Genomic DNA, 113,679 nt, shown 5'->3' on the forward strand with positions numbered 1-113,679 from the left:
CCGGTCGGAAGTCGACGGCTCGGTCCGCAACACGCTCGTCGAACGCTACCGGCACCTCGACGGCAACCATCTGCGGCTGCTGCACACCGCCCGGCTGTCCGAGGACTCGGTGTGTATGACGGTCCTGACCAACCAGTCCCGGATTCCCGTCGCCGTGGCTGCCCGCAGCACGCTGTGGCGCGACGGCGAACGCGTCCCCGCCGAGTACACCCTGCTCGATTCGGGAGGACGGGTCGGACACATCATCGCGCTCGACGTGGCGGCCCACCAGCCCGTGACCCTGGAGAAGATGGCGACCCTGTTCACCGGGCGTGACCTGGCGGTGTCCGAGCCGTCGGAGGAAGCGGCCCGCTGGCTGGCCCGCACGGGACGCTTCGAGGAAACGCTCGAAGGACATGTTCTCGCCTGGGTGCACCTGTGGGACCGGGTGGACATCTACCTCGGGGGCGACGGCGAAGGTCTGCGCATCGTGCGGTTGCACCTGCTGCAGATGCTGCAGACGCTGTCGCCGAACACCGCGGAGCTCGACGTCGGCGTTCCGGCGCGGGGGCTGCACGGGGAGGCGTACCGCGGGCACATCTTCTGGGACGAGCTGTTCGTGCTGCCGGTGCTGAACCTGCGGTTGCCGGGACTGACCCGCTCCCTTCTGCGCTATCGGTACCGCCGGCTGGACGAGGCGCGCCGCGCGGCGCGGGAGGCCGGTCACACCGGCGCGATGTTCCCGTGGCAGTCCGGCAGCGACGGCCGTGAGGAGAGCCAGCAGGTTCACCTCAATCCGAAGTCGGGACGGTGGAATCCCGACGCGAGCTGGCGCCAGCATCACATCGGGGTGGCGATCGCGCACAACGTGTGGCAGTACTACCAGGTGACCGGGGACCTCGGGTTCCTCGCGGATTACGGTGCCGAGATGCTGGTGGAGATCGCCCGGTTCTTCGCCGACATCGCCACCTACGACCACGCCCGCGACCGGTACGTCATCCGGGGCGTCATCGGCCCCGACGAGTTCCATTCCGGTTATCCGGACGCGCCGTTCGACGGTATCGACAACAACGCCTACACCAACGTCATGGCGGTCTGGGTGATCCTGCGCGCCCTCGACGCGCTGGAGATCATCCCGCTGCGGATGCGCACCGAACTGGTCGACACCCTCGGTCTGACCGCGCGCGAGACCGCGCGCTGGGAGGATGTCAGCCGGCGTATGTTCGTGCCCTTCCACGATCAGGTCATCAGCCAGTTCGAAGGCTACGGGGACCTCGCCGAACTCGACTGGGAGGGATACCGGCGCCGGCACGGCGACGTCCAGCGCCTGGACCGGCTTCTCGAGGCCGAGGGCGACGACGTCAACCGCTACCGCGCGTCGAAGCAGGCCGACGTGCTCATGCTGTTCTACCTGCTGTCGGCGGACGAACTGCGGGAGTTGTTCGAGAGGCTCGGCTACGAGCTGACTGGTGAGACCATCCCGCGGACGATCGACTACTACATGGCACGGACGTCGCACGGGTCGACGCTGAGCGCGGTCGTCCACTCGTGGGTACTGGCCCGGGCACACCGCGGTCAGGCGATGGAATTCTTCGACCGCGTGCTGGCGTCCGACATCGCCGACATCCAGGGCGGCACCACGTCGGAGGGGATCCATCTCGCGGCCATGGCCGGCAGCGTCGACCTGCTGCAGCGTTGCTTCTCCGGTCTCGAAGCCCGCGGTGACCGCCTGGTCTTCGGCCCGCAGTGGCCGGAGGAACTCGGTGTGCTCGCCTTCCCGATCTTCTACCGGGGACACCACCTGCAGGTGCGGATCTCCGGCCGTCAGGTCGAGGTCAGTGCGGGCGCGGGCATCCAGCGGCCGATCGAGATCGAGTGCCGGGGCCGGGTCGAACGCCTGCATCCGGGCGACACGGTGCGGATGCTGTGACGATCCGGGAGAAGCTCAGAGCGGGCTTTCGAGCCACGAGTAGTCGACCCCGACCCAGCCGCCGGCCAGACTGAGGGTGCCGAGCAGCCACAGGGTCATGACCACGATCGCGCCGGTCGTGAGCGCTCCCGCACCCCGTACCACCAGCGACTGTTGTCCGAACCAGTGCATGAAGCGGTCGTAGCGGCCCCGCGCGAAGTGCAGCAGACGGTGCGCCCAGGCGAACTCCGAGGCCAGGATCCCCAGGCCGGCGAAGACGATGAGCCAGCCCGGGCCGGGATAGGGGATGGCCACGATGCCGGCCAGGAACACCAGTGTTCCGAAGGTCCCGACGGTGATGCGGTACGTCAGGTTCAGGGAGGGACGCCGCTCGATGCGCCGCCGCCAGCGGAGCCATCGCTGCTTCAGCCGGCGCAACGGGGATTCCGGGGTCCGGGCCTCGGCCCGGCCGGGCGAAACCGCGTGCCCACTCCGTCCTTCACTCACGATCTACCGAGCCTGCTTCTCGTCATACCAGGTTGCCGTGCACGGCAGGGTCGACCTTCAGTCTACCGGTGACCGGCGGTCACGGCGGGGCCCGGGAACGCGGACCTGCACGTCGCGGGCCGGTCCGCCGGCCGGTCAGGCTGCCGCGACGTCCGTCGGAACGGGACCGGCGGCGGTGAGCCGGTCCAGGTAGGCGGTGAAGACGGCGCCGAGTGCCACCGCGGTGTCGATCGTGTCGAGCCCGTGTATCGCCCCGACGAAGCACTCGTAGACGAGGACGGCCGCCTGCGACGGGAACAACCCGCCCTCGTCGGCGGTCAGCGCCCGCGCCGCGTCGTCCACGCTGCTCGCCACCGTGCGGGCCACCGATCCGTGCAGCGGCACGTCGGCCGCCGCAGCGACCAGGGCGTCCGCGAGCGCGGAGGAGGGGAACGCCACCGCGGTCGGCGCGATCACCCGACGGAACATCGTTACGTTCACCATGTCGAACCTCCCGTGGAATCTCCCGAGCCGTTCGGTCGAGTGGTACCCGTACGGGCACGCTGTACACAGTGCCGCAGGGGTCCGACAACTTCGGCTGCCGACGAGTCATGCCGTCAGGACACGGCGGGCGGCGGCGCGTCCGGCGCGCATGAACTCCGGCCAGTCCCGGGTGCCGAGGAACTGCCGGTAGAAACCGACGCCCCGCACCTTCGCGTACGGCACCGGCTCGATCATCGAGACGCGCGAGGCCGCGCGCAGCCGCGCCAGGTTCTCCCGTGCCAGCTCGACCTGCTGGGACGTGCGGACCTGAGCGGCGATGTAGAGGATGCTCGCGCGGCGTTCAGCCCAGCCGGTGGCGTCCTCGCCTTCGAAGCCGGGCGGGTAGAAGCCGTTCACGGCGAGGGTGACCTCGCACGGCTGCTCGAGGTCGAGCAGCGGGTGGACGGGGAAGATGTCGACGATCCCGCCGTCGCACCAGTGGAACCCACCGAGTGCGACGGGGGCGACGAACAGCGGCAGCGCGACCGCCATGTGCACGGCCCGGGCCACCGACAGGTCGGGATACGTTCGCGGCCCGAGGTACTCGAGGCGGTTCTGCTCGATGTTCCAGATCGGCGCGTAGGCGGGTACGGGCAGCGCGGCGAGCGTCATGTCGCCGAGCAGGCGCCGGTACGTGGCCTCGAGCGCGTCGCCACGCAGGATGCCGGCGAAGCCGCGGCCCACGGTCGGTGCGACGGTGAGCAGGCGTCGCCAGTCGACGTCGATGTAGTCCGCGGGGTCGAGTGCGAGGGTGAATGCTGCGACCTCGTCGGCGGGGACGCCCGCTGCGATCGGGAAGCCGAACAGCGCGGAACCGGAGCACAGCGAGACGACCGACGGCCGGATCCCGCCCTCCTCCAGTGCGCGGGCCACCCCGACCAGCGATGCGAGCGCTCCGCTGCCCCCGGTCGCGGCCAGCGCGATCCGATCGCCCTCCCGGACACGGACCCGGAAGGGCTCGAACGCGGGAAACGGATGCAGTTCCCGGTCCCATAGGCCCGACGGCCGCTGCAGGGCCGCCCGCGCGACGTCGACGAGGAATCCGGTGTCGGTGCGCACGCCGTCGACCACGTCCCGACCGCGGGCGAGAACGTCGAAGTACTGGCGCACCCGGAAGATGTCGAGGACGGTGTCGAGCATGTCTCGACTGTGCGCGCGGGCCGCGGCGCGGACCAGGGTCCTCGGACCCGAATCCGAGGCGACCTACGGTGCGGCGGCGGGACGGGGATGCGGCGCAGTCAGCGTCCGGGCACGGGGCCCGGTGAGGTCGCGGCACGGAGCTGATAGCGACGCTCGGCGTAGTCCAGGTCGTCGCGCCACAGCCGGGTGGCCGTGCGCTGCATGAGGGGGCGGAGGGCGGCGGCCGCGCGCCGGGTGGCCATGCCGAACCCCGGGCGGGGGGAGTCGGCGACGACGGCCTCGACGATCGCCGTCCGGGGACGGCCGTCCGGGCCGGTGCCACGCGGGGTCGCGTGGGTCTCGACCACGCTCCCGACGCCTTCGCCCGAGACGATGCGCATGACGACGGTGCGCGGTTCGGGGCTGGTGAATTCCGCGCGGACCGGAACCCCCATCCGGCCGGCGACCCGGAAGGTGACGTCGACGACGAACCGGTCCTCGTCGCCCGGGCTGCCGTGGGTGGAGGGTGCCTCGACCACCTCGAGGCGGGCGAACGAGTACGGATGGAACCAGGCGCCGTGCCACGGGTCGAGGCGGTTGGCGACGATGTCGGTGGGTTCGCACACCCCGACGAGGGTGGCGACGGCTGCGATGCGGGAGTCGGCGGTCGGACGCTCGGGGACGACGGGCAGTTCCGTCGGTGTCTCCCCGCCGACGTGGTCGAGCCGGACCCATACGAGCACCCCGTCGTCGTGACTCGGGAAGGGTTTCCAGCCGTACGCGCCTGCGGCGTCGATGCGTAGACCGTGCCAACGGCAGACCAGCGCACCGCAGTCCACCGCTGCCAGCGACATCGGCGCGCCGAGGTGGGGGCACGCGCCGGGGCCGACGATCACCTGCTCGCCGTCGCGCCAGGCGACGAGTTCGACATCGGCGACGGTGACGCCGAAGGGACGCTCCGCACCGATGTCCCGGCTGGCGGCCACGACGTACCAGTTGCCGGAGGGGCGGCGCTGCGAGCGGTCGAGGACGGCGTTGATCAGCTCGGGGCGGGCACCCCGGTAGGTGGGCGCCTGTGCGGCCCAGTGGTCCGGATCCATGGGCTGGACGGGCCAGGTGGCGGGCCAGCGACGGTACAGCGGATCGAGCACGCTCATGCGGGGCGCCTTTCCAGGGCGGCGAGCCGGCGCAGGACCGTCGAGCGGCCCCGGGTGGGAACCGTGTACAGGTCGTGGCCGGCAATGCCCCATTGGGCGAGAAGGGCATTGGCGGCCTCCCACCCCGTGGTGGCCGCGCGTTCCATGAGGGCCACCGGCAGGTCGATGCGGATGCCGTCGCCGGCGAGCATCAGCCGCTCGTGCGGGGTGCGGACGGTGGGCCGGTGCGCGAAATCGCCCACCCCGAACAGGGGGCAGTCCTGGCGCCACAGCGTGCGTTCCTCGACGACGCGGGCGGCGGCGGTCTCGGGGTAGATCGCGTGCAGGCGCGCGAGCACCTGCGCCTGCACATCCTCGGGCGAACGCGATTCGCCGACTCCGTCGCCGGTGGCGGCGTACGCGTGCAGTTCCACGACCGAACCGCCCGTGCGAGCGGCCCAGCCGCGGGCCTCCTCCTCGTAGCGGTCGAGCACGCTGATGTTGTCGAGCGGGCGCAGGCCGCCGGTGCCGAGGAATGCCGGGCGGTCCGTGGCGACTGGGCGATCCAGCCAGAGCCGCTGCACCAGGAACGGGGGAGCGGACCGCAGGTGCTGCACCCGCGAGCGCCACCCGGAATCACCGAGATCGGGCGAGGCGTCGACGAGGGCGCGCAATCCGGCCACGTCGAGTGCGAGGACGAGGCCGTCGGCGTCGGTGCTGCCGCCGGTGTCGTCGTGGATGCGGAAGGTCCGGGTGCCGCCGGGTTCGATGCCGGTCACCGCGGTGGCGGTCCGGATGCGCGCGCCGTGGCCCTCGAGATACCGGCCGAGCGGTCCCCACAGGGCGGTGTCGAAGTTGCCGGTGGCGACGTCGAACAGCAGGCCCTCCGCGGAGCCGAGGAAGTAGATGTGGAACATCGTGGCCAGCTCGGCGGCCGACATCCCGGCCGGGGGCGCGAAGAAGCTGCGCGAGAACACCTCGAACGCGAGGTGATTGGCCGCCTCCGGAAAACGGATGCGCTGCAGGAAGGTCTGGGCGTCGACGTCGTCGAGCCGGTCGTAGATCTCCGGCACGGACACGGTCGCGAGCGGGGCCGCGGCCCGCACGTCGATGCGCACCAGATCCTGCAGCCGGAACGTGGGACTGCGCAGCGCGAACACCAGTGCGTTCCACGGTGGGGTGTTGGGAATTCCGCGAAAGGTGTCGCGCCGGCCCGCGCCGTCGACGAGCGGATAGTCGTCGACCGCCGTCAGCCGCTGCAGATCGGGGTCGGTCCGTCGCAACAACCGGCGCAGGTTGTAGTACTGCCGGAAGAAGGCGTGGAACCCGCGGTTCATGGCGAGTCCGGTGCCGTCGTCGAGACGTTCACGCCAGCCGCCGACCCGTCCGCCCAGGTACGCCTCGCGTTCGAGCACCTCGACTTCCACGCCGCGCTCGGCGAGCGCGGTGGCGGCGGTCAGTCCTGCGATGCCGGCGCCGACGACCACCACGCGGGGCCGCTGCGGCAGATGCCCGGTGTCGGGCGCACCCCTGGAGGCGGGGTGGTGGGCGATCCGCGGGTCGCTGCCGACGGCACCGTTCATGTAACTGCCTCCTGCGGCGCCGGTGGGACCGGCCGTCGTGGTCGAACAGTGGCGAGCCCGAGCCTACCGCGGTGATGTCCGCCGCGACGGCCGACGAGCTCAGCCGCGCAGGCGTGCCGCGTGGGACGCGACAGCTTCGAGATGCTTGTCCGCTGTGCTCAGATCCAGATGGGCGTCGCTGAGGCTGTCGATGACCTCCCGCAGGTTGGCCTCGCCGGTGTCGTCGTCCGCCGCCGGCTCCACCATGTCGAACGCATCGGCGAGGGAGCGCACCCGCCGGTCCAGGGCCCGCAGATCCGTGCGCAGTTCGGCGACCTGCCGGAGGAGATCGTTCAACGTGCTCCCTCTCCGTGTGTGTGCGGCCGGTGATCGCCCGGGCGCGAACATGCCGCCGCACGCTCACGGTAAGCCGGACCGGGTGGCGTTCGAGGCGGAACGGGCGCTCGGCTCACGGCACGGGGACCGCTCAGGACCGATCGGGCCGGTGTCCGGCACGGAAGGCTCAGGCCGGCCGGGTCGCGACGGCATAGACTCGGCTGAGCGCATCCGGAGCCGAACCCGTACGGCCCCGGGGCCGGTGGAACGGCTGAAGCCTCGTCGGACGCGCACTCCGTCGAGCGCGCAGCCGGGTGGGAGAACCGTGAACAGACACTCCGCCCTGTCCCTTCTGGTCCTGCTCTGCGTCGCCGGTTGCACGGACCGCGGCGGGCCGCGGGTTCCTTCGTCGCCGCCGGCGACCGTCCCGGCGGCCGCCGCGTGCGACGTCGCCGAGAGCGCCGGCCATCGCTACGTCTCCTCCGTCGGTCGCAACGGCCGCTACTTCGAGGATCAGCACGGTGACCCGATTCTGATCCGCGGGGACTCGCCGTGGTCCGGCATGGCGGACTGGTCGCCCGAGCAGGCCGAGCTGTACTTCGCGAATCGAGCAGCGCACGGGTTCGACGCGGCCCTCGTCTCCGTGATCGCCGACCCCGACAACGGCGGGCCGAACGAGAACGGAGCCACTTTCGACGGCATCGAACCGTTCGTCGGCGGCGACATCACCGCATGGAACGAGCCGTACTGGGAGCGCGTCGACGAGTACGCCCGAATCGCGTGCCGGTACGGAAACACGTTGTTCCTGTATCCGATCGACGGGTGGAACCTCTCGGGCGTGTTCGCATCGGCCACTCCCGAACAGGCTGCGGTCTACGGCCGGATGATCGCCCAGCGATACGCCCGGTTCCCGAACATCGTCTGGCTGACCGGCGGTGACTATTCGCCCGACACGGACGACGCTGCCGCCGGGGCCGAATCGGACCGGGTACTGCGCGCCGTGCTCGACGGGATCAGGGCGGCCGGCTCGGACAGGCCGTTCTCGATACAGCTCGGCCCCCAGAAATCGCTCTCCACGGACAACCCGTTCTGGGAGCCACTGGTGGACTGGAACTTCGTCTACACCTACCTGCCGACCTACAAGGCCGTGCTGGACGGGTACGAGCGACCGGCAGGCGTCCGGGATCCGCGTCCTGCCGTGTTCGCGGAGGGCAACTACGAGGGCGAGAACAACCAGCCCGAGACTGCGCCGACGACCGACGAGACGCTTCGCCGCCAAGCGCTGTGGGCGTTGACATCCGGCTCCCCGGGGGAGTTCCGCGGCTCCGACGACTGGGAGTTCCGGGACGGCTGGGAAGCGCGTCTCGATACCCCCGCCGTCACGCAACTCCGAGCTCTCCGTGACCTGTGGGCGTCGTGGGCGTGGTGGCAGTTGGTGCCGGACGTCGACGACCCGTTCGTCCTCGACGGGCGCGGGACCCGCGCGACGGACGACGAGACGGTGGACGTCCTGGACAACGACTACGTCACCGCCGCACGCACGCCGGACGGCGCCCTCGCCGTCGTCTATGTGCCGACGGAGCGGACGATCCGGCTCGCGCTCTCCCTGATCCCGCAGGGAGCGAGCTACGCCTGGATCGATCCCGCCGATGCCGCAGCGCCCGCGTTGCCGGCGCAGGTGGACCGGGACGGAAACGTGTCCACGCCGGGAACGAACGTCGGTGGCGCGGAGGATTGGCTGCTGGTGGTCACCGGCTGATGCGGGCTACGGGGTGGCGGGTTCCGGCCGACCGCCGGAACTGCCGGAACTGCCGGAACCGTCGGTAATGCCGGATATGCGGCACGTTTGCCTCTCCCGGACCCGGGTAAGCGGGGGGCGTACGGCTGGTGGAGATCGACGACCATCGGCGACCGCCGGTGACACGGCGGGACGGCCCGGCACAGGCAGGACCGTGCAGAAGTGCCGGCCGTATTCCCGATCCCCTCGGAAGGACAACACTGATGACGTACAGCGGATACCCGGACCCGGGCGGACGGAGCACCGACCCGCTCACCGAGCAACCCTTCACCTCCCCGGACGGTCCGATACCGGAGCCCCGGCACCGTCTCGACGAGTATCGGACGGCACGCGGCGAACCGGACGATGCGTCGTCGGCGCAGGTCGCGCAGGAACAGGCCGGCCGGGTCGCCGGGCGAGCCGCGGACGCAGGCCGGGAGGTGGCCGGAACGGCCGGCGATCAGGCTGCCCGCGTGAAGAACGAAGCGACTGCGCAGGCCCAGGACGTGCTGCGGCGCACCCGGGACGAACTGACCGACCAGGCCGCTCGACAGCAGAAGAAGGTTGCCGAGGGGTTGCGCACGCTCGGAGCGCAGTTCGGTTCGATGGCGCGCGACTCGGAGCAGCCCGGCATGGCCGGTGACCTCGTCCGCCAGGCGGCCGACCGAGCCGACACCGTCGCCTCCTGGCTCGAACAGCGGGAGCCGGGTGGAGTCCTGCACGAGGTCAGCGGTTTCGCCCGGCGTCGACCGGGGGCCTTCATCGCCCTCGCTGCGGGAGCGGGATTCGTCCTCGGCCGGCTCGGTCGCGGACTGAAGGACGCGGACTCCGGATCAGGTTCCGCGACAACACATTCCTCCGACCCGGCTTCTCCCGCGCCTCATTCGCCGACGGCGCAGTCCCCAGGGGTCGCGCACCCCGGGTTCACCGCCGCCGATCCCGGCGCCGGCGGGCCCGCCGGATACGCGTACCCGGCGCAGGGACCCGGCACGTCGGCGCCCGGAACGTATCCTGCGGGACCCGCGACGGGGGCTCCGATGCCCGGCGGCTACTCGGCGCCGGGGACGGGCACCCCGCCGCCCGGCGGATATGCACCGCCGCATCCCGGTGGGGAGGTGCGGCCGTGACTCTTCCTCCCGCAGAACACAATCGAGCCGGCGACCAGCGCTCGCTGGGCGAGTTGCTCGCCGATGTCAGCGGTGACCTGTCCACCCTGATGCGCCAGGAACTGGCACTGGCGAAGGCCGAGGCCACCCAGACCGCGACCCGTGCCCGCAAGGGCGCCGGCATGCTGGCCGGCGCCGCGGTGGCGGCGCACTTCGTGCTGCTGTTCCTGTCCATCGCCGCATGGTGGGCGCTGGGCAATGCGATCGGCCGCGGCTGGTCGGCCCTCGTCGTGACCGTCGTGTGGGCGGTCGTCGCGACGCTGCTGGCCGTGCTGGGACGCTCGGAGCTGGCTCGCGCCAAAGGACTTCCCCGCACCACCGAAACCCTTTCCCAGGTGCCCGGAGCACTTGCCCCTCATCCCCAGGAGAAGCGATGACGAACACCGACGACCCGGATCGGATCCGCGCCGAAATAGACCGTACGCGACGCAGTCTCAGCGCCGACGTCGACACGCTCGCCGATCGGGCGCGGCCCTCGACGATCGCCCGGCGCAAGGTCGGCGGGATCGGCGGCTCGCTGTCCCGGATGCGGGACAGGGTCATGGGCACGGCGCAGGACGCGACGTCGCAGTTGTCGGACACCGGCCGCTCGGCCGTGTCGTCGGCGACCGACGCGGCACGCGGCGTGCCCGCCACCGCGCAGCAGCAGGCGCAGGGCAATCCCTTGGCGGTCGGGCTGATCGCGTTCGGCGCCGGCCTCGTGGCGGCCGCGCTGGTGCCCGCCAGCCGGTCCGAGCAGCAGGCCGCCGTCGCGCTGAAGGAGACCGCGGAGCCGGCATTGCAGGAAGCTACCGACGCTGCCAAGGACACCGCTCAGCGGCTCGCGCAGCCCGCGCAGGAGGCGGCGCACGCGGTCGCCGACACGGCTCGGGATGCCGCGACGACCGTCGCCGAGGAAGGTGCCGGCGCCGCGCGCACGGTGCAGGGTGACGCACGCGACGCCGCACACACCGTCCGCGACCGGCGCTGAGCTGAGCCCGAAACGTCCCGCCCTCGGCCGGAGGGCGGGACGTTCGCCATGCAGGCCGGCGCGTCGTCGTCGCGGAAGAAGTCGTCGCGGAAGAAGTCGTCGCGGAAGAACACGATCCGGATCGCCGTGCCGAGTCCTCGGCGCTCCCCGAGGCCGGCCCCGCGACGTCAGATCATGACGGCGGCGACGGCCACGGCCACCAGAACGGATACCGCGATCGCGAGTCCGAGCAGCACCGAACCGGTGACGGCGACCGTCATGGCTGCCGCTACCGCGCAGGCGACGCCCGCCGTGCCGGACGTGTGCCGCAGACGCGAGCGGGACTCGTCGGCCTCGTCGTTATCGGTCGGTAACCTGTGCCGACCCTCGAAGGTATGGATCACGATGTACCCCCTGCCGTACCACAATGTGATCGCTCTCACATTATGCACTGATTTGTATCGCATCACAAAACGATGTCGCCAGTCGAACGCGTATCGCGTTCGTTGCGGCGCCTCCCGGGTTCGTGCACCCGGGGTGTGGATTCCGTCCGAGCGGGGTATCGGATACGGAGTCGGCAGGAAAGGAGACGGGCGTATGGAGTCGGAACGGCAGGGCAACGACGAACCGCTGGTTGCACATCCCACGATGGCTTTCGTGCTGGACGGCATACTGATTCTGGCCGTGGCGGTGGTGGGGCTGTGGATGTTCGGTTCGCTGCTGTGGGCAGTACTCGGTGGGATCTTCTGCGCGGCCACACACCTGGTGTGCCGGGCGACCGGGCATTGCGGTGCGCCCTCGGCGGCCGTCGCGCAGGCGGAATCGCAGCAGTCGATCCCGGTGACGAGCGCGGAGGTCGCACAGGCGGCCTGACGTTCGATACCCGTCTCGACGCGCACCCCGGCAACTGCTCCGACGGTTCCGCACCGGCAGCCCAGCTCGAGTTCCACGCTCTCCCGTGAAGACGCCACACCCGTTCCCGTCGACCGTCATGGACGACACCGGCACGAACGCCGCGGCGCCTTCGCCTCCCGGCCGGCGGCGCCGCACCGAGACCGCGTCCTGTGACCGGCGGTCTACCGGCCGGCGGCTCGCGCCGCGGCAAGACCGGTCGCGAATCCGGTGACGACGGCCGCGTCCGGCAGCAGCACCGCGGACGACCAGGGGATCTGCGTGAGCGCTGCCTCCGCGGACGGGAATCCGGCACCGAGCAGACCGCCTGCGAGGGCGGCGACCGTGTCGGTGTCCCCGCCGAGCGCGACGGCGGCGCGCATGGCGTCGATCGGCGACCGCGCCGTGACGATGCAGTGCAGCACGGCGGCGACGGTGTCGTACGGTTCGAGCGAAACGCCCGACGGGGCGGCGCTCCAGCGGTCCGTCGCGACCGCGGCGAGGAGGTCCCCCAGACGACGGCCACCACCGAATTCCCCGGTCGCGATGCGCGCCTCGTCGCGGGCCACCTCGAGCAACCGCTGCGCGTCCGCGCCTTCCAGCGACCACGAGGCGCACGCCGAGATCACCGCTGCCGCGCACTGCGCGTCCGGTGACGGATGCGTCACCCGGGACAGACCCAGGCTGAGTGCGCGCCGGCGATCCGGTTCGTCGACCGGAACCGCCCAACCGGCCGGAAGAGCCCGCATCGCAGCGCCGTTCGTGTCGCCACCGGTCTCGGGACGCCGGCCCGATTCGCGGAAGGCCCGGATCGCGGCCAGTGTGGAGGGCCCCAGGCCCGGGACGGTCTCGGCGCGCTCGCTGAGCAGACGCAGGAACCTCGAGCCCGGGTCCTCGTTCGAGGTCGTCGTCAGCACCTCGGCCACGAGGAGGGTGAGCGCCGTGTCGTCGGACGTCGCGCCCCGGGGCCGGCCCGGCCGGACGGGCAGGGTTGCCGCCGTCCCGAGATCGATGTCCGCGGAGTCCGCGCCCTCCCAGGGGACGCCGAACGCGTCTCCGCAGGCGTACGTGGTCAGTGCGGCCGCGATCCGGTCGCGGTAGGAGGCTGCGTCGAGTTCGTCCGTCACCGGTGCCGGTCCCTTCCCTGGGCCAGATGTTCCGCACGTTACCGGAGGTCGCCGGCAGCAGGACGGACGCGGAACCGCTTCCGTGGGCAGTCGTCGCGGTCTATCGTGGGCGTGCGGATCTCGTGTGGGAGGACCCATGACCGAACCGGCTTTCGAGGGGTTGCAGGGCACGGACGGATCGCGCCGGTTCGAGGGGCTGCGCGCCATGTTCGTCAACTGCACACTCAAACGGTCGCCCGAGACCAGCAATACGCAGGGGCTGATCGATCGCAGTGTGGCGCTGATGGAACGGGAAGGCGTCAGGGTGGACCAGATCCGGGCCGTCGACCACGACATCGCGACGGGCGTGTACCCCGACATGACGGAGCACGGGTGGCCGAGCGACGAATGGCCGCAGTTGTTCGAGCGCATCCTCGCCGCGCACATCCTCGTCGTCGCCGGCCCCATCTGGCTGGGTGACAACTCGTCGGTCACCAAGAAGGTCGTCGAACGTCTCTACGGCTGTTCGTCGCTGCTCAACGAGCACGGCCAGTACGCGTACTACGGTCGCGCCGGCGGTTGCCTGATCACCGGCAACGAGGACGGCGTCAAGCACTGCGCGATGAACATCCTCTACAGCCTGCAGCACCTCGGATACGTGATCCCGCCGCAGGCCGACGCCGGCTGGATCGGGGAGGCCGGTCCGGGCCCGTCATACCTCGATCCGGGGTCGGGCGGTCCGGAGAACGACTTCACCAACCGCAACACCGCCTTCATGACCTACAACCTCATGCACACCGCCGCGCTGCTCGTGCGGGCCGGCGGTTTTCCAGTCGGGGGCAATCAACGCTCCCTGTGGGATGCCGGTTGTCATCCTTCGTTCGAGAATCCCGAGCACCGGTGACGGCGCGACTCGGCGGGCGTGCCCCTGCCGCGCGGTGCGCGATCCTCCCGCTCGCGATGCTCGTCGCCACCGCCTGTGCGGCGACGGACGACAGCACCGACGATGCCGCCCCGGAGTCGGGCCCCGCGGTGACCGCGGCCGGAGAGTCGACGGTGGTCACCACGGCGAACGGTCCCCTCGGTGAGATGCTCTTCGACCGGACGGACCAGGCGATCTACATCTTCGACCGGGAGGTGGGCACGGTTCCCGACTGCTACGGGGACTGCGCCGTGGCGTGGCCGCCGGTCCTCACCGTCGGCGCCCCCGTCGCGGCCGGCGACGCCGACCAGGCACTGCTGGGGACCACGGCGCGCTCCGACGGGACCACCCAGGTCACGTACGCCGGGCATCCGCTGTACTTCTATGCCGACGAGGAACCCGGGCAGGTGCTGTGCCACCGGGTGGAGGAGTTCGGCGGGCTGTGGCTGGCGGTCGACGAGGTCGGCGTCCCACTCCCGTGACCCGAGGTCACCACCGGCCGCCGTGACGGTGGACGACGCGTCCGGGAGATCCCGCGGCGCTACGGCAGCGGCGGAACGAGGATCTCGTCCGGCTCCTTGTCCGGTCGCAACCCCTTCCAGCTGGGGTGCCGGAGACTGTCGCCCGTGAACTCCCGGTACTCGACGTCGCCGACCAGTACGGGTTCGGCCCACCGGGCGGCCCGGACGACGGGGGCCGGCGGCGTGACGTCGAACGGATAGGTGGGCCGCTCGAGTTCGTCGAGCCGCTCCCACAGGGCCCGTCGCCCCGCGGTGGTGAAGCCCGTGCCGAGGTTGCCGATGTGGACGAGACGACCGTCGTCGTCGTGGGCGCCGAGGACCAGGGACCCGAAGGTGGCGCGGTGCGGACCGGTGCCCGGCAACCACCCGGCGACGACGGCCTCGGTGTTCCTGCGCAGCGCCGTCTTGATCCATGCCGGGGACCGGCGTCCCGGCTGATAGGTCGAGTCGGTCCGCTTGCAGACGATGCCTTCGAGACCGTGGTCGCGGGCGAGGTCGAGCAGGATCTTCGTATCGGTGCCGATCCAGTGCGGTGGGGTGCGGACCAGAGGACCGGACATCGACAGGTCGACCAGCCGGCGACGGCGTTCGAGGTACGGCAGCCCGGTCGTCGGTGCGCCGTCGAGCGCGAGCAGGTCGAACGCGTAGAACTCCACGGGTGTGGTCCTGATCAGCGCGGCCGTCGGTTTCGCCACGTGGATGCGGCTCTGCAGCCGGGGGAACGACGGCGCCCCGGTCCGCGGGTCGGGCGCGACGATTTCGCCGTCGACGACCGTCGGACGGCCGCGAGCCAGCGCCGACAGCGCGATCGTCAGCTCCGGGTAGATCCCGGAGACGTCCCTGCCGTTGCGGCTGTGGAGCCGGCACCGCTCGCCGTCGCACATCGCCACCGTGCGTGCGCCGTCCCACTTCATCTCCACCGCCCATCCGGTGCCGATCGGCGGGCGGCCGGCGGTGGCGAGCATCGGCGCCGGGACGGAGGCGCGGGCTGGGGGCATGGTAGGGATTATCCGGTGCGGCAGCGCGATGTGCAGCCCTCGAGTGCAGAATTGCGCTGGGCCACAGAGAATTACACCGATGTACTCTGCTGTGCGCCGCGGCGTGCCCCCAGGTCGGCGGGTGGGCACACGGCGCGGGGGCGGGTGGATAACGAGATGGGATCGATTTGTGGGGGTGGCGCCTGCCGGTCGTGCCGCTCGGGGGTCGCCGGTGCGCGGCTGACGAACCAGACGGCGGCGACCACGACCGCGCATCCGATCGACTGGACGAGAGTGGGGCGCTCGTGCACGAGGGCGATCGCCACCCCCATCGCCAGCACGGGCTGAGCGAGCAACAGCGTCGCGCCGACCTCGGACGGGAGCCGGGGGAGGCCGATTCCGATCAGGACCCAGCCGAGCACCTGGCCGCTCAGCGCCAGCATCGCCAGCCATCCGAGGGCGGGCCAACCGGGGGTGAGGTCGACCGGGCCCCACAGCGAGCCGACGGAAGTGCCGACGACGCCGGCGACGAGAGTCGACACGAACACCTGCGAGGAGGCTCTTCGTTCCGAACCCGCCCGACCGGCGACGAAGAGGTAGGTGCCGTACGCGAGGCCTGCGGCCAGTGCCAGCAGTGTTCCCCACATCGACCGATCGGTCTCGCCGCCGCCGAACAGGGCTCCACCGGCGAGCGCGACACCGGCGAACAGGAAGGGAACCGCCAGGACGAAGCGCACCGGAACCCGTTCGCGGAAGACCAGCCACGCCAGCAGCGGGACGACGACGACCTGGACGTTGACGACGACCGTGGCGATTCCGGCACCGATCATCTCGATCGATCGTGCCCACAGCGCGAAGTCGATGCCCAGCATCGCGCCGCCGAGCGCCTGGGTGGCGAGCACGCGGCGTGAAATGCCTCCGTGTCGCCGAATCTCTTGCAGCGCAAGAAGGCCCAGTACGGGAAGAGCGAATGCGCACCGGAAGAGGGTCGATGTCGCCGGCGACACCCCGGAGAGCTTGATCAGGCCGGCCGTCAGCGACGTCGCCGCGGCACCTGCCAGCACCGTCACCCGCGGATCCACGGGGGTGACGGTGAAGCGGGGGCGGGCGACGAGCACAGGCGGCAGGCGCGGTCCGGAGGTCATGCTCGAATTCTCGAGGGGCCGACCCGTGAGCACAAGTAAATATTCGTGCCGATGAATCGGTAGAGTTACTACCGTGTTGAGCGTCGAGCGCCTCCGGGCCCTGTGTGCGGTCGCCGAGTACGGCTCGATCAGTGCGGCGGCGCAGGCCCTGCATGTGACCCCGTCGGGGGTATCGCAGCAGTTGCACAAGTTCGAGCGCGAGGTCGGTGTGGCGCTGCTGGTGCCGTCCGGTCGCGGAGTGCAGCTCACCGATGCGGGCCGCCTGCTGGCGCGCCGTGGGCGAGAGGTGATATCCCTTCTGGCGCAAGCAGAATCGGAGGTCGTGTCCCTCGAGCGCGACGTGGTCGGAGACCTGCGGATCGGGTCGTTCGCGTCGGCGAGCCGGGTCGTCGCTCCGGCGGCGATCGCCGCCCTGCAGCGCCGCCACGCCGGACTCCGGATCGGTTTCGTCGTCGGTGAGACCGAGGAACTCGTCCCTGCGGTTGTTCGGCGCGAGTTGGATCTGGCCGTCGTCGACAGCTGGGTCACGATGCCGTTCCAGCTCCCCGAAGCGGCGGTATGCACGCTCGTGCACCGTGATTCCGCCGACGTTGCGCTTCCGATCGATCATCCTCTGGCGCACCGGGACTACGTCGATCTCGACGAGATCGCGCAGATGCCGTGGACGACCTGGACGAAGGGTGCCGTCTTCCACACCTGGCTGGTCCAGACGCTGCGCAAGCGGGGCGTCGAGCCCCGGGTCCGTTACGAGGTGCCGGAGTTCGCTGCCCAGCTCGAGTTCGTCGCGCACGGCCTCGCCGCCGCACTGGTGCCGCGCCTGGCTCGGGTGTGGGTGCCGGAGACGATCGCGATCGTGCCCGTACGGCCGACGTTGGAGCGGGAGATCTACGCCCTCCGGCGCCGGGACAACGACCGGCCCGCGGTGCGCGCCGGTATCGCGGCGCTCAGCGAGTCGTTTGCCGGGATCGGTACCTGAGTGTGCCAGTGGACCGCCTCCGCGATCCCGGTGCGTCCACCTCCGGTTCTCGCCTGCCGCAATCGATTACGTGCGCGTGCATCCGCAGGTGCCGACGTCCCGCTCGGGGCGCAGGCCCCGGAGGAACACCGCGATCGGCCGGGCCAGTAGCGCGACGCTCTCCTCCGTGCCGGCGGTGACACCGTCCAGCGACCGGGCGCCGAGCAGCCGGTCCGCGGTCAGTCCCTCGGCCAGGCTCACGAGATCGGCGGCTGCGCCGTCGGCGTCCTCGGCTTCGCAGGCGAGCGCGAGGCCGCGCGCGGCCTCGCGGGAGAACAGAGAGGTCGCCAGGGCGGCGCGCTGTTCGGCGGCGATGGTCGGATCGGTGGCCAGGGCATACCGCACGAGCAGATCCCGGCGGCGGTGGCTCAGGTTGTGGTCGAGCACCGTCGCGACCGCTCGCGCGGCGGCGTCGACGTCGATCGGGGCCGGTGGCCGGGTGAGGCCGGAGTGTGCGAACTCGGCACGGGAGCGTTCGGTGAGACGGCGCACGGCCGCATCGATCAGACCGCTGCGGGTGCGGAAGTAGTACGAGCACGAACCGTCGGGAAGGTCGAGGGCGCGGTCCACCGCCCGGTGGGTCAGGGCGCGCAGTCCGTCACGGGCGATCAGGTCGAGGGTGGTCTCGGCGATCAGGGCGCGGCGATCGGGACTGCGGGCCATGCCCGGAACTCTACACATGTAGAGTCCCCGGCACGTGCAGAGGAGGATGACGGTGGACGATCCGCACCAGCGCGCCGGCGCGGAGGCGCTGCATCGGCTCGGTGGCGATCTCGCTGCCCGGCGGGCCTCCCCGTCGGGCGTCTACCTGTGGGGGCCGGTCGGCCGGGGCAAGACGTGGCTGATGGACCGGTTTCTCGAGACGGTGCCCGTGCCCGCGCGACGGCACCACTTCCACGGCTTCTTCACCGCCCTGCATGCGCATGCGCATCGACTCGGCTCGATCGACGACGCCGTCGATGCCGCGGTCGGCGACGCCCGCGTGCTGTGCTTCGACGAGTTCCACGTCCACGACATCGGCGACGGCATGCTCGTCGCGCGTGCCGTGCGCACCCTCCTCGGACGGGGCGTCGCGCTCGTCGCCACCTCCAACTATCCGCCGTCGGGGTTGCTGCCCAACCCCCTGTTCCACCACCTGTTCGAACCCACCATCGTCCTGCTCGAACGCCGGATGGAGGTGGTCGAGGTCGGGGGGCCGATCGACCGTCGCCGCACGGCCGCGCCCGCACCGGACGGCGGGTTCGGGTCGGGCGAGTTCCTCTCGCCCGGCGTCCTCGACCTGCCGGAACCGGGGGAGCGGCGAACGCTGCGGCCGTCGGGCCGGGCTCTGCCTGCGCTCGCCGTGCGCGGCGGCGTCGTCTGGTTCGACTTCGCCGACCTGTGCTGCGCGCCCACCGCGCCCGCCGACTACCTCGCAGTCCTTCGCGACCACCCCGAGTGGATCGTCACCGGCGTCCCGCCGCTGCGCGAGGTCGACCCGGACGCCCTGCGCCGCTTCGGCAACGTCGTCGATGTGCTGTGCGACGCCGGCGTTCGGCTCACCGTGTGCGCCACCGTCGCGCGCGCCGACTTCGCGACGTCCGTCCCCGCCGAACCCGACGTCGACCGGCTGCTCAGCCGCCTCGCCCTGCTCCGCGAACCCGCCCGAGCCTGGATTCAGGACAGCCAAACCTTATAGACTGCCGCGGTGTCACCACGTTCCACCGAGCTCGTCGACTGTCCGACGGTTCCGTTCGTCCGACGCCTCGCCGAGCACGGCGAACGGACCGCACTCGTCTGCGACGGCGCCGAGATCACCTATCGCGACCTGGCCGAGCGGGTCGCCGGCATCGCCGACCGACTCGGCACCACCCGCCGGCTCGTGCTCGTCGTCGGAGCCAACACCGTCGACGCGATCGTCGCCTACCTGGCGGCGCTGTCCGCCGGCCATCCCGTCCTGCTCGTGCCCGGCGACCGGCCCGACGCCCTCGCCGCGACGATCGAGGCGTACCGGCCCGACGTCGTCGTCGACGGCGGCCGCCTGGAGGAACTCGCCGAGGGCACCGGCCACGACCTGCACCCCGACCTGGCGCTGCTGCTGAGCACCTCCGGCTCGACCGGCTCGCCCAAGCTCGTCCGCCTGTCGCACCGCAACGTGCAGGCCAACGCCGAGGCCATCGCCGACTACCTCGACATCCGCGACACCGACCGCGCGATCACCACGCTGCCGATGCACTACTGCTACGGGCTGTCGGTGCTGCACAGCCACCTGTTGCGGGGCGCCGGCGTCGTGCTCACCGACCGGTCCGTCACCGACCCCGGATTCTGGGACCTCGTGCACCGGCACCGGATCAGTGCACTCGCCGGCGTGCCGTACACCTTCGACCTGCTCGACCGTGTCGGTTTCGCGGACATGGCCCTGCCGCACCTGCGCTACGTCACCCAGGCCGGCGGTCGCCTCGACCCCGACCGCGTCCGCCGCTACGTCGGCCTCGGCCATCGCCGCGGGTGGCGGTTCTTCGTGATGTACGGGCAGACCGAGGCCACCGCCCGCATGGCCTACCTGCCCCCGCATCTCGCCGCGGAGCACCCCGACACGATCGGCGTCCCCGTCCCCGGCGGCGCCTTCCGCATCGACCCCGTGCCCGAGGCCGGCGACGGTGCCGGCGAACTCGTCTACACCGGGCCCAACGTCATGCTCGGCTATGCCACGGACCCGTCCGATCTGGCTCTGGGGCGCACCGTCGACGAACTGCGCACCGGTGATCTCGCCGTCCGCACCGACGCCGGGCTGTACCGGATCGTCGGCCGTCGATCGCGCTTCGCGAAGCTGTTCGGTCTTCGCATCGATCTGCAACGCATCGAATCCGTCCTCACGCGCCACGAACTCGCCGCGTGCTGCGCCGGCGGCGACGACGAACTGATCGTCGCCGTCGAGTCCGCCGACGCCGCGCACGTACGGGCGGTCGCGGCGCGCGCGAGCGGACTGCCCGAGTCCGCGGTGCGGGTGTGCGTCGTGGCCGAGCTGCCCCGCACACCGAACGGCAAACCGGACTACCGCGCTGTCGCCGCTCTGGGCGCTACCCCGGTGCCGCCGCGGCCGGCCCCCGAATCTCGGGCCGCCGACCTCCGGCAACTGCGGGAGCTCTACGCGGACGTACTCAGCCGCGACGACGTCACCGACGACAGCACGTTCGTCGGCCTCGGGGGCGACTCGCTGTCGTACGTGCGCATGTCGGTGCGGCTCGAGCGGCTGCTCGGGCACCTGCCCGCGGACTGGCCGACGACGCCGCTGCGCGAGCTGAGCCCGTCGTCGCGCCGGACACCGCGAGGCTGGCGGACCGTCGAGACCAACGTGCTCATCCGTGCCGTGGCGATCGTGTTCATCGTCGGCTCGCACCTGCACCTGTTCGCCCTCGTGGGGGGAGCGCATGTGCTGCTCGCCGCCGCGGGCTACAACTACGCGCGGTTCCAGCTGCCCAAGCCTCGCGCCGAACGGCTGCGCACCACCCTGCTCAGTGTCGCGCGGGTCGCCGCACCCGCCGCCGTGTGGATCGGCGCGGTACACGTGATCACCGGCGAGTACCGCTGGTCGAGTGTGCTGCTGCTCAACGGGGTGTTCGGACCGCCCGCCTGGACGAGGGAGTGGCGGTACTGGTTCGTCGAGGCACTGGTGTACGCGCTGGTCGCGGTGGCTCTGCTGCTCGCCGTTCCGTGGTTCGACCGGCACGAGCGACGATTCCCGTTCGCGTTCCCGCTCGGACTGGTGGGCCTGGGGCTGCTGACCCGGTACGAGGTGCTCGGGCCGGACATGCCGACCAGTCAGATCCTCGCCTCGTACGTGGTGTTCTGGCTCTTTCCGCTGGGCTGGGCGGCAGCCCGGGCCGACGCGGGGTGGCAACGGCTGGTGGTCTCCGCCGTGGCGATCGCGACCGTACCGGGGTTCTTCCACGCCGAACCCGAGCGCACCGCGCTCGTGATCGGTGGGCTGCTCCTGTTGATCTGGGTGCCGCGGATGTGGTGGCCGGTGCTGCTGGTGCGGCCGGCCGAGGTGCTCGCCGCGTCGTCGCTGTACATCTACCTGACCCACTTCACGGTCTATCCGCAACTGCGGGACATCGACCCGTGGCTCGCGTTCGCGGCGTCACTCGTCGTGGGTGTGGCGTACTGGCAGCTGTGGGTGCGGCTGGGACAGCTGTGGGGCCGCTTGGGCAGGGGTCCCGTCGACGCGATGCTCGCGCGGTCCGGTGCTACTCGCGCGCGTGAGGACGCGCGCAAGTAGCACCGGGGGGCGCGGATACGGGCCGGCCTCTCGTCAGGGCAGCAGCCGGTCGATGAAGCTGTTGCTGAAGATCCGGTGCGGGTCGAGGCGGTTGTACACCGCTCGCGCCGAGTCCCAGTTCTCGTCCGCGGGCACGCCCTCGCGGTAGGTGTCGGGCAGGACCTGCTCGACGATCCGCTGGTCCGTGTAGGGCAGCTCGGGACCGAACGCCCAGCCCTTGGACCATTCGGGACGGAACGTGGCGCTGCCGTTGTCGTAGTGTCCGCGCATCCACTGCTCCATCTCGCGGTAGAACGCGAACATCCCGGGTGTACCGGGCACCCCGAGCACGTTGAGCCAGATCGCGGTGTCCCATTCGGGGTGATCGGGTCGCGGGCGGGTCGCGGAGATGGTCGGCGGCCCGGCGGACGGGACCTGCACGTCGTCGGGCTGGTCGAGTCCGCAGCATCGGATCTCGACGGGGCCGTTGAGCGGGTACTGCCCCAGTGCCCGGTAGTGCTCGATGCGCTGATGGAACCACTGCGTGAAGTCGTGGATCACGTTCGCGATGTTGGCGCGGTTGGTGAGGACCGCGCCGCCGCCCTCCGTGAGCCGCAGGGTGGTGGCCTTGATGTAGAACTGCAGATCCTTCGACCAGCCCCAGATGTCGCTCGAGTTCGTGGCGGCGAGGCCCGCGACGGTGGTGTTGTAGTAGACCTGGCCGAAGGCCGGGGCGACGGCCGGATTCCCGGCGGTCATCTGCCCGAGCAGATCGGTGACCGGCTCGGGGACGTTGTCCGAGAACGGGTAGTTGTAGGGGCCGAACACCTCGCGGGACGTGGCCGGCCGTTCGGGGGCGAGGGACCACACCTTCATCCACGGCTTGTCGGTGAAGGGGTACCAGATCGCCTCCGCACGCCCGGAAGCGCGCACGAAGCTCTCGAAGGTGCGTCCGGCGGCGCCGGCGGGGGCGAAGAGTTCGCGCCAGTCGATGTCGGTGTAGCTCTGGCACCGCATCCGCGTGTTCGGCCCGGCCTGCAGGGTGACCGAGGTGACGAACGTGCGACCCAGGTGCGTGAGCAGTGCGGTGCTGTCGGCGTCCGCGCGCGTGACGGTGCGCAGCGCGTACTCGCTCCCGTTCCACGCCACCACGGTCAGTTCCGTGACGAGGTTGCTCAGCGAGCCGAACGTGTTCCCCGGCACCTGCGCTTCGCCGTCGGCGGGTAACGCGGCGCCGTGGGCGTTGACGGCCAGGGAACCGGCGACGGACAGTACGCCGGGCGCGGGAAGGTTGGCCCAGCCGAGTCCGTTCGCCTGCAGCGCCGTGGTGATCGCGTCGAGCGTCGCGCCCGCACCGGCGGTGACGGTGGCGGGTGCCGATCCGGGGTTCACCGACACTGCGTTCAGGTGCACCATCGTGTCCGCCAGGATCACCTTGTCGATCGGTGCGCCGTTGACGATGGTCAGCGGCGTCCACCCGTGCATCGCGCCGCGTGGCCGGATGGTGTACCCGTGGGCGTGGGCCCAGTTCGCGAGGCGGACGACGTCCTCGGGACTGCGCGGGGCGCAGGTCCAGATGGCGTCCAGCATGATCTCCTTGGACCAGTTCTGGTAGGCCTGCTGGTACAGGGCGATGCCGTCGGGGAAGGCGGCCGGGGTGGGCAGCGTGGCGCCGGACGAGCCGGCCGGCACGGCGTGGACGGGGGTCCAGCCGCCGAGCGCGGTGGCCGCGAGGGCACCCGCGCCGGCCGCGAGGAAACCGCGACGGGACAGGCGCAGGGGTTCGGTGCGAATCGTCATGGATGCGCTGCTTTCTCACCGCCCCGTGCCGGGACGGTGCTGGGGGAGGGCGGTGCTGGGAGAGGGCGGTGCTGGGGGAGGGCGGTGCTGGGGGAGGGCGGTGCTGGGGGAGGACGGGGTCAGGCGAGGGTGAGGACGACGTCGGTGAGGGCGGGGGCGAGGTCACGCTCGACCACCGCGGCTGTCGCGAGCACGCGGTCGCCGGTCCGCCAGGCGCGCACCCTCAGTGTCTCGCCGGGAAAGACGACGCCGGCGAATCGAGCCTTGAATCCCCGTACGGCCACGGCATCCCCGGCGAGGGCCGCATCCGTGATCGTCTTGCAGACGATCCCGTAGGTGCACAGCCCGTGCAGGATCGGGGCGGGAAATCCGGCGGCTGTCGCGAACTCCGGATCCGAGTGCAGCGGGTTGCGGTCGCCGCACAGCCGGTACAGCAGGGCCTGCTGCGGCAGCGTCGCGACGTCCACCTCGAAATCGGGTGCCCGGCCGGGAAGTTCGACGGACTCGGACGGTCCGCGTTCGCCGCCGAAGCCGCCCTCGCCGCGGGCGAAGATGGACGAACGGGCCGTCCACAGCGGACTACCGGCCGGATCTGTGGTCGTCGACTCCTGGACGATGACCGCGGCCTTGCCCTTGTCCCACACCTCGGCGATCCGGGTCACGGTGCGGCCCTTGCCTTCCGGCGGCAGGGGAGCGTGCACCGTCACCTCCTGGCTGCCGTGCACCACCTTCGCCAGGTCGATCTCGACACCCGGGAACGACACCTTCGGCGGCTCGGTCGCGTGGAACGTCGCCGCGACGGTGGCGAAGGTGGGCAGGACCTGCGGGTCGCCGTCGCGCAGGTAGCGGAGCTCACCGAGGTCGGTGGGACGGGCTCCGGCGCCGAGGCCGAGGTGATAGAGCTGGACGTCGCTGCTGCTCCAGGTGAATTCCTGGACGGGCAGTTCGGCGCCGAGCGCGACGGCGGGATCGATGGGCACGAATGAGCCTTTCTGTTCGGCGGACGGAGATCGGCGCGGCCGGGTGCGGGTCAGTGCTGTTCGACGGTCTCGGAGACCGGCGGCACCGCCGGCTGCTCCGGCCGGGCGAGTGCATCGAGGACCGCGAGATAGGCGAAGGTCATGGCCGGGCCGATCGTGGCGCCCGGTCCGGCGTACGTGTGGCCCATGACGGGACCGCTGGCATTGCCGGCCGCGTAGAGGCCCTCGATCACGGTCCCGTCCTCGCGCAGGACCCGGGCGTCGGCGTCGGTGCGCAGGCCACCCTTGGTGCCTAGATCGCCGGGCACCACCTTGATCGCGTAGAAGGGGGCTTTGTCGATGACGCCGAGACTCGGGTTGGGCTTGTTGCGCGGGTCGCCGTAGTAGTGGTCGTAGCCCGATTCCCCGCGCCCGAAGTCCTCGTCCCGGCCCGCCCGGGCGAAACCGTTGAAGCGTTCCACCGTCGCGGTGAGGGCGGCGGCCGGAACCCCGATCTTCCCGGCGAGCTCGGCGATCGAGCCGGCGCGGACGACGACACCCGCCTTCAGCCAGCGCTTGGGGAAGGGGCTGCGGGGCGTGATGCCGGCGAAGGTGTAGCGGTTGCGGTAGCGCTGGTCGAGGATCATCCAGCACGGGATGTTCTCGCCGGGCCCGTCGCCCCGGCCGTGCCGACCGCCGTACATGGCGTGCACCGCTTCGACGTACGGGGCGGATTCGTTGACGAAGCGCCGGCCCGCCGCGTTGACCATCATCGAGCCCGGCAGGCTGCGCTCGGACAGGGCGAACCACGGGCCGCCGGTGAGCGGGAAGGACGGGCCCCACCAGGCGTCGTCCATGAAATCGACGGCGGCGCCGAGGGACTGGCCCGCGCGGATGCCGTCCCCGGTGTTGGCCTTCGCGCCGACGGTCCACTCGGTGCCGATCGGCGCGCGCTGGTACTGCGTGCGCATCTGCTCGTTGTGTTCGAAACCGCCGGAGGCGATCACGACGCCGCGGCGGGCCCGGACGGTGCGCTGCTGTCCGTCCGACTCGACCCGCACACCGCGCACCACCCCGTCCTCGACGACGAGGTCCGTCAAAGCGGTGTTCAGCAGCAGCGGTACTCCGGCGTCACGCAGACCCATGCGGAGTCCGGCCATGAGTGCCTGGCCGCGGACCAGCAGGTGCCTTCTGCGGGCCCGCGCCCACAGGTACCGCACGCCGACCTTCGCGGCGCGGACCGGCCCGCGGGGATTGCGCATGAGCAGGTTGAGCCACTTGTAGTCGGCCTGGGTGATGACGAAGTTGGGTGGGCCCTTGACATAGTCGGGTTCGAGCAGGGCGAGGTCGTCGCCGAGTCGCTTGCCGTCGAACGGCTTCGGTTCGACGGACCGCCCGCCGAGCCGGCCGCCGGGGGCCTCGGGGTAGTAGTCGGAGTAGCCCGGCACCCACTGCAGTTCCAGGGCGCTGTGCTCCAGGACGAAGGACAGCATCTCGGGCCCGCGGTCGATGTAGGTGTCGATCTTGTCGGCGGGCACCACGTCGCCGATGATGCTGTGCAGGTAGGTGCGGGCCGCCTCCGGGGTGTCGGTGACGCCCGCCGCCCCGAGGACCTCGTTGTTCGGAATCCACACCCCGCCGCCCGAGCGCGCACTCGAACCGCCGTAGTGCGGTGCCTTCTCGACCAGGACGACGCTCGCGCCCCGGTGCGCGGCGGTCAGCGCGGCGGTCATTCCGCCGGCGCCGCTGCCGACGACGACGATGTCGTATTCCTGCTTGATCATGTAGAACACGTTATAGAATGATGGCGCGGTGAGTCCATCCCTTCTGCCAGGAAGATCACCCGCACACCACGCGTCGAACGGAAACAGGTTGCAGAACATGCCGGTCGCCGGTGAACAGGAAGGAACCGCAATGCTGCCGACGCAACTGCGCACCCGGCTGGCGGACGAGCTCGAGGCCGCCGAGCGCGACCGTACCCCCGTCGACCCGCTCGTGGCCCGGCACCCCGACATCGACGTCGTCGACGCCTACGAGATCCAGCTGATCAACATCCGGCGTCGCCTCGCGGCCGGTGCTCGCGTGGTCGGCCACAAGGTGGGGCTGTCGTCCCTGGCCATGCAGCAGATGATGGGTGTGGACGAGCCCGACTACGGTCATCTGCTCGACGACATGCAGGTCTTCGAGGACCGGCCCGTCGACACCTCGCGGTACTGCTTTCCGCGGGTGGAGGTCGAGGTGGCCTTCGTGCTCGGCAAGGACCTGCCCGGGGCGGACTGCGCCGAGAACGACGTCCTCGATGCCACCGTCGCGTTCGCGCCGTCCATCGAACTGATCGACAGCCGGATCAAGGACTGGAAGATCGGCCTCGCGGACACCATCGCCGACAATGCCTCGTCTGCCGGCTGGGTGCTCGGCACGCAGCGGGTCGCGCCGTCCGGCATCGACATCAAGGGCATCGACGCGGTGCTCACCCGCAACGGCGAACGGATCGCCGAGGGACGCAGCGACGCGGTGCTCGGCAATCCCGTCACCGCGGTCGCGTGGCTCGCCCGCAAGGTCGACAGTTTCGGGGTGCGGCTGAAGGCGGGCGACATCGTCCTGCCCGGTTCGTGCACGCGGGCGATCGATGCGCGCCCCGGCGACGAGTTCCACGCCGAGTTCGCGGGACTGGGCTCCGTCTCGCTCACGTTCTCGTGACCACCCGGTCCCGACTGCAAGGAGAAACCATGGCCAAGGCACGTGTCGCAATCGTCGGGTCGGGCAACATCAGCACCGACCTGCTCTACAAGCTGCAACGCTCGGATGTGCTCGAGCCTCGCTGGATGATCGGTATCGACCCCGCGAGCGAGGGACTCGCCCGCGCCCGCACGCTCGGCCTGGAGACGTCGGCCGAGGGGATCGACTGGTTGCTCGAGCAGCCGGAGAAGCCGGACCTGGTGTTCGAGGCGACGTCCGCATACGTGCACCGGGAGGCCGCACCGAGGTACGAGGCGGCCGGCATCCGGGCGATCGATCTCACCCCCGCGGCCGTCGGACCGGCCGTCGTGCCGCCCGCGAACCTCGGTGCGCACCTGGACGTGCCCAACGTCAACATGATCACCTGCGGCGGCCAGGCCACCATCCCGATCGTGCACGCCGTCTCCCGCGTGGTGGACGTGCCCTACGCCGAGATCGTGGCGTCCGTGGCGTCGGTATCCGCCGGTCCGGGCACCCGCGCCAACATCGACGAGTTCACCAAGACCACCAGCCGGGGCATCGAGACCATCGGCGGTGCCCGCAGAGGCAAGGCGATCATCGTCCTCAATCCGGCGGACCCGCCGATGATCATGCGCGACACCATCTTCTGTGCCATCCCCGAGGACGCAGACCGGGGCGCGATCGCCGAATCCATCCACCGCGTCGTCGCCGACGTGCAGCAGTACGTGCCCGGCTACCGTCTGCTCAACGAACCGCAGTTCGACGATCCGACCGTCGTGTCCGGCGGGCACGCCACCGTCACCACCTTCGTCGAGGTCGAGGGCGCCGGCGACTTCCTGCCGCCGTACGCCGGCAACCTCGACATCATGACCGCGGCCGCCACCAAGGTGGGCGAGGAGATCGCCCGCGCACTCCTCTCGGCGGACGCCCTCCCCTCGAACACCTCCGTGAAGGCGTGAATCCGATGACCGCTACCGACCGCCGCGACGACATCTTCTTCGAACCGTCGTGGGACATCCGCGTGACCGACACGTCGCTGCGCGACGGCTCCCACCACAAGCGTCACCAGTTCGACCGGGAGGAGGTGCGTGCCGTCGTCGCCGCCCTCGACCTCTCGGGCGTCCCCGTCATCGAGGTCACCCACGGCGACGGTCTCGGGGGCTCGTCGTTCAACTACGGGTTCTCGAAGGTGCCCGAGCAGGAACTGATCAAGATCGCCGTCGACACCGCCCAGCACGCGAAGATCGCGTTCCTCATGCTCCCCGGTGTCGGCATCAAGGAGGACATCGTCGAGGCGCAGGACAACGGCGCCTCGATCTGCCGCATCGCCACGCACTGCACCGAGGCCGACGTGTCCGTCCAGCACTTCGGGCTCGCCCGCGAGCGCGGACTCGAGACCGTGGGCTTCCTGATGATGGCGCACACCGTCACCCCGGAGAAGCTCGCCGAGCAGGCCCGCATCATGGCCGACGCCGGCTGCCAGTGCGTGTACGTCGTGGACTCGGCCGGCGCGCTCGTCCTCGAACAGGTCACCGAGCGCGTCGAGGCGCTCGTCGCCGAACTCGGCTCCGACGCACAGGTCGGATTCCACGGACATGAGAATCTCGGCCTGGGCGTGGCGAATTCGATCGCCGCGGTCCGCGCGGGTGCCAGGCAGATCGACGGGTCGGCCCGCCGGTTCGGCGCGGGTGCCGGCAACACCCCGGTCGAGGCGTTCGTCGGGGTGTGCGACAAGGTGGGGATCAAGACCGGCATCGACTTCTTCGCGATCGCCGACGCCGCGGAGGACGTCGTGCGCCCGGTGATGCCCGCCGAATGCCTCCTCGACCGTCAGGCCCTGATGATGGGCTACGCCGGGGTGTACTCGAGCTTCCTGCGCCACGCCGAGCGCCAGGCCGAGCGGTACGGGGTCTCCGCCGCGGAACTGCTGGTGCGGGCGGGCAAGCGCAAGCTCATCGGTGGCCAGGAGGACCAGTTGATCGACATCGCCCTCGAACTCCAGCGCGAGCAGCAGTCCGCCTGACCGACCGCCTGCCCGACCCCCGACCGACCCCCCGCCCGCCTGCCCGACCGAATGTCACATCGCGTCGATCCGAGGGGTTGTTGCAGAATCGTGGGTCGGCCCCGTCATGTCACGGCGGGGCTGACCTGCGGTTTCGTGTAGAATCCGTTGGTGGCCAAAGGATATCGACCCGTCGATCGTGACCAGCAGTTCCTGATCCCCCCGGACATGCGCGACTGGCTCGGCACCGACCATCCCGTGTGGACGGTCATCGACATCATCGACCGGATCGACACCACCGCATTCCATCGGACCGCCAAGACCGGTGGCGCCGGCCGTGCCGGCTACCACCCGGACATGCTGCTCACCTTGCTGGTGTGGGCCTGGTCCCGCGGGGAACGCTCCTCCCGCCGCATCGAACGGCTGTGCACCGAGGACGTGGCCTACCGGGTGATCTGCGCCCAGGACATCCCCGATCACGTGACGATCGCCCGGTTCCGCAAAACCCACGCCACCGCCTGCGAAGACCTGTTCACCCAGGTCCTGCTGCTGGCTGCAGCCCTGGGACTGGGCCGGCTGGAGACCATCGCGTTGGACTCGGTCAAGATCGCCTCCAACGCCTCGGCCGGCGCCAACCGCACCGAATCGTCGGTGCGGGCCGAAGCCGCCGCCCACGCCCGAGCAGTGGCGGCGGCAGCGGTGGCCGCGCATGCGGCCACCGATGCCGCCGAAGACGAACCCCACGATCACGGCGACCGCGGTTCCGGTTCGGTCCCACCGGCGTTGACCGACCCCCGGTCACGGGCAGCGCGGATCAGCGAGGCGATCGCCGCACTCGACGCTGCCCGCGCCGCCGACGAGCAGGCCCGGGCCGACAAGGACACCTCGGCCCGTCTGTATCTCGAGCAGGCCCGCGGCGGGCAGATGCCGATGGGTGCCCCGCCCGCCTCGGCGGCGGTCGCGGCAGCGGAACTGGCGTTGGAGAAGACCCTGGCTGCCCATGCCGCGAAAGTTCGGCGGTACGAGCAGCGGCGGGCCGAAGCGGCAGCGAAAGGCCACCGATACGGTGGCTGGGTGATCCGGCCGGCCGGGCAGGACCCGAAGGTGATCAAGGCCCGGGCACGTCTGGCTCGTGCCACCGCCGCAGCGGCGGCGGCGACTGCGGTCGCGGCGGCACGAGCCGATGCCGACACCGAGGGCCGGCCCGAGCGGGTGGTCAACACCACCGACCCGGAGTCCGGGTTGCAACCGTTGCGTGGTGGCGGCTGGGTGCAGGGGTTCAACTGTCAGGCCGTGACCAGCGGTGACGGGCTGATCATGGCGGTGTCGGTGGCGGCCAATCCCACCGATGCGCCGACGTTCGTGCCGATGATGCAGGCGGCGGTGGCCGCTGCCGGGTCGATCATCGCTGCCCGCCCCACCGGCACCGCCGATACGGACGGCACCGACGGCACCGACGGCGAGGGGATCGGGATGCTGCTCGCCGATGCCGGGTACTTCTCCGAAGCCAACATCACCGCGCCGGGACCGGACCGGTTGATCGCCCGCGGCAAGGCCCGCCACCTCGAACACGCGGCCCGGCACACACCGGTGTCTGGGCCGGCGCCGGTCGAGGCTTCACCGGTCGAGGTGATGGCCCACCGGTTGCGCACCGAGGAGGGAATCGCCACCTACCGCAAGCGTTCTCACATTGCCGAGACTCCGTTCGGGCATGCCAAACACAATCTGAATTTTCGGCGGTTCACCGGCCGGGGACTGGTCCGTGCCCGTGGTGAGTGGAGTTTTCATGCCGCGGTGCACAACATCGGCAAGATCCTCGCTGCGGTGGGTGGGGGCGGGTTGCCGGCCGCTGTGTGAGGCGGTGGTCCCGGGGCGGGAGACCCCGCCCCGGGACCGGCGCTTTGGTTCGCGGTCGCGGACCCTCGGCGATTTCGCAACAGCCCGCCGATCGACGCGATGTGACATTCGGCCCCCCGGGGGCGCGTCGCTGCGCTCACAGGCGGGGGATCGCTCACGGCTTCACGAGTCCTGTTCGGTAGGCGATGACGACCAGTTGCGCGCGGTCGCGAGCCCCGAGTTTCACCATGGCATGGCTGACGTGGGTACGGGCGGTGGCCGGGCTGAGGCAGAGTTCGGCGCCGATCTCCTTGTTGCTCATGCCCATACCTACGAGCGTCAGGACCTCACGTTCCCGGTCGGTGAGAACCTCGAGCCGACGATCGGCGGCCTTGTCGGCGGTGCGCTGTGCGGTGAACTGGGCGATGAGTCGGCGCGTGATGCGCGGTGCGAGCAGAGCCTCTCCGGCGGCGATCACGCGGATACCGTGCAGGAGCTCGGCGGGGCCGGCGTCCTTGAGCAGGAAGCCGCTGGCGCCGGCCTGCAAGCCTTCGAAGACGTAGGCGTCGGTGTCGTAGGTGGTCAGGATGAGGATGCGTACGTGCTGGAGCCCGGGGGTGGTGGTGATCTGCCGGGTGGCCTCGATGCCGTCCATCTTCGGCATCCGGATATCCATGAGGACGACGTCCGGGCGCACGGCGCGGGCCTGCTCCACGGCCTCGGCGCCGGTTGCGGCTTCCCCGACCACCGTGATGTCGTCCTCGACCTCGAGCAGGATCCTGAAACCGGACCGCACGAGATGCTCGTCGTCTACGAGCAGGACCTTGATGGGGGCGTCGGGGCCGGAGGCGCCCGGGTTCATGCGTTCACCGTTCCGGTCGGGGCCAAGGGCAGCCGGGCGGTGACGGCGAAGCCACCGCCCGGGAGCGGACCGGCGTCGAAGTCTCCGCCCAGGAGCTGGCAACGCTCGCGCATTCCCACGATCCCGTGTCCGCGTGTGCCCGTGCCGGCGAACCCACCGTCGGCACGGTCGGCTGCTTCCTCGGTGTCCCCACCGATGCGCGGGCCGTCGTTCGTCACGCGGACTTCCACGGCGTCGGGGCCGTAGTCGAGTACGACCGCGACCCGGGTCGGGCCGACGTGGCGAATCACATTGGTGATCGACTCCTGCAGGATCCGGTACACGGCGCTGCCGACCGCGCCGGGTACGGGCGGCGGGGGTGAGATCGTCTCCAACTCGACGTCGAGCCCGGCGTCGCGCGCCCTGGCGGTGAGTTCGCCGACCTGCGCGAGGCCCGGCGGCGGGAGGCGGTCGTCGCGGTCGTCGCGAAGGACTCCGAGGATGGCCCGCATCTCCTGCAGTGCCCGGGAACTGGTCTGCTCGATGGCCTCGAGCGTCCGGCGTGCTTGTTCGGGTCGCTTGTCCAGCACGTGCGCGGTGACCCCGGATTGCACGTTGATGACGGCGATGGCGTGCGCGACGGTGTCGTGGACCTCGCGTGCGATCCTGAGCCGTTCCTCGTCGACCCGGGCGCGTGCTTCGTCCTCACGAGAGCGTTCTGCCAGTTCGGCGCGCTCGAGCGCTTCCTCCGCGATGACTCTCCTCGAGCGGACGCTCTCCCCGAGGGCGGCACTCATGCCCGCGGCGCCGATCCGGAAGTACACCCAGCCGACCGCGGCGGGGGGCTCGATGTCGGCCGCGGCGAGCAGCCACACCGCGGACAGTGCTGCAATGCCGACCCCGGCCACCACCAGCGAGCGACGTCCGTCGCCGCGGGCGGTGAGGGTGTAGAGGGCCACGAACAGGCCCAGCCATGTGGGACCGTCCGGGAAATCGAGCGCGTAGTACACCATGCTCGCGAGCGCGGTCACGACGAACACTGCGACGGGACGGCGGCGGCGCCAGACCAGGACCGCGCCGCCGGTGACCAAGAGGAGGTAGCCGAGATTCCCGAGGTCGGACAGCGGGCGCAGCACGGCCTCCGGTTCCCCGCCGTTGCGGACGACCGTTCCCTGGACCTGCATCACCGTGATGAACACCGCCAGGAGCACATCCTGCGCCCAGGCGGGCGGGCGGAACAACGTGACGCGCTCCTGCATGGCGCGATCATATGGCTCCGGGCCGGGATGACAACTCCCCCGAACTGCGCAACCGCCTACGTCGAGGAGCGTGGTTGCGGGTGAGCGACCTACGTCGAACTCCGTATCCGCTGCCGCCCGCCGCCCGAGGACACCGCGTTTGCCGAGACACGACGATCGAGTGCGTCCGCTCAGCGACGGAGGCCTCCGGTAGCCGTCGTTCGACCGAAAGGATCCGCAATGCCTGTCCTCGACTTGCTTGCCGCACCGGCGACGACACAGGTCGTCGTTCTCGCTGCCGGCTACGAACTCGGCGTCGGACGAGCCGTGCCCACAGCGGCAGCCGTACTGGGGTTGATCAGCGCCGTCGCCGGGGGGCTGGCCCTGGCCCGATCCCGCCGGCCCGGCACCGGACCAGCCCGGACGATCGTGGCCGTGGTGCTGGGGCCGCTCAGCGTGATCGCCGGTGGAGTACACGGGGTCAACGCCGCCGGGGGCCTCGGCACCGGCAACGGGCTCGCCGGCGCCGTCGTCGCCGTGGCGCTGGGACTGACCGGCACGGTCCTCGGCGGGCTCGCTCTGGCTCGCGCTCGTCGCCGCTCCGGACATGGCTCCGGTCCCGCGCCCGCGTCGTGAGCGCCCGACCGGTCCGCCGGCGCGGGGTGCTGCGCAGTGACCCGGCGCCGCCCCCGACCGGCAGCCCCCCGTCTGCGCTCGCGGCGCACCCCTCGGCTCGCAGGCCCGCTGCTTACGCGGTGGGCCATGCCGACCGGCGCCGCCCCCGCGGGGTGACGAGCCCTTGCAGGCGAGTGCGGTGGGGCCTCGTGGTCCGGCGACGTCGGGCACCGGGCGGCCGGGTGTGTTCCCGGTCGTGAGCGGCGGGACAGGGTTGGGTGTGGTTACCCTCGACTGATGGCTGCATTCCCGGAGTCCACGGTGAGCACGAACTCGGCGGTGGCCGGCTTCGAAAGCACTTTTGCCGACGAGCTGGGTGCTCTGGCCGTGCCGTGGCAGGGTGTTCATGTTCCCGACCCGAAGTTGCTGGCGCTCAACGAGCGGCTCGCGGTGTCGCTGGGATGGGACGTGGAGGTGCTGCGGAGCGAGGCCGGGGTCGGGGTGTTGTCCGGATCGACGGCGCCGGCCGGGGCCACGCCGGTGGCGATGGCGTATGCGGGCCATCAGTTCGGTGGGTACGCGCCGCTGCTCGGGGACGGCCGGGCGTTGCTGCTCGGCGAAGTGGTGGGCAGTGACGGTCGGCGGGTGGATCTGCACCTGAAGGGCTCGGGGCCCACGCCGTTCTCTCGGGGCGGTGACGGCTACGCGGTCCTCGGCCCGATGCTGCGCGAGTACCTGGTCAGCGAGGCCATACACGCTCTCGGTATTCCCACGACGCGCGCGCTGTCGGTGGTCGCGACGGGCCGCCGCGTACGCCGGGACGGCGCACAGCCCGGTGCGGTGCTCGCCCGGGTCGCGGCCAGTCACCTGCGGGTCGGGACCTTCGAATTCGCGGCCCGACAGGAGGGAGTCCTGCAGCGGCTGGCCGACTACGCGATCGCCCGCCACTACCCGGAGGTGGCCGAGCTGCCGGCCACGGGGGAGGGCAGTCGCTACCTGGCATTCTTCGAGGCGGTGGTCGAGGCACAGGCAGCACTGGTGGCGCAGTGGACGCTCACCGGCTTCGTGCACGGGGTGATGAACACCGACAACACGACCATTTCGGGACAGACCATCGACTACGGTCCGTGCGCCTTCCTCGATGCGTTCGACCCCGCGGCGGTGTTCAGTTCGATCGATCACAGCGGCCGCTACGCGTTCGGCAACCAGCCGGCTGTCCTGAAATGGAATCTGGCGCGCTTCGCGGAAACACTGCTGCCGCTGATCGACACGACGCCGGAGAACGCGATCGGCGCGGTATCGGCAGTCCTCGACACCTTCGAGGAGCGGTACGAGGGCCACTACGCGGCCGGGATGGCGGCCAAACTCGGGGCGGCGGGCACACTCCTCGACCGTGCGCTCGTCGACGACCTGCTGAGGCTGATGGCCGGGCACGGCGCCGACTGGACGGGCAGCTTCCGTGCGCTCGCGGAAGAACTGCGGGGACATTCGACGCCGTTGCATGCCCTGATTCCCCGCGAGCGTATGGGGCCCTGGGTGCAGCGCTGGCGCGGCGCACTGACCGCACAGGGGCGCGAGGCGGTGGCGACCGCGGACGCGATGGACCGGGTGAACCCGCTGTACATCCCGCGCAATCATCAGCTCGATGCCGCGTTGCGGGCCGCGACCGACGGAGAGTTCGCCCCGTTCGAGAAGCTGCTCGACGTCGTCACGCATCCGTTCGATCGTCGCGACGAATGGTCCGACTACACCACCCCTGCCCCGCCGTCGTTCAGCGCAACCTTCCGAACCTTCTGCGGCACCTGACGCCCGAGTGCACGCCGCCGGGTACGACTGTGTTCGTCCCCGGGGGGGGGGCTACGTCGTCGGTGATGCGCCGAGGGGAACGACGGCGGCAGACCCGGCGGAGGCACCGCCGAGCACACGGACCCAGGTGGGGCGGGTTCAGCCGTCCCTCCCGGCGCCGCGGTCGGGGGCGCTCATGTCCCCGGTGCCGGGTATGCCGTCGGCGAGCGCGTAGCGCAGGTACACGGTGCCCGTCGGGCCGGCTACCGGCGGTGCGAGGAGAGTGAGGTTGGTGGGCACCGCGCCGGCGTCGAACACCTTCTTCCCGACGCCGAGCACGATCGGGTGCACCCACAGGTCGAGCCGGTCGAAGAGTTTCTCGCGCAGCAGGGTCTGGACCAGGTCCAGGCTCCCGACGACCTTGATGTGCTCGTGCCGGTCCCGGATCTCGCGCACCGCACCGGCCAGATCGGGGCCGAGCTGTGTGGATCCGGACCAGGAGAGGTCGGGCCGGCCGCGGGAGGCCACGTACTTCGGGACGCTGTTGAACAGTGTGGCGATGTCGTGGTCCTCGCCGCTGTGCTGGTGCGGCCAGTAGGCGGCGAAGATGTCGTAGGTCCGGCGGCCGAGCAGCAGGGCGTCGGTGCCGTCGTAGGCGGCCCCGATCTGCGCGCCGGTGACCTCGTCGAGCAGGGGCGCCTGCCACCCGCCGAACGGGAATCCTTCCGGGTCTTCGTCGGGGCCGCCGGGTGCCTGTCCGACGAGGTCGAGGGTGGTGAACAGTTCGATGTCGATCAGGCCCATGGCTCGGCTCCCGGTGAAGTGGTGTGTCTCCGTCGCAAAGGTAGACCCGTGGGAGGCGGCGGACTCATCGCTGTGACGGCATCTGACTTCATGCTCTTCGACCGACCTCGCGGTGCATCGGTCCCGGCCGGTCCTGCGGTGGCGTCCGTGCGGTGCCCGGCAGTCCGGGCTCGAGGGGCGGTGCACATCTCTCCCTCGCCTCGATCGATCGCGCAGGTCGTACCGGAGAACGGCCGCTCGTGCGGTACCGAGTTTCGTGCGATGCGAGCGGTATTGCGGCACTCGCGGAAGACGATGACGGTGTCGCGTTCTGAAATTGTGGACGATCTGGCTGATTCGTGGAAAGAGGTGCCGCAACAAGCAAGAGCGATGCCGAGGACGCTACGAGGAAATTCGACGATCACGCTCTCGGCGCGACCGAGGCCGGATTCTCGCCGACGCGCTGGTGGCCGGTCCGGCGGTCGAGGGGGCGGAGTTGTGGAACAGTTGCACGCCCGGTAGGCGGCGTCCGTGACGGAATGTCTCACCTGCACACGAAAAGCTATGTTGCTCAACTGTTTTTGTCTGGCAGCACACAGCGTTGCAGTTGTCGGAACAGCTCCGGTGCTCGATTCGGCTCGTCGATCCGGGTATCGGCTGAGTGCGCCGACGCTCCGGCGGTGACGGTCGCCCGGAATGAAGGCGCTCAGACTTCGACGGCGGTGCCGCAGATGCCACATTGCTCCAGCTGCCGGCGCTTCCATCGCGCGACCGGGACGAAGAACAACGTGAACTGGTTGAATTCGCGGATCCGTGCCCACTGTGTGGTGTTGTGGCAGTTCGGGCACGTTCGGGTCTGCCCGGAGCCGAGGTGTTGCCGCTTGGTGCTGAAGCCGAAGAGGAGGAACACGACGCCAGCATAGTGCGGCGTGGCGCTGTCAGTCCGGAATCGTGATCCGGCCGTCGAGTACGGCCTGCTCGATGCTGGCGCGCAGCTGCGGGCAGCCGTCGCGCAGGGCGCCCGGGACCTCGGAGCCCCGGAAATTCGGGCACACCGCCGCGGGGTCCTCGCGCCATTGCACGGTCGTGTGGTCGAAGCTGTTCTTGCGCACCAGGACACAGGTGCCGCACTCGCGGCACTGCACCTCGTGCAGGCCCGAATCGAGATAGTTGATCTTGTCGATGGCGGTCTGGGCGCGGACCGCCTCGACCCGGGCGGGCTGGCCGGCGAAGTCCGGGGCCTTCGCCCAGCTGCGCGCCCGGGTCGAGGGATCCATCGTCAGACCTCCGCTTCCTGCTTGCCCTGGTCGGCCTTCTGCCGCGCGAGGTTCTCGGCGACCTCCGCCTGCCATGCCTCGTTGGCCTTGGTGGTGTCGACCTCGTACTCGAAGCGCTGCGTCATCTTCTCGGTGACGTCGGCGACGTCGACGTAGAACTGCTCGTACCAGCGTCGCAGCTGGTAGACCGGGCCGTCCTCCTCGCACAGCAACGGATTCTCGATCTTGGTCTTGTTCTTCCAGATCTCGACGTCCTGCAGGAAGCCCTCGCCGATGCCTTCGGTCAGCTTCGCGGCCAGCTTGTTCGACGCCTCCTCGGGCATGCCCGTCGGCTTCTTGACGATGATGCCGTACTGCAGCACGAACGAGTCGTGTGTGACGGGGTAGTGGCAGTTGATCAGCACCGACTCGACCTCGTAGCCGCCGTAGCTGTTGGTCAGCGGATTGATCATGTAGGACGGGCCGTAGTACGCGGCGAACGACTTCAGCAGCGACTCCATGCCGTACTGGGTGGACATGCCCTTGTCGGGACGGCCCCGGGTGTTGAGGTACTGCGCGGCGACGTGCCCCTCGAAGACGTTCTTGAAGTACGTCGGGAAGGCGTAGTGGATGTAGTAGAAGTGCGCCATGTCCACGACGTTGTCGATGATCTCCCGGCAGTTGGCGCCCTCGATGAGGATCGAGTTCCAGGTCCAGTCGGTCCATTCGTCCGACCCGTACTGCTCGATGTCCGGGATCGTGACCTCCGGCGGCGGGGTGTTGCCTTCGGGGTCGTTCCAGACGAAGAGCTGACCGTTCTTCTCCATCGCGAGCCAGGCGCGGGTGCGGGCGAGCGGTGGCACACGGCGGGCGTAGGGGATGTCGGTGCACTTGCCGTTTCCTCCCCATCGCCAGTCGTGGAAGGGGCAGGCGACGGAGTCGCCCTTGATCTCGCCCTGGGACAGGTCGCCGCCCATGTGGCGGCAGTAGGCGTCGAGGATCTTCAGGTCGCCCGCGCTGTCGGCCCAGACCACGAGTTTGGTTCCGAAGGCCTCGACGGCGTGCGGCTTGCCGTCCTTGAACGTCCGGGCCAGCCCGAGGCAGTGCCACCCCCGCGCGAACCGCGTGCGGACCTCTCCGACGTCGATCTCGCGAACCTGTGCCATCGTCCCCTCACTTTCCTTCGGATGTTTGGTAGAACACGTTATAGAATTTTGGCGCGTACCGGAAGCGTTCGAGGACTTTCGTCCCACGGAAAGCCCGTCGACCTGGGACGCGGCTCCGGTCTCGACACAAATGGGAACGTGTTCTAGTCTCGAATCAAGCGATCAATTCCGGAACAGACGGGAGCGTCCAGTGGGCGACCACGAGAGCCACGAGGTGCTGCAGCGGATCGACGCGCTGCTGCCCGCCCTGCGGGAACGTGCACAGGAGACCGAAGACCTTCGCCGCATCCCCGACGACTCGATCAAGGCGCTGCAGGAGACCGGCTTCTTCCGACTGCTCCAACCGAGCCAGTGGGGCGGGTACGAAGCCGATCCGGTCACCTTCTACACGGCGGTCCGCAACATCGCCGCCGCGTGCGGCTCCACCGGCTGGGTCTCCGGCATCATCGGTGTCCACAACTGGCATCTGGCGCTGTTCGCGCAGCAGGCCCAGGAAGACGTGTGGGGCGAGGACACCGATGTCCGCATCTCCTCGTCCTACGCCCCCATGGGCGCCGGCGAGGTCGTCGACGGCGGATACAAGGTCAACGGTGCGTGGGCCTGGTCCTCCGGGTGCGACCACGCCACCTGGGTCGTCGTGGGCGGCCCGGTGATCAAGGACGGCCGCCCCGTCGACTTCGGCAGCTTCCTGATCCCGCGCGCGGACTACGCGATCGACGACGTCTGGAACGTCGTCGGGCTCCGGGGTACCGGATCGAACACCGTGGTGGTGCAGGACGTGTTCGTGCCGCGGCACCGCTTCCTCAGCTTCCGCGCCATGAGCGAGCTCACCGCGCCGGGGCTCGAGCGCAACACCGCACCCGTCTACAAGATGCCTTGGGGCACCATCCATCCCACGACGATCTCGACGCCGATCGTCGGCATGGCCTTCGGCGCGTACCGGGCCCACGTCGACCATCAGGGTAAGCGGGTTCGTGCCGCGTACGCGGGGGAGAAGGCCAAGGACGATCCGTTCTCCAAGGTCCGGATCGCGGAGGCGTCCAGCGACATCGACGCCGCGTGGCGTCAGCTGTCGGGCAACGTCGCCGAGGAGTACGCGCACCTCGTCGCCGGCGAGGAGGTCCCGATGGACCTGCGGTTGCGTGCCCGTCGCGACCAGGTCCGGGCGACGGGCCGCGCCATCGCCTCCATCGACCTGCTGTTCGAGAACTCCGGCGCCACCGCCCTCGCCAACGGCACGCCGATCCAGCGGTTCTGGCGCGACGCCCACGCCGGGCGGGTCCACGCCGCCAACGACGCCGAACGCGCCTACGTGATGTTCGGCGCCGGCGAGTTCGGCCTGCCGATCACCGACACGATGGTGTAGGGGATATCGAATTGACTGCGACGGAAGAGATCACCTACGAGTCCACGTCCCGGTTCGCGCAGGTGCGGGACGACCTGCGGTTGCACTACCACGAGGCGGGGGTCGGCAACGACACCACGATCGTCCTGCTGCACGGCGGCGGGCCGGGCGCCTCCGGCTGGTCCAACTTCGCCCGCAACATCCCCGTGCTGGCCGAGCATTTCCACGTCCTGTGTGTCGACCAGCCCGGCTACGGCAGGTCCGACAAGCCCACCGAACACCCGCAGTACTTCGTGCACAGCGCCACCGCGCTGAAGGACCTGCTCGACCACCTCGGGCTCGAGGGGCGCGTGCACCTGCTCGGCAACTCGCTCGGCGGCGGCGCCGCAGTGCGATTCGCGCTGGACTTCCCGGACCGCGCCGGACGGCTCGTGCTCATGGGGCCGGGCGGATTGAGCGTCAACCTCTTCGCCCCCGACCCCACCGAGGGCGTGAAGAACCTCGGCCGGTTCGCGGCGCCGCCGGAGGGCCCCACCCGGGAGAAGCTCGAGGCGTTCCTCCGGGTGATGGTCTACGACCAGTCGCTGATCACCGACGAGCTGGTCGACGAACGGTTCGCCGCCGCGAGCACCTCGGAATCCCTCGCTGCCGCACGCGCGATGGGGAAGTCGTTCTCCGGTCCGGACTTCGAGCTCGGCATGCTCTGGCGCGACGCCTACAAGCTCCGGCAGCGGGTGCTGCTGATCTGGGGGCGCGAGGACCGGGTCAACCCGCTCGACGGCGCGCTCGTCGCGCTCAAGATGATCCCGCGGGCGCAACTGCACGTCTTCGGTGGCTGCGGACACTGGGCTCAGCTCGAGAAGTTCGACGAGTTCAACCGCCTGACAACGGACTTCCTGACGGACAGGAGCAACTGACATGGGTATCCGATCCCTCGCCTACCTGCGCATCGGCGCCACCGACATGGACGCCTGGCGGGAATACGGTCTGAAGGTGCTCGGCATGGTCGAGGGCAAGGGCGTCGATCCCGCGGCGCTCTACCTCCGGATGGACGATTTCCCGGCCCGGCTGGTCATCGAGCCGCACGAGAGCGACCGGCTGCTCGTCTCCGGCTGGGAGACCGCGAACGCCGCCGAGCTGCAGGAGGTGCGTGACAACCTCGCGGCCGCCGAAGTGCCGTTCAAGGAGGGCACGGCCGAGCAACTCGCCGACCGCCGGGTCGACGAACTCATCGTGTTCCAGGACCCGTCCGGCAATACTCTCGAGGCGTTCCACGGGGTCGCGCTCGAGCACCGCCGCGTCGTGAGTCCGTACGGGCACCGGTTCGTCACCGGAGAGCAGGGACTCGGGCACGTCGTCCTGTCCACCCGCGACGACGAGGAGGCGCTGCACTTCTACCGCGACGTCCTCGGCTTCCGGTTGCGGGACTCGATGCGCATGCCGCCGCAGATGGTGGGCCGCCCGGCCGACGGGAAACCGGCCTGGCTCCGCTTCTTCGGATGCAATCCCCGGCACCACAGCCTGGCGTTCCTTCCGATGCCCACGCCGAGTGGCATCGTGCACCTGATGATCGAGGTGGAGAATTCCGACGACGTCGGGCTGTGCCTGGACCGGGCCCTGCGCCGCAAGGTCAAGATGTCGGCGACGCTGGGCCGGCACGTCAACGATCTGATGCTCTCGTTCTACATGAAGACCCCCGGCGGTTTCGACGTCGAGTTCGGCTGCGAGGGAAGGCAGGTCGAGGACCGGGAGTGGATCGCCCGCGAGTCCACAGCCGTCAGCCTGTGGGGCCACGACTTCAGCGTAGGCTTGCAGCCATGACCGGACCCGGCGACGTCACGATCGACCCTCGCACCTTCCGCACCGTGCTCGGCCAGTTCTGTACGGGTGTCACGATCATCACCACAGTCGACGCCGGCGAGCCGGTGGGATTCGCCTGCCAGTCGTTCGCGGCGCTGTCGCTGGACCCGCCCCTGGTGCTGTTCTGCCCGACGAAAATGTCGCGGTCGTGGACCGCCATCGAACGCTCCGGGCGCTTCTGCGTCAACGTGCTCGCGGAGGAACAGCGGGACACATGCGCGCGGTTCGGATCCCGCGAGCCGGACAAGTTCGCCGGTGTCGAGTGGCGTCCGTCGCCGCTCGGCTCGCCCATCCTCGCCGGCTCCCTCGCCCACATCGACTGCACGGTGGAGACCGTGCACGACGGGGGCGACCACTGGGTGGTGTTCGGTCGGGTGTCGTCGCTGAGCGAGGTGCGGGACGAGAAGGAACGGCCGCTGCTGTTCTATCGAGGCCAGTACACCGGGATCGAGCCGGACAAGACGGTGCCGGCCCCCTGGCGGGACGACCTCGAGGCGTTTCTCACGAGCACCTCCGAGGACACCTGGCTCTAGGGGCCGGCTCCGGCAGGCATCGGTCCGTCACTGGCCGGGTTGCGGCACCTCGATGCTGTCGGGCAGCTGGTCGCGGGCCCGATCGAGCTGCTGCTCGAGCTGCTCGACCATGCGGTCGTTGTTGAGCACCGTGACGACGCCCGCGACGTACGCGATGGACAGCACGAGCGAGACGACGCTCAGGACGATGCCCGCGATGGCAACGCCCCGTCCGGTCACGCCGAGGCGCCGGGCGGCGCGTAGGCCGACGATACCGAGCACGATGCCGATGATGGACAGCACGAGGCCCACCGGCGACAGGACGAGCGAGAGCACGCACACGAGTGCGGCCGTGCCGACCGCGAGTGCGAGTGCGGCAGCGACGCTCGTCTTGGCGGGCTTCGTCGTCACCCGCTCCTCGAAGGGGGCGGCGGTGGTGGTGGTGGTGACGCGGTCGTCCGCCACTACACGGTCGCGGTCGGAAACGCGGTCGCGGTTGGGAATCGGGTCTCTGCCGGCGGCGCTGGCCCCGGCGGGTTCGCGTTCGATCATCGTCGGTCCTCCTGGTCGGGATGCTGGCCGGGATGCTGGCCGGGGGCGCCCTCGTCGACGTAGTACTCGGTGGTCACGACCCGCTTGTGGAGCCGCGGACCGGGCGAGGGCGTGCCGTGCTGCTGTGGCGTGCCGTGCTGTGGCGTGCCCTGCTGCGGTGTCCCGCCGGTGCCGCCGCCGTGCGACGGTGCCGACGGCGGCGCCGAGGTCGCGACACCCGGCGCACCGGTGGACGGTGTCCGATCGGCGTCGCGCAGTCGGTCGGTGTCGGGTGTCCGGCCGGTGTCGCGACCGGTGTCGGGTGTCCGGTCGCTATCCGGCGCGCGTCCGGTGTCGGTATCGGTATCCGCCCTGTCGTAGTACCGATAGAGCTGCGTCTCCTCCTCGGGGGTGAGACGGCCGTCCTCGTCGATGTTCGGGGCGCCGGTCACCGTGTCCTTGTCGAACGGCAGACGGACGTCCTTACCGTCCAACTCGGCGACGTCGATCGGCACGAAGTGCCGACGGGTGCCGAACAGGCCGGTGACGACGGTGATCCACGCAGGGTTGCCGGTCCGGTTGTCGAGATAGACCTCGCCGACCTTGCCGAGCTTGTCGCCGCCGGGACCGTGGACGGTGGCGCCGACGAGCGCATCGATGTCGCTGTTGTTGATCATGGTGACCTCACCGATCGATTGTGTCTTCGACTCGGTGGGTGCCCACTGCGGCGCGCGCCGAAACCCGGCGGTCGGGTCAGATCGGTTCGGCGTCTCCGAACGTCATCTGCAGACGGGAGATCGACGACGTGAGCAGCGCGCGCCGGGGCAGACCCAGGGTGCGCAGTTCACCGGCGATGGGGTGGGTGCCCAGCCGCAGGTCGGCGCCGCCGATGCGGCTGCGCACGCCGGCGGGATGCATCGCCCATCCGGTGCGCCGGGTGACGCCGCCCAGATGCGAGTAGGCCGTGACGGAGGCGGCCGCGCCCCGGCCGGGAACCGCGAAACCCGGCCGGACCGACAGTTCCGCGATCAGCTGCCCGTCGCTGCGCACCGACGCGCGCTTGACGTCGCCGGTGTGGTCGGCGTCGAAGTCGGCGAGAGTCTTGGGGAATCCCCAGATCCCGCGTCCCGCCGCCAGGGTGAACTCGCCGTCCACCGGGAGCCGGTGGATGAGGGCACCCGCGCCGCCGCGGACGAGTTCCCGCAGATCCCGCAGCGCGGTGCCGCCGCGCCGGCGGTGGTCGCGAACGAGGAAGCACACGCCGAACTCGTTGTAGGGTCCGAGATCACCGTCGACGTAGTCCACGAACACCAGGATGCAGACTCCGCGACCCGGGCGGGGGTGCAGCAGTTCGAGTCCAGAGTGGTCGATCAGCGCCTGAGCCGGCGCGGCGGGCACCGAGTACATCGCCGTGAATGCCGTCGCGGTCCGGACTCGCACCGGCATCTCGATCGCGGTGCCCGAGATCATGTGTGTCGTCACGCCCTGCCCCTTCTGCGCGGACCGATCGCGCACCCGGCGGTGGCCGGCCGGGTTGCGGATGAGAACGTGTTCTACTATTCGTGGTCCGTGCTGGGAGCGCAAGAGTGGTCGGCGAATGCGTCCGAAGAGCGGGCAGCAGAGCGGGCAGCCGCGCCGGATGGGCGCGGCCGCCCGTGCAGGGTGGGTCCGTCAGCTCGGTGCGCCGAGGTTCATCTCGTCCGGGTGCATGCCGACACGCGTGCCGTCGTCGAGGGTCGCGATCTCGCTCAGATCGAGGTCGTCGAGCTCGAAGTCGAACACGTCGATGTTCTGCGTGATCCGCTCGTCGTGGACGGACTTCGGAATGACGATCAACCCGTTCTGCAGGTGCCAGCGAATCAGCACCTGGGCAGCCGACTTGCTGTGCCGGTCCGCGATGCGAGTGATGATCGGATCCACCAGGAGCGTGTTCGGCTTGGACTCGCGGCCCCAGCCCGAGTTGCTGGTACCGCCCAGCGGGCTCCACGATTCGACGGCGATCCCGTGGTCGGCCGCGAAGGCGCGGATCTCCTGCTGGGGAAGGTGCGGGTGCAGCTCCACCTGGTCGACGGCGGGCAGCATGCCGCCGCGATGGACGAGCAGCTGCAGGTGGTGCGGCTCGAAGTTGCACACGCCGATCGCCTTGGCCCGTCCGGACTCGGCGATCTTCTCGAGCGCGTCCCACGTGCGCAGCAGCCGGTCGTCGTCCTGCAGCGGCCAGTGGATCAGGTACAGGTCGACGTAGTCGGTGCCGAGGCGGCGCAGACTCTCGTCGAACGCCTTCGACGCCCGATCGTAGCCCTGGTCGGAGTTCCACAACTTCGTGGTGAGAAAGACGTCCTCCCGCGGGACGGACGCCGACGCGATCCCGCGTCCGACACCCTCCTCGTTGCCGTACGCGGCGGCGGTGTCGATGTGCCGGTAGCCCGCCTCGTCGAGGGCGTAGCGCACGGCGTGTTCGGTCTGCTCGTCGGTGGCCTGCCAGACTCCCAGGCCGAGCTGCGGGATGGTGGTACCGGAATTCAGCGTGATGACGGGAGTGCTCATCGTCCCAGGCTAACGAGTCCGAAGGTGTCCTGCCGCGCTCGAGTCCGTCGCTCACTCGCCCAGCGGGATACTGCGGAATCGTGGTTCGGTGCCCCGTCGGGAAACGCCACCGGACGAGCACGCTCGAAGTCCGATCGCCGCTCCGGCGGGGCCAGGAGGTGCGATCACGCGAGCAGTCTTCCTGCGCCGAGACCGCCCCCCGCGTCTCGGTCAGGCGAGGGGTTCGATCTCACTGGGTCGCCAGGTCCGATCGAACCATGCCTGGAGTGGTCCGTAGAGGCGCAGGAGCAGGAACCAGGACTTGTCCGGGACCGTCTGGATCCAGTTCGACTCCCGGCCCGCCGGTGATGCGGGTCCGAAGTAGACGTCCACGGAGCAGTCTTCGTCGGCTGCGACCGTCCCGGTGTTGCTGTTGAGTGACGGGTACGGGTTGTCGGTCTGCAGCAGGGAGCGGGACTGGCAGTCGTAGACGCACAGCGACCAGAAGTCCTTGGCGGGAATGCCTGCGGGCAGGTGCACCCGGTAGGTGCGGCCCCCGTCCAGCCACTGTCCCTCGGAGTCCTCGGCGGTGTAGGCGTACTGCGAGCCCACTCCCACCGTCGGCGTCGCCATCGCCGGCGTGACGACGGTGGCGACGTAGTGGAACAGCGTACGGGCATCCAGGAGACGAACACCGTCGTGCAGGAACTCGGAGCTTCCGCCCACGAAGGCCGTCTTCCACGACGACACGTCCCGGCCGTAGATGTAGGACTGCGGGTCACGTGGCCGGTACGCGAGAGTGCGCGCAATCGCCGCACCGATCGGCGCCGCCTGAGACAGGATTGCGCGCATCCGCTGATCGGGAGCGAACGGCCGGCCCTTGACGATGCCGATCGCCGCCAGCTGACCGGCAAGCTCGGGATCGAGTGCGTCGACCGGTTCTTCCTGGACGATCTGGTCGACCTCTTCGTAGAACGAGAAGTCGTTCGAGTGGACGGTGTTGTACGGCACGCCGTCTGCTTTCACGAACCGCATCTCCGGCGGGTCACCGGCCTGGTCGAGCGGATAGATACGGGTCTGCTCGATGACATCGAGCCCGCCGAGGTTGCGGGCGAACAGGAAGTTGGTGAACGTGCGCGAGCGGAAGGTGAAGTAGCCCTCGGGGACCTCGCCCTCGTAGCCCGGCGGCAGGAACAGGTACTTCCCGCCCTGCCCCCTGTCGGGCCCGGCATTGCCCAGGTCGGCCACGTACCGGAACCAGAAGTCGTCGACCACGTCGAGTGACATCGGCGGGCACTCGACCACCGTCGGCCCGTCGGCCCGCAGGTCGAGCAAGGTGAACCCATAGGTCGTCTCGGTGTTGGCTGTCAGGAGGTAGGGCACCGAATCCATGCGCGCGCACACGGCCATGTCCCGCGACGTGTGGATTCCCAGCGACGGGAACGCGGCACGTGCGGCCGCGAGCGACGCGCCGGGAACCGCGTTCAGGAACACGTCGACGCCGCGCAGCAGGTCGAGACGATCCCAGCACAACGCCATCGTGTCCAGGTCCGGGACACCGTCGTCGAATCGGAATGTCCCCAGGTCCGTCTCGACGACATCGGGGATCCCCACCGCGCGGCGGGCCTCGTCAGAGCTCCCGCCGGAAGACCGAGCCGGCATGACCCCTCCTTCCCCGGCCGGCGCTCGGGAGCGGGACGCCATGGTGCGCGACGTCTGTCGAGGGTCACCCGAGGAACAGGCCGGGCAGTTGGCAGCTGCTGCGTCCTCTCTGAAGATAAGGGCACCGCACTCGATCCGGCAAGGTTGCTTGCCCGGGCCCGGGGCGGGGAGGCGTGGGTACCGAACCGAGCGGACGATGTGCATGTCCCGCTGCTACGGACCGGGCAGACGGTGTACGGACGGTGCCGCCGCCGGCAACGGTGGCGGCACCCGGATGCGGGTGCCGCCCGCGCTCAACGCGCGATCGCGGTCACGAACTCCCGCGGTTGCCCGAACAGCTGGGCCGCCCCGTGCGCGCGTTTGAAGTACAGCTGCGCGTCGTGTTCCCAGGTGATCGCGATGCCCCCGTGCAACTGGATCGCTTCCGCGGCCACCTGTTCGAAGGCCTCCGAGCAGTAAACCTTCGCCGCGTACGCGTCCTGCGTGTCCTGCGACAGCGCGGCCGCGTACGACATCGAGCGTGCGGTCTCCACCAGTGCGTACATGTCGGCCATGCGGTGCTTGAGCGCCTGGAACGACCCGATGACCCGGCCGAACTGCCTGCGGTTCTTCGAGTACTCCACCGTCAGATCCAGCGCGGCCCGGGCCGCGCCGACCTGCTCGGCCGACAGCGCGATCAGCGCGACGGTCCGCAGGCGCTCCTCGAGAGCGGCGGACGCCGCGAGCCGCCGGGCCGTCACCCCCTCGAAGCGCACCTCGGCGAGGGTGCGGGTCGGATCCATCGTCGGCACCCGGCGTCGCACGACACCGTCGGCGTCCGGATCCACCTCGACGAGCGCGACGTCGTCCCCGTCGGCCGCGAGCACCAGCAAGGTCGTCGCGACGTCCCCGCCGAGCACGTAGTGGGCGGTGCCGTCGAGCCGGCCGCCCTCGAGGACGACACCGGGTGTGGACCAGCCGGCTTCGGAAGCCCAGCACACCGCGGCGATCTCCCCGGCGGCGATGCCCGGCAACAGGCGGGTGCATGCGTCGGTGTCGCCGGAGAGCAGCAGAGCCTGGGCCGCGAGCACCGCCGAGCCGAGCATCGGCGACGGGGTGAGCGTGCGGCCGAGTTCCTCGAGCACGACGTGGGTCTCGGCGAGGGAGGCGCCGACACCGTCGTATTCCTCGGGCACGGCGAGGGCTGCGACCCCGATCTGTTCGACCAGCTTCTGCCACAGGTCGGCGTCGTAGCCGTCCGGGAGGGTGATGGCCTTGCGCACCGCCGCGGAATCGGAGTGCCGGGCGAGCAGGCTGCGCACCGACTCGCGCAGCGCGGCGCGATCCTCGGTCTCGAAGGTCACGATGCGTCCTCCAGTGCGTCGACTACCCGCGCCCGGTGCACGTCCGCGGTGCCCCACGCGGTGACGAGGGCCCGCACCCGGGTCAACGCCAGCGACAGATCGTGTTCGAGGGTGTAGCCGATGGCGCCGTGCACCTGCAGTGCCGTCCGTGCCGCCCGGTAGGCCGCGTCGCCGCAGGCGACTTTCGCGGCCGAGACGTCGCGGGAGGCGGTCGCTGCGCCGTCGCGCACCGCGAGGGCCGCACCGAGCAGCAGCGGGCGCGCCATCTCGAGGCCGACGGCGACCTCGGCGAGGTGGTGCTTGACGGCCTGGAACGAGCCGATGGCGCGACCGAACTGCTTGCGCTGCTGCGCGTACTCGACCGTGGTGTCGAGGAGGGTGCGTCCGAGCCCCTGCAGCTGCGCCGCGGTGGCCAGGGCTCCGTAGTCGAACGCCGCGCCGAAGTCCGTGTCGCCCAATGCGTCCGCCGCGGCGACGGCATGCAGACGACGGGCCGGGTCGACGGACTGCCGAACGTCGCCGGCGGTGCCCGTCGAGACCGTGCCGCCGTCGACGTGCAGCACGAGGTCGGCGACGTCGGCGTCGACCGCGTACGGCACGTGCGGTGCCGCGGCGACCGTCGCGAGCTCACCGGAGGCGAGTGCGGGCAGCCGGTCCGGAGCGACGGCGGCCAGCAGGATCGGCGCGACGGCCACGGTCTCCACGATCGGGCCGGGCACCGCGTGGCGACCGAGCTGTTCCATGGCGACGACGAGGTCGACGGCGTCGGCCCCGAGACCGTCGTGGTCCTCGTCGACGAGCAGCGCGCCGACGCCGACCTCGGCGAGCCGTTGCCACACCTTCAGGCCGGGGCCGGTGTCACCGGCGGCCCACGACCGGACGACCGCAGGCAGATCGGACTTGGCGAGCAGCGCGTCGATGCTGGACGCGAAGTCCTCGTGGGAGGAGTCGAGCGCGAATCTCATCGGTCGCCCTTCGGAAGGCCGAGCAGCCGCTCGGCGATGACGTTCTTCTGGATTTCGTTGGTGCCCGCGTAGATCGGCCCCGACAGCGAGAACAGGTAGCCGTCGGTCCAGCCGTCGGCGATCTCCGCGGCCGGGCCCTGCAGGTCCAGCGCGGTCTCGTGGGCGGCGATGTCCCAGTCCGACCAGAACACCTTGTTGATGGACGACTCGGCGCCGAGCTGGCCGCCGTCCTGCAGCCGGGTGACGGTGGCCCAGGTGGACAACTCGTATGCGCGCGCCCCGATCCACGCGTCGGCGACGCGGTTGCGCAGGGCCGCGTCCCCGTGCCGGTCCGACGCCGCGTACAGCGCCAGCAGGCGGTCGGCGGTGGCGAGGAACCGTCCGGGGGAGCGCAGCGACAGTCCGCGTTCGTTCGAGGCGGTGCTCATCGCGACGCGCCATCCCTCGTTCACGCCGCCGATCACGCCGGACTCGCCGGGGTCGGCGGGATCGTCCGGGACGAACACGTCTTCGAGGAAGATCTCCGCGAAGCCGGGTTCGCCGTCGAGCTGGTCGATGGGCCGGACGGTGACGCCCTCGGCACGCAGATCGAACATGAAGTAGGTGATGCCCTTGTGCCGCTGCGCATCCGGGTCGGAACGGAACAGGCCGAAGCCCATGTCCGCGAAGGACGCCCGCGAGCTCCACGTCTTCTGACCGTTGAGCAGCCACCCGCCGTCGACCCGCCGGGCGGTCGAGCGCAGCGACGCGAGGTCGCTGCCGGACTCCGGCTCGGACCAGGCCTGGGCCCAGATGTCGTCGGCGCGGGCCATGCGCGGCATGATGCGCGCGAGCTGGTCGGGGTGGGCGTGCTCGAACAGCGTGGGAGCGAGCAGGAAGATTCCGTTCTGGCTGACCCGGCCCGGCGCGCCGGCGCGGTAGTACTCCTCCTCGAACACCACCCACTGCTGCAGCGTGGCGTTGCGCCCGCCGAGTTCTTCGGGCCACGAGACGACCGACAGACGGGCCTCGGCGAGGGTGCGTTCCCACTCGCGGTGTTCCTCGAAGCCCTCGGCCGTGTCCATGGACTTCAGCGGGCTCGACGGGACGTTCTCGGTGAGGAAGGCGCGGACCTCGTCGCGGAAGGCGAGGGTCGCGTCGTCGAGTTGCAGATCCACTACTTCGTTCCTTCCTGCGCGGCAGAGCCGCTCACCGGGCGTGCGCTCGCGGCCATCGATTTCGCGTTCATGCCGCCGAGGGAGTCGGTGCCGACCTCGGCGTTGTGGGCGTGCGCGAAGTGGTGCAGGCCGAACACCGAGTCCATGCCGTTGCGCATGCCCATCTGGTCCTCGCACTGGTTGACGGCGCGCTTGGTCAGGGCCAGCCCGAACCGCGGCATCTCCGCGATCCGTCCGGCCAGGGCGAGGGTCTCCTCCTCGAGCTTCTCGCGTGGCACGACACGATTGACCATGCCGACCTCGTAGGCGCGCTGGGCACCGAAGCGGTCACCGGTGTAGAGGATCTCCTTGGCGAAGCGCGTGCCCAGGACCCAGGGGTGGGCGAAGTACTCCACGCCGGGAATGCCCATCCGCACCACCGGATCCGAGAAGAACGCGTCCTCCGAGGCGACGATCAGGTCGCACACCCACGCGAGCATGAGGCCGCCGGCGATGCATGCGCCCTGCACCATCGCCACCGTCGGCTTGGGGATCTCCCGCCAGCGGCGGCACATGCCCAGGTACACCTCCATCTCGCGGGCGTACCGCTGGTCGCCGCCGGGCTTGTCGACGTGGTCCCACCACATGACGGCCTTGTTGTCGTAGTGGACGTGGTGGTCACGACCGGGGGTGCCCAGGTCGTGCCCGGCGGAGAAGTGCTTGCCGTTGCCGGCGAGCACGATCACCTTGACCTCGTCGTCCTCGACGGCGCGTTCGAAGGCGGCGTCGAGCGCGTAGGTCATCACGGAGTTCTGCGCGTTGCGGTAGTCCGGCCGGTTGAGGGTGACGATCGCGATGCCGTCGCGCACCTCGTAGGTGACGACATCGGGCTCGTAGGGGACGGTCATGACTTCTCCTCACGCAGAATGTTTTTCAGAACCTTGCCGGACGGGTTACGGGGCAGGTGCCCGGTGAAGCGAACCGAGCGCGGCACCTTGAAGTTGGCCAGCTTCTCCTTGCAGAACGCGATCACCGACTCCTCGGTGAGGCCGCTGCCCTCGAGGGCGACGACGTGCGCGCGGCCGACCTCGCCCATGCGCTCGTCGGGCACGCCGACGACCGCGACCTCGTGGACGCCGGGCAGGCGCATCAACGCCGCCTCGATCTCGGCGGGATAGACGTTGAACCCCCCGCTGATGTACATGTCCTTGAGCCGGTCGGTGATGTCGAGGTAGCCGCGTTCGTCGAGGGTGCCGACGTCGCCGGTGTGCAGCCAGCCGTCGGCGTCGATGGTCTCGGCGGTGGCCTCCGGGTCGTCGAGGTAACCGAGCATCACGTTCGGGCCGCGCAGCAGGATCTCGCCCTTGTCGCCGATGCGGACCTCGAAGCCGGCGGCGGCGCGGCCGGAGGAGGTGGAGACGGTGACGGGATCGTCGTCGGTGCGGCACATCGTCGCGACCACGGCCTCGGTCTGGCCGTACGCGGTGAGCACGGCGTCGAAGCTCAGTTCGTTCTGCATGCGCTCGACGAGCGCGACGGGCACGGGTGCGGCCCCGGTGACCGCGATCCGCAGGGACGACATGTCGAACTCGTCGCGGCGGGGGTGGTCGAGGATGCTCTGGTAGATCGTCGGTGCGCCCGGCAGCACGCTGATCCGCCGGTCGGCGACGGTGGCCATGACCTTCTCGACGTCGAACACCGCCATCGGCACGGCGGTCGCGCCCGCGAGCAGCGCGGCGACGAACCCGGCCTTGTAGCCGAAGCTGTGGAAGAACGGATTGATGATCAGGTAGTTGTCGTCCGGCGTGAGCTCGGCGCACTCGGCCCACGCCTGCGCCACCCCGATCAGCTGCCGGTGGGCGCTGAGCACGCCCTTGCTGCGCCCGGTCGTGCCCGAGGTGAACAGGATGTCGCTGACGTCGTCGGGAGAGACGGCCCGCGCCCGGGCGTCGGCCTCGGTGCGCGCGTCCGCCGTCGCCGCGGCGAGGAAGTCGTCCCAGTCCACGACGCCGTCGGCCGGTGCGTCGGTCCCACCCAGCGGGACCCGCACCACGGTGGGCACGTGCAGGCCGGGCGCGGCGGCGCGCAGGGCGGCGTACCTGTCCGTGCCGAGGAAGTCGCCGGCGACGACGAGGGCCTCGGCACGGATGCGGTCGAGGATGTCGTGCGCCTCCGCCCCGGTGTAGCGGGTGTTGACGGGGACGACGACGCCGCCGGCCCACTGGATCCCGAGCGCAGCGACTATCCAGTGGTGGGTGTTGGGCGACCAGATCGCGACGCGTGCGCCGGGCCCGACGCCGTGGGCGACGAGTGCGGCGGCGAATTCGCGGACGTGATCGCGAAGTTGTGCGAACGTCGGTCGCACGTCGCCGTCGACGATCGCGGTCCGGTCGGCGTACACCGATGCGGCGCGTTCGACGGCGGCCGGTGTGGTTCTCGGTTGTGCAGTCACGGAGCTCCCTACCTAGCAAGTGCTTGGTAGGTTATCGTACAGACGTGCATGAGAGCGAGAGACTGGACGACACGGGTTTGGCCGACACCGAATTCGCCGCGACCGTCCGCCGGTGGCTGGAGGAGAACCTGACCGGCGAGTTCGCCGCGCTCAGAGGCAAGGGCGGACCGGGTAGCGAGCACGAGTTCTTCGAGGAACGTCTGGCCTGGGACCGGCACCTCGCCGCCGCCGGATGGACCTGCATCGGCTGGCCCACCGAGCACGGTGGCCGCGGTGCGACCCTCGAGCAGCAGGTGATCTTCCACGAGGAGTACGCCAGGGCGAACGCACCGGCGCGGGTGAACCACCTCGGCGAGGAACTGCTCGGCCCCACCCTCGTCGCCTTCGGCACCGAGGAACAGAAGCGCCGCTTCCTGCCCGGGATCCGCAACGTCACCGAACTGTGGGCGCAGGGCTACTCCGAGCCCGGCGCGGGCTCCGACCTGGCCAACGTCTCCACCACCGCCCGGCTCGAGGACGGCAAGTGGGTGATCAACGGCCAGAAGGTGTGGACGTCGCTCGCGCACGTCGCGCAGTGGGCGTTCGTGGTGTGCCGCACCGAACCCGGCTCGACCCGGCACCACGGCCTGAGCTTCCTGCTCGTGCCGCTCGATCAGCCGGGCGTGACGGTCCGGCCCATCCAGCAGCTCACCGGCACCTCCGAGTTCAACGAGGTCTTCTTCGACGACGCCGTCACCGACGCCGACCTCGTCGTCGGTGCTCCCGGCGACGGCTGGAAGGTCGCGATGGGCCTGCTCACCTTCGAGCGGGGAGTGTCGACCCTCGGCCAGCAGATCGGCTTCGCCCGGGAGCTGCAGAGCATCGCCGATCTCGCGGTCGCGACCGGTGCGGCCGACGACCCGCACATCCGCGAACGGATCGCCCGCGCCCGGATCGGTCTGCGCGTCATGCGGGCCCACGCCGTGCGCACCCTCGGCGACGCCGACCCCGGCCAGGCGTCGGTGGCGAAGCTGCTGTGGGCCAACTGGCATCGCGACCTCGGCGCCCTGGCAATGGACGTGCAGGGGCCTGCCTCGCTCACCGGACCGGACCACGACCACGCCGGCATCCCGTCGGTGCTCTCGGACCCCGAGCACCTCGAGCTCGCCGAATGGCAGCGGCTGTTCCTGTTCACCCGCGCCGACACCATCTACGGCGGATCCAACGAGATCCAGCGCAACATCATCGCCGAGCGCGTGCTCGGCCTTCCCCGAGAGGCCCGTCCGTGACCACTTCCCCCCTCGCCACCCCGCCCGTCGAGACCCCGGGCCACGGCCTGCTGAGCGGCAAGAAGGTCGTCGTCACCGCCGCCGCCGGCACGGGCATCGGGTTCGCGACCGCCCGTCGCGCCCTGCTCGAGGGCGGCGACGTGCTCGTCTCCGACTTCCACGAGCGCCGGCTCGGGGAGACGGTCGACAAGCTCGCCGCCGAGTTCCCGTCGCAGCAGGTGGAGTCCGTCGTGTGCGACGTCTCCTCGACCGAGCAGGTCGATGCGCTGATCACCGGGGCCGCCGAGCGACTCGGGCGCATCGACGTGCTGGTCAACAACGCCGGCCTCGGCGGCGAGACCCCCGTCGTCGACATGACCGACGAGCAGTGGGACCGCGTCCTCGACATCACCCTCACCAGCACCTTCCGTGCGACGCGCGCGGCGCTGCGCTACTTCCGGTCGGCCGACCACGGCGGCGTCCTCGTCAACAACGCCTCCGTGCTCGGGTGGCGCGCGCAGCACTCGCAGGCGCACTACGCGGCCGCCAAGGCCGGCGTGATGGCGCTGACCCGCTGCTCGGCGATCGAGGCCGCCGAGTACGGGGTCCGGATCAACGCCGTCGCGCCGTCGATCGCGCGGCACGCCTTCCTCGCGAAGGTCACCAGCGAGGAACTGCTCGACCGGCTCGCCGCCGACGAGGCGTACGGGCGGGCCGCGGAGGTCTGGGAGATCGCCGCGACCATCGCCATGCTCGCCAGCGACTACACCACGTACCTGACCGGTGAGGTCGTCTCGATCTCGTCGCAGCGGGCCTGACCCGTGCGCGGTTCCGGTAGCGGCCGCTACCGAAACCGCGCACGGCAGCCCTGAAAGGATGCCTTCATGACTCCTCCCAGAGACGATGCCACCAAGTCCGGGCGTCGGGCCGAGCTGCTCGACATCGCCGCGGAACTGTTCGCCTCGCGCGGGGTGCGTGCCACCACCGTGCGCGACATCGCCGACGCCGCAGGCATCCTGTCGGGCAGTCTCTACCACCATTTCGACTCCAAGGAGTCGATGGTCGACGAGATCCTGCGGGGATTTCTCGACGACCTGTTCGGTCGCTACCGCGAGATCGTCGCCTCGGGTTCGGACTCGCGTGCCACCCTCGAGGCGCTCATCACCGCGTCGTACGAGTCGATCGACAAGTCGCACGCCGCGGTCGCGATCTACCAGGACGAGGCCAAGCGGCTCGTGGAGAACGAGCGGTTCTCCTACATCTCCGAGCGCAACACCGAATTCCGCGACCTGTGGGTGGGGGTGATCGAGCGCGGCATCGCCGACGGCACGTTCCGGCCGGACGTCGACGTCGAACTCGTCTTCCGGTTCCTGCGCGACACCGTGTGGGTGGCCGTGCGCTGGTATCGGCCCGGTGGCACCCTCACCGCCGACAAGGTGGCCCAGCAGTACCTGTCCATCGTGCTCGACGGACTTGCCAATCCCTGAACCGACTTTTCCCGGAACCGACTAGGAGTCCCTCATGACCGAGGCATACATCGTCGACGCGGTACGCACCCCGATCGGCAAGAAGAACGGCGGCCTGTCCGCCGTCCACCCCGCCGACCTGGGCGCGCACGTGATCAAGGCGATCGTGGACCGCACCGGCATCGACCCGAGCGACGTCGACGACGTCGTCTTCGGCTGCGTCGACGCCATCGGCGGTCAGGCCGGCAACATCGCCCGCACCTCGTGGCTCGCCGCCGGCTACCCGCAGCACGTCCCCGGCGTCACCGTCGACCGGCAGTGCGGGTCGAGCCAGCAGGCCCTGCACTTCGGTGCGCAGGCCATCCTGTCCGGCACCGCCGACCTCATCGTCGCCGGCGGCGTGCAGAACATGTCGCAGATCCCGATCTCGGCGGCGATGATCGTCGGGCAGCAGTACGGCTTCGACACCCCGTTCGGGGGTTCGACCGGCTGGACCGAGCGTTACGGCGATCAGGAGGTCTCGCAGTTCCGCGGTGCCGAGATGATCGCCGACAAGTGGGATCTCAGCCGTGAGGACCTCGAGCGCTGGGCGCTGCAGAGCCACGAGCGGGCCAAGGCGGCCATCGCCGAGGGCCGCTTCGAGGGCGAGATCGTCCCGCTCGGCGACGCCGCCGTCGACGAGGGGCCCCGCGAGACGAGCCTCGAGAAGATGGCGTCCCTCGCGACGCTCGTCGAGGGCGGCAGGCTCACCGCCGCCGTCGCCAGCCAGATCTCCGACGGTGCGTCGGCGGTGCTGCTCGCCTCCGACGAGGCCGTGCGCACGTACGGCCTGAAGCCTCGTGCACGGATCCATCACCTCAGCGCCCGCGGCGACGACCCGATCTTCATGCTCAGCGCGCCCATCCCGGCCACGCAGCACGCGCTGGCGAAGACCGGTCTGAGCATCGACGACATCGATCTGGTCGAGATCAACGAGGCCTTCGCCCCCGTCGTGCTGGCCTGGATCAAGGAGATCGGCGCAGACCCGGCCAAGGTCAACGTCAACGGCGGCGCCATCGCGCTGGGTCACCCGCTCGGCGCCACCGGCACCAAGCTGATGGCGACGCTGCTCAACGAGCTCGAGCGGCGCGAGGGCCGGTACGGGCTGCTGACGATCTGCGAGGGCGGCGGCACTGCGAACGTGACGATCATCGAGCGCGTGTAGCCGGGGCGGCTGCGCCGCCGGTGTGTCCTTTGGGCGGTCAGGGCAACCCAAAGGACGCACCGGCGCGTCAGCGCAGGGTCGGGTCGGTGACGCGGTCGCTGCTGCCGGCGGTGCGGAACGCATGGTCCGCGAGATCGGCGAGCGGATCGGCGGGCAGGACGTGGACGATCTGCTGGTGGACGACGCCGCCGTCCGGGCACCAGACGACCACCCGCCGGGGCCCGGGCGCCACCTGATGGGCGACCATCGACCCGGACGGCTCGAGAGGCAGACTGCGGGTGTTCCCGTCCGCGTCCGGATCGACGCGGCAGCTCTCCGGGTGGACGGGCACGCCGTGCACCGTCACCTTCACCCGCTCGCGGCCCGCGACGACGTCGGCGGTGGCGGTCGCGTGGGCCGTGGCCGGAACAACCACTGCCGCAACGATCGTGGACAACACCGCCGCCGTCGCACCTGCATACCCGAATCGCATGGCTTCTCCCTCCCGTGCGGGCCTCTCCCACCCGTCGGGCACAGCGTACGACACGGGCGGGCGGCCGCTCAGGACTTGAAGGACACCCGGGCGTGCAGGCCCTCCGGCATGAGCGTGAGACGTTCGGCGACCTTCAGCCGGTAGCCGGGATCCATCGTCAGGTCGTACCGGCGCAACAGGGTTCCCAGCACGAGTGTTGCCTCGTGCAGCGCGAACTGCCGTCCGATGCAGGCGCGTTCTCCGGTGCCGAACGGCTTGTACACGTGCGCGGGGCGGGCCCGGACCCGTTCGGGCAGGAATCGGTCGGGGTCGAACTCGTCGGCGTCGTCGCCCCACACCGCGCGGTCCCGGTGCACCGCGGGCAGCAGCACGAGCACCCAGTCGCCGGCGCGCATCCGGTACCGGCCACCCAGGGTGGTGTCCGCCTTCGCTTCCCGCGCGTACGCGGGTGCGGTCGGCCACAGCCGCAGCGCCTCGTCGAGCACCCGGCGGACGTAGCGCAGCTTGGCGATCTGTTCGAAGGCGGGCTCGCCGTCGCCCCAGACCTCCTCGACCTCCGCCCGTGCCCGCGCGTAGGCCCGTGGGTCGCGCATCAGGTAGTACAGGGCGAACGACAAGGCGCCCGAGGTGGTTTCGTGTCCGGCGACGAGGAAGGTGAGCACCTGGTTGCGGATGTTGACGGGGTCGAGCCTGTGGGGATCGTCCTCGCGGGCCGCCCGCAGCATCAGCTCGAGCAGGTCGTCGGGGGCGGGGCCGGGCGCATCGCTCCTGCTGCGGATCACTGCGTCGACGACGTCGTGCATGTGCGCCCGGTCGAGGTCGTACTGCCGCTTGGCGGCGGGGAAGAGGAAGCGCCCGACGACGGGAACGGTGCGCAGCATGCTGCGCTGCGAGAACGACAGGCCGCCGACCATCGCCTCGACGAACGGGTGCCGCTCTTCGCGTTCGAACGGCTCGAACGAGTAGCTGAACCCGGTGCGGCCGATGGTCTCCAGGGTCAGCTTCGTCATGTCCGCGGCGACGTCGACGTCGCCGCCGCTGCGCGCCCGGCGGTCCCAGTGCGCGACGAGCTGAGCGGTGACGTCGAGCATCGTGGCGTGGTACCGGCGCATCGCCTGCTGCGTGAACGCCGGCATGAGCAGTTCGTGAGCGCGACGCCAGTTCGGTTCCTCGTTGTAGGCGGTGAACAGCCCGTCACCGCCGATCGCCCGCAGGGCCTCGACCCCCGGGGCGAGGTGCTTGGCGAAGCGCTTCTCGTCGGACAGCTCGGCGGTGAGTTCGCCGGAGCAGACGAACACGAAGCGACGGCCGAACGCCGTCCGCTCGAACACCGGGCCGAGGGCCTTGTGGGTGGCCATCGAGTTCTGCACCGGGGTCTTCAGCGACATGCCCAGGACGTCGCCGGCGAGGGGCAGGCGTTTCGGCGGGCGTGGAATTTCGGTGTCGAACACCCGCGACGTGGCCATGACCATGCTCCGACCCCCAGCTATTGAATCCGTGTACAGTAGCCACGCTACGCCGGGACGGACGTCTGTCAAGAACTAGATTGGATTCGTGGCCCAACCCCGCCGACGTCTCGATCCCGAGCAGCGCCGCGCGCAGCTGCTCGACATCGGCGCGCGTCTGTTCGCCGAGCGTGCCTACGACGACGTGTGGATCGAGGAGGTCGCCGAGCTCGCGGGGGTTTCACGTGGCCTGATGTACCACTACTTTCCGACCAAGCGAGACTTCATGGCGGCGGTCGTCCAACGCGAATCGGACCGGCTGCTCGCCGTCACCGAACCGGATCCGCGGCTCACCGTCGCCGAGCGTATCACCGCGGGCCTCGACGCCTACCTCGACTACGTCGCCTCGCACCGGCAGGGCGTCGCGGCGGTCAACCGGGCCGCGGACTCCGCCGACGCCGGCATCCGCGCGATCGTCGACGCCGAACTCGGCGTGCAGCAGGAGCGCATCCTCGACGCCCTCGCCCCGCCCGACGACGAACGCGAACTCGTCGCGGTGGCCGTGCAGGGCTGGATCGCCCTCGTCCGCAGCGTCTGCGTCGACTGGCACGATCACCCCGCCGTCACCGGCGAACAGCTACGGGAGCTGTGCCTGAACGCCCTGCGGGGCATGCTCGGCGGTCGCCTCGGCTGACGGTCCGGCGTTACCCTCGGTCCATGTGCCGGAACATCACGGAGCTGCGCGGGCTCGAGCCGGCAGCGACCGACGAGGAGATCGAGGCCGCCGCCCGTCAGTACGTGCGCAAGGTCAGCGGCGTCCACAAGCTGTCCGACGCCACCCGCGAACCGTTCGAGGAGGCCGTCGCCGAGGTCACGGCCGTCACCATGCGGCTGCTCGACCGGCTCCCGCCGCGCCGCCAGCCGCCGCCGACGGTGCCGCCGCTGCGCCGGCCGGAGGTGCAGGCGCGGATCGCAGCGCGCGGCTGAACCACGTCCTCGACGGGCCTCAGCCGGACGCCGGTGCCGTTCCCGCGGCACGGGCGTGGACCCAGGCAACCACCTGCGTGCGGGATCCGACCCCGAGTTTGCCCAGGATGTGCTCGACGTGCCCGTCGACCGTCCGGTGCGAGATCACGAGCTGATCCGCGATTTCCCGGTTGCTGAGGCCGCGGGCGACGAGTTCGGCCACCTCCGCTTCCCTGCGCGTCAACGGCGAGACGCCGGGCGCCGTGGTGACCGACTCCTCCGCAGGCGTTCCGAGGGCCGTGTCGACGGTCTGCTCGATCGTCAGTCGTGCCGGCGGTGTCGACAGGCGCGCGTACCGCTTCGGTCCGAGAGCCTGCCGGACCCGCTGCTTCCAGTGCGCGGAGTCGTTCGTGATGTGGGGACCGAAGGCGGCGACGGACGTGCCGAGTCGCTGCCACACCGCCTCGGCGGCACCGAGGAGCGCAGCAGACCGCTCGGTGCGACCGGCCGCTTCCGCGGACCACGCGAGGAGTTCGATCGACAGGGCCGTGCAGATCTTGTCCTTGAACTCACGCTGGATCCGCAGGGCCCGTTCCGCCGCGCCGACGACGTCGTCGACACGGCCGAGATGGAAGTAGGCCAGGCCCGAGACCCATAGGGCGTACCCGTCGTCGCGGGGTCCGGCGCGGTGTTCGTCATGGCGCCCGACGGCGTGCCGATCGCCGACGAGTTCGTGGAACTAGCGGTGGCAGAAGTAGTTTCACGGCTCGTGTTGCTGTCCAGCAAGGCGATCGACACGATGAACGACACGCGGCTGCTGGCCGCCGAACGCGCGGTCACCTCTGCGGGAGTGGAGTCGACAGTGGTCCGGGCGGACTGGTTCGATCAGAACTTCGACGAGGGCTTCCTGCGCGACGCTGTGCTCGCCGGCGACGTCGTGGTGCCGCTCGGCGACGTCCGGCAGGCGTTCAACGACGCCGAGGACATCGCCGCCGTCGCGGTGGTGGCTCCGACCGAGCCCGGTCATGCGGGTCGCACGTACGAGCTGAGCGGACCCGACGCGTTGTCGTTCGGGGAGGCGACGGCGATCGTCGCCCGCGAGTCGGGGCGGCCGGTGCGTTACCGCGGCGAGCCCGACGCCTACCTCGAGACCATGACCGGTTTCGGTCTGGACCGGGCGCAGGTGCTTGCCGAGATCGAGGCCTTCGAGGCGCTGCGGGCGACCGGCGACGTCACCCCGAACGACGTCGTCGCCGAGGTGACGGGCCGGCCACCGATCTCGTTCGAGACCTACGCGCGCGGCGCGGCGGCGCGCGGCGCCTGGGCCTGACCACGCAGCGCGGCCAGCGCGTCGATCCGCTCGACGGCCTCGGTGACGATGCGGTCGATCAGCTCCTGGCAGCTGGGCAGGTCGTCGAGCATGCCGACGACTTGCCCGGAGGCGAGCACACCGGCCTCGGTGTTGCCCTCGACGAGCCCGGCCTTGAGCAGCATGGGGGTGTTGGCCGCCATGATGATCTGCTGCCACGTGCGGTCGCTCGCCCGCTTCATCGCGATGCCGTCCTTGACGAGCGTCGACCACTTCATCCCGGTCATGGCCTTGAACTTGGCCGCGTTCCTGGCGGCGGCGGCGAGGCCCTTCGCGTAGCTGCCGCGTTCGAGGCTGTCCACGAGCTCGGTGTTGAGCACGCGGTGCGGCATGCCGTCGACCTTGACCGAGACCGTCGTGTCCTGCAGGCCCCGGCCCAGGTACTCCTGCTTCACCGAGTCGGGCACGGCGCTGTCGCTGGTGAGCAGGAACCGGGTGCCCATGGCGACGCCGGCCGCCCCGTAGGCGAGCGCCGCTGCCAGGCCCCGGCCGTCGAAGAACCCGCCGGCCGCGACGACCGGGATGTCGACGGCGTCGAGCACGCTCGGCAGCAGCAGCGTGGTGGCCACCGGTCCGGTGTGCCCGCCGCCTTCGCCGCCCTGCACGATCACCGCGTCGGCGCCCCACGAGGCAACCTTCACCGCGTGCTTCGCGGCGCCGATGGACGGGATCACCACGACGCCGTGATCCTTGAGCTCGGCGATCAGTTCCTTCCTGGGCGCGAGCGCGAAGGACGCGACCTTGACGTTCTCGCGGATGAGCAGGTCGATGCGCTGGGCGGCGTCGGACGCATCGGCCCGGATGTTCACGCCGAAGGGCTTGTCCGTCGCCGCCTTCGTCTTCGCGACGGCGACCTCGAGTTCCTCGTACGTCATCGTCGCCGACGCCAGGATGCCGAGGCCACCCGCGTTGGAGGTGGCGGCGGTCAGCCGGGGGCCGGACACCCAGCCCATGCCGGTCTGGACGATCGGATGCTCGATGCCGACCAGGTCGGTCAGGGCCGTCGTCAGGCGCGGACTCATACCGCGACCTCCCGGTCTCGCAGCCCACGCGGATCGAGGACCTCACGGATCAGGCGCAGTTCCTCGGCGGTGGGCTCCCGGGTGAGGCCGGCCTCGTCGAGGCCCGCCACCTCGAAGGAGGTGTTCTCGGCGACCTGCTCGGCGGTGACCCCGGGGTGCAGGGTCAGCGCCCGGAACGTGTGGCCGGGACCGCCGAAGTCGAACGAGCCGAGGTTGGTGACGACCCGGTGCAGGTGCAGGAACCGGAACGCCGGGTTGGCCGGATCGACCTTGTCGTAGCCGACACCCGAGACGATGTCGACCTTGTCGCAGAACACGCGCGTGTTGTGCTTGCCGACCCAGTAGCTCGTCGCGTGGTTGATGGTGTTGCCGGGGGCGCCGCGCACGCCGAACATCTGCCGGGTGGGGTGCTGCAGCGGGCCGAACGCCGACAGGTTCTGGTTGCCGTGCCGGTCGATCTGGTTGGCGCCCATCACGACGTGGCGTCGGCCGGAGGCGACGACGTCGAACACCTTGCGGAACGGCATCCAGCCCTCGATCGGGCCTTTCGCGCCGACGGCGGGGGTCTCCGCGAGGATCAGGGCCTCGCCGTCGGTGATGAGCAGGTCCGGTTCGGTGGTCAGCCGGGCGAGGCGGGCGCCGATGAGCGGCAGGGTCGCCATCGGGCTGGCCATGATCTCGCCGGCGCCGGCGAAGATCTCGGCGCAGGCGATGGCGCAGTACTCGGCGCGGGTCACCGTGCCGGAGGTCGCCGGGGTGGTCGTCTCGGTCATGCCTGCTCCTCGCTGAAGGCCTGCACTGCGGCCTGGTAGTCGTCCTCGCTGCCGGAGAGGAACCGGTCGACGAACCCCTGCCACGTCTGCGGGTCCTTCGCCGATTCGGCGTAGTGGCGCTGGAACTTCTCGTCGCGGCCGTAACTGTCGCCGGCAAGGGTGAAGTGGGCGCCGTTCGGTGCCTCGACGACCCCGTCGACCATCATGCGGTTGAGGACGAGGGACTGCAGCGGAACGGATTTGACGAGCTCCTCGGTCTCGACGATGCGTTCGACCGAGACGAACCGCTTCTCGGCGGCCAGGCAGTACAGGTCGTCGAAGTAGGGGTCGACGCCGGTGTAGGCGGCGTTGCCGTGCGCATCGCCGATGTTCAGATGCACCAGGGCCGCATCGAGATTCAGCGCCGGCATCGCGATCAGCGTCTCGGCCTCGCCCGACTCGCCGGGGTACGGCGAGGTGACGGTCTGCAGCTCGCCTTCCCAGAAGTCGACGACGGCCGAGCCCAGGCCGGCGCGGATCGGCAGGAACGGCAGCCGCGCGGCGGCCGCCTCGAGGCCGCACTTGACCATGCCCTCGTCCATCTCCCGCGCGACGATCTCCCCGTTCGTGCGGGCCTTGGCGAACCACGGGTCGTAGAACGGGGCCGAGTCGAGGGAGACGAACCCGTAGTACGCCTTCTTCACCTTCCCGGCCGAGCACAGCAGGCCCAGGTCCGGGCCCCCGTAGGTCACGACCGTCAGGTCCGTCAGATCCGAGCGCAGGATCGCGCGGACGAGCGCCATCGGCTTGCGCCGCGACCCCCAGCCGCCGATGCCGATCGTCATGCCGCTGCGCAGCTCGCCGACCACGTCGTCGAGCGACATCCTCTTGTCACGCATGGTGTTTCATGTCTCCTGGTCAGTGGTTGGCGCGCGGTTTGCCGGTGGCGACGAACTCGTCCCGGTGCTCGTCCGCGACGCCCGCGAGGTTGAGTTCGAAGGTGAAGCCCTGCTCGAAGCGGTAGCTGTCCTTCACGTCCACCGGGTCGATGCCGTTGATGGCTTCCTTGGCGCAGCGGATGACGCGGGTGTCCTTCGCCGCGATCTTCCCGGCGATCTCGCGGGCCGTGGCGTCGAGTTCGGCGCGCGGGACCACCTTGTAGACGGAACCGAAGTGCTCGAGCTGCTGGGCCGTGACGTTCTGCGCCGTGTAGTAGAGGGTGCGCATCATGTGCTGCGGCACGAGCCGGGCGAGGTGGGTGGCGGCGCCGAGCGCGCCGCGGTCCACCTCGGGCAGGCCGAAGACGGCGTCGTCGGAGGCGACGATGACGTCGGCGTTGCCGACGAGACCTATTCCGCCGCCGACGCAGAAGCCGTTCACGGCGACCACGACGGGCACGGCGCAGTCGTAGACGGCGGCGAAGGCGGCGGCGCAGCCGCGGTTGGCGGCGATGAGGGCGTCGTGCCCGTCGGTGGCCTGCATCTCCTTGATGTCGACGCCGGCATTGAAGCCGCGGCCCTCCGCGCGCAGGATCACCACGTGCGTGGCCGGATCCTTGCCTGCGGCGAGGACCGCGTCGGCCAGTTCGAACCACCCCTGGGAGGGGATGGCGTTCACAGGCGGGTAGTCGACGGTGACCGTGGTGATGCCCGCGCCGTCGGTGGTCGAGGTGATGCCCATGGCAGGTTCCTAACGTCTGTACCGAACCAAGCGATTGCTTGGTAAGTTAGCACATGCGGGGCGAAGACCCCAGGGAGCGGAATCGTGGAGGCGGGGCGAGCGTGTCGCCCGAATTCCGCGACAACGACATCTATTCGAGGAGAAGACAAGTGAGTGGACTGGTCAACGGGCGCGTCGTGATCGTCACCGGCGCGGGGCGCGGTATCGGACGGGCCCACGCGCTGGCGTTCGCCGCCGAGGGGGCGAAGGTCGTGGTCAACGACATCGGGGCCGGCGCGGACGGTTCCGCGACGGGGGAGAGCCCCGCGGAGCAGGTCGTCGCGGAGATCCGGGCGGCCGGCGGCGAGGCCGTCGTCAACGGTGACGACGTCGCCGACTGGGCCGGCGCGCAGAACCTGGTGCAGACGGCCCTGGACACCTTCGGGCGGCTCGACGTCCTGGTCAACAACGCCGGATTCCTGCGGGATCGCATGCTCGCCAACATGAGCGAGGAGGAATGGGATGCGGTGATCCGGGTGCATCTGAAGGGCCACTTCGCTCCGATGCGGCACGCGATGGCGTACTGGCGCGGGGAGGCGAAGGCCGGCAACCCGGTCGACGCCCGCATCGTCAACACCAGCTCGGGTGCCGGCCTGATGGGCAGCATCGGCCAGGGCAACTACGCCGCCGCGAAGGCGGGGATCGCCACCCTCACGATCCAGGCGGCCGCGGAGTTCGCGCGCTACGGCGTCACCGTCAATGCGATCGCGCCGGCCGCGCGGACCCGCATGACCGTGGGCGCGGGCGGGGCGATGGCCGAGTCGATGGCCGCCCCCGAGGACGGGTTCGACGCGATGGCCCCGGAGAACGTCTCACCGCTGGTGGTGTGGCTCGGCAGCGCCGAGTCCAAGGAGGTCACGGGCCGGGTGTTCGAGGTGGAGGGCGGCAAGGTCTCCGTCGCCGACGGCTGGCGGCACGGAGAGGCGATCGACAAGGGCGAGCGCTGGGATCCGAAGGAACTCGGCCCGGTGGTGGAGAAGCTGATCGCGCGCAGCGAGCCCCCGACCCCGGTCTACGGGGCCTGACCGGCCGTGCGCGCTTTCGGTAGCGCCCGCTACCGAAAGCGCGCACGGGTGGGGGCGACTATGCGGGCGAACGGACGATGATGGTGGTGCCGGGGAAGTACGCGGCCAGCTCGGTGCGGGCGTGCTTGAGGGTCGCGGTGCCGTAGCCCTGCTTGCGCAGCTCCGGGTGGACCCAGATCGCGACGTCGACCTCGTGGCCCTGGAGCTCACCGAACGCGAAACCGACCGGCTTGGGGTCGGTGCCGGACAGGTCCTCGGCGACCAGCCACACCGCGGACTCGTCGTCGATGCGCGACAGGCCGGCGGCGCGTTCCTGCTCGACCCGCTCCTCGCCGGCGTCGCCGAGCTGCTCCTCGCACCGCGCGCGGAACAGCTCGCGGTCCCGATCGCTGTTGCTGAACTGACGCAGCCGGAAGTGGGCACCGGTGGCGTACGGACGTTCGGCGGGCGTCCACTTCAGCACCGCGTCGAGGTCGTCGAGTTCCTCCCGGATCTTCTTCCGCTCCGCCTTGGTCAGCCGCCGGAACGGAAGGTTGAGCACCGCTTCGGCGCACGACTCGTTCGTGTCGAGCAGCCGCGCGACGGTCGTGACCGCCTCGGCCCGGTCGTCGCTCTCGACGATGGCATCGAGGACCTCGTGCCGGCGTTCGAGCGCGCGCAGCAGTGCGGCGGCGATCTCCCGCTTGTCGAGTACGCGGTCGTGGTTGGCGGTTGTCATCGGGTGACATCCCTTCTCGAGAGCAGCTCGACCGGGCACCCCACTGGTTCGTGCCCGGCCGTGCCGGCTCCCGCGAAGATCACTCGCACACCACCACCGGGATGACCCGATCCGTCCAGGACTGATAATTGTCGAAATCCGCGTACATCGCCACCAGCCGCGGCCAGTAGTGCGACCGCTCCTCGGGCGTCGCCACCCGCGCCGTCATCTGCCGCACCCGCGAGCGCACCTGCACGGTCACCCGCGGATCGGCGCGGATGTTGCGGAACCACAGCGGGTGCTGAGGCAGGCCGCCCTGGGATGCGACGAGCACCACCCGCTCGCCGTCCTCGAGGAACAGCAGGGGGACGGTCCGTGGCTGCCCGGTCTTGCGGCCCGTGGTGGTGAGCAGGCAGACGGGGATGCCCCACGGGAAGGCGCTGCCCACCCGCCACTTTCCACCGATCCGGCCCCCGGTGGCCTTGTAGGCCGCCACGTTGGCGCGCGACATCCACTTGATGACCGGCACCGTCCACTTCGAGTCGAGGCCCTTCGGCGCGGCGGCTGCGCTCATGTCAGATCCGCTCGATGATCGTGCCGGTGGCCAGCGCGCCGCCGGCGCACATGGTGATCAGCGCGGTCGAGCCGTCGCGCCGCTCGAGCTCGTGCAGGGCGGTGGTGATCAGCCGCGAGCCGGTGGAGCCGACGGGGTGGCCGAGCGCGATCGCGCCACCGTTCACGTTGACCTTGTCCATGTCGGGCTCGTGCACCCGCGCCCACGACAGCAGCACCGACGCGAACGCCTCGTTGACCTCGAACAGGTCCAGGTCGCCGATCGCCATCCCGGACTTGTCGAGGACGCGGCTCGTCGCCTGCACCGGTCCGTCGAGATGGAACTCGGGCTCGGCGCCGACGAGGGCCTGCGAGACGATCCGAGCCCGCGGCTTCAGGCCGAGCGCCGCGGCGCGGTCGGAATCCATGAGCAGCACCGCGGCCGCGCCGTCGGAGATCTGCGACGAGGTGCCGGCCGTGTGGATGCCGCCGTCGAGGACCGGCTTCAGCTTCGCGAGCGACTCCGCGGTCGTCTCGCGCAGGCCCTGGTCGCGGGCGACGGTCTGCTTCTCGCCGGTGAGCGCGCCCGCCTTGTCGACGACGGGTGCGACGACGGGCAGCACCTCGCGGTCGAATCGGCCCTCGTCCCAGGCCTGCTCGGCCAGCGCCTGCGACCGGACGCCGAGGGCGTCGACGTCCTCGCGGGTGATGCCGCGCCGGCGAGCGATGCGCTCGGCCGCCTCGAACTGGTTGGGCATGTCGATGTTCCACGACTCGGGGCGGCGCGGGCCGGCGAGTTCGCCGACGTTCGCGCCGAGCGGCACCTGGGACATCGCCTCGATACCGCAGGCGATGCCGACGTCGATGGCGCCGGTGGCGATGAGCCCGGCGATCAGGTGGTTGGCCTGCTGGGCCGACCCGCACTGGCAGTCGATCGTGGTGGCGCCGACCTGCCACGGCAGTCCGGCGTGCAGCCAGGCGGTGCGGGTGATGTTGTTGGACTGCGCGCCGGCCTGTGTGACGCACCCGCCGATCACCTGCTCGACGAGGGCGGGATCGAGGCCCGCACGCTCGATCAGTCCGCCCTGCGCGGCCCCGAGGATCTCGGCAGCGTGCAGGCCGGCGAGCCAGCCGCCGCGCTTGCCGATCGGGGTGCGTGCCGCCTCGACGATGACTGGTGTGCCCACGGTGGGCTCCTTTCTGATCCTTGTCCTCGCAAAGTAGAACAGGTTGTCGTGGCGGACAAGGTGTGGTCCGAATGATCGGGACTTGGCGATTCCTTGGCCTGCGGGCCGCCCTGTGCTTGAATGCTTTTAGAACGTGTTCCACATCGCGACCCGGTGCACTCGTCAGGGTAGGAGAGAATTCAGTGGCGCAGCCCAACATCCCCGAAGACATCGACTTCACCGATCCGGATCTCTACGCCGAGCGGATGCCGTTCGAGGAGTTCGCCGAGCTGCGTAGGACGGCCCCCGTCTGGTGGAACAAGAAATCCCCGGACGTCGGCGGGTTCCACGACGAGGGATTCTGGGTCGTGTCCCGGCACGAGGAGGTCCGTGAGGTCTCCCGCCGCAGCGACGTGTTCTCCAACTGGGAGAACACCGCCATCCCGCGGTTCAACGACGACATCCCGCGCGAGGCCATCGAACTGCAGCGGCACGTCCTGCTCAACAAGGACGCTCCCGAGCACACCAAGCTGCGCAAACTCGTCGCCCGCGGGTTCACCCCGCGCGCCATCAACGGCCTCCGGGACGAGCTGAACGCCCGCGCGAAGAAGATCGTCGAGGAAGCCTGCCAGGCCGGCCGGGGCGATTTCGTCACCCAGGTCGCCGCCGAGCTGCCCCTGCAGGCCATCGCCGAACTGATCGGCGTCCCGCAGGAGGACCGGGACAAGATCTTCGAGTGGTCGAATCAGATGACCGGCTACGACGATCCGGACAACACCGCCGACCCCGCGGCCGCGTCGATGGAGGTTCTCGGCTACGCGTACCAGATGGCCGCCGCGCGCAAGGAGTGCCCGGCGGACGACATCGTCACCACGCTGATCGAGGCGGACATCGACGGGGACGAGCTCTCACCCGAGGAGTTCGGCTTCTTCTTCATCGTGCTCGCCGTCGCCGGCAACGAGACCACCCGCAACGCGATCACGCACGGCATGGCGGCGTTCCTCGACAACCCGGAGCAGTGGGAGATCTTCAAGCGGGACCGCCCGAAGACCGCGGCCGACGAGATCATCCGCTGGGCCACGCCGGTCACGTCGTTCCAGCGCACCGCGCTCGAGGACACCGAACTCGGCGGGCAGACGATTCGCAAGGGCGACCGCGTCGTGATGCTGTACGCGTCGGCGAACAACGACGAGGAGGTGTTCGAGAACCCCCGGACATTCGACATCCTGCGAGATCCCAACCCGCACCTCGCGTTCGGCGGAACCGGCGCGCACTACTGCCTCGGCGCCAACCTGGCGCGGATGGAGATCGACCTCGTGTTCAACGCGATCGCCGACTACATGCCCGACATCACCAAGGTCGCCGATCCGCGCCGGTTGCGGTCCGGCTGGCTCAACGGCATCAAGGAGTTCCGGGTGGACTACAGGACGGAGGGCGGCTGCCCCGTCGAGCACTGACCCGATGCCACGGCGCCGGGGCGATCGGGGCTCCTACGGCGCCGGGGCGATCGGGGCTCCTACGGCGCCGCCGTGCCGACCGCTGGCCCCGGCGTCCTGCGGATCCGGTCGCCGTTCCCGGATCGGCGCGCGGAGGGATGTCGGACAGAGGTGGGGAGTACCGCAGAAGCCGGCGACGTGGGTGCACCCCGCCGAAATTGGGGGTGAGGGCGGGGTGCTCGGCCACAGTATTTCGGCCGCCGAGGGCCGGTAGCCTCCGGTCCTGCTGACCGGGATCGGCCTGTGCGACGTCGCCGTGCCGGGTCCGGCCGTGCGGACCGAACGGGGGAGATCTCGCGTGCGGCAGGGCCCGGGCCTGTTGTTCCGCCCAGTGAGACGTCCTCTCCCGTGCGCCGCGGTTGCGGAAATAGTGTCACGTGCTCCCGGAACGGAATCGGCGAAAGGCTTCGAGCATGGTGGATTGGGCAGAGGAATGCGACGTCCTCGTCGTGGGATCGGGGGCGGGAGGCTGCTGCGGCGCGTACACCGCCGCCCGTGAGGGACTGTCGGTCGTCCTGGTCGAGGCCTCCGAGTACTTCGGCGGCACCACCGCCTACTCCGGCGGCGGTGGGGTCTGGTTCCCCACCAACGCCGTGCTGCGACGTGCCGGCGACGACGACACCATCGACGACGCCCTGACCTACTACCATGCCGTCGTCGGCGACCGCACCCCCCGCGACCTGCAGGACGCCTACGTCCGTGGCGGCGCACCCCTGATCGACTACCTCGAGGCCGACGAGGACATCGAGTTCACGGCCTACCCGTGGCCGGACTACTTCGGCAAGGCTCCCAAGGCCAGCGCGAAGGGCCGTCACATCGCACCGACCCCGCGGTCCGTCGCCGACGACCCGGAACTCAACGAATCCGTCCGCGGGCCGCTGGGTCGCGAGCGCAACGGGGATCCGTTGCCGGACAAGCTGATCGGTGGGCGTGCCCTCATCGGCCGGTTCCTGGTCGCCATGCGCAAGTACCCGAACGTGCAGCTGCACCGGAACACGCCGCTCGAGGAACTCGTCGTCGAGGACGGCGCCGTGGTCGGCGCGATCGTCTCCCACGGCGAGCAGCGGCGCGCGGTGCGGGCCCGCAAGGGCGTCGTGCTCGCCGCCGGCGGATTCGACCACAACGACGAGATGCGCGCACGGTACGGCGTCCCCGGCGCGGCCCGCGATTCGATGGGGCCGTGGTCCAACCTCGGCAAGGCCCACCAGGCGGCCATCGCGATCGGTGCCGACGTCGACCTGATGAGCGAGGCGTGGTGGTCGCCGGGGCTGACCCACCCCGACGGGCGCTCGGCCTTCGCGCTGTGCTTCACCGGCGGCATCTTCGTCGACCAGGACGGCAATCGCTTCACCAACGAGTACGCGCCCTACGACCGGCTCGGCCGCGACATCATCGCCCGCATGGACAAGGGCGAGATGACGCTGCCGTTCTGGATGATCTACGACGACCGGAGCGGGGTGGTGCCGCCGATCGCGGCGACGAACGTTCCGCTCGTGGAGACCGAGAAGTACGAGGCGGCGGGACTGTGGAAGACCGCCGACACGCTCGCCGAACTCGCCGGGCAGATCGGGGTGTCGGCCGAGGCGCTCGAGGCGACCGTCGCACGGTTCAACCGCCTCGCCGCCGGCGGCGTCGACGAGGACTTCGGCCGCGGGGACGAGCCCTACGACGTGGCGTTCACCGGCGGCGGTTCGGCGCTGGTCCCGATCGAGAAGGGCCCGTTCCACGCCGCGCAGTTCGGCATCTCGGACCTCGGCACCAAGGGCGGCCTGCGCACCGACACCGTCGGCCGCGTGCTCGACGGCGCCGGGACGCCCATCCCCGGGCTGTACGCGGCGGGCAACACGATGGCCGCCCCGAGCGGCACCGTCTACCCCGGCGGCGGCAACCCGATCGGCACCAGCGCGTTGTTCGCCCACCTGGCGGTCCGGCACATGGCCGGCGCGTAAGGACGACGCCGGCCGCCCGGTCCCGCTCAGTGGGTCCTGCGTCACACTCGGCGTACTCCGTCCGTACGGTTCACACCGACGAACCGTAGGAGTATTCATGAGTACATCGTTGGCACCCGAACGGGCACCCTCGACCCGTGCCGAACGCCGCTACGAGCGGACCCGACCCGTGTGGGCGGTGGTGGCCATTCTCATCGCCGTCGAAGTCATCAGCGCATTCGAGACGTCGATGATGTACGCGGCGCTGCCGACGTTCGCCCGGGTCTTCGAGGCGGACGCCTCCGCGGTCGGATGGACCGTGACGGCGTTTCTGCTGGTGGCGGCGGCCTCGGCGGCAGTGTGCGGCCGGCTCGGCGACATGTACGGTCGCGAACGGGTGCTGATGTTCGTGCTGGCCTGCGCCGCCACCGGCTCGATCGTCAGCATGGCGTTCGGGACCCTCGAGGCCATCATCGCCGGCCGGGCGATCCAGGGGGTGGCGGGCGCGATCCTGCCGCTGTGCATCGGGCTCGCCCGTGAGCACCTGCCCGCGGAACGCGTCCCGATGGCCGTCGCACTGATCTCCGGATCCGCCGTCGCGGCCGGGGCCGCCTCCCTGCTCGTCGCCGGCATCCTCATCGATCTCGGGGACTGGCGGTACATCTTCGTCGTCGCCGCGGCGTACGCCATCGCCTGCATCTTCCTGGTCGAGGCCGTGCTGCCGTGGCGACGCCGCCACCACCACCGGCAGCCGATCGACGTGGTGGGCGCGGCCGGCCTGGCGACGGCCGTGGCCGCCGTCCTGTTCGGGTTGACCCAGAGCCGCGCCTGGGGCTGGAGCGACGGCCGCGTCCTCGCGCCGATCGTCGTCGGTACGGCGATCTTCGCCTGGTGGGTGTGGTGGGAGCTCGGCCGGCCGTCCCCGATCGTGAACCTGCGCCTGCTCGCCGAACGCAACGTCGCGCTGACGATGCTCGCCGGGGTGGCCCTCGGCGTCGGACCGATCGGGGTCGGGACGATGATCATCCCGATCATCATGCAGAGCCCCACCTCCGCGCCGTTCGGCCTCGGACTCACACCCACCTACGCCGGAACGCTGTCGTTCGTCGGCGCGATGATCGGCATGGCGTTCACGCCCGTCGCGGGCCGGATCGCCGCCGCGGTGGGGGCACGGTCGTCGCTGCTGCTCGGCAGCGTGGTGTTCCTCGTGGCGTGCGCCGGATTCTTCTTCTTCCGGGCCTCGGTGCTCGGGATGACGCTGCTGGTGGTGGCCGTCTCGGTGGCGACGGCGTTCGCGTACACCGCGCTGCCGAACCTGCTCGTCGAGTCCGTCCCGGAACACAACACGAGCGAGATGGCCGGCAGCCAGACCGTGCTGCGCACCGCCGCGTCGGCCGTGGGCACCTCGGTGGCGTCGCTCCTGCTCGCGTCCCTGGTGGTGCCGGGGACGGCCACGCCGACGGTGGCCGCACTCGGGGCCGTCTGCACGATGCTGGTGCTGTCCTGCGCCGTGACGATCGTCCTGGGCTCGGCGATCAGGTATCGCCGCGCGTGACGTCCCGCCGGTCCAGCAGCGCCAGATCGCCGGGCACGTCGACGTCTCCCGGATCGGCGAGACCCGTGCAGTCCAGCCGCCGCACCCGGTCGCGGTGGCCGGCGAGGAATCGCCGGGCACCCTCGTCGCCGACGGCCTCCCGGGCCGCCGCCTCGGCATCACGCCGGTCGAACACCACAGGATGGCCGGGGCGGTCGCCGAACATCGGCACGGTGATCGTGCCGGGGCGGTGCGCGGCCAGCACGGTTCGGACGAGTCCGGCGGTGATGCCGGGAAAGTCGACGACGGTCAGGGCGATCACCTCGTGGCCCGTCGTGGCGTCCATCCCGGCCCGCAGCGACGTCGACATCCCCTCGGCCCAGCGCGGATTGACGACGGTTCGGATGCCGGGCGGGCACGCGGCGACGACGTCGTCGGCGTAGGCGCCGGCGACCACCGTGATCTCGTCGCAGCCCCCGGCGGTGAGCGCGGCCACCACGGTGTGCAGCAGCGGGTGGCCGCGGTGGGGGAGCAGTGCTTTCGCGCGCCCGCCCAGTCGCGTGCCGCCCCCCGCCGCGAGGACGATCCCGCCGACGGTCATGGCCGGACTCTAGCCGCGCGCCGCCCCGGCTGCGGGGCGAACCGTCTTCATGGCCCGCTCGACTTCCCAGAAGGCGCGCAGCGACGCGATCCGGCCGTCGTCGTCCACGCGGTAGACGAACACGCCCTCGGCGTCGATCACGTTGCCGCCGAGGGTGGTGCGGATGGTGCCGATGTTGACGCACTCGTCGCCGCACACCAGCACGTCGTCGACGAGGAACTCGAGCCGGTCGGTGTTCGCGATGGTCATGTCGTAGAAGCGCGAGATCGCCTCGCGCCCGTGGTGCCCCGTGCCCTCCGGGTCGAACCCGGACGGACCGACCGGGTCCTCGACGACCCCGTTCTCGGCGAACAGCGCCAGCCACTCGTCCTTGCGCTTCCCGCTGGCCGCGGCCTGGGACGCCCGCGCGGCCACCCGCGCCGGATGTTCGTCGCTCATGCCTGCTCCCTTCGATGGATGTACCTGTCGGCGAATCTGTGCAGGGACTCCTGCTTCGCCTCGAGGGGACTGTCGAAGCCGTGCCCGTCGAAGATCCACGGCACCACGATGATGTCGGTGACCCCGGCGTCCTCGAGTTCGGCGTACCCCGCGCTGCCGAACCGGTCGACGCACACGGCCTGGATCTCGAACGGCTCGTCGGCGCGGCCGTATTCGGCGCGCAGTTCGCGCAGTCGCGCGACCACGTCGACGAGGTCGTCGAAGCGGATCATCGCCGAGGTCCAGCCGTCGCCGATCCGGGCCGCGCGGCGCAGCGCGACGTCGGTGTGGCCGCCGATGTAGAACGGCACCGGTGCGCTGGGGGCAGGGCTCATCTGCAGGCGGTCGAAGTCGAAGAACTCGCCGTGGTGTTCGACCATGCCGCCGCCGAGGATGAGCCTGATGACCTCGATCATCTCGTCGACCCGCTTGCCGCGCCGCGCGTACGGGACGCCGCACCACTCGAATTCCTCCGGGGCCCAGCCGATTCCCACGCCGAAGCCGAAGCGGTTCCCGGTCAGGTTGGCGACCGACCCGACCTGGCGGGCCAGCAGCACGGGGTTGCGGGAGCCGAGCTTGAGGACCTGGGTGTAGAACCGGAGCGTCGACGTGACCGCCCCCATCGCGGCCGCGGCGATCAACGGATCCACCCACGGGGTGTCCTCGGTCCACATCCGCGACCCGTCGGGAGTGTACGGGTAGTCGACGCTCTGCTTCTCCATGTAGAACAGGGAGTCGGGCAGCGCGATCGAGGCGAACCCGCACTCTTCGGCAGTGCGGGCCAGGTCGGCGAGTTGATCGAGCGGCGTCATCGCGACGCCGACGGTGAAGTCCACCACGGTCCGTGCCTATCGTTCCGGTCGGTCCGAGCCGACCACCCACATCGAGAAGTACTGCGAGCCACCACCGTACGCATGCCCGAGCGCCTTGCGCGCACCGTCGACCTGATGTTCCCCGGCGCGGTGCATCACCTGCATCGCCGCCTCGGCGAATCGGATCATTCCGGACGCGCCGATCGGGTTGGACGAGAGCACCCCGCCGGACATGTTGACCGGCAGCTGACCACCGAGTGCCGTTTCCCCGGACTCGGTGAGCTTCCAGCCGGAACGTTCCGGGGTGAAGCCGAGGTTCTCGAGCCACATCGGTTCGAACCACGAGAAGGGGACGTAGATCTCGGCGCAGTCGATCTCGGTGAGCGGGTCGGTGATCCCCGCGGCCTTCCACAGCGCCGCCGCGGCCATCCGGCCCGCCTCGGGGTTGACCTGGTCGCGTCCCGCGTACGTGGTCGGCTCGGTTCGCATCGCGGTGGCGTGGATCCACGCGACGCCCCGGCCCTGCGCCTCGACTGCCGCGGCCGAGTCCTCGTCGCCGATCACCACGGCGCACGCGCCGTCCGAGGAGGGGCAGGTCTCGTCGTAGCGGATGGGGTCCCACAGCATCTGCGACGCCTGCACCGACTCGAGCGTGATGTCCGGCTGCTTGAGGTGCGCGTAGGGGTTCTTCGCGCCGTTGAGGCGGTCCTTGACGGCCACCATCGCGCCGATGTGCTCGGGGGCGCCCGAGCGCCGGATGTAGGAGCGCACGTGGGGGGCGAAGTAGCCACCGGCGCCCGCCCCGACCGGCATGGTGAACGGCACCGGGGTGGACAACGCCCACATGGCGTTCGATTCGGACTGCTTCTCCCACGCCACGGCCAGCACCCGTCGGTGCACGCCGGCCTGGACGAGGCTGGCGGCGACGTTGGCGGTGGACCCGCCGACCGACCCGGCGGTGTGGACCCGCAGCATGGGCTTGCCGGTGGCGCCGATCGCGTCGACCATGCCCAGTTCGGGCATCATCACGCCCTCGAACAGGTCCGGGGCCTTGCCGATGACGACGGCGTCGATGTCGTCCCAGCCCACGTCCGCGTCCGCGAGCGCCCGGTCGATCGCCTCGCGGACGAGACCGGACATCGACACGTCGTGCCGTTTGGCGACGTAGTGGGTCTGTCCCGTGCCGAGGACAGCGGCGAGTTGCTTGCCCATCAGTTGCGTCCCTCCAGAACTGCTACCAGATTCTGTTGCAGCACAGCCCCACTCGTCGCGTGTGCGAGCGCACGTCCGGCGCGGCCGTCCATGATCGCCTGCGCGGCACAGCCGATGCGTTCGAGTCCACCGGAGAACATGGGGTTGCCGGTGAGCGGACCCCCGGTCGGGTTGACCGCCGTCGCGCCCGAGAGGCCGAGCGCCTCGCGCAGGATCAGCTCCTGATGCGTGAACGGGGCGTGCAGCTCGGCGACGTCGAAGGCGGTGTCCCCGCCGGTCACCGCCGCGGCGGCCGCGGCGGCGGACGGTGCCTGCGTCAGGTCCCGCGAGCCGAAGTTCGGGGTGTCGATGCGGTGCTCGATGCCGGTGATCCAGGCGGGGTTCTCGCACAGCTCGCGGGCCCGGTCGCCGGTGGCGAGCACGACGGCGGCGGCGCCGTCGGTGACCGGGGCGCAGTCGTGCCTTCGCAACGGGTCGGCGACGTAGGGCCGGTCGAGCAGTTCCTCGACCGTGACGTCGCCGCTGATCTGGGCATTCGGATTGTCCTTGGCGGCGGCCCGTGCGCGGACGGCGACCTGCGCCATGTCCTCCTCCGTCCACTTGCCGGCGTCGAGTCCGAACCGGGCCTGCAGCCCGGCGAGCGAGACGGAGTCGAGGCCGAGCGGTGCGACGAGGTACGGGTCGAGTTGCACGCCGAGGACCTGGCGCAGCGTGCCCGCCGAGGACTTGCCGAAGCCGTACACGAGCGCGGTGTCGACCTCCCCGGTGAGCAGCTTGACCCACGCCTCGTACAGCGCCCAGGCGGCGTCCATCTCGACGTGGGATTCGTTGATCGGTGGCACCGCGCCGAGCGCGTCCACGGCGGAGATGAACGAGAACGCCCGGCCGGCCAGGTAGTCCGACGAGCCCGAACACCAGAAACCGATGTCGGACTTGGTGATACCCAGCTTGTCGTAGAGCTCCCGGAAGCACGGGACGAGCATCTCGACGCCGTTGGTGGTGCCGGTGGTCTCGCGCACGTGAGGTGCCTGCGCGAAGCCGACGACTGCGATGTCTGTCATGGTGGGCGCGGCTCCCTTACAGGTGGTGTTCGAAGGTCTCGTAGGCGGCGTCCGGCTCGCCGGTCGGCCGGAAGTACTCGATGTTGCGCAGCGTGTAGTCCCACTCCTCGCGCGGGCGCCACTTCGCCTCCACCCGCATGCCCATGCGCACCTCGGAGGCGTCGCACTCGAGGATCAGGTGCAGGAACGGGATGTCGGCACCGTCGAGCAGCACGTACGCCGCGACGTAGGGCGGCGTGATCTGCTGCCCGAGAAACGGCACGTTGACGATGCAGAACGTGGTCACGATGCCCTTGTCGGACACCTCGACCTGCTCGCGGGTGGGGATGCCGTCGGTGGGGTTCGCGCCGCGCGGCGGGATGTAGACCTTGCCGCCGGGACCGGTGCGCCCGCCGATCAGTCGGCCCTCGGCCAGCCCGCGCAGGTAGTAGGACTCCTCGGACGACGCGCTGTGCGTGTAGTGCAGGTCCAGCGGGGTGATCATCATCGTCACCGGTTCGCCGGAGTCCTCCGGCCGCACCGTCACGGTGCCGGCCTCGCCGGGCTCGAACCCGGCGATGTCGCGGATGTGGCCGACGCGGTCGTCGGCCCAGCGCACGCGCACCCGCATCCCGGTGCGCATGTCCGCCGGGTCGGGGACGTCGACCGCGTGCAGCAGCGTCGTGTCGGCCCCGTCCAACTGGATCAGCGCCCACGCGAAGGGACGGTCGAACGGCTGGCCCGGCAACGGATCCGGATTCCAGGTCCAGCTGCGAACCGTGCCGCTCTGCCCGACCTCGACGAAGTCGGTGAGCGGTTCGTGGGTGACCGCGTCGAACTCCGGGGGCGGCACGAGGACTCGTCCGTCCGAACCGCGGGCGCCGAGGATTCGTCCGTCGCGCAGACCGGTGACGAACGCGCCGACGGTCGGCCCCGTGGATCGGGTGTAGTCGAACTTCAGGTTCAGTGGTGCGCTCAGCGGTTTCTCCGCGGTCGCGCTCTTTCCCAGGCTCACAACTTCGAGTAGAACAGGTTCTAGAGACGGTGGCAAGGGTACTGTCCGAGCAGCGGTGCCTTCGGCCCACCCCGAAAGGAATGGTGTGCAATGAAACTGGGTCTGCAGCTCGGCTACTGGGGGGCGCAGCCGCCCGCGAACGCCGGAGAACTCGTCGCTGCCGCCGAAGCGGAGGGCTTCGACGCGGTCTTCGCCGCCGAGTCGTGGGGCTCGGATGCGTTCACACCGCTCGCCTGGTGGGGCTCGGGCACGCAGCGGGTGCGGCTCGGCACGTCCGTCGTGCAGGTCTCCGCCCGCACCCCCACCAGCTGCGCCATGCACGCCCTCACCCTCGACCACCTCAGCTGCGGTCGGCACATCCTGGGCCTCGGTGTGTCGGGCCCGCAGGTCGTCGAGGGATGGTACGGCGAGCCGTTCGCCAAACCGCTCGCTCGCACCCGCGAATACGTCTCGGTCGTGCGCAGGGTGCTCGACCGCCGCGAGCCGGTGACCAACCCGGGGCCGCACTACCCGCTGCCGTACGACGGTCCCGGCGCCACCGGTCTCGGCAAGCCGCTCAAGCCGATCACGCACCCGCTGCGCGCGGACATCCCCATCTGGATCGGCGCCGAGGGACCGAAGAACGTCGCGTTGACCGCCGAGATCGCCGACGGATGGCTGGCCATCTACTACTCGCCGCGCCTGGCCCCGATGTACGACGAGTGGCTCGACGAGGGCTTCTCCCGTCCGGGCGCCCGGCGCACCCGCGCCGACTTCGAGATCGCCGCGACCTGCCAGGTCGTCGTCACCGACGACCGGGCGGGGACCGTCGCGGGCCTCAAGCCCGTCACGGCCCTGTACGTCGGAGGCATGGGCACTCCCGAACTGAACTTCCACGCCCAGGTGTACCGGCGGATGGGCTACGGCGACGTCGTCGACGAGGTGACCAGGTTGTTCCGTGCCGGTCGCAAGGACGAGGCCGCCGCCGCGATCCCCGACGAGATGGTCACCGAGACGATGATCGTCGGCGACCGCGACGAGGTCCGCGCCGGAGTGAAGCGCTGGTCCGACGCGGGCGTGACGATGCTGCTGGTGAGCTGCCACGACGCCGAGCACGTGCGTTCCCTGGCGGACGTCGTCCTGGGCTGATCCCGCCGCCCCGGCGCGCACCCACTGCTGCCGCGTGACCGAATGTCACACCGGTTCGATGTGATCGACGCGATGTGACATTCGGTCGGCGGGGGCGGCCGGCGGGGGCGGGCAGAGGCCCCTCAGGCGCCGGTGAACTTCGGGGCCCGCTTCTCGGCGAAGGCGCGGGGGCCCTCCTTGGCGTCGGCGCTCTTGAAGACCTCGGCGCCGAGCTTCGCGTCGATCTCGAAGGCCTCCTCCTCGTGCATGCCCTCGGTGTCGCGGATGGTCTTCAGGATGGCCCGGACGGCGAGCGGGCCGTTGGCGGCGATGGTGCCGGCGATCTCGAGGGCCTTGTCGAGTGCCTGACCGTCGGGGACGACGTGGCCGATCAGGCCGATCTCCTTCGCCTCGGGGGCCGTGATGTGCCGGCCGGTGAGCAGGATGTCGGCGGCGATCGTGTAGGGGATCTGACGCACGAGCCGCACCGCCGAGCCACCGAGTGGGAACAGGCCCCATTTTGCTTCGGACACACCGAATTTCGCACTCTCGCCGGCCACCCTGATGTCGGTGCCCTGGAGGATCTCGGTGCCGCCGGCGATGGCCGGCCCCTCCACCGCGGCGATGAGCGGTTTGGTGAGGCGGCGGCCCTTGAGCAGCGCGGGCAGCCTGGACAGGTCCCATCCTCCGCCGTCGCCCTGCTCGAACTTGTCGCCCGGGGCGGACCGGTTCATCGCCTTGAGGTCGGCGCCCGCGCAGAAGGCGCCGCCCGCGCCGGTCAGGACGGCCACCCGGATCTCCGGATCGTTGTCGACGCGGTCCCACGCCTCGGCCATGATCGCCATCATCTCGCCGGAGAGGGCGTTGCGCGCCTCGGGCCGGTTCATGGTGACGATCAGGACCGGACCGCGCTGCTCGACGAGGCAGTGCGGAGCGGCTGCCGAAATGCCGGAAACTTCCGATGCGGTGGTGGACACTGAGGACTCCTGCGGTGTTGTGAACTGGATCTCATTCGGGTCTTGTCAGAAACGGTAACACGTTCTACTTTTGTGTCGTGGCCCTTAACATCGCAGACCTCGTAGAGCACGCAATCGACCTTGTTCCCGACCGCGTCGCGCTCGCGTCGGACGGACGTGAGGTCACCTACGCGCAGCTGGAGGAGCGCGCCAATCGGCTCGCCCACTATCTGCAGGAACAGGGTGTGAAGCCCGGTGACAAGGTGGGGATCTACTCCCGCAACACCATCGAAGCCATCGAGGCGATGGTCGCGGTGTTCAAGATCCGTGCCGTGATGGTGAACGTCAACTACCGGTACGTCGAGAACGAGTTGCAGTACATCTTCGACAACTCGGACATGGTCGCGCTCGTCCACGAGCGTCGCTATTCGGACAAGGTCGCCGCCGTCCTGCCGCACTGTCCGCAGATCCGTACCGTCGTCGTGGTCGACGACGGCACCGATCTCGACTACTCGGGCTACGACGGCGTCGACTACGAGTCCGCCCTGGCCCAGGGCTCACCCGAGCGCGACTTCGGCGAACGCAGCGCCGACGACCTCTACATCCTCTACACCGGAGGCACCACCGGCAGCCCCAAGGGCGTGATGTGGCGTCAGGAGGACGTGTGGCGCGTGCTCGGCGGCGGCATCAACTTCATGACGGGCGAATACGTCGCCGACGAATGGGAACTCGCCAAGACCGGTGCCGCGGGTGCGCCGCTGGTGCGCTTCCCGATCCCGCCGCTCATCCACGGCGGTGCCCAGTGGGCGGTGCTGCAGTCGCTGTTCAGCGGCGGCAAGGTCATCATGCATCCCGAGTTCGACGGCCACGAGGTGTGGCGGGTCATCGAGGAACACAAGGTCAACGTCATCTTCATCACCGGCGACGCGATGGGCCGCCCGATGCTCGACGCCCTCGAGAGCGGCCGTCCCGGGACGGGGGAGAAGTACGACCTGTCGTCGCTGTTCGCGATGGCGTCGAGCGCGGCCCTGTTCTCCCCGGCGCTGAAGGAGCGCTTCCTGGACCTGATGCCCAACACGGTCGTCACCGACTCGATCGGCTCGTCCGAGACCGGCTTCGGCGGACTCGGCATCGTCGCCAAGGGACAGACCCACGCGGGCGGCCCGACCGTCAAGATCGACGCCTCCACCGCCGTGATCGACGACGAGGGGAACCCGATCGAGCCCGGATCCGGTCAGGTGGGCGTGCTCGCCCGCAAGGGCCACATCCCGATCGGCTACTACAAGGACGAGGTCAAGACCAAGGCGACCTTCCGCGAGTACCACGGTGTCCGCTACTCCATCCCGGGGGACCACGCGCGGGTCGAGGCCGACGGCACCGTCACCATGCTCGGCCGCGGCTCGGTCTGCATCAACACCGGCGGCGAGAAGGTGTTCCCCGAGGAGGTGGAGGGCGCCCTGAAGGCCCACCCGGACGTGTTCGACGTCCTCGTCGTCGGCGTGCCGGACGAGCGCTGGGGACAGCGCGTGTCCGCCGTGATCGCCCCCCGGGCCGGCACCCGGCCGGCGCTGGCCGACCTCGTCGAGGTGGCCCGGACGCAGATCGCCAGCTACAAGATCCCGCGCAGTGTCTGGTACGTCGACGCCATCAAGCGCTCACCGGCCGGCAAGCCCGACTACCGGTGGGCCAAGGAGCAGACCGAGCAGCGCCCAGCGGACGACCACCACACCAACGGCTCCGCTGCGGCGAGCTAGAAGGGACCGGGATGCACACCGATCTCAGCAGGAAATTCGGAATCCAGTACCCGATCTTCGGGTTCACCCCGTCCGAGCACGTCGCCGCCGCGATCAGCCGGGCCGGTGGTCTCGGCGTCCTCGGCTGCGTCCGGTTCAACGACCCGGCCGAACTCGACGACGTCCTCACCTGGATGGACGAGAACACCGACGGCAAGCCCTACGGCGTCGACATCGTGATGCCCGCGAAGGTCCCCACCGAGGGGTCCGCCGTCGACCTCGACAAGCTCATCCCCGCCGAGCACCGTGCCTTCGTCGAGCGCACCCTCGCCGAACTCGGCGTGCCGCCGCTCGACGAGTCCGCCGAACACGCAGCCGGTGTCCTCGGATGGCTGCATTCGGTCGCCCGCTCCCACGTCGACGTCGCGCTCGGGCACCGTCCGGCCCTCATCGCCAACGCACTCGGCTCCCCGCCGAAGGACGTGATCGACCTCGCCCACGAGAAGGGGGTGCCCGTCGCGGCGCTCGCCGGGGCGGTCGAGCATGCCCGGCGGCACGTCGAGAACGGCGTCGACATCGTCATCGCCCAGGGATACGAGGCGGGCGGGCACACCGGTGAGGTGGCCTCGATGGTGCTCTGGCCCGAAATCGTCGACGCCCTCGGCGATTCGGCGACGGTACTTGCCGCCGGCGGAGTGGGGTCGGGTCGGCAGATCGCCGCCGCGCTCGCGCTCGGCGCGTCCGGAGTGTGGATGGGCTCCTACTGGCTCACCACCTCCGAATACAAGCTCGGCGCCGCCGCGGCCGGCCCGTCGTCGGTCCAGCGAGCGCTGCTCGGCGCGTCGTCGTCCGACACCGTGCGCTCGCGGATCTACTCGGGCAAGCCCGCCCGCCTGCTCAAGACGAAGTGGACCGAGGCGTGGTCGAAGCCCGAGGCGCCGTCACCACTGCCGATGCCGTTGCAGAACCTGCTCGTGAGCGAAGCCCACCAGCGGATCGCCGCCGCGGACGATCCCGAGGTCGTCGCGATGCCCGTAGGGCAGATCGTCGGCCGGATGAACGAGATCCGGCCGGTCGCGGAGATCATGGCCGAGCTCGTCGCGGGGTACGAGCAGGCCGTCGACCGGCTGAACGCGGCCCGGTGACGGACCGGTGGTGACCGTCTACGATCCCTTCGACCCGCAGTTCCTGGCCGACCCCTACCCGGCCTACCGGATGCTGCGGGACGAGGATCCGGTGCATCGCCACGTCAGCGCCCGGAACGGCATCCCGCCGTTCTGGGCGCTGTCCCGCTTCGAGGACGTGTGGAACGCGGTGCGCGACACCGGCACCTACTCCTCTGCACAGGGATTGACGTTCGTACCCGACGAGATCGGAAAACTGGGTCTCGCGCCGACGATCGTCATGCTCGACCCGCCGCGGCACGGACAACTGCGTGGACTCGTCGCGAAGGGCTTCACTCCCCGGCGCGTCGCGGCTCTCGAGGACGCGGTGCGCGGATTCGTCCGAGTGCTGCTGGATTCCTTCGCGGGCTGGCGTGAGGTGGATCTGCACCGCGAGTTCTCCTCGCCGATACCCACATTCGTGCTGGCCGAGCTGCTCGGGGTGCCGGCAGCCGACCGGCCGCGCTTCGATCCGTGGGTCGCTGCCCTCACGGCGCTGCAGGACTCCGGGTTCGACCTGAACGCCATGAGCGCCCCCGCTGCCGTCGCCGAGATGTTCGAGTACTTCGCCGGGTTGATCACCGAGCGCCGTCGCGCACCCGGCGACGACCTGATCAGCGCGTTGACCGAAGCCGAGTCCGACGGCGAACTGCTCACCGACTGGGAGATCCTCGGCTTCTGCTTCGTCATGGTCGCCGGGGGCAACGACACCACCGGGAACCTGATCTCGCACGCGGTGATGCTGCTCGACACCGACCACCGCCAGCGCGCCCTGCTCGTCGACGACCCCGCCCGGATCCCGGGCGCGCTGATGGAGACGCTGCGGCTGGAGGGATCGGTGCAGGGACTGGCGCGGACCACCACGCGCGACGTCGAACTGCACGGGGTGACGATTCCCGCGGGGGAGAAGGTGATGATGCTCTACGGCGCGGCCAATCGGGACGAACGCGAATTCGGGGACACCGCCGAGCAGTTCGACATCACCCGCTCCATTCCGCGGCACCTGGGTTTCTCCAGCGGTCCCCACTTCTGCATCGGCTCGCACCTGGCGAAGTTGCAGTCCCGGGTCGCCCTCGAGGAATTGCTGTCCCGGTATCCGCACGTGTCGGTCGACCCGGGTGCGGGGGTACGCCTGCAGTCGTCGTTCACCCGCGGCTGGGCGAGCCTGCCCGCGTCGCTCGGGTAGCCGCGTTTCAGGGCTGCACCTCGACAACCCCGTGCGCGCCCCGCTCGGCGTCGACCATCACGTGCGAGACGAAGGGATAGCGGCCCTCCTCGGGGAAGGTCAGCTCGACGAACCCGCCCTGGGACGGCGACAATCCGAGCGTCTGCGCACCGGAGACGCCCGGGCGCAGGCGATAGTCGCCCTCGGTCCAGACCGTGTCGAACTGCCCGCCGACGACATGGAACGCGGTGCCCCGGTCGGGTCCGGCCGCGAGTACCCAGATCCGCACCCGCTCGCCGACACGGGCGGGCAGCGGCACGTGGTCGTATTGTCCGGCGTAGCCGTTGAACACCACCAGATCCGGTGCCTCCGCTGCGATCTTGGCCGCGTCCGCCTCACCCGCCGCCGGACCGAGATACAACTCCGACTGCACCAGCACGTACTCGCGGTCCACCGGCGGGAGGTCCGGCGGATCGATGACGACGGCGCCGAACATCCCGTTCGCGATGTGCACGGACATCGGCATCGTGGCGCAGTGGTACATCCAGATGCCGGCACGCGTCGCGGTGAACCGGTAGACCAGGGACTGTCCGGGGTCGATGGTGCGCATCGGCCCGTCGGGGGCGAGCGACCCGGCGTGGAAGTCGATCGAATGCCCGATCGTCCCGTCGTTGACCAGCGTGATCTCGAAGACGTCGCCGACCTTGCCGTGCAGGGTCGGACCGGGTGCGGTGCCGCCGAACGTCCACAGTCGCTGGGTGATTCCGGGGGCGACGGGACGCTCGGATTCGGTCACGGTCAGGGTGATGCGGTGCTCCGGCATCGGCGCGGGCAGCGCCGGGTCGTGCGGGACGAAGTCCGGTCCCGGTTCGGCACCGAGGCTGCGAGCGACGTCGGTGGCGGCGAGCGATGTGCCGGCTGTCGCCGCGGCATGATCGGCGTGCGCGTCCGGGGCCGGCGCGCCGGTCGCGCGGATCCGTAGCGTCATGCCCATCTGCCGGTGGCCGGCGACCGAGCACCACCCGTCGACGTCGCTGCCGATCACGCCGGCGTCGAGAGTGGCGGAGTCGCCGGGAGCGAGGCGCTCGGTTCGGGTTCCGTCGGCAAGGACGAGGTCGTGCCGATCCGTACCGGAATTGGTGAGGGTGACGACGAGGCGGTTTCCGGCGGGAACGTCGATCACGTCGGGCACGAACCGCATCCCTTCGATGCGGACCTGAGCTTCCGTGGTGACGCCCGTGACCTCGACCGCCTCCGCGCGCACGGTGGAGATGCCCGCCGCTGCGGGATCCGCCGCCACGCCCGCGGCGGCGGCCACCACGACGACACCCAGGCCCGCGGCGGCCACACCGAGACGCCGCCGGGCGGGGATCGGTTCGGGCCTGCCGAGCCGCGACGGCGTGCCCTTGGCCCGGCGGCCGGCCACCACCGCGCGTACCGCGAGCGGAAGAAACGCGGCGAGGGCGACGAGAACCAGCATCGACGCCAGGACGCGCACCAGGCTCGGCGCCGGGAGCACGCACAGCACCAGGCCCCCGTTGGCCACCGCGACACGCCACGCCGCGCCGCGTTCGAGTTCCGCCGTCGCGGCCTGCACGGCCGCCCGCCCGCCGATGACCACCGGGAGCAGGTACGTCAGGGCCCCGAGCAGCACCTGGACGAGGAAGCCGGCGAGCAGGATCCCAGTGGCCGTGCCGATACGGCCGGCGGCGGCCGTCCAGCCGGGTGCGGTGGCCAGCGCGACCGCCACGTAGGCGGCGCTCACGAGGAACCAGGTCACCCCCGCGAGGACGGACATCGTCGCGAAATCGGCGGGTGTGCGGCGACGGATCTCCGCGAGGTGCGGTTCGAGCACGTACACCGCTGCGGCGAGGTAGGTGAGCGCGCCCGCCGCTGCGAGCCCGGTGCTCCCCATGATCGCCCCGGCCACTCCGGCGCCGAGCCCGGCGGCGAGAACGGGCAGACCGTGCCGCGCCGCCGTCTCCACCCGCTGCGCCACCCGGGTGCGCAGCATCGTCGGCCACAGGGTGACCAGCGTGCCGAGCACGGTCAGTCCCATCCACCCGAACAGGTTGACTCCGGCGTGCGCGACGACGAACCGCTCGTGCAGCGTCCCCGGCAGCGCGTCGTTCGCCATCGCGGCGCCGAGACCTGCCCCCAGCGGCAGCAGGGCGGCGGCCACGATGTAGAAGCGGACGGTCTCGCCGAAGCGTGACGGCAGCGCGGCCCGCAGGTGCCGGACGAGGATCACGGCGTGTATCGCGGCGATCACCGCCACCGTGACGCTGCCGGCGAGCACCAGGGGCCACCAGCGGCCGAGCATGCCCGCGACGACCGCGACCGCGCCGGCGTTGAACACCACCAGCCGCAGCGCTTCGGGTCGACGACTCGTCGCCGGCGGGCGGCGCAGCAGGGCGTCCGCGAAGTGCCGGCTCCAGACGAGGACGGCGTTGCTCGCCGCCCCGAGTCCGAGCAGATGCACCAGCAGCCACCCGGACATCGGCACGAACCGGTGAGCGAGCGCGACGACGACGAGCGCGACGAACCACGCGAACACGATCGTCCCCGCCCGCAGGTGCCATCCGCCGCGGCTCATGCCGGCGCCTCCGTCCGCGCCGGTCGCAGCGCCGAGTACGCGGCCACCGCGAGAAAGGCGAGCACCGCGACGATGTTCAGGACCCCGCCGACGGTGACGGCCCATCCGACGCCGCGGACGTCCCCGACCGCCAGGCGTAGCAGCAGGGACCCATGCAGCAGCACTGCGGGCCCGTACATGGCGGGGCGGTACGGCAGGGGCCGTCGCACCACGGCCGGGAGAACGATCGGGGCGTGCGCGAGGATCATCGACAGCACGAAGCCGAGCATCACCGCATGCACGACCGCGTCGTACCCGCCGCCCGTCCGGACCGGGCCGACGAGCAACCACGTCAGTCCCGCCGCGGCCAGCCACCCGTACCCGGCGAGCAGGCACACGGCCGTGAACCGGGCCTGTCCGGCCGCGCGGACCGTGCGGCGGGCCACGTCGAACCGGGCCAGCCAGGCGACGAGGGCCAGCAGCGCGGCGCCCAGGAGGGGATACCCGGCGGACGGCCACAACAGGGTGGCGAGCACGCCGGCCACGACGGCCCCCGCGCTCGCCACCAGGAGCTGCTCCGCGCCGGTGCCGACCATCGCCACCCGCGCGAGCTCGAGGCGTTCCCCCGCGATCGTGAGCACGAGGAAGCCGACGAACCACGGCAGCAGGTCGGGGACGGACACGCCGCCGAGCCACAGCAGTGCACCGCCCGTTGCGAGGACCGCGCCGGCCGCCTGCACGACCACCGCGACGTCCTCGGTGCGCCGCCACAACGGCACGTACACCGCGACGAGCAGGGCGCTGCCGGCCACGAGGAGGCCGTCGGCGAGACCTCGGGGGGCGGGGGCGACGAGCAGCAGACCGCCTGCGCCCAGGCAGATCGGCGCGGAATACCCCCAGCGGCGTCCGAGTGCGACAGCGCGCTCGAGGGCGACCACCGTGCCGACGAAGCCGAGCACCAGCACGACGCCGTGGACCTCGGGGAGCCGGTCGCTGTCGACCGGAGCGGGCACACCGAGCAGCAGCAGTGCGGCGTCGAGACCGGCGAGGAGGGCCACCCCGCCCGGGAGGAGCAGCAGCGCGCGTGTCGGAACGGGACGCTCGTTCACGGCTGCCGCCCCGAGGGCCGTGGCGGTGCGGCGGGCGTAGGCAGGAAGAGCCGGCACGCGCCGGGTTCGGCGAAGGGCAGCAGGTCCAGGCCCGGCCCGGTGGGAGCGCCGAGTTCGGCGAGGACGCCCTCGACGATACCGAGGTGGACCTGGCACACCACCGTGGGGAAACGGCGGGCGGCGGCGAGCAGCGGGCACCGGCGGAGCGCGACGCCGCGGAGCGGCCCGTCGTCGACCGGGTCGAAGCCGAGGTGGGCGAGCAGGGTCAGCACCGTCCGGTCGGGGTCGCCGGAGGCGCGGTACTCGCGCACGAGGTCGCGGCCCCAGTCGGTACCGGCCGCGCGGGCGTCGGACTCGGGAGTGGCGCTGGTGCGGGCGAGGTGCCCGGCGAGGGCGGTGGCGAGTCCGGCGTAGTCGCGCGCGGAGACGGAGGGGTCGGCGGCGGGTGCGGGCCGGTACCACCGCGCGGGCCGGCCGCGTCCCCGCGCCGGTTGCGGGCCGACGCTGTCGTGGACGAGCAGGCCGAGTTCCACGAGGGCTTCGAGATGCTCGCGCACCGTGTTGGTGTGCAGGGCGAGACGTCCGGCGACGTCGCCGACGCGCACGGGAGCATGGGTGCGCACGTCGCCGAGGACGGTCGCGCGCTGGGCCGACAGCGGCGGCGGCTCCGCCGTTGCCGGAGGTGCCGGCCCGAGAACCGGATCACTATTTTCCACGGAATTAACTGTAGTAAATGGGGCCGGGAACGGCCAGCCCGGCCGCGGATCGGTGTGTCCTTTGGGCGGTCAGGACCGCCCAAAGGGCGCACCGCTGGCGAGGTCGGGTGTCAGGAGGGTGAATTCGCGGTCACCGCGCGACCGCATCCACACCGGGTCGGTGCAGTTCCACCGTTCGGCGCTGAGCGTGCGGGTGAGCACCTTGAAGGTGGCCGTGCGCGGGAAGTCGGAGCACACCCGGATCAGCGTCGGCAGCTGTTTGGGGCCGAGGTCGGGCTGCGCGTCGAGGAAGTCCGCGAACGCGACCGGATCGAACTCGTCGGTCGCGGTGGGGATGACGGCGGCCATCACCCGATCGCCCACGTCCGCATCCGGGACCGCGTAGACCGCGACCTGGGCGAAGCCCGGATAGCGGAGCAGGATGCGCTCGATCGGTGCGGCCGCGATGTTCTCGCCGTCGACGCGCATCCACCCGGAACTGCGACCGGCGAAGTAGACGAAGCCCTCGGCGTCGACGTAACCGAGATCGCCGCTGTGGTAGCGGCCGTCGCGCATCCGTTCGGCATCGGCCCCCGGATTCTTGTAATAGCCTGCGAACAGACCGGACCCGGTGACGTTGACGAGTTCGCCGGTCGCGACGTCGGCGTTGAGGACACGGCCGTCGGCGTCGAACTCGGCGACAGGGCAGGGAGATCCGGTGTCCGGGTCGAAGATCTGCACGCCGTCGGGCAGTCGGCCCAGTGCTCCGGGCGGGGCGTCGGGCGCCGCGGAGATCGAGATGCCGCCCTCGGTGGAGCCGAACCCGTCGACGACCGTCGCGCCGAACCGTCGCCGGAACGCGGCGATCGCGGGGGCCGTGCCCTCGTTGCCGTACATGATGCGCAGGGGGTTGTCCGCCTCGCCGGGTTCCTCCGGGGTGGCGACGATGTAGGACAACGGCTTTCCCACGTAGTTGGCGTAGGTTACCCCGAAGCGGCGCACGTCCGGCAGGAACCCGGAGGCGGAGAACCTGCGCCGCAGGGCGATCCCGGACCCCGCCGCGAGCGCCACCGCCCAGCCGGCCATCATCGCGTTGGAGTGGAACATCGGCATCGACACGTACACGACGTCGTCGGCACCGAGACCGAACCGCTCCGCGAGCATCACGCCGGGGCCGGTGATCTTCTCGTGGGTGCAGCACACGGCCTTCGGGTCGCCGCTGGTGCCGGAGGTGAAGATCAGCATGAACAGGTCGGTCGGGCTGGCCGGGACCGGTTCGACGGTGGCACCGGCATACGGGGCGAGCAGCGCGGCCCACTCGGCGGAGTCGACGTCGATCACCCGCACCCCGCCGAGATCGAGCCCGTCGAGCAGTCGGGCGTTCGCGGTCTCGGTGAACACCACCTGGCAGCCCGCGAGCGCGATGTCGCGGGCCAGGGCCTGCCCGCGGCGAGTGGTGTTCAGCCCGACCACCACCGACCCGGACAGTGCCGCGGCGCCGAGCAGCAGCGAGAACTCCGGCACGTTGTCCATGAGGATCCCGAAGTGCCGGGGCCTGCGCGGGTCGAGCAGTTCGTGCAGCAGGGCGGCCCGATCCCGGCCGGCCTGCACGTGCTCGCGCCACGTCAGCGACGTATTCTCGAACTGCAGGCCACGATCGTCGACGGTGGCGAGCCGCTCGAGGAGCGCGGTCACCGTGAGTGCGTCGGTCATGGGGGCATCCTGGCGTCTGTGCGTGCCGGCCGAGGTGCCGGTTCCGCTGATCGGGACTGTCACGCGGGCGTTTCCGCGAGGGACACGCCCAGGGCCCGGAGCTGTGCGGTGGCCGAGCCGAGGTGGAATTCGTGGTGCTTGGCGGCCAGGAAGTAGCGGTGCACGGGATGGTCCTCGTCCAGACCCACTCCGCCGTGGACGTGGACGAGCGTGTGCGCGACGCGGTGCCCGGCGTCGGCCGCCCAGAACGCGGCCGTGCGCAGTTCCCCGGTGTCGGGCAGCCCGGCGTCGGCGCGGAAGGCTGCCTGCCACAGGGTGAGCCGGGCACCCTTGACGTCGATGTAGGCGTCGGCGAGTCGCTGGGCCACCGCCTGGAAGCTGCCGATCGGCCGATCGAACTGCACACGTTCGCGCGCGTACTCCGCGGTGAGCTCGAGCGCCCGGTCGAGCACCCCGTACTGGTATGCGGCCGAGCCGAGGAGTCCGCGGTCGCGCAGCCACGCCGTGATCGCGCGGCCGTCGGTGCCCAGCACACGATCGTCGGGGACGGCGGCGGCGGTCAGGGTCAGCGTCCCGAGGCAGCCTCGTCCGGTGTCGTACTGACGGGTCACGCTCACGCCGGGATCGGCGGGGCGCACGAGGAGCACGGTGACGCCGGCCGAGGTCGCCGCCGGCACGAGGAACAGGTCCGCGGCCGGTGCCGCGTCGACGAGGATCTTGGTGCCGTCGACGATCCAGCCGCCGTCGGTGCGACGTGCCGTCGTGGTCGGCGACGTGGGGTCGTCGTTCAGTTCCTCCTCGAGGGCGGCGGTGAGGATCTGCTCGCCGGTGGCGGCGGGTTCGCCCCAGTCGCGACGCTGCGTGTCGTTGCCGAACTCGGCGACGGCGGCGGCGGACACGACGATCGAGGACAGGTAGGGGACGGCGGCGACACCGCGGCCGAGTTCGGCGAGGATGCTCGTCTGTTCGAGCGGCCCGAAGCCGTCGCCGCCGACGGATTCGGGCAGTGCCGCGCCGAGGATGCCCGACGAGGCGAGCGCGTCCCACAGGGTGTGGTCGATGCGGTCCTCGGCGGCGTCGAGCCGGCGCAGGTGGTCGTTGGTGGCGATCTCGGTGACGATGCGGCGGGTGAGCCCGGCGAGGTCCTGCTGTGCCTCGGTGAGGGTGAAATCCACGGCCTTGTCCTTCCGGTGGAGTGTCAGCGCTTGGCGGGCGGCTGGCCGAGGGCGGTCATCGCGATGATGTCTCGCTGGACCTCGTTGGTGCCGCCGCCGAAGGTGAGGATCAGGGAACTGCGATGCATCCGTTCGAGCCGGCCCCGCAGCAGCACGCCCGGCGAGTTCTGCCGCAGGGTGGCCGACGGTCCGAGGATCTCCATCAGCAACCGGTACGCCTCGGTCGCGAACTCGGTGCCGAACACCTTGTTCGCCGACGCCGGGGCGGGCCCGAGCGGCGCGGCGCCGGAGGCGATCTCCCAGTTCATCAGTTTCAGGTACTCGGCCTGGGCGTGGACGCGGGCCAGGTTGATCCGCACCCATTCCTGATCGAGGACGCGGCGGCCGTCGGGCAGGCGGGTGTGCTGCGCCCACTCGCGCACTTCCTGCAGCGCGGTGAGGATCGGGCCCGCGGACGTGAGTGCGACGCGTTCGTGGTTGAGCTGGTTGGTGATCAGCGCCCAGCCGCCGTTCTCCTCGCCGACGAGCGCGGAGGCCGGGACGAGCACGTCCTGGTAGTAGGTGGCGCTGGTGTCGGGGCCGGCCATGGTGTGCACGGGGGTGTAGGAGAACCCCTCGGCCGTGGTGGGCACGATGAGGACGCTGATGCCCTTGTGCTTGCGCGCGGCCGGGTCGGTGCGGCATGCGAGCCACACGTAGTCGGCGTAGGCGATCAGGCTCGTCCACATCTTCTGGCCGTTGATCACCCACTCGTCGCCCTCGCGGACGGCGGTGGTGCGCAGCGACGCGAGATCCGTGCCGGCCTCGGGTTCGGAGTAGCCGATGGAGAAGTGCAGCTCGCCGGCGGAGATCTTCGGGAGGAAGAACTCCTTCTGCTCGGGTGTGCCGAAGTGCATGATCGTCGGCGCGACCGAATTGATGGTGAGGAACGGAACGGGAGCGCCGGCGATGGCCGCCTCGTCGGTGAAGATGAGCTGATCCATGGCCGAACGGTTCTGGCCGCCGTACTCCTCCGGCCAGCCCAGGGTGAGCCAGCCGTCCTTGCCCATCTGCTGGACGACCTCCCGGTACACGTTGCCGGCACCGTACTCGCCCGTCGTCGCGGCGAGCGCCTCCCGTCGTTCGGGCGTCATCAGGTCGGCGAAATAGGCGCGCAACTGCGCGCGGAGTTCCTCTTGCTGCGGGGTGTACGCGATGTCCACGAACCGCTCCGTTCGTCGGGTAGGCAGCTGTTCGACGGCCGAGGACCGGGACCGGCTCGGCGATGTTCCCGAATCATTGCACAGAACTGAAACGCGTTCTAGCCTGGATTTCGAGCCGTCGCGCCAGCCCGCGCGACCGGCGCCGGATCGGTTGTGCGAGCGAGAAGCGAGGTCTGTTCATGGAGGTCAAGGTCGACTTCGATCGTTGTGAGGCGAACGGCGTGTGCGTGGGGATTGCGCCCGAGGTCTTCGATCTGAACGACGACGACGAGCTGATCGTCACGCACCCCATCGCGCCGGAGCAGGAGGAGGACGTGCGCACGGCGATCGCGCAGTGCCCCCGCGCGGCACTGAGCGAGGCCTGACGAGTTCACTTGTCAGAAACGAGAACACGTTCTACATTTCTGATGGCCGCCGGAATCCGCGGCGACCAGGAGCGCGGCGGCCCGGGCGGCCGCCCGGTATCGCTAGGGAGAACGCGTCGATGAGTGCAAGCGGCAACGGTCTCGGCCCCGCGGGAAACGGTGCGGGGGACGACGGGGGCGTGAGCCTCGAGGGCGGTGTGAGTCTCGAGGGCGGTGTGAGTCTCGAGGGGCGGGTCGCCGTCGTCACCGGAGCCGGCGCCGGACTCGGACGCGCCGAGGCCGTCGCGCTGGCCCGGGCCGGTGCCGCGGTGGTCGTCAACGATCTCGCGGCGTCGGACGCCGTCGAGGACACCCTCGCCGAGATCCGCGACCTCGGCGCCGACGCGGCCTTCGTGGCCGGCAGCGTCGCCGAACGCGCCACGGCCGACGCCCTGCTCGCGACGGCCCGGGACCGATTCGGTCGTCTCGACATCGTCGTCAACAATGCCGGCATCGTGCGGGATCGCATGCTGTTCAACATGTCCGACGAGGACTGGGACGCGGTGATCGCCGTCCATCTGCGCGGCCATTTCCTGCTGTGCCGCAACGCGGCGGCGCACTGGCGTGGCGAGTCCAAGAAGGCCGGCGGGCCCGTCTACGGCCGGATCGTCAACACGTCCTCCGAGGCCGGCCTGCTCGGCCCCGAGGGGCAGGCCAACTACGGCGCGGCCAAGGCCGGGATCACCGCCCTCACCCTCTCCGCCGCGCGGGGCCTGTCCCGGTACGGGGTGCGGGCCAATGCCATCTGCCCACGGGCGCGCACCGCGATGACGGAGGGTGTCTTCGGTGCCGCGCCCGAGGGGGAGGTGGATCCGCTGGCACCCGAGCACGTCTCGGCGCTGGTCACCTACCTGGCATCTCCCGCGGCGGACCGGATCAACGGCCAGGTCTTCGTCGTCTACGGCCCGATGGTCGCGCTGATGGCCGCGCCCGTCGTCGAGCAGCGGTTCGACGCGGACGTCCGCTGGACCCCGGAAACCCTCGCCGACCGCGTCGGAAGCTACTTCGACGACCGGGATCCTGCGCGCACCTTCTCGGCCGCGCAGGCCCTCGCTCTCTGAAACACCGCTAGGTGATACCCGAAGTGACATGCAAGGTCGCCCTTCGGTAATATCGCGCCGTCCCGGGCCGATCCGGTTAGTGTCGGGCTCTGCCCGGCGTGCCGCGCCGGGTGCGCGGCCGCGACCGCGGGCGTGTGAACTCTGGTGATACCTGTTCTAATTTCTCTCCCTCGACATCCGGCGGGACGCGCCGGTTCGGTGCCGCGACCCCGTGCGACCGGGCGCTGTGGACGGGTGGGGGATCCCGCGGTCCGGGTGGGCATCTTCCCAGTTCGAAGCCCGATTCCGGGTTCGTCGTGGCTGTCGCGCCGCGGCCGGTGCGGCACGGTTCCCGCCGCGCGGGCGGCGGCGTGTCGCGACGGTCTTTGACACATGAACACGTTCTAGTTAGTATGACGCGGGTCACAAGCTGACCTCTCGTCGGCCGTGGCCGGCGAGCGAACCAACGGAGGAGGAGACGGTGGTAGACCTCCTCGAGGTCCCGCTCCGCGCGGTGGGCGGATTCTTCGCGATGACCGGTGAGACCGCCCGGGCCGTGTTCTCCCGGCCCTTCCAGCGACGCGAGTTCGTCGACCAGGCCTGGTTCGTCGCACGGGTGTCCCTCGTGCCGACGGTCCTCGTCGCGGTGCCGTTCACTGTCCTGGTCAGCTTCACCCTCAACATCCTGCTGCGCGAGATCGGAGCCGCGGACCTCAGCGGCGCCGGCGCCGCGCTCGGTGCCGTCACCCAGGTCGGCCCCATGGTCACCGTGCTCATCGTCGCCGGTGCCGGCGCCACCGCCATCTGCGCGGATCTCGCCGCCCGCACCATCCGAGAGGAGATCGACGCGATGCGCGTGCTCGGCATCAACCCGATCCACCGTCTCGTCGTGCCCCGGGTCCTCGCGTCCACCGTCGTCGCGCTGCTGCTCAACGGGCTGGTGTGCTCCATCGGCATCCTCGGCGGCTTCGCGTTCTCCGTCTTCCTCCAGGACGTGAACCCCGGCGCCTTCGTCAACGGCATCACCCTGCTCACCGGCTTCGGCGAACTGATGATCTCCCAGATCAAGGCCGGACTGTTCGGCATGATCGCCGGCCTCGTCGCCGCCTACCTGGGCCTCAACGTCAAGGGCGGCGCCAAGAGCGTGGGCGATGCCGTCAACCAGACGGTCGTGTTCGCCTTCATGGCATTGTTCGTGGTCAACCTTCTCGTCACCGCCGTCGGCATCAAGCTGACGGGCGGGTGACCGGCACGGCGGTGATGTAGATGGCAGTGATCTCCTGGCGCTTCCCCCGCGCGCGGCGCCGCATCGCCCGGGCCTCCGACTCCGTGGACCGGCTCGGTGACCAGGCGCTCTTCTTCGGCAAGGCGCTCGGCTACGCCCCGCGTGCGCTGATGCACTACCCGAAGGAGACGGTCCGGCTGATCGCCGAGATCAGCATGGGCACCGGGGCGCTCGCCGTGATCGGCGGAACGGTCGTCATCGTCGGCTTCCTGACCCTGTTCACCGGCGGGATCATCGCCGTGCAGGGCTTCAGCTCCCTCGGCAACATCGGCGTCGAGGCCCTCACGGGCTTCTTCGCCGCCTTCATCAACGTCCGCATCGCGGCGCCCACCATCGCGGGCATCGGCCTGGCCGCCACCATCGGCGCCGGCTCGACCGCCCAGCTCGGCGCCATGCGGGTCTCGGAGGAGATCGACGCGCTCGAAGTCATGGCGATCCCGTCGATCCCGTATCTCGTGAGCACCCGCGTGATGGCGGGCATGATCGCGATCGTCCCGCTGTACTCGCTGGCCGTGATCGCCTCGTTCGTCGCCAGCCGCTTCGCCACCGTCGTGCTCTACGGCCAGTCCGCGGGCGTGTACGACCACTACTTCGACACGTTCCTCATCCCCACCGACATCCTGTGGTCGTTCGTGCAGGCCATCGTCATGGCGATAGCCGTCATGCTGATCCACACCTACTACGGGTTCAATGCCGGTGGCGGCCCGGTCGGCGTCGGCGTCGCCGTCGGCAACGCGGTGCGCGCCTCCCTGATCGCGGTGGTGACCGTGACCCTGCTCATCTCGCTCGCGGCGTACGGGGCGACCGGCAACTTCAACCTGTCGGGATAGGCGCATGGACACACCCTCCTGGAAGAAGAAACTCGCGGCCCTCGGGCTCGTCGGCGGCCTCACCGTCGCCGTCGTGCTGGCGCTGCTGATGTTCGCCGGTGCCTTCACCGCCACCACCCCGGTCACGGTCACCTCCGCACGGTCCGGCCTGGTGATGGAACCCGACGCGAAGGTCAAGCTGCGCGGTGTCGAGGTGGGCCGGGTCCGGTCCGTCGAGCACACTCCCGACGGTGCGCTGCTGCAGCTCGCGATGGATCCCGGTCAGCTGCACCTGGTGCCGTCCAACGTGCGGGTGACCATCGAGTCCACCACCGTGTTCGGGGCGAAGTTCGTCAACCTGCTCGTGCCGGACGACCCGTCGCCGGTTCCGCTCCAGGAGGGCGCGATCATCGCGGCCGAGAACGTCACCGTCGAGTTCAACACCGTCTTCCAGCACCTGTCCGACGTGCTCGCGCAGATCCAGCCGGAGAAGCTCAACGCCACGCTCGGGGCGATCTCCGAGGCCCTGGACGGTCGGGGCGACACCCTCGGCGCCACCCTCGTCGAGGCCGAGGACTACCTCGCGACGATGAATCCCTCGCTGCCGCAACTGCAGTACGACCTCGCCGTGGCGGCCGACGTCACCAACCTGTACGCCGACGTCGCCCCCGACGTGATGAACCTGCTCGACAACGCCACCTCGATCGGCAACACCGTGGTCGACGAGCAGGCCAACCTGGACCTGATGCTGATGAACGTCACCGGTCTGGCGAACACCGGGCGCGACGTCCTCGGCGAGAACGAGGCCCAACTGACCTCGGCGCTGGATCTGCTGACGGAGACCACGACGCTGCTCGCCGAGTACTCGCCCGAGCTGCCGTGCTTCCTCGTCGGGCTCAACGACGCGCGCATCGCGTTCGAACCCATGGCCGGCACCGGCAAGTACCCGGCGCTGATGCTGAGCACGAACTTCCTGGGCGGCGCCACCATGTACGACCACGAGCAGGACCTGCCGGTGGTGGGAGCTTCGGGCGGGCCGAACTGCCACGGGCTGCCCGACTTCGATCCCAAGCGCGACGGCCACGCGCCCTTCGTCGTCGCCGACACCCATCCCGTGCCGTTCCACCCGAACACCGAGACGTGGGTGCGGTACCCGACGATCTTCGGTTTCCTGTTCGGCGACATGATCCCGGGAGGCGAGTGAGATGCCGCAGGCGCAGATGCGGACGGACCGGGCGGCGCGGGAAGGCGGGGTGATCCGGTGAGGGCCACCACGGTCAAGTTCCTCGCGTTCACCGTCGTGATGGTGCTGATCTTCGCGGTGCTGGCGATCGTGTTCAGCCAGGTGCGGTTCACCGGCACGCAGACCTATCACGCGACGTTCACCGACGTGTCCGGACTGCAGGCCGGTGACAAGGTCCGTATCGCCGGGGTGCCCGTCGGATCGGTCGACAGCGTCGACGTCGGGCGCGACAACCAGGCCGAGGTGTCGTTCGACGTCGACGCCGAGCACACGCTGCTGGCGAGCACCAAGGCCACGGTGCGGTACGAGAACCTCGTGGGCGACCGCTATCTCGAACTGCTCGAGGGACCGGGGACTGGGGAGACGCTGCCGGCCGGCGGCACGATCCCGGTGTCGCAGACGGAACCCGCGCTCGACCTCGACCTGCTGCTCGGCGGATTCAAGCCGCTGCTGCAGGGCCTCGACCCGCAGCAGGTCAACGACCTGTCCGGCGCGCTGCTCCAGGTCTTCCAGGGCCAGGGCGGCACCCTGGTGTCGCTGCTGGGCAACACGAACTCCTTCACGAACTCCCTCGCCGACCGGGACCGGCTGATCGGCGACGTCATCGACAATCTCAACGCGGTCCTTGCCACCATCGACGAGAACGACCAGCAGTTCACCGAGACCGTCGACCGGTTGCAGACCCTGGTGAGCGGGCTCGCGCAGGACCGCGACCCGATCGGCACCGCCATCCCGCGGATCGCGGCCGGCACCGGCGATCTCGCGTCGCTGCTGCAGAACAACCGGCCGGACCTGCAGTCGGTGATCGCCGAGACCAACCGCACCATGACCCAGCTCGACCTCGGGCGCGACGACATCAACCGGACACTCGAGCGGCTGCCGAACGACTACAAGAAGCTCATCCGGGTGGGGGTGTACGGCAACTTCTTCCAATTCTTCCTGTGTGCCAACACGTTCAAATTCTCGGGACCGGACGGGACCACCATCCGTTTCACGTCGGCCGAGCAGACGACCGGAAGGTGCGCGAAGATCGAATGAGTCCGATCCGTGAACGCAATCCCGTGCAGGTCGGCATCGTCGGCCTGTCCGTCGCCGCCGCGACGGTGCTCGCGGGCCTGCAGTACGACCAGCTGCAGTTCCTCTCCGGGGGCCTGACCTACTCGGCGTACTTCGTCGACGCCGGCGGTCTCGTACCCGGCGACACCGTCACCCTCGCCGGCGTCGACGTCGGCGAGGTCACCGACGTCCGCCTCGACGACCGGCAGGTGCTCGTCGCCTTCACCGTCCGCGACGGCATCGCGCTCGGCGAGGACACCGGAGCCGACATCAAGACGAATACCGTGCTCGGCCGCAAGTCGCTCGCCGTGCAACCGTACGGTTCGGGGACGCTCGACCCGCGCGAGCCGATCCCGTCGACGCGCACCGACTCGCCGTACTCGCTCACCGACGCCCTCGGCGACCTCACGACCACGGTGTCCGAGCTCGACACCGAGCAGATCGACGACTCGCTCGATGCGCTGTCGGATTCGCTGCAGGACACCCCGCCCGAGCTGCGGGGGGCGCTCGAGGGCATGACCAGGCTGTCCCAGTCCGTCAACGCACGCGACGAGTCGCTCGAGGATCTGCTGGCCCGCGCCGAATCGGTGACCGGCATCCTCGCCGAACGCAGCGACCGGATCAACGCGCTCGTGGTGGACGCCAACGCCCTCTTCGGGGAGCTGAGCCTGCGGCGCGACGCGATGACCGAGCTGATCGCGAACATCTCCGCGGTCTCGAGGCAGCTCTCCGCCCTGGTGCAGGAGAACCAGGCGCAGATGGGTCCCACCCTGGACAAGCTCAACGCGGTGACCGCCAACCTGCAGGCGAACAAGGAGAACATCGCCGGCGCCCTCGACGGGCTCGGCCCGTACATCAGCGCGCTCGGCGAGTCCGTCGCGAGCGGCCCGTTCTTCAACGCGTACGTGTCGAACGTCCTGCCCGCGCCGTGGTGGAAGGCACTGGTCGACAGCATGGTCGCCCCCGAACTGCTGGAGCAGGACCTGCAGGACATCATCCCGAAGGACCCGCCGTCGATCACGAAGGATGGCGAATGAGCACCGATACCCTCCAAGCCCCGGAGGACCGGCCCGGGAAGCGCCGCCGCCTGCTGCTGCCGGTGATCGCCGGTGTCGCAGTGGTGGCCCTGGCCCTCGTCGCGTTCGCCGTGGTGCTGCCCGGCTGGGGCAAGCGCACGATCAACGCCGAATTCGTCTCCACGAGCGGCCTGTACGAGGGCGACGACGTGCGGGTGCTGGGCGTGAGCGTCGGCAGGATCACCCGCATCGAGCCGGGCGACGACCTGGTGCGCGTGCAGATGCAGGTCGACGACTCCGTCGACATCCCGGCCGACGCCAAGGCGGTGATCATCGCGCAGAGCCTCGTGTCCGCGCGCTTCGTCCAGCTGACCCCGGTGTACTCGGGGGGCCCGCAGCTCGCCGACGACGCGACGATCCCGCTCGAGCGCACCGCCTCGCCGGTGGAATGGGACCAGATCAAGACGGAACTGATGCGTCTGTCGGAAGCCCTCGGCCCTCAGGGTCTCGATCCGCAGGGCTCGCTCGGGCGTTTCATCGACACGGCCGCCGAGAACCTCGACGGCAACGGCCTGACCATCCGCGCCACCCTGCGCGAACTGTCCGACACGATGCACACCCTGTCGGAGGGGCGCACCGACCTGTTCGGCACCGTCCGGAACCTGCAGGCGTTCGTGGCGGTGCTCTCGACCAGCAACGAGCAGATCGTGCAGCTCGGCGGCCGGCTCGCGTCGGTCTCGGACGTCCTCGCCGAGAGCTCGGATCAGCTCGGCACCTCGCTCGCGGACCTCGACCTCGCGGTCGGTGACGTGCAGCGGTTCGTGCAGGACCACCGGGCCGCGCTGACCGAGTCGGTGCAGCGCCTCGCCGACGCCACCGAAGTCCTCGCCCGCAAGCGACCCGAGATCGAACGGGTCCTGCACTCCGGACCGACGGCGCTGTCGAACTTCTACGACATCTACAAGCCCGCACAGGGCTCGCTCACCGGTGCGCTGGCGATCAGCAACCTCGCCAATCCCGTCGAGTTCATGTGCGGGTCCGTGGCCGCGGCCGCGAACGCCACCTCCGACCGCAGCGCGGAACTGTGCCGCCAGCAGCTCGGACCGGTGCTCCAGTCGCTGGCGATGAACTACCTGCCGGTCATGACCAACCCCATCGCCGCGGTGGAGGCGTTCCCCGACCAGATCCAGTACACCGAGCCGGGTCTCGAGGCGGAAGCCGCGGCCGCGGGGCGGGGCACCGCACCCGCGGACGCCGTGCCGCCGGCCGGGCCGCTGCCCGGCCTGCCCACCGTGACGGTTCCCCCCGACCTCGGTGCGCTGCTGCAGCCGGGAGGAGGACGATGAGCACCCGAATCCGGCACTCCCGCCCGACGCGGCGCGGTGCCGTCGCCGCGATGCTGGTCGCGGCGGCGCTGACCTCGACCGGATGCGAGTGGGAGGGGCTGAACTCCCTTCCCCTCCCCGGCACCGCCGGGCACGGCGAGGACGCCTACCAGGTGCGGATCCAGATGCCGAACGTGACCACCCTGACCCAGAATTCGCCGGTGCGGGTCGACGACGTCCAGGTCGGCAGCGTCACCAGGATCGAGGTCGAGGACTGGCACGCCCTCGTGACCGTCGCCCTCGACGGTGAGGTGGCACTCCCGGCGAACGCGACGGCGAGGATCGGGCAGACCAGCCTGCTCGGCTCGCAGCATCTCGAACTGGCGTCGCCTACGGACGAGCCGCCGCAGGGCCGGCTCGAGGACGGCGACCTCATTCCGCTCGAGCGGGCCGGGGTGTACCCGACCACCGAGCAGACGCTGTCGTCGCTGTCGGTGGTCCTCAACGGCGGTGGACTCGCACAGATCAACGACATCACCACCGAGCTGAACGCGGCGCTGTACGGACGGGAGGACTCGATCCGGAACCTGCTGCCGCGGCTCGACGAACTCGTCGGCACCCTCGACCGGCAGCGGGGCGACATCATCGCCGCGATGGAGGGCATCGACCGGCTCGCGTGGACGGTCGACGCGCAGAACGCCACCCTCGTCCGGGCGCTCGACGAGATGCCGGCCGCGCTGACCGTGCTCGCCGACCAGCGCCAGGACCTGACCACCGCGCTCACCTCGCTCGGCGAGATGAGCACCGTGGCCAGCCGGCTCGTCGAGAACAGCGGCGAGGACCTGCACACCAACCTGCAGGCGCTCGCTCCGACGCTGCGGGCGCTCGCCGACTCCGGCAACGCCCTGACCGAGGTGCTCGGCGTGCTGCTGACCTATCCGTTCCCGCAGGCCGGCATCGACCAGGTCATCCGGGGCGACTACGCGAACCTCGCCATGACCATCGACCTCACCCTCGAACGGCTGGACCTGAACTTCCTCACCGGCACCCCGCTCGCCGGGCGTCTCGCCGGACCGGAAGGCATCCTCGGGCAGGACGCCGGGCTGGCGGCCCAGTCCGCGGACCCGTTCCAGGCCCCGCTCGAGCAGCCGGCCGCACAACCCGCACCGGGCCCGGCCGCGACCCTGTCGGTGCCCGGCCTGGGGGAGATCACCATTCCGGGGCTGCCCCCGCTGGGGGTGCCGGCGCCATGATGCTGTCGAAGTTCGTCCGGATCCAGCTCGTGATCTTCGCGGTGCTCACGGTGGTCGGGCTGCTGGTGATGTCGCTGCAGTACGTCAAGCTCCCGCAGCTGTTCGGCGTCGGCCGGTACACGGTGATCGTGGAGCTGTCCTCCACCGGCGGGCTCTACCCGCACGCGAACGTCACCTACCGCGGCAACACGGTCGGGGTGGTCGACAAGGTGCAGCTCTCGCCCACCGGCGTGGAGGCCGTCCTGTCGATCGACAGCGACCGCGCGATCCCCGCCGACGTCGACGCGGCGGTGCGCAGCGTGTCCGCCGTCGGCGAGCAGTACGTGGACTTCGTTCCGCCGCAGAACGGTTCGAGTGGGAAGTACCTGGCGGACGGCGACGTGATCCCCGCCGACCGCACGTCGGTGCCGCAGGAGGTGGGCGCGCTGCTCGACCAGGCCGACGTCCTGCTCGCCAGCATCAGCGACACGCGGCTGCGCACTGTCGTCGACGAGTCGTTCGACGCGTTCAACGGTTCGGGACCGGACCTGCAGCGGCTGATCGATTCGACCCGCCTGTTCGTGCAGGAGGCGAGCGCGGGCAGCGAGCAGACCAAGGCACTGCTCGATCAACTCGGTCCGCTGCTCGACACCCAGGTCGTCACCAGCGACGCGATCCGGTCCTGGACCCGGGACATGCTGACGTTCACCGACGGGCTGCGGGCCGCCGACACCGACCTGCGGGCGGTGCTCGCGAAGGGGCCGGGCGCCGCGGCCGAGGCCGAACAGCTGCTGCAGGACCTGCGGCCGACGCTGCCGCTCCTGCTGGCCAACATGGTCAGCGTCGGGGAGGTGGGCGTGATCTACAACGCCGGCATCGAACAGATCCTGGTGCTGTACCCGCCGATGACCACCGCCCTGATCACCGCCGCCGGCAGCGGACCGGCCGAGGACGGCGCGGTCGTCGACTTCCACCTGCAGCTGCACGATCCGCCGCCGTGCCTGTCCGGCTTCCTGCCACCCGAGCAGTGGCGCAGCCCCGCGGACACCACCATGGTGGACACCCCCGGCGAGGTGTACTGCAAGCTCCCGCAGTCGGATCCGAACGCCGTGCGCGGTGCGCGGAACCTGCCGTGCATGGAGTTCCCGGGCCGGCGCGGGCCCACGCCGGAGGCGTGCCGCAACGGGTATCAGCCCGAGTACCTCGACAACCCGTGGCGGGGCGCGCCGACACCCGTGCAGTCGGAAGGCGACGTGCCGGTCCCCGCATCGCACGCGACCGGGACGAACCCGGCTGCACCCGCCGGGGTCACGGCGCGGGGCATCGACCCGGCGACGGGGACGTACATCGGTCCCGACGGTACGGTGTATCGCAACGTCGACACCGGCCCCGAGACCAGTTTGGAGACGTACATGAAGGCGCAGCAAGGCTGATGGCGGACGAACAGACCTCCGCCACCACGACGACCCCGGAGACCGCACCCGCCCGGACGGGCCGGCTGCTGCCCGCGCTCGCGGCCGTGATCGTCCTCGCCCTGGCGGGCGCCGGGGTATGGCTGTGGCTCGACGCGAGAGCCGACCGCGACCACGACGCCCGGCGGGCGGCGTACCTGCAGGCCGCGCGGCAGACCGTGCTGAACCTGACCACCATCCACCCGCAGAGCGCGGCCGCGGACGTGCAGCGCCTGCTCGACGGGGCGACCGGCGACTTCAAGGCCGAATTCGAAGGCCGCGAGGGGCCTTTCGTCGACGTGGTGACCAAGGCGAACGTCGACACCACCGGCGAGGTGATCGAGGCCGGCATCCAAGCCGAGGACGGCGCCTGCATGACCTCGCTCGTGGCCGCCCGGTCGATGGTGTCCAACGCGGAACAGACCGAACCCGAACCGCGCGACTTCCGGCTGCGGGTGACGATCTGCGACGAGGACGGCCGCCTGCTCGCGTCGAAGGTGGACTTCGTACCGTGACCGAGAATTCGAAGGACGACGCCGTGGCCCAGACCGACGACACCACGCGCGTGGACGCCGCGGAGGACGCGACGACGCCGCCCGGCCCCGCGGGCGGTCGGCGGAGAATGCTGCTCGCGGCCCTCACCGCCGCGGCGATCGTGCTCGCCGGCCTCGTCGGGTTCGGCGTGTACGACAAGGTCGAGCGCGACGGTGCCGAGGCGGCCCGGACCGAGGCCCTGCAGGCGGCCGAGGAGCAGGCCGTCGCGATGCTCGCGTACGACCACGCCAGGGTCGACGAGCAGGTCGCCGCGGCCTCCGACGGGCTCACCGGCGACTTCCGGGACGAGTACACCAGCCTGATGACGAACGTCATCGCGCCCGGCGCGAAGGAGAAGTCGATCACCGTTCAGGTGAGCGTGCAGGCGTCGTCGGTCGTGTCGGCCGAGGCCGACCGGGCGGTGACCCTGCTGTTCCTCAACCAGATCACCACCAGTTCCGTCAATCCCGAAGCGGTCAGCAGCGGCAGCCGTGTGCGCGTCGAACTCGAGAAGCACGACGGCCGGTGGCTGGTGAGCCGCCTGACGCCGGTGTGAGGGATCAGCGACCGGGCAGGCGCACCATGTGCACGAAGAACCGGTCGATCTGCCGCACGGTGGCGACGAACCGGTCGAAGTCCACCGACTTGGAGACGTAGGCATTGGCCCGCAGCCGGTAACTGCGCACGACGTCCTCCTCGGCGGTGGACGTCGTCAGCACGACGACCGGGATGGACGCCAGGTCGGGATCGGCCTTGACCGCCTCGAGCACCTGCCACCCGTCGTACTTCGGCAGGTTCAGATCGAGCAGCACCAGCGCCGGCCGCGCGGCGTCGGCGTGCATCCCGCGCCGGTACAGGAAGTCGAGGGCCTCCGCGCCGTCCCGCACCACGTGCAGTGTGCTGCCGATCTCGTTGGCCTCGAACGACTCCCGAATGATCAGTTCGTCCCCGGCGTCGTCCTCGACGAGGAGCACGTCGAGGGAACCGGTGGTCGTGCGCGGCGCGGGGACGCCGGCCGCCGCAGCCCCGATGCGCTCGGGCGAGGGCCGGGAACCGTAGTCCTCGCGGTCGGGTGTGCTCGTCACTCGGGCTCGCCGACCTCCGCCGGCGCGATCAGCGCCGGACCTGCCGCGCCCTGATGGGCGAGGGCGTCGAGGAAGGACCGGGCCCACCGGTCCACGTCGTGGGCGAGGACCTGCCGGCGCAGTGCCCGCATGTGCCGCCGGCCGTCCTCGCGCGGCTGGGTCAGCGCCGCTTCCATCTTGTCCTTGACGTCCTCGAGGTCGTGCGGATTGCACAGGAAGGCCTGGCGCAGTTCTGCTGCGGCCCCGGTGAATTCGCTCAGCACGAGGGCGCCGCCGAGGTCGCTGCGACACGCCACGTACTCCTTGGCGACGAGGTTCATGCCGTCGCGCAGCGGCGTCACCAGCATGACGTCGGCCGCGACGAAGAACGCGATCAGCTCGTCCCGTGGAATGGGCCGGTGGATGTAGTGCACCACGGGCCGGCCCACCTCGGCGTACTCGCCGTTGATCCGGCTGACCGTCTGCTCGATGGCGCCGCGCATCTGCACGTACGACTCGACGCGTTCCCGGCTCGGGGTGGCGAGCTGCACCATCACCGTGTCGGCCGGATCCACGCGCCCCTCGGCGATCAGCTCGAGCAGCGCGTCGAGGCGGACGTCGATGCCCTTGGTGTAGTCGAGCCGGTCGACGCCGAGCATGATGTGCCTCGGATTGCCGAGTTCCTTGCGGATCTGCTTGGCGCGGTCGCGGATCGACTTGCGGCGGGCCTGCTCGTCGAGCTGCCCGGAGTCGATCGAGATGGGGAACGCCCCGACGCGCACCGCCCGGAACCCGACCTGCACCACCCCGAGCTTCGAGCGCACGCCCACGGTGCCGCGGGAGGTCTGATGGCCGGCCAGCCGGCGCGCCAGGTACAGGAAGTTCTGGGCACCGCCGGGCAGGTGGAAGCCGATCAGGTCGGCGCCGAGCAGACCCTCGACGATCTCGGTCCGCCACGGCATCTGCATGAACAGTTCCACCGGCGGGAACGGAATGTGCAGGAAGAAGCCGATGGTCAGGTCCGGGCGCAGCATCCGCAGCATCTTCGGCACCAGCTGCAGCTGGTAGTCCTGCACCCACACCGTCGCGCCCTCGGCCGCGGCCTTCGCGGTCTCCTCCGCGAACCGGCGGTTGACCTCGACGTAGGTGTTCCACCACTCGCGCCGGTACTCCGGCCGGACGATCACGTCGTGGTACAGCGGCCACAGTGTCGCGTTGGAGAAGCCCTCGTAGTAGTCGGCGATCTCCTGCGCGCTCAGCGGGACCGGATACAGCTCGAGGTCGTCCTGGACGATCGGGTCGAGTTCGGCGTCGGCGACACCGGCCCAGCCGACCCACGCTCCGCGGTTGCTGCGCAGGATCGGCTCGAGCGCGGTGACGAGGCCACCCGGGCTGCGCTTCCACCGGGTCGAGCCGTCCGCAAGACGCTCGAGGTCGACGGGCAGGCGGTTCGCGACGACGACGAAGTCCGAACCACCCGCCTGCGTCGACTCCTCAGCTGCAACCACGTGGCGCTCCCTGTCCTTGTCCGACTGTCCCTGTCCGGCGGTGTCCGGTCAGTCCATCTTCGGGTTCGGCCCGATGCCGAGCATGGACAGCAGCATGCGGCACTCGTCCGCATCCTCCGCGTAGGCAGCGACGACACGCTGCGCCTGGCGGGCGGTCTCGTCCGCGACGGGTTCGAGTTCCTCGTCCGGAATGTCGTTCTCGGTGGTGGCGTCCGCGGCCATGGTTGTTCCTCCCGGGCTTGCTGCTCCGTTCGAGCAGGTCATTCGTAGTGCGACTCTATGAGAACCGGCGCTTCCGACGCCACCCGCGCTGCAAGTTAGGGTTGACTCACTTCTCGGGGTGGTGACGTGGAACGGAGAGTTTCGTGTGGTGGAACGCATGAGCGGTGACGACGACCGCGGGGCCGGCGACGGGAAGAAGCCAGGTCCGGGGCTGTTGCGGCGCACCATCGTGAACCAGCGGATCGCGCTGGCAGTCGGCACCCCGCTGGTCTCGCTGCACCAGGTGATGGAGACCCTCGTGCCCGTCGCGATCGGGGTGATCATCGACGGGCCGGTCACCGACGGCGACGTGTCGATGCTGGTCGTCGCCCTCGCGGGCCTCGCCGCGTTGTTCGTCGTGCTCACCTACTCGTGGCGTCTCGGTGCGCGCCGGCTCGTCGCGGCGATCGAGGCGGAGTCGCACCGGCTGCGGGTCGCCGTGGCCCGCCGGATCCTCGATCCGCGCGGGGTGCGCACCTCCCTGCGCACCGGGGAACTCCTGGCGGTGGCGACCACCGACGCCGGGCGGGCCGCGCAGATCCTGCACGTGGTGCCCGCCACCGCCGCGGCCGTCACCGCGGTGGTCGGGGCCGCGATCGCGCTGCTGCTCGTCGACGTCCCGCTCGGTCTGCTGGTACTGCTGGGCACACCCGCGATCCTCGTCGCGCTCGACCGTGCCACCCCGCTGCTGACCCGGCGGGTGACCGCACAGCAGGAGGCGGTGGCGCGGGCATCGGGTCTGGCGACGGACCTCGTCACGGGACTGCGGCCGCTGCGCGGCATCGGTGCCGAACCGGCCGCCGCCCACCGGTACCGGGACGCCAGCGCGGACGCGCTCGCCTCGACACTGCGCGCGACCCGCGCCCTCGGCGTCTACACCGGCACCTCGTCGGCGGTGAGCGCGCTGCTGTCCGTCGCGGTCGCGGGCGTCGCGGGCTGGGCCGCGCTGTCGGGCCGCATCTCGGTCGGCGAACTCATCACCGTCGTGGGCCTGGCCCAGTTCGTCGTCGAACCGCTCGGGACGCTCGCCGCCCTGCCGTCGTCGTGGGCCGCCTCCCGCGCCTCCGCCGACCGGCTCTCGCTCGTGCTGCACGCGCCGTCGCTGCTGCCCGCCGGAACCGGGACCCCGGCGGACGGCAGCCTCGAGCTGCGCGGGCTCGGCTACCGGTCGCTGCGCAGGATCGACCTGACCGTCGCGCCGGGGGAACTGCTCGGTGTCCTCGCCCACCGGTCGCAGGACGCGGAGGCGCTCGCCGACGTGCTGTCCGGCCAGGTGCCGCCGGAGGACGTCCGCGGCGAGCTGACCGTCGGGGGAGTGCCGCTCGATGCGCTCGACCCCGTCGCCGGACGCCGGACCGTTCTCGCGGAACCCCACCACAGCGACCTGTTCGCGGGAACGCTCGCCGACAACATCGCCGCCGGCATGAGCCGACCCTCCGACGGCATCCCCTCGGAGGTGCTCGGCGCGTCCGCCGCCGGCCAGCTCGCCGACACCCACCCCGACGGCCTCGACCAGCGGATCGTCGACCGCGGCAGCAGCCTGTCCGGCGGACAGCGGCAGCGCGTGGCGCTGGCCCGGGCGCTGGCGCGGCGCGCTCCCGTGCTCGTGCTGCACGAGCCGACCACCGCGGTCGATGCGGTTACCGAGCAGGCCGTCGCGGAGGGGATCGCGCGCCTGCGGCACGACGGCGACGAGCACACGACCGTCGTCATCACCTCGAGCCCCGCGCTGCTCGCCGCCGCCGACCGCGTGGTGGTGGTCGACGACGGCGAGATCGTCGCGTCCGGCACCCACGCCGAACTGTCCGCCACCGACCCCACCTACCGAGCGGCGGTGCTGCGATGACGAGCAACGAGTCCGAGCTGCTGCCGATCGCCTCTGCGGGACGGTCGTGGCGCTGGCTGGGAGCGCAGCTGCGCGACGCGCCGGGGCGGGTCGCGCTGACGGTGACGGTGTCCGTCGGGGCGGCGATCGCCGCGGTGGTGCCGGTGCGCGTCCTCGGTGTCCTCGTCGACCGGGTGCGCGAGCAGGCCCCGATGTCCATCCTCGGATGGGTCGTCGCGCTGATCGCGGCGACGGCGGTCGTCGGCGGCGTGCTCGAGGGGGCCGGCCTGCACCTGGTTGCGCGTCTCGGCGAGACGGTGCTGGCCCGGCTGCGCGAGACGGTGCTGGCGCGGGTGCTGACCCTGCCCACCGAGACCGTCGAACGCGCCGGGCACGGCGACGTCCTCTCCCGCGTCGGCGACGACGTCGCGGTGCTGGCGAAGGCACTCGGCTCGGTGGTGCCGCAGCTGGTGGCGGCACTGATGCTGGTGGTGGTCAGCGTCGCGGCGATGGTCGGAATCGACTGGCGGCTCGGTCTCGCCGGCCTCGTCGCGCTGCCGATGTACGCGCTCGCCCTGCGCTGGTACCTGCCCCGCTCGGCTCCGCTGTACGCCGCGGAGCGGGTCGCGATGGGCGCACGGTCGCAGGCACTCGTCAGCAGCATGCACGGGGTGCGCACGGTCCGTGCCTACGGCCTCGACACGACCCACCTGTCCGGCATCGATGCCGCCTCGGCCCGCGCGCGCGACCTCACCGTCGGCGTGTTCGGCCTGTTCACCCGATTCGCGGGCCGGGCCAACCGGGCCGAATTCGTCGGTCTCGCGGCGCTTCTCGTCGCCGGGTTCGTCCTGATCCGGGCGGACGCGGTGACCGTCGGCGAGGCCACCGCGGCGGCACTGCTGTTCCACCGCCTGTTCTCGCCCCTCGGGCTGCTGCTGTTCACCTTCGACGACGTCCAGTCGGCGGGCGCGAGCCTGGCCCGGCTCGTGGGCGTCGCCGACCTCCCGGCGGCGCCGACCCCGGACGACGGTCCGCCCGACGAGCCGCGCTGCGGTCCGCCGGCGCTGGAGCTGACCGGGGTGCGGCACCGGTACGCGCACGGCCCCGAGGTCCTGCACGGCGTGGACCTGAAGGTCGCGCCGGGGGAGACGGTGGCGTTGGTCGGCTCGACCGGCGCCGGGAAGTCGACGGTCGCCGCTGCCGCCGCCGGGGTCGTCACGCCCACCTCGGGGGAGGTCCGTCTCGGTGGCCGGGCGCTCGGCGAACTCGGTGCCCGGCTGCGCCGCTACGTCGTCGTCGTCAGCCAGGAGGTGCACGTGTTCGGCGGCCCCCTGCTCGACGACGTGCGCCTGGCCAGGCCCGACGCCACCGTGGACGAGGTCGCGGCCGCGCTCGACGCCGTCGGCGCGGGCGAGTGGGTCCGCGCCCTCGACGACGGCGTGTACACGGTCGTCGGTGAGGGCGGCCATCCCGTGACCGCGGCCCAAGCCCAGCAGCTCGCGCTGGCGCGGGTGCTGATCGCCGATCCGCAGGTGGTGGTGCTCGACGAGGCGACGGCGGAGGCCGGCAGCGCGGGCGCGCGAGCCCTCGAAGCCGCCGCGGCGGTCGTGACGCGAGGACGCACCGCGCTGGTCGTGGCGCATCGGCTGACGCAGGCCGCGGCGGCGGACCGGATCGTCGTGCTCGAGGCGGGCCGGGTCGTCGAGGAGGGGCCGCACGCGGCGCTCGTCGCCGCCGGAGGCCGCTACGCGCGGCTGTGGCGCGCGTGGCAGGGCGGCGCCTGAGGATGTGCTGCCAGGGTCGCGACCTGCGGTGCAGGGTAGTGTGGATCGGTCCGTTGTGCCCGTGCTGCCGTGCGGCCGCACCCGCGCCACCCACCTCAGGAAGGTTTTCATGCCCATCGCGACAATCAACGGCATCCCGCTGAACTACCAGGTCAAGGGGACCGGCGACCTCGTCGTGCTGATCATGGGGACGGGCAGCCCCGGCCGGGTCTGGGACCTGCACCAGGTTCCCGCGCTGGTCCAGGCCGGCTACCGCGTCGCCACCTTCGACAACCGCGGCATCGCGCCGTCGGGGGAGAGCCTCGGCGGCATGACCATCGACGACCTGGTGGCCGACACCGCCGGCCTGATCGAGCTGCTCGGCGGTCCCGCGTACGTCGTGGGCACCTCCATGGGGGCGCGCGTCGCGCAGGAGCTGTCGCTGGCCCGCCCGGACCTGGTGCGCAAGGCGGTGTTCCTGGCCGGGCACGCCCGCATGGACCAGTTCCAGGTCACCCTCACCGAGGGCGAGCGTCAGCTGTACGACAGCGGCGTCGAACTGCCCGCGAAGTACCGGGCGGCGGTCACGGCCGTGATGAACCTGTCGCCGGCGTCGCTGGCCGACCCGCACACCGCGCGGGACTGGCTCGACGTGTTCGAGTTCACCGGCGGCAAGACGTCGCCCGGCGTGCGGGCGCAGCTGGGAATGGACCGTGAGTTCGACCGTCGCGCCGCCTACCGGGCGGTGCGGGTGCCGTGCCTGGCCGTCGGTTTCGCCGACGACCGGATGATTCCGGCGTACCTGTCGCGGGAGGTGGCCGACGCCATTCCCGGCGCGAGCTACCAGGAGATCCCGGACGCCGGGCACTACGGCTACCTCGAGCAGCCGGAGGCCGTGAACAAGGTGCTGCTGGAGTTCCTGGCGAGCTGATCGCCGCCCGGGACGAGCCGGCCGCTCCTGCTCGGTGCCACCGGCTTTCGCTACCCGCTCCACGCTATCCACGACACGGGGGAGTGCGTGCCACCGTGAAGTGCCGGTCGGTACCGGGGCGCTCGATCTCGTCGAGGGCGGCCACGGCGAGATCCTCGGCGGTGATGCGTGAGGTGCCGTCGGGTTCGGTGAGCAGGGTGGTGGCTCCGCGCCGGTACGTGCCCGTGCGCGTTCCGGATTCGACGATCGCGGGCGGGCTCAGGTATGTCCAGCGCGGGTTCGTGTGCCGGAGACAGGTGCGGAGCTGGGCGGTGCTGGCCTCGGCGACCGCTCGCCATTCGACCGGCACGTAGTCGGGATCGTCGAGGACCGCCAGGCCGTCCCTCCGCGGTGAGCGCAGGGGGCCGGCTCCGCCGATGACGAGCAGGCGGATACCGGAGCGACCCGTAGCGTCCAGGACCGCCGTGGTCAGCGGTGCGATCGTCTGTTCCTGGCCGGGAGCGGCACGGACGGCGAGGATCGCCGCGTGCGCGCCCGCGAGTGCGGCATCGAGTCGTCCGGGCACGCCGGCATCGACGGCGAGTGCGGTGACGGCCGGATCCGGGTGGGTGCCCGGATGCCGGGCGACGGCGGCGACGCGGTGTCCGCGCGTGGCGGCTTCGGCTACGAGGCGCGAGCCGACCATGCCGGTGGCCCCGATGACGGTGACGTTCACGACGAAAGTCCTTTCCGCGTACGGGCGCGAGGCGCGGTCTGCCCGGCGCCGCGCGCCGCGAGGGCGAGCACGAAACCGACAAGCTGCGGTGCGCTGAGGGTTTCCCCCGCCACGAGGACACCGAGGGCGGCGGCCACGAGGGGGGAGAGCAACCCGAGCAGCGCCGTCGCGGTGACCGGCAGGGTGCGCAGGCCGTTGAACCAGAGGGTGTAGGCCAGCAGCCCACCGAGGAGGCCGAGCCAGAGGTAGCCCGCGACGGCGGGGGCGTCGATTCGGCTGGGAACCCCTTCGATCAGCAGTGCCGGTACCGACAGGATCAGGCCGCCGACGGTGAGCTGCCACCCTGCGAAGCTGATCGCGCCGACTCCCTCGGGCCGGCCCCAGCGTGCGGTGAGAACGACGCCGGTCCCCATCACCGCGGCACCGGCGAGCCCGGCGACGATGCCGACGGGATCGAAGGCCGCTGCGGGGCCGAGCACGACCAGGCCCACGCCGAGCACGCCGACGACACCCCAGACCAGACGCCGGAGCGAAAGGCGTTCGGGCAGAAGGACGACGGCGAGAAGAGCGACGATGATCGGCTGGGTCGCGCCGAGGGTGGCGGCGACCCCGCCGGGCAGCCGTTCCGCGGCGAGGAACAGCAGCGGGAAGAACAGGCCGATGTTCAAGGCGCCCAGCACCGCGGTTTTCCACCACCAGGCCCCGCGGGGCAGCGTCCGGGAGAGCAGGAGGGCGAGCACGCCTGCGGGCAGCGCCCGCACGAGCGCCGCGAACAGGGGGTGGCCCGGGGCCAGCAGTTCTGTGGTGACGACATAGGTCGTGCCCCACACCGCAGGGGCCACGGCGGTCACCGCAGTGAGTGCCGTGCGGTTCGTCACCCGCCCCGGGGGCGCCGGCAGAGGAGTTGTCGTGGTAGTCACCACATCACTGTCGCGTCGTTGTACCGATGAGTCCAAGACATGGTTTTCATATCAGCAATCGATGTGCACGATAGGTGAATGGAACTGCAGCAACTGCGGTATGTGCTCGCCGTGGCCGAGAAGCGGAACTTCACCCGAGCGGCCGAGCAGTGCTTCGTCGTCCAGTCGGCGCTCAGTCACCAGATCAAGGCGCTCGAACAGGAGCTGGGCGTGGCACTGTTCGCCCGGACCAGCCGCCGCGTCGAGCTCACCGACGCCGGGGCGGCGTTCCTGCCCGCCGCGCGGGCGAGCCTGGAAGCTGCCGAGCGTGCCGCTGCCGACGCGACCGCTACGGTCGGCCAGGTGCGGGGCACGCTGACGGTCGGTGTCATCCCCACCGTGACCGCCGTCGACAT

The 113,679-nt window shown here is 70.6% G+C and carries 110 protein-coding genes (2 of these 110 running past the window's edge); 52 read left to right on the forward strand and 58 right to left on the reverse strand.

What is annotated here, in order from left to right:
• On the forward strand, positions 1-1,909 hold the 3' end of the coding sequence (otsB, locus tag QNA09_RS01330) for a trehalose-phosphatase (RefSeq protein WP_048773377.1). Its footprint begins 2,051 nt before the window's first position; only the last 1,909 of its 3,960 coding nucleotides appear in the window; its start codon lies beyond the left edge, outside the window; it ends in the stop codon at positions 1,907-1,909.
• A 15-nt stretch (positions 1,910-1,924) separates the two neighbouring features.
• Here otsB and QNA09_RS01335 read toward each other — a convergent pair whose 3' ends face one another.
• From QNA09_RS01335 to QNA09_RS01360, 6 genes are all read right to left on the reverse strand, one after another.
• Positions 1,925-2,326: a TIGR02611 family protein gene (locus tag QNA09_RS01335; protein ID WP_010594536.1), complete on the reverse strand. Its 402-nt coding sequence runs from the start codon at positions 2,324-2,326 to the stop codon at positions 1,925-1,927.
• A 204-nt stretch (positions 2,327-2,530) separates the two neighbouring features.
• Positions 2,531-2,878 carry a hypothetical protein gene (locus tag QNA09_RS01340; protein ID WP_208643864.1) on the reverse strand — a complete coding sequence of 116 codons (348 nt, stop codon included), beginning with the start codon at positions 2,876-2,878 and terminating at the stop codon, positions 2,531-2,533.
• A 105-nt stretch (positions 2,879-2,983) separates the two neighbouring features.
• Positions 2,984-4,057: a patatin-like phospholipase family protein gene (locus QNA09_RS01345; RefSeq protein ID WP_040273793.1), complete on the reverse strand. Its 1,074-nt coding sequence runs from the start codon at positions 4,055-4,057 to the stop codon at positions 2,984-2,986.
• A gap of 98 nt (positions 4,058-4,155) precedes the next feature.
• Positions 4,156-5,193: a DUF5914 domain-containing protein gene (locus QNA09_RS01350; RefSeq protein ID WP_040273795.1), complete on the reverse strand. Its 1,038-nt coding sequence runs from the start codon at positions 5,191-5,193 to the stop codon at positions 4,156-4,158.
• Positions 5,190-6,755 carry an FAD-dependent oxidoreductase gene (locus tag QNA09_RS01355; protein ID WP_017680930.1) on the reverse strand — a complete coding sequence of 522 codons (1,566 nt, stop codon included), beginning with the start codon at positions 6,753-6,755 and terminating at the stop codon, positions 5,190-5,192. Before QNA09_RS01355 ends, QNA09_RS01350 begins: the two co-directional genes overlap by 4 nt.
• A 99-nt stretch (positions 6,756-6,854) precedes the next feature.
• On the reverse strand, positions 6,855-7,091 hold the full coding sequence (locus QNA09_RS01360; protein ID WP_010594530.1) for a hypothetical protein: 237 nt from the start codon (positions 7,089-7,091) through the stop codon (positions 6,855-6,857).
• 304 nt (positions 7,092-7,395) lie between these two features.
• Here QNA09_RS01360 and QNA09_RS01365 point away from each other — a divergent pair, with 304 nt between their 5' ends.
• The 4 genes from QNA09_RS01365 (at position 7,396) to QNA09_RS01380 (ending at position 10,983) form a co-directional block, all read left to right on the forward strand.
• Positions 7,396-8,829 (forward strand): DUF4038 domain-containing protein, encoded by a 1,434-nt coding sequence (locus QNA09_RS01365; protein ID WP_017680929.1) that lies wholly within the window; start codon positions 7,396-7,398, stop codon positions 8,827-8,829.
• A gap of 242 nt (positions 8,830-9,071) precedes the next feature.
• Positions 9,072-9,974 carry a hypothetical protein gene (locus tag QNA09_RS01370; RefSeq protein WP_040273799.1) on the forward strand — a complete coding sequence of 301 codons (903 nt, stop codon included), beginning with the start codon at positions 9,072-9,074 and terminating at the stop codon, positions 9,972-9,974.
• The gene (locus tag QNA09_RS01375) at positions 9,971-10,390 is read left to right on the forward strand and encodes a phage holin family protein (RefSeq protein ID WP_010594527.1); all 420 of its coding nucleotides are present in this window, start codon (positions 9,971-9,973) and stop codon (positions 10,388-10,390) included. Before QNA09_RS01370 ends, QNA09_RS01375 begins: the two co-directional genes overlap by 4 nt.
• A complete protein-coding gene (locus QNA09_RS01380) occupies positions 10,387-10,983 on the forward strand; it encodes a DUF3618 domain-containing protein (RefSeq protein ID WP_040273802.1) in 597 nt (198 codons plus the stop codon). Before QNA09_RS01375 ends, QNA09_RS01380 begins: the two co-directional genes overlap by 4 nt.
• A 167-nt stretch (positions 10,984-11,150) precedes the next feature.
• Here QNA09_RS01380 and QNA09_RS01385 read toward each other — a convergent pair whose 3' ends face one another.
• On the reverse strand, positions 11,151-11,366 hold the full coding sequence (locus tag QNA09_RS01385) for a hypothetical protein (RefSeq protein ID WP_040273804.1): 216 nt from the start codon (positions 11,364-11,366) through the stop codon (positions 11,151-11,153).
• A gap of 193 nt (positions 11,367-11,559) precedes the next feature.
• On the opposite strand from QNA09_RS01385, the gene QNA09_RS01390 reads away from it, so the two are divergent.
• The gene (locus QNA09_RS01390; RefSeq protein WP_010594524.1) at positions 11,560-11,835 is read left to right on the forward strand and encodes a hypothetical protein; all 276 of its coding nucleotides are present in this window, start codon (positions 11,560-11,562) and stop codon (positions 11,833-11,835) included.
• Positions 11,836-12,038: 203 nt separating this feature from the next.
• On the opposite strand, the gene QNA09_RS01395 is transcribed toward QNA09_RS01390, so the two are convergent.
• Positions 12,039-12,980 carry an ADP-ribosylglycohydrolase family protein gene (locus QNA09_RS01395; protein WP_010594523.1) on the reverse strand — a complete coding sequence of 314 codons (942 nt, stop codon included), beginning with the start codon at positions 12,978-12,980 and terminating at the stop codon, positions 12,039-12,041.
• 136 nt (positions 12,981-13,116) lie between these two features.
• On the opposite strand from QNA09_RS01395, the gene QNA09_RS01400 reads away from it, so the two are divergent.
• Together QNA09_RS01400 and QNA09_RS01405 are read left to right on the forward strand one after the other, a co-directional pair.
• Complete coding sequence (locus QNA09_RS01400; protein ID WP_010594522.1) at positions 13,117-13,863, forward strand: flavodoxin family protein; 747 nt, start codon at positions 13,117-13,119, stop codon at positions 13,861-13,863.
• Complete coding sequence (locus QNA09_RS01405; RefSeq protein WP_010594521.1) at positions 13,860-14,363, forward strand: hypothetical protein; 504 nt, start codon at positions 13,860-13,862, stop codon at positions 14,361-14,363. Before QNA09_RS01400 ends, QNA09_RS01405 begins: the two co-directional genes overlap by 4 nt.
• Positions 14,364-14,422: 59 nt before the next feature.
• On the opposite strand, the gene ligD is transcribed toward QNA09_RS01405, so the two are convergent.
• Together ligD and QNA09_RS01415 are read right to left on the reverse strand one after the other, a co-directional pair.
• A complete protein-coding gene (ligD, locus tag QNA09_RS01410) occupies positions 14,423-15,400 on the reverse strand; it encodes a non-homologous end-joining DNA ligase (protein ID WP_040273806.1) in 978 nt (325 codons plus the stop codon).
• Positions 15,401-15,471: 71 nt separating this feature from the next.
• Positions 15,472-16,524 carry a DMT family transporter gene (locus QNA09_RS01415; protein ID WP_230831689.1) on the reverse strand — a complete coding sequence of 351 codons (1,053 nt, stop codon included), beginning with the start codon at positions 16,522-16,524 and terminating at the stop codon, positions 15,472-15,474.
• 73 nt (positions 16,525-16,597) lie between these two features.
• Here QNA09_RS01415 and QNA09_RS01420 point away from each other — a divergent pair, with 73 nt between their 5' ends.
• Positions 16,598-17,500, forward strand: a complete 903-nt coding sequence (locus QNA09_RS01420) for a LysR family transcriptional regulator (RefSeq protein WP_010594518.1) — start codon at positions 16,598-16,600, stop codon at positions 17,498-17,500.
• 66 nt (positions 17,501-17,566) lie between these two features.
• Here the strand turns inward: QNA09_RS01420 and QNA09_RS01425 are convergent, their stop codons facing one another.
• The gene (locus QNA09_RS01425) at positions 17,567-18,202 is read right to left on the reverse strand and encodes a TetR/AcrR family transcriptional regulator (protein WP_010594517.1); all 636 of its coding nucleotides are present in this window, start codon (positions 18,200-18,202) and stop codon (positions 17,567-17,569) included.
• A gap of 46 nt (positions 18,203-18,248) precedes the next feature.
• Between QNA09_RS01425 and zapE the strand changes: the two genes are divergently transcribed.
• The gene (gene zapE / locus QNA09_RS01430) at positions 18,249-19,217 is read left to right on the forward strand and encodes a cell division protein ZapE (RefSeq protein WP_040273809.1); all 969 of its coding nucleotides are present in this window, start codon (positions 18,249-18,251) and stop codon (positions 19,215-19,217) included.
• Between the two features lie 9 nt (positions 19,218-19,226).
• Positions 19,227-21,800 carry a non-ribosomal peptide synthetase gene (locus tag QNA09_RS01435; RefSeq protein WP_048773371.1) on the forward strand — a complete coding sequence of 858 codons (2,574 nt, stop codon included), beginning with the start codon at positions 19,227-19,229 and terminating at the stop codon, positions 21,798-21,800.
• A gap of 33 nt (positions 21,801-21,833) precedes the next feature.
• Here the strand turns inward: QNA09_RS01435 and QNA09_RS01440 are convergent, their stop codons facing one another.
• The 3 genes from QNA09_RS01440 to kstD all read right to left on the reverse strand — a co-directional run bounded on the left by QNA09_RS01440 (position 21,834) and on the right by kstD (position 26,322).
• On the reverse strand, positions 21,834-23,579 hold the full coding sequence (locus QNA09_RS01440) for a cholesterol oxidase substrate-binding domain-containing protein (protein ID WP_048773370.1): 1,746 nt from the start codon (positions 23,577-23,579) through the stop codon (positions 21,834-21,836).
• Between the two features lie 119 nt (positions 23,580-23,698).
• A complete protein-coding gene (locus tag QNA09_RS01445; protein ID WP_010594513.1) occupies positions 23,699-24,559 on the reverse strand; it encodes a MaoC/PaaZ C-terminal domain-containing protein in 861 nt (286 codons plus the stop codon).
• 50 nt (positions 24,560-24,609) lie between these two features.
• Entirely contained in the window at positions 24,610-26,322 is a 1,713-nt protein-coding gene (gene kstD, locus QNA09_RS01450) for a 3-oxosteroid 1-dehydrogenase (RefSeq protein WP_059174920.1), read from the reverse strand.
• Positions 26,323-26,452: 130 nt separating this feature from the next.
• Here kstD and QNA09_RS01455 point away from each other — a divergent pair, with 130 nt between their 5' ends.
• The 4 genes from QNA09_RS01455 to QNA09_RS01470 all read left to right on the forward strand — a co-directional run bounded on the left by QNA09_RS01455 (position 26,453) and on the right by QNA09_RS01470 (position 31,097).
• The gene (locus QNA09_RS01455) at positions 26,453-27,238 is read left to right on the forward strand and encodes a 2-keto-4-pentenoate hydratase (RefSeq protein ID WP_102031943.1); all 786 of its coding nucleotides are present in this window, start codon (positions 26,453-26,455) and stop codon (positions 27,236-27,238) included.
• A 29-nt stretch (positions 27,239-27,267) separates the two neighbouring features.
• Positions 27,268-28,197, forward strand: a complete 930-nt coding sequence (locus tag QNA09_RS01460; RefSeq protein WP_119699376.1) for an acetaldehyde dehydrogenase (acetylating) — start codon at positions 27,268-27,270, stop codon at positions 28,195-28,197.
• Positions 28,198-28,202: 5 nt separating this feature from the next.
• The gene (dmpG, locus tag QNA09_RS01465; protein WP_043823572.1) at positions 28,203-29,261 is read left to right on the forward strand and encodes a 4-hydroxy-2-oxovalerate aldolase; all 1,059 of its coding nucleotides are present in this window, start codon (positions 28,203-28,205) and stop codon (positions 29,259-29,261) included.
• Between the two features lie 207 nt (positions 29,262-29,468).
• Positions 29,469-31,097, forward strand: a complete 1,629-nt coding sequence (locus QNA09_RS01470) for a transposase (protein ID WP_374121870.1) — start codon at positions 29,469-29,471, stop codon at positions 31,095-31,097.
• A gap of 154 nt (positions 31,098-31,251) precedes the next feature.
• Here the strand turns inward: QNA09_RS01470 and QNA09_RS01475 are convergent, their stop codons facing one another.
• Together QNA09_RS01475 and QNA09_RS01480 are read right to left on the reverse strand one after the other, a co-directional pair.
• Positions 31,252-31,938 carry a response regulator transcription factor gene (locus QNA09_RS01475; protein ID WP_119699377.1) on the reverse strand — a complete coding sequence of 229 codons (687 nt, stop codon included), beginning with the start codon at positions 31,936-31,938 and terminating at the stop codon, positions 31,252-31,254.
• Positions 31,935-33,176 (reverse strand): sensor histidine kinase, encoded by a 1,242-nt coding sequence (locus tag QNA09_RS01480; protein ID WP_010594507.1) that lies wholly within the window; start codon positions 33,174-33,176, stop codon positions 31,935-31,937. Before QNA09_RS01480 ends, QNA09_RS01475 begins: the two co-directional genes overlap by 4 nt.
• A gap of 219 nt (positions 33,177-33,395) precedes the next feature.
• On the opposite strand from QNA09_RS01480, the gene QNA09_RS01485 reads away from it, so the two are divergent.
• Together QNA09_RS01485 and QNA09_RS01490 are read left to right on the forward strand one after the other, a co-directional pair.
• Positions 33,396-33,791: a DUF6223 family protein gene (locus QNA09_RS01485; RefSeq protein ID WP_017680960.1), complete on the forward strand. Its 396-nt coding sequence runs from the start codon at positions 33,396-33,398 to the stop codon at positions 33,789-33,791.
• Positions 33,792-34,067: 276 nt separating this feature from the next.
• Positions 34,068-35,576 (forward strand): YdiU family protein, encoded by a 1,509-nt coding sequence (locus QNA09_RS01490; protein ID WP_017680961.1) that lies wholly within the window; start codon positions 34,068-34,070, stop codon positions 35,574-35,576.
• Positions 35,577-35,714: 138 nt separating this feature from the next.
• Here the strand turns inward: QNA09_RS01490 and QNA09_RS01495 are convergent, their stop codons facing one another.
• From QNA09_RS01495 to QNA09_RS01510, 4 genes are all read right to left on the reverse strand, one after another.
• Positions 35,715-36,359, reverse strand: coding sequence for a dihydrofolate reductase family protein (locus QNA09_RS01495; RefSeq protein ID WP_010594504.1), 645 nt, complete (start codon positions 36,357-36,359; stop codon positions 35,715-35,717).
• Between the two features lie 685 nt (positions 36,360-37,044).
• Positions 37,045-37,248: a zinc-ribbon domain-containing protein gene (locus QNA09_RS01500; RefSeq protein WP_010594503.1), complete on the reverse strand. Its 204-nt coding sequence runs from the start codon at positions 37,246-37,248 to the stop codon at positions 37,045-37,047.
• Positions 37,249-37,276: 28 nt separating this feature from the next.
• Positions 37,277-37,615 carry a hypothetical protein gene (locus tag QNA09_RS01505; protein ID WP_010594502.1) on the reverse strand — a complete coding sequence of 113 codons (339 nt, stop codon included), beginning with the start codon at positions 37,613-37,615 and terminating at the stop codon, positions 37,277-37,279.
• Positions 37,616-37,617: 2 nt separating this feature from the next.
• Positions 37,618-38,760, reverse strand: coding sequence for a Rieske 2Fe-2S domain-containing protein (locus QNA09_RS01510; protein ID WP_010594501.1), 1,143 nt, complete (start codon positions 38,758-38,760; stop codon positions 37,618-37,620).
• Between the two features lie 190 nt (positions 38,761-38,950).
• On the opposite strand from QNA09_RS01510, the gene hsaA reads away from it, so the two are divergent.
• From hsaA to hsaB, 4 genes are read left to right on the forward strand one after another with little or no spacing between them, the layout of a single operon-like run.
• The gene (gene hsaA, locus QNA09_RS01515; RefSeq protein ID WP_010594500.1) at positions 38,951-40,126 is read left to right on the forward strand and encodes a 3-hydroxy-9,10-secoandrosta-1,3,5(10)-triene-9,17-dione monooxygenase oxygenase subunit; all 1,176 of its coding nucleotides are present in this window, start codon (positions 38,951-38,953) and stop codon (positions 40,124-40,126) included.
• Positions 40,127-40,137: 11 nt separating this feature from the next.
• Positions 40,138-41,022: a 4,5:9,10-diseco-3-hydroxy-5,9,17-trioxoandrosta-1(10),2-diene-4-oate hydrolase gene (gene hsaD, locus QNA09_RS01520; protein WP_010594499.1), complete on the forward strand. Its 885-nt coding sequence runs from the start codon at positions 40,138-40,140 to the stop codon at positions 41,020-41,022.
• A 1-nt stretch (position 41,023) separates the two neighbouring features.
• The gene (gene hsaC / locus QNA09_RS01525) at positions 41,024-41,926 is read left to right on the forward strand and encodes an iron-dependent extradiol dioxygenase HsaC (RefSeq protein ID WP_010594498.1); all 903 of its coding nucleotides are present in this window, start codon (positions 41,024-41,026) and stop codon (positions 41,924-41,926) included.
• Complete coding sequence (gene hsaB / locus QNA09_RS01530) at positions 41,923-42,498, forward strand: 3-hydroxy-9,10-secoandrosta-1,3,5(10)-triene-9,17-dione monooxygenase reductase subunit (protein WP_010594497.1); 576 nt, start codon at positions 41,923-41,925, stop codon at positions 42,496-42,498. Before hsaC ends, hsaB begins: the two co-directional genes overlap by 4 nt.
• 27 nt (positions 42,499-42,525) lie before the next feature.
• Here hsaB and QNA09_RS01535 read toward each other — a convergent pair whose 3' ends face one another.
• The 10 genes from QNA09_RS01535 to QNA09_RS01580 all read right to left on the reverse strand — a co-directional run bounded on the left by QNA09_RS01535 (position 42,526) and on the right by QNA09_RS01580 (position 53,092).
• Positions 42,526-43,029 (reverse strand): DUF4190 domain-containing protein, encoded by a 504-nt coding sequence (locus QNA09_RS01535; protein ID WP_064066623.1) that lies wholly within the window; start codon positions 43,027-43,029, stop codon positions 42,526-42,528.
• A complete protein-coding gene (locus QNA09_RS01540; RefSeq protein WP_010594495.1) occupies positions 43,026-43,685 on the reverse strand; it encodes a PRC-barrel domain-containing protein in 660 nt (219 codons plus the stop codon). Before QNA09_RS01540 ends, QNA09_RS01535 begins: the two co-directional genes overlap by 4 nt.
• Positions 43,686-43,761: 76 nt before the next feature.
• Entirely contained in the window at positions 43,762-44,478 is a 717-nt protein-coding gene (locus QNA09_RS01545) for an acetoacetate decarboxylase family protein (RefSeq protein WP_010594494.1), read from the reverse strand.
• A gap of 201 nt (positions 44,479-44,679) precedes the next feature.
• Complete coding sequence (locus tag QNA09_RS01550; protein WP_010594493.1) at positions 44,680-45,555, reverse strand: aldo/keto reductase; 876 nt, start codon at positions 45,553-45,555, stop codon at positions 44,680-44,682.
• A gap of 210 nt (positions 45,556-45,765) precedes the next feature.
• On the reverse strand, positions 45,766-47,196 hold the full coding sequence (locus QNA09_RS01555) for a DUF1254 domain-containing protein (RefSeq protein WP_225222882.1): 1,431 nt from the start codon (positions 47,194-47,196) through the stop codon (positions 45,766-45,768).
• 293 nt (positions 47,197-47,489) lie between these two features.
• The gene (locus tag QNA09_RS01560; RefSeq protein ID WP_308072169.1) at positions 47,490-48,539 is read right to left on the reverse strand and encodes an acyl-CoA dehydrogenase family protein; all 1,050 of its coding nucleotides are present in this window, start codon (positions 48,537-48,539) and stop codon (positions 47,490-47,492) included.
• Positions 48,536-49,504 carry an acyl-CoA dehydrogenase family protein gene (locus QNA09_RS01565; protein WP_048773357.1) on the reverse strand — a complete coding sequence of 323 codons (969 nt, stop codon included), beginning with the start codon at positions 49,502-49,504 and terminating at the stop codon, positions 48,536-48,538. Before QNA09_RS01565 ends, QNA09_RS01560 begins: the two co-directional genes overlap by 4 nt.
• Positions 49,501-50,661, reverse strand: coding sequence for an acyl-CoA dehydrogenase family protein (locus QNA09_RS01570; RefSeq protein WP_010594489.1), 1,161 nt, complete (start codon positions 50,659-50,661; stop codon positions 49,501-49,503). Before QNA09_RS01570 ends, QNA09_RS01565 begins: the two co-directional genes overlap by 4 nt.
• On the reverse strand, positions 50,661-51,548 hold the full coding sequence (locus tag QNA09_RS01575; protein WP_010594488.1) for an enoyl-CoA hydratase: 888 nt from the start codon (positions 51,546-51,548) through the stop codon (positions 50,661-50,663). The genes QNA09_RS01570 and QNA09_RS01575 overlap by 1 nt, the downstream gene beginning before the upstream one ends.
• Complete coding sequence (locus tag QNA09_RS01580; protein WP_026137818.1) at positions 51,545-53,092, reverse strand: FadD3 family acyl-CoA ligase; 1,548 nt, start codon at positions 53,090-53,092, stop codon at positions 51,545-51,547. Before QNA09_RS01580 ends, QNA09_RS01575 begins: the two co-directional genes overlap by 4 nt.
• Before the next feature lie 44 nt (positions 53,093-53,136).
• Here QNA09_RS01580 and QNA09_RS01585 point away from each other — a divergent pair, with 44 nt between their 5' ends.
• The 4 genes from QNA09_RS01585 to QNA09_RS01600 all read left to right on the forward strand — a co-directional run bounded on the left by QNA09_RS01585 (position 53,137) and on the right by QNA09_RS01600 (position 57,009).
• Positions 53,137-54,360: an acyl-CoA dehydrogenase family protein gene (locus QNA09_RS01585; RefSeq protein WP_238424110.1), complete on the forward strand. Its 1,224-nt coding sequence runs from the start codon at positions 53,137-53,139 to the stop codon at positions 54,358-54,360.
• Complete coding sequence (locus QNA09_RS01590) at positions 54,357-55,157, forward strand: SDR family oxidoreductase (RefSeq protein ID WP_010594485.1); 801 nt, start codon at positions 54,357-54,359, stop codon at positions 55,155-55,157. Before QNA09_RS01585 ends, QNA09_RS01590 begins: the two co-directional genes overlap by 4 nt.
• A gap of 66 nt (positions 55,158-55,223) precedes the next feature.
• On the forward strand, positions 55,224-55,826 hold the full coding sequence (locus QNA09_RS01595; RefSeq protein ID WP_040273853.1) for a TetR/AcrR family transcriptional regulator: 603 nt from the start codon (positions 55,224-55,226) through the stop codon (positions 55,824-55,826).
• A 34-nt stretch (positions 55,827-55,860) separates the two neighbouring features.
• Entirely contained in the window at positions 55,861-57,009 is a 1,149-nt protein-coding gene (locus tag QNA09_RS01600; protein WP_010594483.1) for an acetyl-CoA C-acetyltransferase, read from the forward strand.
• A 67-nt stretch (positions 57,010-57,076) separates the two neighbouring features.
• Here the strand turns inward: QNA09_RS01600 and QNA09_RS01605 are convergent, their stop codons facing one another.
• Together QNA09_RS01605 and QNA09_RS01610 are read right to left on the reverse strand one after the other, a co-directional pair.
• Positions 57,077-57,481 (reverse strand): hypothetical protein, encoded by a 405-nt coding sequence (locus QNA09_RS01605; protein WP_059174934.1) that lies wholly within the window; start codon positions 57,479-57,481, stop codon positions 57,077-57,079.
• Positions 57,482-57,549: 68 nt separating this feature from the next.
• Entirely contained in the window at positions 57,550-58,947 is a 1,398-nt protein-coding gene (locus QNA09_RS01610) for a cytochrome P450 (RefSeq protein ID WP_010594481.1), read from the reverse strand.
• Between the two features lie 88 nt (positions 58,948-59,035).
• Between QNA09_RS01610 and QNA09_RS01615 the strand changes: the two genes are divergently transcribed.
• Together QNA09_RS01615 and QNA09_RS01620 are read left to right on the forward strand one after the other, a co-directional pair.
• Positions 59,036-59,620, forward strand: a complete 585-nt coding sequence (locus QNA09_RS01615; protein ID WP_017680971.1) for a TetR/AcrR family transcriptional regulator — start codon at positions 59,036-59,038, stop codon at positions 59,618-59,620.
• A 23-nt stretch (positions 59,621-59,643) separates the two neighbouring features.
• Entirely contained in the window at positions 59,644-59,913 is a 270-nt protein-coding gene (locus tag QNA09_RS01620; protein ID WP_003935852.1) for a DUF2277 domain-containing protein, read from the forward strand.
• A gap of 19 nt (positions 59,914-59,932) precedes the next feature.
• On the opposite strand, the gene QNA09_RS01625 is transcribed toward QNA09_RS01620, so the two are convergent.
• Positions 59,933-60,352, reverse strand: coding sequence for a LuxR C-terminal-related transcriptional regulator (locus QNA09_RS01625; protein WP_308072170.1), 420 nt, complete (start codon positions 60,350-60,352; stop codon positions 59,933-59,935).
• Between the two features lie 237 nt (positions 60,353-60,589).
• Here QNA09_RS01625 and QNA09_RS01630 point away from each other — a divergent pair, with 237 nt between their 5' ends.
• Entirely contained in the window at positions 60,590-61,222 is a 633-nt protein-coding gene (locus QNA09_RS01630; protein ID WP_234574923.1) for an NmrA family protein, read from the forward strand.
• On the opposite strand, the gene QNA09_RS01635 is transcribed toward QNA09_RS01630, so the two are convergent.
• The 4 genes from QNA09_RS01635 to echA20 are packed head-to-tail and all read right to left on the reverse strand — an operon-like array spanning position 61,183 to position 64,715.
• Positions 61,183-62,283 (reverse strand): nitronate monooxygenase family protein, encoded by a 1,101-nt coding sequence (locus QNA09_RS01635; protein ID WP_010594477.1) that lies wholly within the window; start codon positions 62,281-62,283, stop codon positions 61,183-61,185. The genes QNA09_RS01630 and QNA09_RS01635 overlap by 40 nt on opposite strands.
• On the reverse strand, positions 62,280-63,056 hold the full coding sequence (gene ipdB / locus QNA09_RS01640) for a cholesterol ring-cleaving hydrolase subunit IpdB (RefSeq protein ID WP_102031113.1): 777 nt from the start codon (positions 63,054-63,056) through the stop codon (positions 62,280-62,282). The genes QNA09_RS01635 and ipdB overlap by 4 nt, the downstream gene beginning before the upstream one ends.
• Complete coding sequence (ipdA, locus tag QNA09_RS01645) at positions 63,053-63,934, reverse strand: cholesterol ring-cleaving hydrolase subunit IpdA (RefSeq protein WP_199915384.1); 882 nt, start codon at positions 63,932-63,934, stop codon at positions 63,053-63,055. Before ipdA ends, ipdB begins: the two co-directional genes overlap by 4 nt.
• A gap of 19 nt (positions 63,935-63,953) precedes the next feature.
• The gene (echA20, locus tag QNA09_RS01650; protein ID WP_010594473.1) at positions 63,954-64,715 is read right to left on the reverse strand and encodes a (7aS)-7a-methyl-1,5-dioxo-2,3,5,6,7,7a-hexahydro-1H-indene-carboxyl-CoA hydrolase; all 762 of its coding nucleotides are present in this window, start codon (positions 64,713-64,715) and stop codon (positions 63,954-63,956) included.
• Between the two features lie 149 nt (positions 64,716-64,864).
• On the opposite strand from echA20, the gene QNA09_RS01655 reads away from it, so the two are divergent.
• On the forward strand, positions 64,865-65,779 hold the full coding sequence (locus tag QNA09_RS01655) for an SDR family oxidoreductase (protein WP_017680976.1): 915 nt from the start codon (positions 64,865-64,867) through the stop codon (positions 65,777-65,779).
• Positions 65,780-65,837: 58 nt separating this feature from the next.
• Here QNA09_RS01655 and QNA09_RS01660 read toward each other — a convergent pair whose 3' ends face one another.
• The 3 genes from QNA09_RS01660 to QNA09_RS01670 all read right to left on the reverse strand — a co-directional run bounded on the left by QNA09_RS01660 (position 65,838) and on the right by QNA09_RS01670 (position 68,215).
• Positions 65,838-66,497 (reverse strand): GNAT family N-acetyltransferase, encoded by a 660-nt coding sequence (locus QNA09_RS01660; RefSeq protein WP_010594471.1) that lies wholly within the window; start codon positions 66,495-66,497, stop codon positions 65,838-65,840.
• A 79-nt stretch (positions 66,498-66,576) separates the two neighbouring features.
• Entirely contained in the window at positions 66,577-67,050 is a 474-nt protein-coding gene (locus QNA09_RS01665) for a nitroreductase family deazaflavin-dependent oxidoreductase (RefSeq protein WP_010594470.1), read from the reverse strand.
• A 1-nt stretch (position 67,051) separates the two neighbouring features.
• The gene (locus tag QNA09_RS01670; RefSeq protein WP_308072172.1) at positions 67,052-68,215 is read right to left on the reverse strand and encodes a steroid 3-ketoacyl-CoA thiolase; all 1,164 of its coding nucleotides are present in this window, start codon (positions 68,213-68,215) and stop codon (positions 67,052-67,054) included.
• A 182-nt stretch (positions 68,216-68,397) separates the two neighbouring features.
• On the opposite strand from QNA09_RS01670, the gene QNA09_RS01675 reads away from it, so the two are divergent.
• From QNA09_RS01675 to QNA09_RS01685, 3 genes are all read left to right on the forward strand, one after another.
• Positions 68,398-69,651 (forward strand): cytochrome P450, encoded by a 1,254-nt coding sequence (locus QNA09_RS01675; RefSeq protein ID WP_010594468.1) that lies wholly within the window; start codon positions 68,398-68,400, stop codon positions 69,649-69,651.
• 416 nt (positions 69,652-70,067) lie between these two features.
• Positions 70,068-71,639: an FAD-binding protein gene (locus tag QNA09_RS01680; protein WP_267966271.1), complete on the forward strand. Its 1,572-nt coding sequence runs from the start codon at positions 70,068-70,070 to the stop codon at positions 71,637-71,639.
• A gap of 97 nt (positions 71,640-71,736) precedes the next feature.
• Entirely contained in the window at positions 71,737-73,173 is a 1,437-nt protein-coding gene (locus QNA09_RS01685) for an MFS transporter (RefSeq protein WP_230831687.1), read from the forward strand.
• Here the strand turns inward: QNA09_RS01685 and QNA09_RS01690 are convergent.
• Genes QNA09_RS01690 through QNA09_RS01715 form a run of 6 tightly spaced genes read right to left on the reverse strand, consistent with a single transcriptional unit; the run spans position 73,154 to position 78,309 of the window.
• Positions 73,154-73,753 carry an NTP transferase domain-containing protein gene (locus QNA09_RS01690; RefSeq protein WP_010594465.1) on the reverse strand — a complete coding sequence of 200 codons (600 nt, stop codon included), beginning with the start codon at positions 73,751-73,753 and terminating at the stop codon, positions 73,154-73,156. The genes QNA09_RS01685 and QNA09_RS01690 overlap by 20 nt on opposite strands.
• A gap of 9 nt (positions 73,754-73,762) precedes the next feature.
• The gene (locus tag QNA09_RS01695) at positions 73,763-74,191 is read right to left on the reverse strand and encodes a nuclear transport factor 2 family protein (protein WP_010594464.1); all 429 of its coding nucleotides are present in this window, start codon (positions 74,189-74,191) and stop codon (positions 73,763-73,765) included.
• Positions 74,188-75,066, reverse strand: coding sequence for a TIGR03619 family F420-dependent LLM class oxidoreductase (locus QNA09_RS01700; RefSeq protein ID WP_026137822.1), 879 nt, complete (start codon positions 75,064-75,066; stop codon positions 74,188-74,190). The genes QNA09_RS01695 and QNA09_RS01700 overlap by 4 nt, the downstream gene beginning before the upstream one ends.
• 12 nt (positions 75,067-75,078) lie before the next feature.
• Positions 75,079-76,254, reverse strand: coding sequence for a thiolase domain-containing protein (locus QNA09_RS01705; RefSeq protein WP_010594462.1), 1,176 nt, complete (start codon positions 76,252-76,254; stop codon positions 75,079-75,081).
• On the reverse strand, positions 76,254-77,315 hold the full coding sequence (locus QNA09_RS01710) for a thiolase domain-containing protein (protein WP_010594461.1): 1,062 nt from the start codon (positions 77,313-77,315) through the stop codon (positions 76,254-76,256). Before QNA09_RS01710 ends, QNA09_RS01705 begins: the two co-directional genes overlap by 1 nt.
• A 16-nt stretch (positions 77,316-77,331) precedes the next feature.
• Positions 77,332-78,309, reverse strand: coding sequence for a Zn-ribbon domain-containing OB-fold protein (locus QNA09_RS01715; protein WP_017680982.1), 978 nt, complete (start codon positions 78,307-78,309; stop codon positions 77,332-77,334).
• 90 nt (positions 78,310-78,399) lie between these two features.
• Between QNA09_RS01715 and QNA09_RS01720 the strand changes: the two genes are divergently transcribed.
• Positions 78,400-79,437 (forward strand): LLM class F420-dependent oxidoreductase, encoded by a 1,038-nt coding sequence (locus QNA09_RS01720; protein ID WP_119699378.1) that lies wholly within the window; start codon positions 78,400-78,402, stop codon positions 79,435-79,437.
• A 122-nt stretch (positions 79,438-79,559) separates the two neighbouring features.
• Here QNA09_RS01720 and QNA09_RS01725 read toward each other — a convergent pair whose 3' ends face one another.
• Positions 79,560-80,393: a crotonase/enoyl-CoA hydratase family protein gene (locus tag QNA09_RS01725; protein ID WP_010594457.1), complete on the reverse strand. Its 834-nt coding sequence runs from the start codon at positions 80,391-80,393 to the stop codon at positions 79,560-79,562.
• Positions 80,394-80,470: 77 nt separating this feature from the next.
• Between QNA09_RS01725 and QNA09_RS01730 the strand changes: the two genes are divergently transcribed.
• From QNA09_RS01730 to QNA09_RS01740, 3 genes are read left to right on the forward strand one after another with little or no spacing between them, the layout of a single operon-like run.
• Positions 80,471-82,126, forward strand: coding sequence for an acyl-CoA synthetase (locus QNA09_RS01730; protein ID WP_017680985.1), 1,656 nt, complete (start codon positions 80,471-80,473; stop codon positions 82,124-82,126).
• Between the two features lie 11 nt (positions 82,127-82,137).
• Positions 82,138-83,250: a nitronate monooxygenase family protein gene (locus tag QNA09_RS01735; RefSeq protein WP_010594455.1), complete on the forward strand. Its 1,113-nt coding sequence runs from the start codon at positions 82,138-82,140 to the stop codon at positions 83,248-83,250.
• A gap of 10 nt (positions 83,251-83,260) precedes the next feature.
• The gene (locus tag QNA09_RS01740; RefSeq protein WP_308072173.1) at positions 83,261-84,454 is read left to right on the forward strand and encodes a cytochrome P450; all 1,194 of its coding nucleotides are present in this window, start codon (positions 83,261-83,263) and stop codon (positions 84,452-84,454) included.
• 7 nt (positions 84,455-84,461) lie between these two features.
• On the opposite strand, the gene QNA09_RS01745 is transcribed toward QNA09_RS01740, so the two are convergent.
• From QNA09_RS01745 to QNA09_RS01770, 6 genes are all read right to left on the reverse strand, one after another.
• Complete coding sequence (locus tag QNA09_RS01745; RefSeq protein ID WP_010594453.1) at positions 84,462-87,029, reverse strand: multicopper oxidase domain-containing protein; 2,568 nt, start codon at positions 87,027-87,029, stop codon at positions 84,462-84,464.
• Positions 87,026-88,174 (reverse strand): hypothetical protein, encoded by a 1,149-nt coding sequence (locus QNA09_RS01750; RefSeq protein WP_017680987.1) that lies wholly within the window; start codon positions 88,172-88,174, stop codon positions 87,026-87,028. Before QNA09_RS01750 ends, QNA09_RS01745 begins: the two co-directional genes overlap by 4 nt.
• Positions 88,114-88,833 carry a metalloregulator ArsR/SmtB family transcription factor gene (locus QNA09_RS01755; RefSeq protein WP_026137824.1) on the reverse strand — a complete coding sequence of 240 codons (720 nt, stop codon included), beginning with the start codon at positions 88,831-88,833 and terminating at the stop codon, positions 88,114-88,116. Before QNA09_RS01755 ends, QNA09_RS01750 begins: the two co-directional genes overlap by 61 nt.
• A 69-nt stretch (positions 88,834-88,902) precedes the next feature.
• A complete protein-coding gene (locus QNA09_RS01760; RefSeq protein WP_308072174.1) occupies positions 88,903-90,525 on the reverse strand; it encodes a long-chain-fatty-acid--CoA ligase in 1,623 nt (540 codons plus the stop codon).
• Between the two features lie 59 nt (positions 90,526-90,584).
• The gene (locus QNA09_RS01765; protein WP_010594449.1) at positions 90,585-91,700 is read right to left on the reverse strand and encodes an acyl-CoA dehydrogenase family protein; all 1,116 of its coding nucleotides are present in this window, start codon (positions 91,698-91,700) and stop codon (positions 90,585-90,587) included.
• Positions 91,701-91,723: 23 nt separating this feature from the next.
• Entirely contained in the window at positions 91,724-92,902 is a 1,179-nt protein-coding gene (locus tag QNA09_RS01770; protein ID WP_308072175.1) for an acyl-CoA dehydrogenase family protein, read from the reverse strand.
• Between the two features lie 179 nt (positions 92,903-93,081).
• Between QNA09_RS01770 and QNA09_RS01775 the strand changes: the two genes are divergently transcribed.
• The 12 genes from QNA09_RS01775 (at position 93,082) to QNA09_RS01830 (ending at position 104,853) form a co-directional block, all read left to right on the forward strand.
• Positions 93,082-93,267 carry a ferredoxin gene (locus tag QNA09_RS01775; protein ID WP_010594447.1) on the forward strand — a complete coding sequence of 62 codons (186 nt, stop codon included), beginning with the start codon at positions 93,082-93,084 and terminating at the stop codon, positions 93,265-93,267.
• A gap of 119 nt (positions 93,268-93,386) precedes the next feature.
• The gene (locus QNA09_RS01780) at positions 93,387-94,367 is read left to right on the forward strand and encodes a 3-oxoacyl-ACP reductase (RefSeq protein ID WP_225223570.1); all 981 of its coding nucleotides are present in this window, start codon (positions 93,387-93,389) and stop codon (positions 94,365-94,367) included.
• Between the two features lie 460 nt (positions 94,368-94,827).
• A complete protein-coding gene (locus QNA09_RS01785) occupies positions 94,828-95,592 on the forward strand; it encodes an ABC transporter permease (RefSeq protein WP_010594445.1) in 765 nt (254 codons plus the stop codon).
• A gap of 20 nt (positions 95,593-95,612) precedes the next feature.
• Positions 95,613-96,461 carry an ABC transporter permease gene (locus QNA09_RS01790; protein ID WP_308072177.1) on the forward strand — a complete coding sequence of 283 codons (849 nt, stop codon included), beginning with the start codon at positions 95,613-95,615 and terminating at the stop codon, positions 96,459-96,461.
• Positions 96,462-96,465: 4 nt separating this feature from the next.
• Positions 96,466-97,644: an MCE family protein gene (locus QNA09_RS01795; protein ID WP_308072179.1), complete on the forward strand. Its 1,179-nt coding sequence runs from the start codon at positions 96,466-96,468 to the stop codon at positions 97,642-97,644.
• A 57-nt stretch (positions 97,645-97,701) separates the two neighbouring features.
• Positions 97,702-98,721 (forward strand): MCE family protein, encoded by a 1,020-nt coding sequence (locus QNA09_RS01800; RefSeq protein ID WP_010594442.1) that lies wholly within the window; start codon positions 97,702-97,704, stop codon positions 98,719-98,721.
• A complete protein-coding gene (locus tag QNA09_RS01805; protein ID WP_308072180.1) occupies positions 98,718-99,776 on the forward strand; it encodes an MCE family protein in 1,059 nt (352 codons plus the stop codon). Before QNA09_RS01800 ends, QNA09_RS01805 begins: the two co-directional genes overlap by 4 nt.
• The gene (locus tag QNA09_RS01810) at positions 99,773-101,101 is read left to right on the forward strand and encodes an MCE family protein (protein ID WP_010594440.1); all 1,329 of its coding nucleotides are present in this window, start codon (positions 99,773-99,775) and stop codon (positions 101,099-101,101) included. Before QNA09_RS01805 ends, QNA09_RS01810 begins: the two co-directional genes overlap by 4 nt.
• The gene (locus QNA09_RS01815) at positions 101,098-102,333 is read left to right on the forward strand and encodes an MCE family protein (protein WP_010594439.1); all 1,236 of its coding nucleotides are present in this window, start codon (positions 101,098-101,100) and stop codon (positions 102,331-102,333) included. Before QNA09_RS01810 ends, QNA09_RS01815 begins: the two co-directional genes overlap by 4 nt.
• Positions 102,330-103,745 (forward strand): MCE family protein, encoded by a 1,416-nt coding sequence (locus tag QNA09_RS01820; RefSeq protein ID WP_302069517.1) that lies wholly within the window; start codon positions 102,330-102,332, stop codon positions 103,743-103,745. The genes QNA09_RS01815 and QNA09_RS01820 overlap by 4 nt, the downstream gene beginning before the upstream one ends.
• Positions 103,745-104,278, forward strand: coding sequence for a hypothetical protein (locus QNA09_RS01825; RefSeq protein WP_010594437.1), 534 nt, complete (start codon positions 103,745-103,747; stop codon positions 104,276-104,278). The genes QNA09_RS01820 and QNA09_RS01825 overlap by 1 nt, the downstream gene beginning before the upstream one ends.
• The gene (locus tag QNA09_RS01830) at positions 104,275-104,853 is read left to right on the forward strand and encodes a twin-arginine translocation pathway signal (protein WP_140188286.1); all 579 of its coding nucleotides are present in this window, start codon (positions 104,275-104,277) and stop codon (positions 104,851-104,853) included. Before QNA09_RS01825 ends, QNA09_RS01830 begins: the two co-directional genes overlap by 4 nt.
• Before the next feature lie 4 nt (positions 104,854-104,857).
• On the opposite strand, the gene QNA09_RS01835 is transcribed toward QNA09_RS01830, so the two are convergent.
• The 3 genes from QNA09_RS01835 to QNA09_RS01845 are packed head-to-tail and all read right to left on the reverse strand — an operon-like array spanning position 104,858 to position 107,091.
• On the reverse strand, positions 104,858-105,382 hold the full coding sequence (locus QNA09_RS01835) for a response regulator (RefSeq protein ID WP_010594435.1): 525 nt from the start codon (positions 105,380-105,382) through the stop codon (positions 104,858-104,860).
• Positions 105,379-106,869, reverse strand: coding sequence for a trehalose-6-phosphate synthase (locus tag QNA09_RS01840; protein WP_017680996.1), 1,491 nt, complete (start codon positions 106,867-106,869; stop codon positions 105,379-105,381). The genes QNA09_RS01835 and QNA09_RS01840 overlap by 4 nt, the downstream gene beginning before the upstream one ends.
• A gap of 48 nt (positions 106,870-106,917) precedes the next feature.
• On the reverse strand, positions 106,918-107,091 hold the full coding sequence (locus QNA09_RS01845; RefSeq protein WP_003939603.1) for a hypothetical protein: 174 nt from the start codon (positions 107,089-107,091) through the stop codon (positions 106,918-106,920).
• 157 nt (positions 107,092-107,248) lie between these two features.
• Between QNA09_RS01845 and QNA09_RS01850 the strand changes: the two genes are divergently transcribed.
• From QNA09_RS01850 to QNA09_RS01860, 3 genes are all read left to right on the forward strand, one after another.
• Positions 107,249-108,976 (forward strand): ABC transporter ATP-binding protein, encoded by a 1,728-nt coding sequence (locus tag QNA09_RS01850; RefSeq protein WP_202637507.1) that lies wholly within the window; start codon positions 107,249-107,251, stop codon positions 108,974-108,976.
• Entirely contained in the window at positions 108,973-110,739 is a 1,767-nt protein-coding gene (locus QNA09_RS01855) for an ABC transporter ATP-binding protein (RefSeq protein WP_017680998.1), read from the forward strand. Before QNA09_RS01850 ends, QNA09_RS01855 begins: the two co-directional genes overlap by 4 nt.
• Positions 110,740-110,848: 109 nt before the next feature.
• A complete protein-coding gene (locus QNA09_RS01860; RefSeq protein ID WP_010594430.1) occupies positions 110,849-111,649 on the forward strand; it encodes an alpha/beta fold hydrolase in 801 nt (266 codons plus the stop codon).
• A gap of 64 nt (positions 111,650-111,713) precedes the next feature.
• Here QNA09_RS01860 and QNA09_RS01865 read toward each other — a convergent pair whose 3' ends face one another.
• Entirely contained in the window at positions 111,714-112,364 is a 651-nt protein-coding gene (locus QNA09_RS01865; protein ID WP_308072181.1) for an NAD(P)H-binding protein, read from the reverse strand.
• Positions 112,361-113,242, reverse strand: a complete 882-nt coding sequence (locus QNA09_RS01870; RefSeq protein ID WP_374121871.1) for an EamA family transporter — start codon at positions 113,240-113,242, stop codon at positions 112,361-112,363. Before QNA09_RS01870 ends, QNA09_RS01865 begins: the two co-directional genes overlap by 4 nt.
• A 120-nt stretch (positions 113,243-113,362) precedes the next feature.
• Between QNA09_RS01870 and QNA09_RS01875 the strand changes: the two genes are divergently transcribed.
• Positions 113,363-113,679 carry the 5' portion of a LysR substrate-binding domain-containing protein gene (locus QNA09_RS01875; RefSeq protein ID WP_010594427.1) on the forward strand. 565 nt of this gene lie beyond the right edge of the window, so only the first 317 of its 882 coding nucleotides appear in the window; the start codon lies at positions 113,363-113,365; its stop codon lies off the right edge, out of view.

The sequence above is a fragment of the Rhodococcus sp. AH-ZY2 genome, from assembly GCF_030916465.1.
Classification (GTDB): domain Bacteria; phylum Actinomycetota; class Actinomycetes; order Mycobacteriales; family Mycobacteriaceae; genus Rhodococcus; species Rhodococcus ruber.

Coding starts and splice junctions, on each gene's coding strand:
- QNA09_RS01685 (WP_230831687.1), top strand. CDS start 71,737: ATGAGTACATCGTTGGCACCCGAACGGGCACCCTCGACCCGTGCCGAA.
- QNA09_RS01340 (WP_208643864.1), bottom strand. CDS start 2,878: ATGGTGAACGTAACGATGTTCCGTCGGGTGATCGCGCCGACCGCGGTG.
- QNA09_RS01780 (WP_225223570.1), top strand. CDS start 93,387: ATGAGTGCAAGCGGCAACGGTCTCGGCCCCGCGGGAAACGGTGCGGGG.
- QNA09_RS01565 (WP_048773357.1), bottom strand. CDS start 49,504: ATGAGATTCGCGCTCGACTCCTCCCACGAGGACTTCGCGTCCAGCATC.
- QNA09_RS01635 (WP_010594477.1), bottom strand. CDS start 62,283: ATGAGTCCGCGCCTGACGACGGCCCTGACCGACCTGGTCGGCATCGAG.
- ipdB (WP_102031113.1), bottom strand. CDS start 63,056: ATGACCGAGACGACCACCCCGGCGACCTCCGGCACGGTGACCCGCGCC.
- QNA09_RS01470 (WP_374121870.1), top strand. CDS start 29,469: ATGCGCGACTGGCTCGGCACCGACCATCCCGTGTGGACGGTCATCGAC.
- QNA09_RS01760 (WP_308072174.1), bottom strand. CDS start 90,525: ATGACCGACGCACTCACGGTGACCGCGCTCCTCGAGCGGCTCGCCACC.
- QNA09_RS01480 (WP_010594507.1), bottom strand. CDS start 33,176: ATGCAGGAGCGCGTCACGTTGTTCCGCCCGCCCGCCTGGGCGCAGGAT.
- QNA09_RS01575 (WP_010594488.1), bottom strand. CDS start 51,548: ATGACCGTCCCCTACGAGCCCGATGTCGTCACCTACGAGGTGCGCGAC.
- dmpG (WP_043823572.1), top strand. CDS start 28,203: ATGACCGCTACCGACCGCCGCGACGACATCTTCTTCGAACCGTCGTGG.
- QNA09_RS01605 (WP_059174934.1), bottom strand. CDS start 57,481: ATGCGATTCGGGTATGCAGGTGCGACGGCGGCGGTGTTGTCCACGATC.
- QNA09_RS01510 (WP_010594501.1), bottom strand. CDS start 38,760: ATGGCACAGGTTCGCGAGATCGACGTCGGAGAGGTCCGCACGCGGTTC.
- zapE (WP_040273809.1), top strand. CDS start 18,249: ATGACGGTGGACGATCCGCACCAGCGCGCCGGCGCGGAGGCGCTGCAT.
- QNA09_RS01815 (WP_010594439.1), top strand. CDS start 101,098: ATGAGCACCCGAATCCGGCACTCCCGCCCGACGCGGCGCGGTGCCGTC.
- QNA09_RS01400 (WP_010594522.1), top strand. CDS start 13,117: ATGACCGAACCGGCTTTCGAGGGGTTGCAGGGCACGGACGGATCGCGC.
- QNA09_RS01475 (WP_119699377.1), bottom strand. CDS start 31,938: ATGAACCCGGGCGCCTCCGGCCCCGACGCCCCCATCAAGGTCCTGCTC.
- QNA09_RS01710 (WP_010594461.1), bottom strand. CDS start 77,315: ATGACAGACATCGCAGTCGTCGGCTTCGCGCAGGCACCTCACGTGCGC.
- QNA09_RS01610 (WP_010594481.1), bottom strand. CDS start 58,947: ATGGCCACGTCGCGGGTGTTCGACACCGAAATTCCACGCCCGCCGAAA.
- QNA09_RS01745 (WP_010594453.1), bottom strand. CDS start 87,029: ATGAGCCGCGGCGGATGGCACCTGCGGGCGGGGACGATCGTGTTCGCG.
- QNA09_RS01620 (WP_003935852.1), top strand. CDS start 59,644: ATGTGCCGGAACATCACGGAGCTGCGCGGGCTCGAGCCGGCAGCGACC.
- QNA09_RS01490 (WP_017680961.1), top strand. CDS start 34,068: ATGGCTGCATTCCCGGAGTCCACGGTGAGCACGAACTCGGCGGTGGCC.
- QNA09_RS01850 (WP_202637507.1), top strand. CDS start 107,249: ATGAGCGGTGACGACGACCGCGGGGCCGGCGACGGGAAGAAGCCAGGT.
- QNA09_RS01600 (WP_010594483.1), top strand. CDS start 55,861: ATGACCGAGGCATACATCGTCGACGCGGTACGCACCCCGATCGGCAAG.
- QNA09_RS01545 (WP_010594494.1), bottom strand. CDS start 44,478: ATGATCTCGGGCACCGCGATCGAGATGCCGGTGCGAGTCCGGACCGCG.
- QNA09_RS01595 (WP_040273853.1), top strand. CDS start 55,224: ATGACTCCTCCCAGAGACGATGCCACCAAGTCCGGGCGTCGGGCCGAG.
- ipdA (WP_199915384.1), bottom strand. CDS start 63,934: ATGCGTGACAAGAGGATGTCGCTCGACGACGTGGTCGGCGAGCTGCGC.
- QNA09_RS01345 (WP_040273793.1), bottom strand. CDS start 4,057: ATGCTCGACACCGTCCTCGACATCTTCCGGGTGCGCCAGTACTTCGAC.
- QNA09_RS01695 (WP_010594464.1), bottom strand. CDS start 74,191: ATGAGCGACGAACATCCGGCGCGGGTGGCCGCGCGGGCGTCCCAGGCC.
- QNA09_RS01825 (WP_010594437.1), top strand. CDS start 103,745: ATGGCGGACGAACAGACCTCCGCCACCACGACGACCCCGGAGACCGCA.
- QNA09_RS01550 (WP_010594493.1), bottom strand. CDS start 45,555: ATGAGCACTCCCGTCATCACGCTGAATTCCGGTACCACCATCCCGCAG.
- QNA09_RS01805 (WP_308072180.1), top strand. CDS start 98,718: ATGAGTCCGATCCGTGAACGCAATCCCGTGCAGGTCGGCATCGTCGGC.
- ligD (WP_040273806.1), bottom strand. CDS start 15,400: ATGCCCCCAGCCCGCGCCTCCGTCCCGGCGCCGATGCTCGCCACCGCC.
- QNA09_RS01355 (WP_017680930.1), bottom strand. CDS start 6,755: ATGAACGGTGCCGTCGGCAGCGACCCGCGGATCGCCCACCACCCCGCC.
- echA20 (WP_010594473.1), bottom strand. CDS start 64,715: ATGGGCATCACCTCGACCACCGACGGCGCGGGCATCACCACGGTCACC.
- QNA09_RS01630 (WP_234574923.1), top strand. CDS start 60,590: ATGGCGCCCGACGGCGTGCCGATCGCCGACGAGTTCGTGGAACTAGCG.
- QNA09_RS01535 (WP_064066623.1), bottom strand. CDS start 43,029: ATGATCGAACGCGAACCCGCCGGGGCCAGCGCCGCCGGCAGAGACCCG.
- QNA09_RS01775 (WP_010594447.1), top strand. CDS start 93,082: ATGGAGGTCAAGGTCGACTTCGATCGTTGTGAGGCGAACGGCGTGTGC.
- QNA09_RS01735 (WP_010594455.1), top strand. CDS start 82,138: ATGCACACCGATCTCAGCAGGAAATTCGGAATCCAGTACCCGATCTTC.
- QNA09_RS01690 (WP_010594465.1), bottom strand. CDS start 73,753: ATGACCGTCGGCGGGATCGTCCTCGCGGCGGGGGGCGGCACGCGACTG.
- kstD (WP_059174920.1), bottom strand. CDS start 26,322: ATGATCAAGCAGGAATACGACATCGTCGTCGTCGGCAGCGGCGCCGGC.
- QNA09_RS01425 (WP_010594517.1), bottom strand. CDS start 18,202: ATGGCCCGCAGTCCCGATCGCCGCGCCCTGATCGCCGAGACCACCCTC.
- QNA09_RS01350 (WP_040273795.1), bottom strand. CDS start 5,193: ATGAGCGTGCTCGATCCGCTGTACCGTCGCTGGCCCGCCACCTGGCCC.
- hsaC (WP_010594498.1), top strand. CDS start 41,024: ATGGGTATCCGATCCCTCGCCTACCTGCGCATCGGCGCCACCGACATG.
- QNA09_RS01555 (WP_225222882.1), bottom strand. CDS start 47,196: ATGCCGGCTCGGTCTTCCGGCGGGAGCTCTGACGAGGCCCGCCGCGCG.
- QNA09_RS01390 (WP_010594524.1), top strand. CDS start 11,560: ATGGAGTCGGAACGGCAGGGCAACGACGAACCGCTGGTTGCACATCCC.
- QNA09_RS01505 (WP_010594502.1), bottom strand. CDS start 37,615: ATGGATCCCTCGACCCGGGCGCGCAGCTGGGCGAAGGCCCCGGACTTC.
- hsaB (WP_010594497.1), top strand. CDS start 41,923: ATGACCGGACCCGGCGACGTCACGATCGACCCTCGCACCTTCCGCACC.
- QNA09_RS01810 (WP_010594440.1), top strand. CDS start 99,773: ATGAGCACCGATACCCTCCAAGCCCCGGAGGACCGGCCCGGGAAGCGC.
- QNA09_RS01380 (WP_040273802.1), top strand. CDS start 10,387: ATGACGAACACCGACGACCCGGATCGGATCCGCGCCGAAATAGACCGT.
- QNA09_RS01845 (WP_003939603.1), bottom strand. CDS start 107,091: ATGGCCGCGGACGCCACCACCGAGAACGACATTCCGGACGAGGAACTC.
- QNA09_RS01665 (WP_010594470.1), bottom strand. CDS start 67,050: ATGAGCGCAGCCGCCGCGCCGAAGGGCCTCGACTCGAAGTGGACGGTG.
- QNA09_RS01370 (WP_040273799.1), top strand. CDS start 9,072: ATGACGTACAGCGGATACCCGGACCCGGGCGGACGGAGCACCGACCCG.
- QNA09_RS01795 (WP_308072179.1), top strand. CDS start 96,466: ATGGACACACCCTCCTGGAAGAAGAAACTCGCGGCCCTCGGGCTCGTC.
- QNA09_RS01460 (WP_119699376.1), top strand. CDS start 27,268: ATGGCCAAGGCACGTGTCGCAATCGTCGGGTCGGGCAACATCAGCACC.
- QNA09_RS01820 (WP_302069517.1), top strand. CDS start 102,330: ATGATGCTGTCGAAGTTCGTCCGGATCCAGCTCGTGATCTTCGCGGTG.
- QNA09_RS01790 (WP_308072177.1), top strand. CDS start 95,613: ATGGCAGTGATCTCCTGGCGCTTCCCCCGCGCGCGGCGCCGCATCGCC.
- QNA09_RS01855 (WP_017680998.1), top strand. CDS start 108,973: ATGACGAGCAACGAGTCCGAGCTGCTGCCGATCGCCTCTGCGGGACGG.
- QNA09_RS01485 (WP_017680960.1), top strand. CDS start 33,396: ATGCCTGTCCTCGACTTGCTTGCCGCACCGGCGACGACACAGGTCGTC.
- QNA09_RS01540 (WP_010594495.1), bottom strand. CDS start 43,685: ATGATCAACAACAGCGACATCGATGCGCTCGTCGGCGCCACCGTCCAC.
- QNA09_RS01415 (WP_230831689.1), bottom strand. CDS start 16,524: ATGACCTCCGGACCGCGCCTGCCGCCTGTGCTCGTCGCCCGCCCCCGC.
- QNA09_RS01495 (WP_010594504.1), bottom strand. CDS start 36,359: ATGGGCCTGATCGACATCGAACTGTTCACCACCCTCGACCTCGTCGGA.
- QNA09_RS01455 (WP_102031943.1), top strand. CDS start 26,453: ATGCTGCCGACGCAACTGCGCACCCGGCTGGCGGACGAGCTCGAGGCC.
- QNA09_RS01440 (WP_048773370.1), bottom strand. CDS start 23,579: ATGACGATTCGCACCGAACCCCTGCGCCTGTCCCGTCGCGGTTTCCTC.
- QNA09_RS01860 (WP_010594430.1), top strand. CDS start 110,849: ATGCCCATCGCGACAATCAACGGCATCCCGCTGAACTACCAGGTCAAG.
- QNA09_RS01660 (WP_010594471.1), bottom strand. CDS start 66,497: ATGACAACCGCCAACCACGACCGCGTACTCGACAAGCGGGAGATCGCC.
- QNA09_RS01720 (WP_119699378.1), top strand. CDS start 78,400: ATGAAACTGGGTCTGCAGCTCGGCTACTGGGGGGCGCAGCCGCCCGCG.
- QNA09_RS01705 (WP_010594462.1), bottom strand. CDS start 76,254: ATGGGCAAGCAACTCGCCGCTGTCCTCGGCACGGGACAGACCCACTAC.